The organism is Geobacillus sp. JS12 (assembly GCF_001592395.1).
GTDB lineage: Bacteria > Bacillota > Bacilli > Bacillales > Anoxybacillaceae > Geobacillus > Geobacillus zalihae.
Map to the genome: position 1 here is coordinate 1910669 of NZ_CP014749.1, position 115343 is coordinate 2026011.

106 protein-coding genes, 20 pseudogenes and 2 riboswitches (2 of these 128 running past the window's edge) are annotated in these 115343 nt (G+C 54.8%); of the genes and pseudogenes, 18 read left to right on the forward strand and 108 right to left on the reverse strand.

What is annotated here, in order from left to right; all coding sequences use genetic code 11:
- The 25 genes and pseudogenes from A0V43_RS09285 to A0V43_RS09395 form a co-directional block, all read right to left on the reverse strand.
- Positions 1-86, reverse strand: the 5' end (the start) of a protein-coding gene (locus tag A0V43_RS09285; protein ID WP_063192973.1) for an adenosylcobinamide amidohydrolase. 1387 nt of this gene lie to the left of the window's left edge; the window shows 86 of its 1473 coding nt (coding positions 1-86); it begins with the start codon at positions 84-86; its stop codon lies beyond the left edge, outside the window.
- On the reverse strand, positions 83-1117 hold the full coding sequence (locus A0V43_RS09290) for a FecCD family ABC transporter permease (RefSeq protein ID WP_128578078.1): 1035 nt from the start codon (positions 1115-1117) through the stop codon (positions 83-85). Before A0V43_RS09290 ends, A0V43_RS09285 begins: the two co-directional genes overlap by 4 nt.
- Entirely contained in the window at positions 1104-2060 is a 957-nt protein-coding gene (locus tag A0V43_RS09295) for an ABC transporter substrate-binding protein (RefSeq protein ID WP_063192975.1), read from the reverse strand. Before A0V43_RS09295 ends, A0V43_RS09290 begins: the two co-directional genes overlap by 14 nt.
- 140 nt (positions 2061-2200) lie before the next feature.
- A riboswitch (cobalamin riboswitch) is annotated at positions 2201-2399 on the reverse strand.
- Positions 2400-2468: 69 nt separating this feature from the next.
- Positions 2469-2935: pseudogene (locus A0V43_RS09300) on the reverse strand (NUDIX hydrolase).
- 122 nt (positions 2936-3057) lie between these two features.
- Positions 3058-3466, reverse strand: a pseudogene (locus A0V43_RS21015) (IS982 family transposase); the annotation flags it as partial.
- 381 nt (positions 3467-3847) lie between these two features.
- Positions 3848-4726 carry an IS982 family transposase gene (locus A0V43_RS09305; protein WP_015375299.1) on the reverse strand — a complete coding sequence of 293 codons (879 nt, stop codon included), beginning with the start codon at positions 4724-4726 and terminating at the stop codon, positions 3848-3850.
- Between the two features lie 160 nt (positions 4727-4886).
- Positions 4887-5501, reverse strand: a complete 615-nt coding sequence (locus A0V43_RS09310; protein ID WP_063193845.1) for a PH domain-containing protein — start codon at positions 5499-5501, stop codon at positions 4887-4889.
- 242 nt (positions 5502-5743) lie between these two features.
- Positions 5744-5890 (reverse strand): annotated as a pseudogene (locus A0V43_RS19035) (DUF7916 family protein); the annotation flags it as partial.
- A 224-nt stretch (positions 5891-6114) separates the two neighbouring features.
- Positions 6115-6690, reverse strand: a pseudogene (locus tag A0V43_RS09315) (PTS transporter subunit EIIC); the annotation flags it as partial.
- Positions 6690-7421 (reverse strand): GntR family transcriptional regulator, encoded by a 732-nt coding sequence (locus A0V43_RS09320; RefSeq protein WP_063193846.1) that lies wholly within the window; start codon positions 7419-7421, stop codon positions 6690-6692. The gene A0V43_RS09320 and the pseudogene A0V43_RS09315, both read right to left, overlap by 1 nt.
- Positions 7418-8179: a glucosamine-6-phosphate deaminase gene (gene nagB / locus A0V43_RS09325; protein ID WP_063192976.1), complete on the reverse strand. Its 762-nt coding sequence runs from the start codon at positions 8177-8179 to the stop codon at positions 7418-7420. Before nagB ends, A0V43_RS09320 begins: the two co-directional genes overlap by 4 nt.
- Positions 8170-9371, reverse strand: a pseudogene (gene nagA / locus A0V43_RS09330) (N-acetylglucosamine-6-phosphate deacetylase). Before nagA ends, nagB begins: the two are co-directional and overlap by 10 nt.
- Before the next feature lie 139 nt (positions 9372-9510).
- Complete coding sequence (locus tag A0V43_RS09335; protein ID WP_063192977.1) at positions 9511-11304, reverse strand: ATP-binding protein; 1794 nt, start codon at positions 11302-11304, stop codon at positions 9511-9513.
- Entirely contained in the window at positions 11304-12050 is a 747-nt protein-coding gene (locus tag A0V43_RS09340) for a response regulator transcription factor (RefSeq protein WP_063192978.1), read from the reverse strand. Before A0V43_RS09340 ends, A0V43_RS09335 begins: the two co-directional genes overlap by 1 nt.
- Positions 12051-12125: 75 nt before the next feature.
- Positions 12126-13312, reverse strand: a pseudogene (gene ccsB / locus A0V43_RS09345) (c-type cytochrome biogenesis protein CcsB).
- A 15-nt stretch (positions 13313-13327) separates the two neighbouring features.
- Positions 13328-14961, reverse strand: a pseudogene (locus A0V43_RS09350) (cytochrome c biogenesis protein ResB); the annotation flags it as partial.
- 13 nt (positions 14962-14974) lie between these two features.
- Complete coding sequence (gene resA, locus A0V43_RS09355) at positions 14975-15499, reverse strand: thiol-disulfide oxidoreductase ResA (RefSeq protein WP_011231764.1); 525 nt, start codon at positions 15497-15499, stop codon at positions 14975-14977.
- Positions 15500-15642: 143 nt separating this feature from the next.
- A complete protein-coding gene (locus A0V43_RS09360; RefSeq protein WP_011231765.1) occupies positions 15643-16374 on the reverse strand; it encodes a pseudouridine synthase in 732 nt (243 codons plus the stop codon).
- 132 nt (positions 16375-16506) lie between these two features.
- Positions 16507-17040: a spore maturation protein gene (locus A0V43_RS09365; protein ID WP_011231766.1), complete on the reverse strand. Its 534-nt coding sequence runs from the start codon at positions 17038-17040 to the stop codon at positions 16507-16509.
- Complete coding sequence (locus A0V43_RS09370) at positions 17040-17636, reverse strand: nucleoside recognition domain-containing protein (RefSeq protein WP_012820700.1); 597 nt, start codon at positions 17634-17636, stop codon at positions 17040-17042. The genes A0V43_RS09365 and A0V43_RS09370 overlap by 1 nt, the downstream gene beginning before the upstream one ends.
- The gene (locus tag A0V43_RS09375; protein WP_063193847.1) at positions 17629-18777 is read right to left on the reverse strand and encodes a D-alanyl-D-alanine carboxypeptidase family protein; all 1149 of its coding nucleotides are present in this window, start codon (positions 18775-18777) and stop codon (positions 17629-17631) included. The genes A0V43_RS09370 and A0V43_RS09375 overlap by 8 nt, the downstream gene beginning before the upstream one ends.
- Before the next feature lie 350 nt (positions 18778-19127).
- The gene (locus A0V43_RS09380) at positions 19128-20441 is read right to left on the reverse strand and encodes a superoxide dismutase (RefSeq protein ID WP_063193848.1); all 1314 of its coding nucleotides are present in this window, start codon (positions 20439-20441) and stop codon (positions 19128-19130) included.
- Positions 20442-20797: 356 nt separating this feature from the next.
- Entirely contained in the window at positions 20798-21199 is a 402-nt protein-coding gene (locus A0V43_RS09385) for a hypothetical protein (protein ID WP_020754622.1), read from the reverse strand.
- A gap of 18 nt (positions 21200-21217) precedes the next feature.
- Positions 21218-21871, reverse strand: coding sequence for an SMC-Scp complex subunit ScpB (gene scpB / locus A0V43_RS09390; RefSeq protein ID WP_033005253.1), 654 nt, complete (start codon positions 21869-21871; stop codon positions 21218-21220).
- A 179-nt stretch (positions 21872-22050) separates the two neighbouring features.
- A complete protein-coding gene (locus A0V43_RS09395) occupies positions 22051-22806 on the reverse strand; it encodes a segregation/condensation protein A (protein ID WP_033005256.1) in 756 nt (251 codons plus the stop codon).
- A gap of 194 nt (positions 22807-23000) precedes the next feature.
- Here A0V43_RS09395 and A0V43_RS09400 point away from each other — a divergent pair, with 194 nt between their 5' ends.
- Entirely contained in the window at positions 23001-23540 is a 540-nt protein-coding gene (locus tag A0V43_RS09400) for a DUF309 domain-containing protein (RefSeq protein WP_063192979.1), read from the forward strand.
- Between the two features lie 22 nt (positions 23541-23562).
- Here A0V43_RS09400 and A0V43_RS09405 read toward each other — a convergent pair whose 3' ends face one another.
- The 7 genes from A0V43_RS09405 to A0V43_RS09430 form a co-directional block, all read right to left on the reverse strand.
- A complete protein-coding gene (locus A0V43_RS09405; protein ID WP_013144843.1) occupies positions 23563-23919 on the reverse strand; it encodes a GNAT family N-acetyltransferase in 357 nt (118 codons plus the stop codon).
- A 111-nt stretch (positions 23920-24030) separates the two neighbouring features.
- Positions 24031-24495, reverse strand: a complete 465-nt coding sequence (ribH, locus tag A0V43_RS09410; protein WP_033005258.1) for a 6,7-dimethyl-8-ribityllumazine synthase — start codon at positions 24493-24495, stop codon at positions 24031-24033.
- A gap of 20 nt (positions 24496-24515) precedes the next feature.
- Positions 24516-25709: a bifunctional 3,4-dihydroxy-2-butanone-4-phosphate synthase/GTP cyclohydrolase II gene (locus tag A0V43_RS09415; protein ID WP_063192980.1), complete on the reverse strand. Its 1194-nt coding sequence runs from the start codon at positions 25707-25709 to the stop codon at positions 24516-24518.
- Positions 25710-25730: 21 nt separating this feature from the next.
- Entirely contained in the window at positions 25731-26375 is a 645-nt protein-coding gene (ribE, locus tag A0V43_RS09420; protein ID WP_020756695.1) for a riboflavin synthase, read from the reverse strand.
- A complete protein-coding gene (ribD, locus tag A0V43_RS09425) occupies positions 26330-27472 on the reverse strand; it encodes a bifunctional diaminohydroxyphosphoribosylaminopyrimidine deaminase/5-amino-6-(5-phosphoribosylamino)uracil reductase RibD (RefSeq protein WP_013144840.1) in 1143 nt (380 codons plus the stop codon). Before ribD ends, ribE begins: the two co-directional genes overlap by 46 nt.
- A 207-nt stretch (positions 27473-27679) precedes the next feature.
- Positions 27680-27811: riboswitch (FMN riboswitch) on the reverse strand.
- A 47-nt stretch (positions 27812-27858) separates the two neighbouring features.
- A complete protein-coding gene (locus A0V43_RS20795; RefSeq protein ID WP_014196248.1) occupies positions 27859-27987 on the reverse strand; it encodes a hypothetical protein in 129 nt (42 codons plus the stop codon).
- The gene (locus A0V43_RS09430) at positions 27974-28414 is read right to left on the reverse strand and encodes a peptidylprolyl isomerase (RefSeq protein ID WP_033006697.1); all 441 of its coding nucleotides are present in this window, start codon (positions 28412-28414) and stop codon (positions 27974-27976) included. Before A0V43_RS09430 ends, A0V43_RS20795 begins: the two co-directional genes overlap by 14 nt.
- Positions 28415-28598: 184 nt before the next feature.
- Between A0V43_RS09430 and A0V43_RS09435 the strand changes: the two genes are divergently transcribed.
- The gene (locus A0V43_RS09435; protein ID WP_025948557.1) at positions 28599-29477 is read left to right on the forward strand and encodes a DUF1002 domain-containing protein; all 879 of its coding nucleotides are present in this window, start codon (positions 28599-28601) and stop codon (positions 29475-29477) included.
- Between the two features lie 73 nt (positions 29478-29550).
- On the opposite strand, the gene lysA is transcribed toward A0V43_RS09435, so the two are convergent.
- The 21 genes from lysA to A0V43_RS09540 all read right to left on the reverse strand — a co-directional run bounded on the left by lysA (position 29551) and on the right by A0V43_RS09540 (position 47426).
- The gene (gene lysA, locus A0V43_RS09440; RefSeq protein WP_013144837.1) at positions 29551-30870 is read right to left on the reverse strand and encodes a diaminopimelate decarboxylase; all 1320 of its coding nucleotides are present in this window, start codon (positions 30868-30870) and stop codon (positions 29551-29553) included.
- A 313-nt stretch (positions 30871-31183) separates the two neighbouring features.
- Positions 31184-32662 carry a spore germination protein gene (locus A0V43_RS09445; protein ID WP_063192981.1) on the reverse strand — a complete coding sequence of 493 codons (1479 nt, stop codon included), beginning with the start codon at positions 32660-32662 and terminating at the stop codon, positions 31184-31186.
- The gene (locus A0V43_RS09450) at positions 32610-33221 is read right to left on the reverse strand and encodes a stage V sporulation protein SpoVABEA (RefSeq protein ID WP_063192982.1); all 612 of its coding nucleotides are present in this window, start codon (positions 33219-33221) and stop codon (positions 32610-32612) included. Before A0V43_RS09450 ends, A0V43_RS09445 begins: the two co-directional genes overlap by 53 nt.
- Positions 33222-33226: 5 nt before the next feature.
- Positions 33227-33577 (reverse strand): SpoVA/SpoVAEb family sporulation membrane protein, encoded by a 351-nt coding sequence (locus A0V43_RS09455; RefSeq protein WP_063192983.1) that lies wholly within the window; start codon positions 33575-33577, stop codon positions 33227-33229.
- 39 nt (positions 33578-33616) lie between these two features.
- On the reverse strand, positions 33617-34645 hold the full coding sequence (gene spoVAD, locus A0V43_RS09460) for a stage V sporulation protein AD (protein ID WP_063192984.1): 1029 nt from the start codon (positions 34643-34645) through the stop codon (positions 33617-33619).
- A gap of 18 nt (positions 34646-34663) precedes the next feature.
- Entirely contained in the window at positions 34664-35092 is a 429-nt protein-coding gene (locus tag A0V43_RS09465; protein ID WP_013144836.1) for a SpoVA/SpoVAEb family sporulation membrane protein, read from the reverse strand.
- 17 nt (positions 35093-35109) lie between these two features.
- On the reverse strand, positions 35110-35541 hold the full coding sequence (locus A0V43_RS09470) for a stage V sporulation protein AB (protein WP_063192985.1): 432 nt from the start codon (positions 35539-35541) through the stop codon (positions 35110-35112).
- Complete coding sequence (locus tag A0V43_RS09475) at positions 35528-36151, reverse strand: stage V sporulation protein AA (protein WP_063193849.1); 624 nt, start codon at positions 36149-36151, stop codon at positions 35528-35530. The genes A0V43_RS09470 and A0V43_RS09475 overlap by 14 nt, the downstream gene beginning before the upstream one ends.
- A 360-nt stretch (positions 36152-36511) precedes the next feature.
- Complete coding sequence (sigF, locus tag A0V43_RS09480) at positions 36512-37264, reverse strand: RNA polymerase sporulation sigma factor SigF (RefSeq protein ID WP_011231790.1); 753 nt, start codon at positions 37262-37264, stop codon at positions 36512-36514.
- A 13-nt stretch (positions 37265-37277) separates the two neighbouring features.
- Complete coding sequence (gene spoIIAB / locus A0V43_RS09485; RefSeq protein WP_011231791.1) at positions 37278-37718, reverse strand: anti-sigma F factor; 441 nt, start codon at positions 37716-37718, stop codon at positions 37278-37280.
- Positions 37719-38069: an anti-sigma F factor antagonist gene (spoIIAA, locus tag A0V43_RS09490; protein WP_011231792.1), complete on the reverse strand. Its 351-nt coding sequence runs from the start codon at positions 38067-38069 to the stop codon at positions 37719-37721.
- A gap of 125 nt (positions 38070-38194) precedes the next feature.
- Positions 38195-39370 (reverse strand): D-alanyl-D-alanine carboxypeptidase family protein, encoded by a 1176-nt coding sequence (locus A0V43_RS09495; protein ID WP_063192986.1) that lies wholly within the window; start codon positions 39368-39370, stop codon positions 38195-38197.
- Between the two features lie 165 nt (positions 39371-39535).
- Entirely contained in the window at positions 39536-40837 is a 1302-nt protein-coding gene (locus A0V43_RS09500) for a pyrimidine-nucleoside phosphorylase (protein WP_063192987.1), read from the reverse strand.
- Positions 40838-40842: 5 nt separating this feature from the next.
- A complete protein-coding gene (locus A0V43_RS09505; protein WP_063192988.1) occupies positions 40843-41679 on the reverse strand; it encodes a purine-nucleoside phosphorylase in 837 nt (278 codons plus the stop codon).
- Positions 41680-41708: 29 nt separating this feature from the next.
- Positions 41709-42896, reverse strand: coding sequence for a phosphopentomutase (gene deoB / locus A0V43_RS09510; protein WP_033005752.1), 1188 nt, complete (start codon positions 42894-42896; stop codon positions 41709-41711).
- Positions 42897-43029: 133 nt separating this feature from the next.
- Positions 43030-43926, reverse strand: a complete 897-nt coding sequence (gene xerD, locus A0V43_RS09515) for a site-specific tyrosine recombinase XerD (protein ID WP_012820676.1) — start codon at positions 43924-43926, stop codon at positions 43030-43032.
- Between the two features lie 6 nt (positions 43927-43932).
- Positions 43933-44145 carry a YqzK family protein gene (locus tag A0V43_RS09520; RefSeq protein ID WP_011231798.1) on the reverse strand — a complete coding sequence of 71 codons (213 nt, stop codon included), beginning with the start codon at positions 44143-44145 and terminating at the stop codon, positions 43933-43935.
- Between the two features lie 100 nt (positions 44146-44245).
- Positions 44246-44698, reverse strand: coding sequence for a ferric iron uptake transcriptional regulator (gene fur, locus A0V43_RS09525; protein WP_011231799.1), 453 nt, complete (start codon positions 44696-44698; stop codon positions 44246-44248).
- Positions 44699-44795: 97 nt separating this feature from the next.
- Positions 44796-45461, reverse strand: coding sequence for a stage II sporulation protein M (spoIIM, locus tag A0V43_RS09530; RefSeq protein WP_013144830.1), 666 nt, complete (start codon positions 45459-45461; stop codon positions 44796-44798).
- Positions 45462-45685: 224 nt separating this feature from the next.
- Complete coding sequence (locus A0V43_RS09535) at positions 45686-46876, reverse strand: TIGR00375 family protein (RefSeq protein WP_063192989.1); 1191 nt, start codon at positions 46874-46876, stop codon at positions 45686-45688.
- Positions 46869-47426, reverse strand: a complete 558-nt coding sequence (locus tag A0V43_RS09540) for an NUDIX domain-containing protein (protein ID WP_063192990.1) — start codon at positions 47424-47426, stop codon at positions 46869-46871. The genes A0V43_RS09535 and A0V43_RS09540 overlap by 8 nt, the downstream gene beginning before the upstream one ends.
- A gap of 120 nt (positions 47427-47546) precedes the next feature.
- Between A0V43_RS09540 and A0V43_RS09545 the strand changes: the two genes are divergently transcribed.
- Complete coding sequence (locus tag A0V43_RS09545; protein WP_063192991.1) at positions 47547-48467, forward strand: aldo/keto reductase; 921 nt, start codon at positions 47547-47549, stop codon at positions 48465-48467.
- A 180-nt stretch (positions 48468-48647) separates the two neighbouring features.
- Here A0V43_RS09545 and A0V43_RS09550 read toward each other — a convergent pair whose 3' ends face one another.
- The 4 genes from A0V43_RS09550 to A0V43_RS09565 all read right to left on the reverse strand — a co-directional run bounded on the left by A0V43_RS09550 (position 48648) and on the right by A0V43_RS09565 (position 50984).
- Positions 48648-49889, reverse strand: a complete 1242-nt coding sequence (locus A0V43_RS09550; protein WP_063192992.1) for a CynX/NimT family MFS transporter — start codon at positions 49887-49889, stop codon at positions 48648-48650.
- A 15-nt stretch (positions 49890-49904) separates the two neighbouring features.
- On the reverse strand, positions 49905-50129 hold the full coding sequence (locus A0V43_RS09555) for a DUF3886 domain-containing protein (protein ID WP_063192993.1): 225 nt from the start codon (positions 50127-50129) through the stop codon (positions 49905-49907).
- A 281-nt stretch (positions 50130-50410) separates the two neighbouring features.
- Positions 50411-50650 carry a YqkC family protein gene (locus A0V43_RS09560; RefSeq protein WP_033009050.1) on the reverse strand — a complete coding sequence of 80 codons (240 nt, stop codon included), beginning with the start codon at positions 50648-50650 and terminating at the stop codon, positions 50411-50413.
- The gene (locus tag A0V43_RS09565) at positions 50640-50984 is read right to left on the reverse strand and encodes an iron-sulfur cluster biosynthesis family protein (protein ID WP_015375327.1); all 345 of its coding nucleotides are present in this window, start codon (positions 50982-50984) and stop codon (positions 50640-50642) included. Before A0V43_RS09565 ends, A0V43_RS09560 begins: the two co-directional genes overlap by 11 nt.
- Before the next feature lie 84 nt (positions 50985-51068).
- On the opposite strand from A0V43_RS09565, the gene A0V43_RS09570 reads away from it, so the two are divergent.
- Positions 51069-51287, forward strand: a complete 219-nt coding sequence (locus tag A0V43_RS09570) for a CDGSH iron-sulfur domain-containing protein (protein WP_012820666.1) — start codon at positions 51069-51071, stop codon at positions 51285-51287.
- Between the two features lie 72 nt (positions 51288-51359).
- Positions 51360-51557: a YqzH family protein gene (locus A0V43_RS09575; RefSeq protein ID WP_015375328.1), complete on the forward strand. Its 198-nt coding sequence runs from the start codon at positions 51360-51362 to the stop codon at positions 51555-51557.
- Between the two features lie 147 nt (positions 51558-51704).
- Here the strand turns inward: A0V43_RS09575 and A0V43_RS09580 are convergent, their stop codons facing one another.
- A complete protein-coding gene (locus A0V43_RS09580; RefSeq protein ID WP_063192994.1) occupies positions 51705-52493 on the reverse strand; it encodes an SDR family NAD(P)-dependent oxidoreductase in 789 nt (262 codons plus the stop codon).
- The gene (locus tag A0V43_RS09585) at positions 52484-53455 is read right to left on the reverse strand and encodes an MBL fold metallo-hydrolase (protein WP_063193850.1); all 972 of its coding nucleotides are present in this window, start codon (positions 53453-53455) and stop codon (positions 52484-52486) included. Before A0V43_RS09585 ends, A0V43_RS09580 begins: the two co-directional genes overlap by 10 nt.
- A 509-nt stretch (positions 53456-53964) precedes the next feature.
- Here A0V43_RS09585 and proI point away from each other — a divergent pair.
- Both proI and namA read left to right on the forward strand, forming a co-directional pair.
- Positions 53965-54804, forward strand: coding sequence for a pyrroline-5-carboxylate reductase ProI (proI, locus tag A0V43_RS09590; protein ID WP_063193851.1), 840 nt, complete (start codon positions 53965-53967; stop codon positions 54802-54804).
- A 324-nt stretch (positions 54805-55128) separates the two neighbouring features.
- On the forward strand, positions 55129-56151 hold the full coding sequence (gene namA / locus A0V43_RS09595; protein ID WP_033025797.1) for an NADPH dehydrogenase NamA: 1023 nt from the start codon (positions 55129-55131) through the stop codon (positions 56149-56151).
- On the opposite strand, the pseudogene rnz reads toward namA, so the two are convergent.
- Positions 56148-57070: pseudogene (gene rnz, locus A0V43_RS09600) on the reverse strand (ribonuclease Z). The gene namA and the pseudogene rnz sit on opposite strands and share 4 nt — an antisense overlap.
- A gap of 238 nt (positions 57071-57308) precedes the next feature.
- Between rnz and zwf the strand changes: the two are divergent.
- The 3 genes from zwf to A0V43_RS09615 all read left to right on the forward strand — a co-directional run bounded on the left by zwf (position 57309) and on the right by A0V43_RS09615 (position 60012).
- Positions 57309-58793 (forward strand): glucose-6-phosphate dehydrogenase, encoded by a 1485-nt coding sequence (gene zwf, locus A0V43_RS09605; protein WP_442899722.1) that lies wholly within the window; start codon positions 57309-57311, stop codon positions 58791-58793.
- Positions 58794-58865: 72 nt separating this feature from the next.
- Positions 58866-59483, forward strand: coding sequence for a cyclase family protein (locus A0V43_RS09610; RefSeq protein WP_063192996.1), 618 nt, complete (start codon positions 58866-58868; stop codon positions 59481-59483).
- Positions 59484-59700: 217 nt separating this feature from the next.
- Positions 59701-60012 carry an AbrB/MazE/SpoVT family DNA-binding domain-containing protein gene (locus A0V43_RS09615; protein WP_063192997.1) on the forward strand — a complete coding sequence of 104 codons (312 nt, stop codon included), beginning with the start codon at positions 59701-59703 and terminating at the stop codon, positions 60010-60012.
- A gap of 85 nt (positions 60013-60097) precedes the next feature.
- Here A0V43_RS09615 and A0V43_RS09620 read toward each other — a convergent pair whose 3' ends face one another.
- Both A0V43_RS09620 and A0V43_RS09625 read right to left on the reverse strand, forming a co-directional pair.
- Positions 60098-61465: a glycoside hydrolase family 1 protein gene (locus A0V43_RS09620; RefSeq protein ID WP_063192998.1), complete on the reverse strand. Its 1368-nt coding sequence runs from the start codon at positions 61463-61465 to the stop codon at positions 60098-60100.
- A 198-nt stretch (positions 61466-61663) separates the two neighbouring features.
- Entirely contained in the window at positions 61664-62014 is a 351-nt protein-coding gene (locus A0V43_RS09625) for a hypothetical protein (protein ID WP_236930792.1), read from the reverse strand.
- A gap of 246 nt (positions 62015-62260) precedes the next feature.
- On the opposite strand from A0V43_RS09625, the gene A0V43_RS09630 reads away from it, so the two are divergent.
- From A0V43_RS09630 to A0V43_RS09645, 4 genes and pseudogenes are all read left to right on the forward strand, one after another.
- A complete protein-coding gene (locus A0V43_RS09630) occupies positions 62261-62947 on the forward strand; it encodes a response regulator transcription factor (protein WP_015375336.1) in 687 nt (228 codons plus the stop codon).
- Positions 62947-63951: a sensor histidine kinase gene (locus A0V43_RS09635; RefSeq protein WP_049624858.1), complete on the forward strand. Its 1005-nt coding sequence runs from the start codon at positions 62947-62949 to the stop codon at positions 63949-63951. Before A0V43_RS09630 ends, A0V43_RS09635 begins: the two co-directional genes overlap by 1 nt.
- 93 nt (positions 63952-64044) lie before the next feature.
- Complete coding sequence (locus A0V43_RS09640) at positions 64045-64800, forward strand: ABC transporter ATP-binding protein (RefSeq protein ID WP_015375338.1); 756 nt, start codon at positions 64045-64047, stop codon at positions 64798-64800.
- Positions 64797-66264: pseudogene (locus A0V43_RS09645) on the forward strand (FtsX-like permease family protein). The gene A0V43_RS09640 and the pseudogene A0V43_RS09645 overlap by 4 nt, the downstream one beginning before the upstream one ends.
- 164 nt (positions 66265-66428) lie before the next feature.
- Here A0V43_RS09645 and gndA read toward each other — a convergent pair.
- From gndA to mce, 6 genes and pseudogenes are all read right to left on the reverse strand, one after another.
- Positions 66429-67838, reverse strand: coding sequence for an NADP-dependent phosphogluconate dehydrogenase (gene gndA, locus A0V43_RS09650; RefSeq protein WP_011231826.1), 1410 nt, complete (start codon positions 67836-67838; stop codon positions 66429-66431).
- A 156-nt stretch (positions 67839-67994) separates the two neighbouring features.
- Positions 67995-68189 (reverse strand): hypothetical protein, encoded by a 195-nt coding sequence (locus tag A0V43_RS09655; protein WP_011231827.1) that lies wholly within the window; start codon positions 68187-68189, stop codon positions 67995-67997.
- Between the two features lie 81 nt (positions 68190-68270).
- On the reverse strand, positions 68271-68765 hold the full coding sequence (locus A0V43_RS09660) for a chemotaxis protein CheW (protein WP_011231828.1): 495 nt from the start codon (positions 68763-68765) through the stop codon (positions 68271-68273).
- 108 nt (positions 68766-68873) lie between these two features.
- Positions 68874-69996, reverse strand: a pseudogene (locus A0V43_RS09665) (tripeptidase T).
- Positions 69997-70275: 279 nt separating this feature from the next.
- Positions 70276-71824, reverse strand: a pseudogene (locus A0V43_RS09670) (acyl-CoA carboxylase subunit beta).
- Positions 71821-72246 (reverse strand): methylmalonyl-CoA epimerase, encoded by a 426-nt coding sequence (gene mce / locus A0V43_RS09675; protein WP_063192999.1) that lies wholly within the window; start codon positions 72244-72246, stop codon positions 71821-71823. The pseudogene A0V43_RS09670 and the gene mce overlap by 4 nt, the downstream one beginning before the upstream one ends.
- A gap of 213 nt (positions 72247-72459) precedes the next feature.
- Between mce and prli42 the strand changes: the two genes are divergently transcribed.
- Positions 72460-72552, forward strand: a complete 93-nt coding sequence (gene prli42, locus A0V43_RS19795) for a stressosome-associated protein Prli42 (RefSeq protein WP_012820630.1) — start codon at positions 72460-72462, stop codon at positions 72550-72552.
- A 44-nt stretch (positions 72553-72596) separates the two neighbouring features.
- On the opposite strand, the gene A0V43_RS09685 is transcribed toward prli42, so the two are convergent.
- The 11 genes and pseudogenes from A0V43_RS09685 to A0V43_RS09735 form a co-directional block, all read right to left on the reverse strand.
- Positions 72597-73103, reverse strand: coding sequence for a L,D-transpeptidase (locus tag A0V43_RS09685; protein ID WP_063193001.1), 507 nt, complete (start codon positions 73101-73103; stop codon positions 72597-72599).
- Positions 73104-73171: 68 nt separating this feature from the next.
- Positions 73172-74144 (reverse strand): annotated as a pseudogene (locus tag A0V43_RS09690) (aromatic acid exporter family protein).
- 169 nt (positions 74145-74313) lie between these two features.
- Positions 74314-74601, reverse strand: a complete 288-nt coding sequence (locus A0V43_RS09695) for a nucleotidyltransferase domain-containing protein (RefSeq protein ID WP_128578079.1) — start codon at positions 74599-74601, stop codon at positions 74314-74316.
- Positions 74582-75043 carry an HI0074 family nucleotidyltransferase substrate-binding subunit gene (locus A0V43_RS09700; RefSeq protein WP_128578015.1) on the reverse strand — a complete coding sequence of 154 codons (462 nt, stop codon included), beginning with the start codon at positions 75041-75043 and terminating at the stop codon, positions 74582-74584. Before A0V43_RS09700 ends, A0V43_RS09695 begins: the two co-directional genes overlap by 20 nt.
- Positions 75044-75082: 39 nt before the next feature.
- On the reverse strand, positions 75083-75421 hold the full coding sequence (locus A0V43_RS09705; RefSeq protein ID WP_063193003.1) for a type II toxin-antitoxin system RelE/ParE family toxin: 339 nt from the start codon (positions 75419-75421) through the stop codon (positions 75083-75085).
- Positions 75408-75776, reverse strand: coding sequence for an AbrB/MazE/SpoVT family DNA-binding domain-containing protein (locus A0V43_RS09710; RefSeq protein ID WP_063193004.1), 369 nt, complete (start codon positions 75774-75776; stop codon positions 75408-75410). Before A0V43_RS09710 ends, A0V43_RS09705 begins: the two co-directional genes overlap by 14 nt.
- A 247-nt stretch (positions 75777-76023) precedes the next feature.
- Positions 76024-77286, reverse strand: a complete 1263-nt coding sequence (gene ltrA, locus A0V43_RS09715; RefSeq protein ID WP_063193005.1) for a group II intron reverse transcriptase/maturase — start codon at positions 77284-77286, stop codon at positions 76024-76026.
- Between the two features lie 598 nt (positions 77287-77884).
- Positions 77885-78322 (reverse strand): BrxA/BrxB family bacilliredoxin, encoded by a 438-nt coding sequence (locus A0V43_RS09720; RefSeq protein ID WP_011231850.1) that lies wholly within the window; start codon positions 78320-78322, stop codon positions 77885-77887.
- A 32-nt stretch (positions 78323-78354) separates the two neighbouring features.
- Positions 78355-79503, reverse strand: a complete 1149-nt coding sequence (gene meaB / locus A0V43_RS09725) for a methylmalonyl Co-A mutase-associated GTPase MeaB (RefSeq protein WP_063193006.1) — start codon at positions 79501-79503, stop codon at positions 78355-78357.
- Positions 79500-81695: a methylmalonyl-CoA mutase gene (scpA, locus tag A0V43_RS09730; RefSeq protein WP_063193007.1), complete on the reverse strand. Its 2196-nt coding sequence runs from the start codon at positions 81693-81695 to the stop codon at positions 79500-79502. Before scpA ends, meaB begins: the two co-directional genes overlap by 4 nt.
- The gene (locus A0V43_RS09735) at positions 81679-83727 is read right to left on the reverse strand and encodes a methylmalonyl-CoA mutase family protein (RefSeq protein WP_063193008.1); all 2049 of its coding nucleotides are present in this window, start codon (positions 83725-83727) and stop codon (positions 81679-81681) included. The genes scpA and A0V43_RS09735 overlap by 17 nt, the downstream gene beginning before the upstream one ends.
- Positions 83728-83913: 186 nt before the next feature.
- On the opposite strand from A0V43_RS09735, the pseudogene A0V43_RS20925 reads away from it, so the two are divergent.
- Positions 83914-84048 (forward strand): annotated as a pseudogene (locus tag A0V43_RS20925) (type II toxin-antitoxin system HicB family antitoxin); the annotation flags it as partial.
- Between the two features lie 93 nt (positions 84049-84141).
- On the opposite strand, the gene A0V43_RS09740 reads toward A0V43_RS20925, so the two are convergent.
- The 12 genes and pseudogenes from A0V43_RS09740 to A0V43_RS09795 all read right to left on the reverse strand — a co-directional run bounded on the left by A0V43_RS09740 (position 84142) and on the right by A0V43_RS09795 (position 98335).
- Positions 84142-84726, reverse strand: coding sequence for a Uma2 family endonuclease (locus A0V43_RS09740; RefSeq protein ID WP_015375354.1), 585 nt, complete (start codon positions 84724-84726; stop codon positions 84142-84144).
- Between the two features lie 66 nt (positions 84727-84792).
- A pseudogene (locus A0V43_RS09745) lies at positions 84793-86198 on the reverse strand (sensor histidine kinase).
- Positions 86199-86200: 2 nt separating this feature from the next.
- Positions 86201-86873, reverse strand: a pseudogene (locus tag A0V43_RS09750) (response regulator transcription factor).
- Positions 86870-87847: a YncE family protein gene (locus tag A0V43_RS09755; RefSeq protein ID WP_063193009.1), complete on the reverse strand. Its 978-nt coding sequence runs from the start codon at positions 87845-87847 to the stop codon at positions 86870-86872. Before A0V43_RS09755 ends, A0V43_RS09750 begins: the two are co-directional and overlap by 4 nt.
- Before the next feature lie 119 nt (positions 87848-87966).
- Positions 87967-89304: a dihydrolipoamide acetyltransferase family protein gene (locus tag A0V43_RS09760; protein WP_063193010.1), complete on the reverse strand. Its 1338-nt coding sequence runs from the start codon at positions 89302-89304 to the stop codon at positions 87967-87969.
- A gap of 124 nt (positions 89305-89428) precedes the next feature.
- The gene (locus A0V43_RS09765) at positions 89429-90412 is read right to left on the reverse strand and encodes an alpha-ketoacid dehydrogenase subunit beta (RefSeq protein ID WP_021322378.1); all 984 of its coding nucleotides are present in this window, start codon (positions 90410-90412) and stop codon (positions 89429-89431) included.
- A gap of 15 nt (positions 90413-90427) precedes the next feature.
- Positions 90428-91422 (reverse strand): annotated as a pseudogene (locus A0V43_RS09770) (thiamine pyrophosphate-dependent dehydrogenase E1 component subunit alpha).
- A 67-nt stretch (positions 91423-91489) separates the two neighbouring features.
- Positions 91490-92911, reverse strand: a complete 1422-nt coding sequence (gene lpdA, locus A0V43_RS09775; RefSeq protein WP_063193011.1) for a dihydrolipoyl dehydrogenase — start codon at positions 92909-92911, stop codon at positions 91490-91492.
- A gap of 30 nt (positions 92912-92941) precedes the next feature.
- Positions 92942-94053, reverse strand: a pseudogene (buk, locus tag A0V43_RS09780) (butyrate kinase).
- Positions 94054-94108: 55 nt separating this feature from the next.
- A complete protein-coding gene (locus A0V43_RS09785; protein WP_063193012.1) occupies positions 94109-95212 on the reverse strand; it encodes a leucine dehydrogenase in 1104 nt (367 codons plus the stop codon).
- Between the two features lie 20 nt (positions 95213-95232).
- Positions 95233-96131: pseudogene (yqiS, locus tag A0V43_RS09790) on the reverse strand (phosphate butyryltransferase).
- A gap of 141 nt (positions 96132-96272) precedes the next feature.
- Positions 96273-98335: pseudogene (locus tag A0V43_RS09795) on the reverse strand (sigma 54-interacting transcriptional regulator).
- A 139-nt stretch (positions 98336-98474) separates the two neighbouring features.
- On the opposite strand from A0V43_RS09795, the gene A0V43_RS09800 reads away from it, so the two are divergent.
- Positions 98475-98723: a DUF2627 domain-containing protein gene (locus tag A0V43_RS09800; protein ID WP_063193013.1), complete on the forward strand. Its 249-nt coding sequence runs from the start codon at positions 98475-98477 to the stop codon at positions 98721-98723.
- 58 nt (positions 98724-98781) lie between these two features.
- On the opposite strand, the gene A0V43_RS09805 is transcribed toward A0V43_RS09800, so the two are convergent.
- A complete protein-coding gene (locus A0V43_RS09805; RefSeq protein WP_033009425.1) occupies positions 98782-99510 on the reverse strand; it encodes a glycerophosphodiester phosphodiesterase in 729 nt (242 codons plus the stop codon).
- Between the two features lie 110 nt (positions 99511-99620).
- On the opposite strand from A0V43_RS09805, the gene A0V43_RS19050 reads away from it, so the two are divergent.
- Positions 99621-99773, forward strand: coding sequence for a YycC family protein (locus tag A0V43_RS19050; RefSeq protein WP_011231868.1), 153 nt, complete (start codon positions 99621-99623; stop codon positions 99771-99773).
- A 151-nt stretch (positions 99774-99924) separates the two neighbouring features.
- Here the strand turns inward: A0V43_RS19050 and spo0A are convergent, their stop codons facing one another.
- The 16 genes and pseudogenes from spo0A to spoIIIAG all read right to left on the reverse strand — a co-directional run.
- Positions 99925-100743, reverse strand: a complete 819-nt coding sequence (gene spo0A / locus A0V43_RS09810) for a sporulation transcription factor Spo0A (RefSeq protein ID WP_206501601.1) — start codon at positions 100741-100743, stop codon at positions 99925-99927.
- A gap of 384 nt (positions 100744-101127) precedes the next feature.
- A pseudogene (spoIVB, locus tag A0V43_RS09815) lies at positions 101128-102422 on the reverse strand (SpoIVB peptidase).
- 273 nt (positions 102423-102695) lie between these two features.
- Positions 102696-104417 carry a DNA repair protein RecN gene (gene recN, locus A0V43_RS09820; protein WP_063193014.1) on the reverse strand — a complete coding sequence of 574 codons (1722 nt, stop codon included), beginning with the start codon at positions 104415-104417 and terminating at the stop codon, positions 102696-102698.
- 126 nt (positions 104418-104543) lie between these two features.
- Positions 104544-104993, reverse strand: a complete 450-nt coding sequence (gene ahrC, locus A0V43_RS09825; RefSeq protein ID WP_011231872.1) for a transcriptional regulator AhrC/ArgR — start codon at positions 104991-104993, stop codon at positions 104544-104546.
- 49 nt (positions 104994-105042) lie between these two features.
- Positions 105043-105891 carry a TlyA family RNA methyltransferase gene (locus A0V43_RS09830; protein WP_063193015.1) on the reverse strand — a complete coding sequence of 283 codons (849 nt, stop codon included), beginning with the start codon at positions 105889-105891 and terminating at the stop codon, positions 105043-105045.
- A 3-nt stretch (positions 105892-105894) separates the two neighbouring features.
- Positions 105895-107787, reverse strand: coding sequence for a 1-deoxy-D-xylulose-5-phosphate synthase (dxs, locus tag A0V43_RS09835; RefSeq protein WP_033004878.1), 1893 nt, complete (start codon positions 107785-107787; stop codon positions 105895-105897).
- Between the two features lie 247 nt (positions 107788-108034).
- Complete coding sequence (locus tag A0V43_RS09840; protein ID WP_012820586.1) at positions 108035-108928, reverse strand: polyprenyl synthetase family protein; 894 nt, start codon at positions 108926-108928, stop codon at positions 108035-108037.
- Between the two features lie 3 nt (positions 108929-108931).
- A complete protein-coding gene (locus A0V43_RS09845; protein WP_012820585.1) occupies positions 108932-109162 on the reverse strand; it encodes an exodeoxyribonuclease VII small subunit in 231 nt (76 codons plus the stop codon).
- On the reverse strand, positions 109159-110505 hold the full coding sequence (gene xseA, locus A0V43_RS09850; protein WP_015375372.1) for an exodeoxyribonuclease VII large subunit: 1347 nt from the start codon (positions 110503-110505) through the stop codon (positions 109159-109161). The genes A0V43_RS09845 and xseA overlap by 4 nt, the downstream gene beginning before the upstream one ends.
- 11 nt (positions 110506-110516) lie before the next feature.
- Positions 110517-111371 carry a bifunctional methylenetetrahydrofolate dehydrogenase/methenyltetrahydrofolate cyclohydrolase FolD gene (gene folD / locus A0V43_RS09855; RefSeq protein WP_063193016.1) on the reverse strand — a complete coding sequence of 285 codons (855 nt, stop codon included), beginning with the start codon at positions 111369-111371 and terminating at the stop codon, positions 110517-110519.
- A 59-nt stretch (positions 111372-111430) separates the two neighbouring features.
- Positions 111431-111823, reverse strand: coding sequence for a transcription antitermination factor NusB (gene nusB, locus A0V43_RS09860; protein WP_063193017.1), 393 nt, complete (start codon positions 111821-111823; stop codon positions 111431-111433).
- A gap of 192 nt (positions 111824-112015) precedes the next feature.
- A complete protein-coding gene (locus A0V43_RS09865) occupies positions 112016-112417 on the reverse strand; it encodes an Asp23/Gls24 family envelope stress response protein (RefSeq protein ID WP_063193018.1) in 402 nt (133 codons plus the stop codon).
- 10 nt (positions 112418-112427) lie between these two features.
- On the reverse strand, positions 112428-113783 hold the full coding sequence (gene accC, locus A0V43_RS09870) for an acetyl-CoA carboxylase biotin carboxylase subunit (RefSeq protein WP_015375375.1): 1356 nt from the start codon (positions 113781-113783) through the stop codon (positions 112428-112430).
- A gap of 15 nt (positions 113784-113798) precedes the next feature.
- Complete coding sequence (accB, locus tag A0V43_RS09875; protein WP_041468279.1) at positions 113799-114332, reverse strand: acetyl-CoA carboxylase biotin carboxyl carrier protein; 534 nt, start codon at positions 114330-114332, stop codon at positions 113799-113801.
- 144 nt (positions 114333-114476) lie between these two features.
- On the reverse strand, positions 114477-115028 hold the full coding sequence (locus tag A0V43_RS09880; protein ID WP_063193019.1) for a SpoIIIAH-like family protein: 552 nt from the start codon (positions 115026-115028) through the stop codon (positions 114477-114479).
- Between the two features lie 23 nt (positions 115029-115051).
- A protein-coding gene (spoIIIAG, locus tag A0V43_RS09885; RefSeq protein WP_063193020.1) for a stage III sporulation protein AG crosses the window boundary here: on the reverse strand, positions 115052-115343 show its final stretch. It continues 341 nt past the right edge of the window; 292 of the gene's 633 nt are visible here — the last part of the coding sequence; its start codon lies off the right edge, out of view; it ends in the stop codon at positions 115052-115054.

Here is a 115343-nt window from a genome sequence, read left to right on the forward strand (position 1 = left end):
CCTTTTTCCACGGAAAACGTCACACGATCAAGCACTTGCTTTGGTCCATACCGATGCGATACGGCCCGCACCTCGAGCATCATCATCCCATCTTTCGCTTCATTTTTCGGAAAAACAAGACGGCAAATAGCGGGGCGCCGATCAGCGCGGTGATGACGCCGATCGGCAGTTCGCGCGGTTCGATGATCGTCCGCGCCGCCACATCGGCAAGCACAAGAAACGCCCCGCCATACAAGAGCGACAGCGGCAGCAGCACCCGGTAGTTTGGCCCGCACACAAGCCGAACCATATGCGGAACAACGAGCCCAACAAAACCGATCGTCCCGGACACCGACACCGCCGCGCCGGTGAGCAGCGCCGCCGCCGTCAAAATGATGACTTTTCGGCGCGTAACATCAACGCCGACATGAAGCGCCGCCGCCTCGCCAAAAGCAAACGCGTTCAACTCGCGGCCGTTGGCGAGAAGCACCGCCGCGCCGATGAGAAAAAACGGCAACAAAAGCCCGCTGTATTTCCAGCCGCGCATCGCGACGCTTCCCATCAGCCATGAGATGATTTGCCGCAATTCTTCCCCGGTCAAAGCGATCATCAGTGAAATGAACGCGCTGAAAAACGCGCCGAAGATAATGCCGGCTAAAATGATCGTCTCAACCGACAGCTGCGGCTCAACCGCGCGAGTGAACGCCAAAACGGCGACAAGCGTCGCCATGCCGCATAAAATGCTCACGATCGGCAGCGTGAACGTGCCAAAGAGCGGCCATTGCCAGCCGAGAAAGATGACGAGCACCGCCCCGACCGAGGCGCCGGACGAGACGCCGAGCGTGTACGGATCGGCGAGCGCATTTTTTAACAGCCCTTGAAACGCGGACCCGGCCAGCGCCAATGACGCCCCGACCAAAAAAGCGAGCACGACGCGCGGCAAGCGGATCGCCATCACGATCGGCACCCAATCGGCCGGAATGTCAGACGGAAGCGGCATACCAAACCATTCGGACGCAAGAATGCGAACAATAGAAGAAAAGGGAATCGACAGCGATCCTGTCGATATCCCTACGAGCAACGATAACATGGCCGCCGTGACGGCCAATATATACATCCACGTTTTACTTGAACACATCCGGGTAAATGGCTTTGGCAAGTTCCTCGACCCCTTCGACAAGGCGCGGACCCGGGCGGCTTACTAAGTCGGTGTTGACGTCATACACCCGCTTGTTTTTCACCGCCGGCACGTCTTTCCAAGCGGCGCGCGCAAACACTTGCTTCGCTCCGCCGTATGTGGTGATGATGACGTCCGGCTTATAGGCCACTGCTTTTTCTTCCGTCACCATCGGCCAGCCTTCCAAGCTGCCGGCGACGTTTTTCGCTGAAATCACTTGAAGCATCTCATCCATAAACGTCCCTTTGCCGGCTGTATAAATTTGCGGCGGCGGCGACACTTCAATCCAGACGTTCGCTTGTTTGTCCGCCGGGATTTGTTTCGCTTTTTCTTGAATTTGCGCAAGCTTCTCTTTCATATCCTTAATCACTTGCTTCGCTTTGTCTGTCGTCCCGGTCGCTTTGCCGATCAATTCGATGGACGCATACACATCGTCGAACGACTTCGCGTCATTCACGACAAGCACGGTGATGCCGGCGTCTTTCAATTGCTTGAGGCCATCGCGCGAGTTATGGGCGCTTGACGCGTGGGCCAAGACAAGGTCGGGTTGGAGCGAAATGATTTTCTCGACGTTGAATTCCATGCCGCCGATTTTCGTTTTCGTTTTGACGTCTTCCGGATAATTGTCAAAATCGCTGACGCCGACGATCTTATCGCCCAACCCCAACGCATAGGCGATTTCCGTATTGCTTGGGATGAGCGAGACGATCTTTTTCGGTTCCGCTTTGATCGTGACATCCTCGCCAAGCCCGTCTTTCACCGTCACCGGAAACGCCGCTTGTTCCGTTTTCGGTTCTTCTTTTTTCGCAGGCTCGGTGCTGCCATTCGCCCCGCCGCAGCCGACGAGCACGGCGGCCAAAAGGAAGAACACCGCCACCACCGCCGGCCATGTCCAACGTTTCATCCGTCATTCCCCCTTCAGTGATGTATGTACAATAAAAAACGCCCATTCCGCCTAAATCTGGGAATGAGCGCGAAACAGACCGCCAATGGGCACAACAATGCCCTGTACGACTGTTTCCGCGTCTCACCCCCGAAGATTCGGAAACTGCGGCAAGCAAGGCAGGTCTACTGGCTCATGCTTCATCCTACTCTGAAGCCTTCCCGTACGGAAAACAGCGCAAGCCATCTGTCCGTACAGTGGCGATTTCATTTCGTCCGCATTGACAGTTGCGGGGACAGCTCCGGATTCCCACCGGATTCCCTATTAAGCCTTTTCGGCACCTTGCTGCGAATGGATTCAGTTATGGGATATGGACATTTTTATAATAATGCAGCGTTTAGCATTTGACAACTATGAATTTACAGCACTTCACCTTCCCACTCTTGTAGATAATCGAGACGGATTCATGACCCATGCTTCATACGGAACAGAGCATCCCCTTTTCATCGCATCGAGCACCCGCGATTTCAAATGCGGCCATGTCACATATTCATCAATATTCGACTCATCGATCAACACAAACTTCGCCTCTTGAATTTCCTCAGGCTGGGAAAAACGTTTCCTTTCACATATGTCGCTTTAAATGCAATGTTTATGATATTTTTAGTTTCATTGTAGTACACGCCGCTGACCCCAATGAGACGGATGTCAACGCCAGTCTCTTCATGCACCTCACGATGAACGGCCCGATCGAGCGGCTCGCCCGGTTCAACTTGTCCACCCGGCATTTCCCACGTATCGGAGCGGTCATAGCTTTTAACAAGCAAAACCTCTCCCGTGTCATTCGTAATATAGGCTGAAACGGTGATAATGGCTTGTTGGTGTTTATCCATCAAGCTCTCCTCCTACATCGCGGAATGATCCTAGCTCTCTCCTGCAGAAAAAAAGCAGCTGCCCCATCTATACTGCCATCTTGAAAAAAATAAGGAAAATCCGTGGTGCTAGTTGAACATTAACGCCTCACGTGATGACACAGCGCAAGAGGGACAAGATCTCCACAACAGCATAGGCATGATGTTGTCCGTGCCTCGCTAGTTGGTGACGGATCTATTAGAAAAACTCTATTTAACGGAAAAACGGAGCAACCGACAACAACAGTTATATCGAGAGCGTTCAGGGAACATCTCCCTAGTGAATAAGTTTCCAATGACATACTGATACCCTGCTCGTTCCGAAGTAAAACAAAACAACTTTCCAAGAATATGAATGGCGATTATGACCCATTTCCTTGCTTTAACAAATGACGATTTCAGCGCTACAATACATTTAGAGCCGCCAGACAGTTGCGCTGATACCAAGAACAAGATCGCCGTATATTGCTTTTGAATTTCCGCTTGATCCGTTGTAAAATGAAGACGCTCTTGTATGGGATATTTCTCCTTTCTAATGTTAGGTGAGCACTTTCATTTTAAAAGGAGATTTTCATACAAGGACTATTTTTATGCTCGTCTGATTTTATCTAGCACCACGGGTAACTAAACATCATGCAATACATATCTTTTTATATATATTCAGAATTTAACTTCTTCTTATAATTGATAACGCGGTAAAAATAGAGTGTAAATTAAAAATTTCCAAACCTATATTTTAATATTCCTTCTGTGTCTTAAAACACTTAATTCAAAAAAGTGTTTATCCACCAGACTCTCGGCATACTCGCATTATATACTGGCTTGAACATTAATACAAAACCGTGGAAATTCTTTATTACAGCTTATATACCTTAAACCCGTGGTGCTAGTTGAGCGCTAGCGCTCAACTAGCCCGAGAACAACAAGTGAGTAAGCCAGTAAAATACCATCCAGTGCCGTTTCAAATCCAGAAACCGAGTTCGCGCGAATCTTGGTGATCCGATACGAATCGACTAAAATCGAAAACACGGTTTCCACCACTTTACGTTTTCGCTTCATCCATTGTTTCCATGCATCCGATTGGCGAATTCGCTGATTGTTTCGGACGGGCGTCCAAAACGCGACTCGGTGCTCTTCGTACAGCTTCTTTCGCAGCGTTTGGCTGATATACCCTTTGTCACCGAAGTTATACGGATGTGGAATTTGCGTCATGACGGTTTCAGCGGCCACCCGGTCGTGACAAGACGCTTCGGTGATAACATATCCCATCGGCAGCCCTTGATCAGTCACTTGAAGGTGCAGCTTCAATCCGTAGTACCATTGCTTTTTGGAAGCGCAATATCCGATGTCTGCCATCTCTTGAAATTGTTTGACGCGATGCATTCTTGCCGTATGGCACAACGGGAGCGGCAAGCTGTCAACGACGGCATAGGCATGATGTTGACCGCGTTTTGCCAGCTCATGACGGATCCATTTGATGGCGAAACCAAGCGCCCGGCAACGGCGGTTGTATCGGGAGCGTTCAAGAAACGAGCCGTTTGTGAACAAATTTCCCGTGACAAAACGATGCCATGCCCGTTCGGATGTAAAACCGAGCAGCTTTCCTAAAAGATGAATGGCGATGATGACAGCGTCCTCTTGCTTTACCAAATGGCGATTTCGACGGTGAAGATGCACCTGAATGCATGAAAGTTGAGCAGAAACAAAAACGAAAATGGCGGCATATTGCTTTTGAATCTTGGCTCGATCTGTAGTAAAATGAAAGTGCTCTTGCATGGGGATTCTCCTTTCGAATGGCAGGTCGCACTTTCATTCTACAGGAGATCCGCCAGCAAGGGCTATTTTTATGCTTGCTCAAGTTTATCTAGCACCACGGGTTAAGGAAAGATACCTCGCCTCTGGCACGGCGTCTTTCCCCGATACAACCTTCATCTCGTCACTGTTGAATATATTTGTCAAACACAAAGCCGAAATCCTTCACCGTATAGTTCTTTTTCGCTTCCGTCAGCCAGCGAAAAGCGTATTCATTCACGGCTTGAAAATCCGCCGACACATTGGCGCCGTCACCGCGCATGTTGGCCAACACCTTGGCCGCCAGTTCCAAACTCCGCTCCGCATAGTTGAACTTCGTTTCGTTTTCATGGCAAATGTCCGCGATCGCCAGCAGCGATTTATACAAATCTTTCAGTTCCTCAATATGCTTTTTATGCACATCAATGGAGTAGGAATGTGATCCAATTTTAAATTTAATTTCCGCGTCCAAATCGACCGTCCCGGCCGTCTCAAGCGACACGTCGGAAATCGGATGCTTGTAGTAATCGTAGCGGCGCAGCGTCCGTTTTTTGCTCGCGGCGCTCGTGCCGTCCAAATGAATGAGCGCGCGGTTGGTGAAGCAATATTCATCGGATTTCGACTTGATGAGAAAATAGATTTTTTCTCCATCCTCGTGCATCACATAATCATCGGCATCCACTTTGTCGTAGTCTTTCGGCTGAATAACCGAGCCGATGTCGCTTAGCCCAAGCACATCGGCGGCGACTTTTCCAAACATGCTCATGTTCCTCCGGCTCCTTCCACGTTTTATCGGTGCCCACCTATTGGCGGATGAACGGCGTTTTGCCTTAACAAGGCGCCGTACCCTCATTCTGTAATACGTCGCGATCGAAAAAATGTTTCATCGTCGGCAAAAAACGAAAGACCCAACGCCTTTTATGACGGCGTCAGGCCTTACAAGCGACTACAGTTCCCCGCTTAGACGGGAGTCTTTGTTCGTGAGCCGCAAAAAGATCAGGTAAAATTCAACAACAGCAAATCCGCCCCAAACGCCGCGGCCAGTTCGGCGTTGGTGACCGCCGGATACAGCGGCGCAAATTCCCCGATGACTTCCGCGACGATCACCCTGCCTTCTGACGCTTGAATCGATTGTTTTAACTTCCCTCCGAAAGAAGTCTCCTACTTCTAAACGTGAAGGTGCGCCAGCACCAGTGAAAGTGGGAGATGAATTTCGGTTGGCGTTAGCCAACGAATATGATAGAATATGGCTAGAACGGACACCTTCGGAACGAAGGGAAGCGTAAAGGGTTCTTGTGTGTGGCTTACCGTTCAGCGAACACACACAAGTCGCTTGAAGCCCCCACCTCTAAGCGAAGCGTAGGTGGTGGGTAGTTCACCACATGGTGCAATCCGACTGGAATGAGCAGCCGGTTGAGGAACCCGAAAATGCCGACGCCAACCGCCCCGGCGCCAACGATCCAATGGCCGACCGCGTTGATGCCATCTTGAATCGGCGGCCATACATAGCCAAAAATCAAGGCAAGCACGAGCATGACAAGCGATGTCACGATCGGCACAAACCGCCGTCCGCCGAAGAAGCCTAGCCAGTCGGGCAACTTGATATCATGATAGCGATTGTATAAAAGCCCGGCGATCACTCCGGAGATGATGCCGCCCAACACAGACATATTGATGTCTTTATCAATCGCGGCGGCCCCTTTTGTCAAGACAAAGTAGCCGATCGCCCCAGCAAGCGCCGCCGCACCGTTGCCGTCTTTCGCAAAACCGATCGCCACGCCGATGGCGAAAATCAACGCTAAGTTGGAAAATACCGCATCGCCCGCGGCGGCGATAAACGGAATATTCAATAAATCAGGCTGGCCAAGCCGAAGCAGCAATCCCGCCGCCGGCAATACGGCAATCGGCAACATTAACGCTTTTCCTAGCCGTTGCAAAAACCCTAACATCATGATCCTCCCCTTTTCATCTCAATCATAAATTTGTACCGGTCGCCGCGGTACACCGATTTGACGACTTCAAGCGGCCGACCGTCGACAAGGTGCGTGCGCCGCTCAAGCAACAGCACCGGAGCCCCTTCTTTCATCTTCAGATGCTCCGCCTCCACCTGGCGGGCGACCGAGGCTTCCAATGTTTGAACTGCAGAGCCGATGACCAGACCTTTTTCTTTTTCGATAAATTCATAGACGGAACCGCTTACAACATCACGCGTCAGCCCGGGAACAAGATGGACAGGAATGTACAGCGTCTCCAACGCCATCGGCAAGCCGTCGGCCAACCGAAGGCGGCGGACTTCGTAAAGGTCATCGCCTTCCGTGACGCCAAGTCCTTCAGCGAGCTTCTCGGAAGCCGGAACCGTCTCAAAGCTGAGGACGATCGTGCCCGGCTCCAAGCCACGCGCCCGCATATCTTCGGAAAAGCTCGTCAGCCCTTTCAGCGGCTGCTCGATTTTTTGGGCGGCGACAAACGTCCCCTTCCCGCGCCGGCGGATGAGATAGCCATCGTTCACTAAATTGTTGACCGCCTGCCGAACGGTCATTCGGCTGATGTCATACATTTCCGCCAACTCGCGCTCAGACGGGATTATCTCGCCCGGCTGCCATTCTCCTTTTTCAATCTTTTCTTTTATATATTGCTCGAGCTGATAGTAAATCGGAATCGGCGACTGTTTATCGATCACGGCGCATCCACCCACTGCTTTTCCTTTGGGATGAGCGAGAGCGCCTCTCGGTCGGCGATGATCGTCACGTCCGGATGAAGGTGAAGCGCTGAAGCCGGCAAGTCCGGTGTGACAACGCCTTCGAGAAGCCGGGCCATGGCCTCCGCTTTTTCCTCCCCTGACGCCAACAGCACGATGCGGCGGCTGCGCAAAATGGTCGCAATCCCCATCGTAATGGCATAGCGCGGCACGTCATCAAGCGATGGGAAAAAGCGGGCGTTCGCTTCCCGTGTCAGCTCGGTCAGCTCGACGACGTGGGTGGCTGTCGAAAACGGCGTCCCAGGCTCGTTGAACCCGATATGGCCGTTGCGGCCGATGCCCAAGAGCTGCAAATCGATGCCGCCCACTTCATCGATGAGCCGTTCGTAGCGGCGGCATTCTTCGTCAAGATCAGCGGCCAAGCCGTTCGGCACATGCGTCTCGTGAAGCGGGATGTCAAGCTTTGAAAACAAATGCTCATTCATATAATGGCGATAACTGTTCGGATGATCCGGACCGAGCCCGACATACTCATCCAAATTGACCGTGCGCACGAGCCGATACGATGTCCCATGCTGCCGATGATCGGCGGCCAATTCGCGGTACACGCCGAGCATCGTCGAGCCGGTCGCCAAGCCGAGAACGGCGTTCGGCTTTTCCTTGACTTGTTTGATGATGATGTCCGCCGCTTGGCGGCTCATCTCTGCGTAGTCAGCAGCTTTCAAAAGCTTCAAAGCCATCGCTCTTCACCCCTTTCATCCTGCTTGCGATAGGCAAGGGCGCCGCGGCAAAACGTCATCATGACTTCATATCGTTCATTCAACACGACGACATCGGCGTCTTTGCCGGGCCGCAAGCTGCCTTTCCGATCAAGCACGCCAAGCTGTTTCGCCGGATTCCAGCTCGCCATGCGGATCACCTCTTCAAGCGTGCAGCCAGTATAATCGAGCACACGGCGGATGGCCTCGCCAAGCTTGAGCACGCTTCCCGCCAGCGTGCCATCGGCAAGCCGCGCCTCTTGGCCCCGAACAGTCACCTCTTGGCCGCCAAGTTCATATCGCCCATCACCTAGACATTTCGCCCGCATGGCGTCGGTGATTAAGATAAGCCCATCGCTTCCTTTATTCCGGTAAGCGAAGCGGACCATCGGCGGCGCGACGTGCAGCCCATCGGCGATCAGCTCGCACATGACTTCTTCAAACATAAGCACCGCACCGGCGACACCCGGTTCACGGTGATGGATGCCGCGCATCCCATTGAACAGGTGGGTCGCATGCGTCACCCCTGCATGGACCGCTGCTTTTACTTCGTCGTAAACGGCATCGGAATGGCCGATCGAAGCGATCACACCCGTCTGTTTCAAGTAGGAGGCAAGTTCCAGCCCCCGTTCCGCTCCGGGGCAAGCGTGACAAGGCGGATGTGGCCGCCTGCCGTCTTTTGCCAGTGTTGGAACAGTGAGATGTCCGGATCGGCGAGATGGCGCGGGTGCTGCGCCCCGGCGCGCTTCGGCGACAAAAACGGTCCTTCCAGATGAACACCGAGCACTTCGGCGGCTCCCGGCCTGTTCGCCTCCGCCATATAGCGAGCGACGTTGCGAAGCGCGGCTTCGATTTGTTCGCTTGGCGCTGTCATCGTCGTCGCCAAAAAGCTCGTCGTCCCTTCCGCCGGCAAGGCGTTGGCCATCTTGTCAAGCGCCTCCGGGGTCGCATCCATGACATCCGCCCCAGCCGCCCCATGAATATGGACATCGATGAATCCCGGCACGATGGAAAACCGTGAGGAAAGCTCGATCACTTCCGCCCCTGCATCAGTTGGGCACGACGACATCGGCCCGATCGCGGCCACTTTTTCCCCTTCGATCAGCACATACCCTTGTTCAATGTTTCCTGTTTCTGCATACACCGCGGCATTTTTCAATATCCACCGCTTCATCGCGATTCCCCACTTTCTGTATCTCATTATAACATTATATATTCTAGTTGTCTATACCACTAAAACAAATCCGTCAACCAGTTCGCTTAAGCATGAAAGAAGCAGGGAAGCCGTGGCTTCCCCGCTCTTCCAAACGGCGCTACGCTCCTTTCGGCCCGCGGGCCGGCAAATAAAACGAAAACGTCGTTCCTTCGTTCAGTTTGCTGTGGACGGTGATGAGCCCTTTATGCGCTTCGACGATGTTTTTGGCGATGGCAAGGCCCAATCCCGTTCCGGAACGGCCGCGCGTGCGCGCTTTATCCGCTTTGTAAAACCGCTCGAACACAAACGGCAAGTCTTCTTCCGGGATGCCGGAGCCCGAATCTTGGACATGGATCGTCACGCCGTCGCCGCTTCGTTCAGCGATCAAGCGGACCGCGCCGCCTGATTCTGTATGACGGATGGCGTTATCGATCAAGTTGGTCAGCACTTGCTCAATCCGATCGGGATCAAACGCGATGTCCATGTCGCCATCGCGGAATTCGGCCTCCAGCTCGATCCCTTTTTCTCTCGCCAGCCCGTGAAACTTGCGGATCACCCGCTCAATATACGGAGCGAGCTTCACCTGTTCATAGTGCAGCTCGATATGCCCAGCTTCCATGCGCGCCAAGTCAAGCAAATCGTTAACAAGGCGGCCCATGCGCAGCGACTCGTCATAAATGACTTTCGCCATCTCTTTTTTCTCGTCTTCGCTTGCCGCGATATCGTCGATGATCGCCTCGCTGTAGCCTTGAAGCATGGCAATCGGCGTGCGCAATTCGTGCGAAACGTTGGCGATAAAGTCTTTGCGCAGCTTGTCAAGCCGCCGCTCTTCGGTCATGTCGCGCAAAACAGCCACCGCGCCGCGCACCATCGTTTTGCCGTACAGCGGCGTCATTAAAATGACCCACGTCCGCCCCTGCAGCGTCACTTCGGTCGATTGCTCCTTCTCCTCGCGAACGACGCGGGCGAACAGCTCTTTCACTTGCGGCGGCAACGGCGCCATCGCTTCCGCGTCGTTTCCTTGCTCAAAATACCACGCCTGCAAAAACCGCTCAGCCGGCGGGTTCGTAATCAAAATTTCCCCGTCGCGGTTAAACGTCAAGACGCCATCGGCCATGCTGCTTAAAATGCTGGCGAGCTGTTCTTTTTCCTGGTTCAGCGCGTTGATGTTAAATTGGAGCCGCCGTCCCATTTGATTAAACGCCATCGCCAGCCCACCGATCTCATCGTTCGTTAAAATCGGCACTTTCATATCGAAATGGCCCCGCGCCATTTCGAACGCGGCTTGCCGCATTTTCCGAAGCGGGGCGGTGATGCGCGTCGACAAGAAAAAGGCAAAAAACGTCGTCATGATAATGGCGATAAAGGCGGCAAGAAAAATGAGCTCTTTCGTATGCTCCGTTGCATCGGCGATCGCCTCAAGCGACTGGTAAATGAAAACAGCGCCGCGGCTGCCGTCCGGCATTGATAGCGGCACGCCGACGATAATCATGTCGTAAGGCAGCTCTTCATTGTGCTGCCACTCCGGCGCATACAGACGTTTTTTCACCGTCGTCCGATCGGTGAAGACGCGGCGCAAATCGGCATCTTGGCGGATGAACGACAGCGGCACGTCATGCAAGTCAGCGCCATCGGGTGAATACCAATAGTGCGACTCGTCAGCGACGATGACCGCCTTCGTGCGATTGTCCACCAGCGTCCAGGCGATCGAACGGGCGAGCTGCTCGTCGCGGTAATCGTGCATCACCTCGGCCACTTTTGTCGCCAGGCGGGTCAAGTCGTTTTCCGCTTCCTGGACATAATAATCCTCGAAAAACTTGATGAGCAAAATGCTTAAAATGAAAAGCACGCATGCCACAAGCAGCAAAATCGTAAACCAAAGCTTGCCGACGACGCTGCGAAACAGCCACATCAGTCGTTCACTGCCTCAAACTTGTAGCCGACGCCCCAGACGGTGACGATCATTTTTCCCGCCTGCGGCGACGCTTTATTCAACTTTTCGCGCAACCGTTTAATGTGGGTGTCGACCGTGCGCAAGTCGCCGAAAAATTCGTAATGCCATACTTCCTTCAACAGCTGTTCGCGGTCGAACACTTTGTCGGGCGAGCGGGCCAAAAAGAGAAGCAGCTCATATTCTTTCGGCGTTAAGCTGACTTCCTTGCCGTCGACCGTCACCCGGTGGGCATCGTTGTCAATCGTCAAATGCGGAAACACAAGCACGTCTTTCGCCGTCGTCTCCACCGGCGCGTAGGGGGCGTTGGCCGCGCGGCGCAACAACGCTTTTACGCGCAGCACGACTTCGCGCGGACTGAACGGCTTGACGATGTAATCATCCGTGCCGACTTCAAATCCTTGCACGCGGTTCGACTCCTCGCCTTTGGCCGTCAGCATAATGATCGGCGTCGTTTTTTGCTCGCGAATTTCTTTGCAGACGTCAATGCCGTCTTTGCCCGGCAGCATCAGATCGAGCAAAATGACGTCATAATCATTCGTCAACGCCTTCTCCAACGCTTCATTGCCGTCGCCGGCCTCATCGATCACATAGTTTTCCCGCTCCAAATACATTTTCAAGAGCCGCCGGATGCGCTCTTCATCGTCAACCACTAAAATACGGATGGTTTTTTCTTGTTTTTCCAATGCTTTGCACCCTCCCATCATCAATGGAAACACTCCCTATTTTCTAGTTTACCGAAAAACCGGATGCTAGCCAACAGAGCATCCGGTTGTTTTCCATTATGTTCCGGCGTACGAGTGCAATCCCGCAATGACGAGGTTGACCGCCACTAAGTTAAACATAATAATGGCAAAGCCGATGACGGCGAGCCATGCCGACTTTTCCCCATGCCAGCCTTTTGACAGCCGGAGGTGCAAAAAAGCGGCGTAAAACAGCCACGTAATGAGCGCCCACACTTCCTTCGGGTCCCAGCCCAAAAGCGCGTCCAGGCGATTTGCGCCCAAATCATCGCGAAAATGAGCGCCCCGAGCGTAAACACCGGAAACCCGATCGCCACCGCCCGGTAGCCGATTTCATCGGTCAAATCCAAGTTGACGTTTTTCACAAGCGGCTTGAGCGCGGCGGCGATGCGCTTGCGCAGCACAAGACGAAAAGCGGCATACAGCACCGCACCGGCCATGAGCGACCAGATGACCGTATTGAGCTTTCTTGCATTGATGATCGCCGGCATCTCAACAAGCGGCTCCATGCGGCCGGCGCTTTCTTTCACCAGCTCTCCTTTATGCGGCCCGACAAGCGCCGGCATATGGTACTCGGCTTCGGCCGCCTGGCCGTTTTTATCAACCCACGTGAACTTCGCTTCATACCCAGAAAGACCGAACGCTGTCGAAACGATGACAAAGCCGAGCGTGGTAATTAAGCAAAACATGACCACTTCGAGCCAAAACGTCCGTTTCGACGGCTTCGATTGATCGACGACGCGAATCAAATAGATGAGCCCAGCGACAAAGCTGATGGCCAAAATCGCTTCACCAGCCGCCGCCGTCGTCACATGGATGTGCAGCCAATCGCTTTGCAAGGCGGGAATGAGCGGCGAAATTTCCCGCGGAAACATGCTTGCGTAAGCAATCACAAGCAACGCGACCGGCAGCGCAAACAAGCCGAGCACACTCAGCCGGTAAATGAAATAAATAATAATGAAAGCAGCAACCAGCATCATGCCGAAAAAGGTCGTAAACTCGAACAAGTTGCTCACGGGCGCGTGCCCGGCAGCGATCCAGCGCGTCACAAAATAGCCGACTTGGGCGAGAAAGCCGATGATCGTCACGGAGATGCCGAGCTGCGACCAACGGTCCTTCTCTTGCCGTTCTTTTCGCTTGTCGCGAATGGCGCCGCCAAAAAAGAACGTGCCGATTAAATATAGAACGAACGCGATATAGAGCAACGTGCTGCTAAGCTGTGCCATGTCCATGTACTTGTCCCCTTGTCCGGCTTTTTTGTCGTTTTCGAGCTGATCAGCCGGCATCATGACGCCGGTGCCGTCAAGCAAACGGCGCAGCTCGTTTTTCAAGCCGAACCAGTTTTTATTCGTGTGCGCGGCAATCCATAGCTCACCGTTTACCCGCTGCACCCAAATGCGGCGGTGGTTCCAATACATCCCTTGGATGAGCCCGATCATGAAAATCGCGCCGCCTACCCCTAAAATCCAAAGCGTAAAGTCGCGGCGGACGGTCAAACCGGAGACATTGCGGGTTTGAAGCCCTGCGAACGCCATTTTGTATTTGTTGTTGCCAAACGGTTCGATCGTTTGCCGGATGGCGACGAAACTCACTTCCCCTTTCGGCCGGTCCGGCGCGTACATTTTGAACACGAACGCCGGATTGTTCGGCACGCGCGACTTCGTTGACGGATTGCCGTCTTCATCAAACTCAAAATCAGGGAAATAGCTTAATAGCTCAACGCGATACCCATGTCCGAGATTGTACGACTCTTTCGGATCATACAAGTCGACCGTCACTGTACCGAACGTTTTCCCCGACTGCTTGTCCGCCAACTGAAATGACATCGCTTTCGGCTCATTCAAGCGGAAATCGACTTGGTAGAGCGAATAATGGTCGAACTCCAGCGGCTCGTTGACGCGAATCGGATACTCCTTCACTTTTTCAAGCTTCGGCTTGGCGCCAGGGATCACAGGACCGACGCGCTTATACAACACGACGTTTGTTTGATAATTTTTGGCGATCATCCCGTTGCCGACGCGGTCGATGGCAGCGTTGAACACTTCGTTGTCTTTGCCTTTCTCATATGTTTCAAAAATAAATTTTTCACTCTTTAAAAAGTAGCGGCCGTTCGTCCCAGGAATTTCTTTCGTCTCCCCTTCCGGAATCCACATCACCCGATCGATGTACATGCCGGGAACGGAACGAAGCATCGCCCCGATCAAGAAAATGATGAGGCCGATATGATTGACGTACGGCCCCAGCGGGAAAACCGCCCTTTTTCAGCGAGCAAATGCCCGTCTTCCTCACGGACATGGTAGCGCCGCGCAGCCAGCCGTTCTTTCAACACCACCATCGTCTTGTCGAGATCGCTCACATGCGAGACGCCAAACAACCGCTGCCGCTCTAAAAAGCGCGGATGGCGCTTCACCCCTTGCCGCTTCAAGGCGCGGTAAAGCGGAACGACCCGGTCCAAGCTGCAAATGACAAGCGAAACGCCGATTAAGGCGATGAGCAAAATGTACCACCATGAGCCGTACAAGTTGTTAAAGCCGAGCTCATAATACAGCTTCCCTGCCCAGCCGTACTGCTGCTTATAATACTCCGCCGGATCAACGTTCGGCGGAATATACATTTGCTGAGGGAAAATCGTGCCGATCGCCGAAGCGATGAGCGTGATGACGATGAGCGCCACCCCGACTTTGACCGACGAGAAAAACGCCCAAATTTGGTCGATCATCGTTTTTTTGTACGTTTGCGATCGGCGCGCGCTTCCTTCGTAGCGCATGTCCAAAATCAGTTTTTCTCCCAAATCGGCAAGCGGCTTGCCGCACGACTCACAAAACGCCGTGCCGTGCGGATTGACATGGCCGCATTCGCATTTGACGTGTTCCATGGCGCAAAACTCCTTACGGTTTGATGCTTTCTAGATGCCGTTCGATGTCTTCTTTCGTCATCGTTCCGGTAATGATTTGTTTTACTTCGCCGTTTTTGTCAATCAAAAACGTTGTCGGCAGCGGCCCGACGTTATAGGCGTTCAATACTTGATCTTGACGGTCGATCACAATCGGAAATGTCAGGCCGAACCGTTCCGCGAATTTTTCAACGCTCAACTTCGGTTCACCGACATTGACAGCCAAAATTTCAACCCCTTGTTTTTTGTAAATCGGGTACAGCTCGTTCATATACGGCATCTCCCGCTCGCACGGCTTGCACCACGTTCCCCAAAAGTTCAAAAAAACGCCTTTGCCGCGATAGTCTGAAAGACGATGTTCATGCCCTTTCAAATCGGTCAGCACAAAATCAGGCGCCGTCGAACCAACAGCGACAGCCGTTTTCTCCGTGAAAAAATTCGTGTAAATCGTATAGCCGATCGCCGCGAGCAACACGAGCAAAATCGCTGTCCTCATCACTAAGCGCTGTTGTTTTTTCATCGTTCAAACCCCTTTACGTTTCTCCTCCCCCACAGCCAACGCTAGAGGGGGAGGCAAGCGGTTCACAATCTCCCATTTTCCATTATAGCAAAGTCCCTCGCTCGTTTATGCGCAAGGATATGAACGTTATGTGACAATCTTCGTCATTTTCTTCCCCCGGATTGGGCAAGGACGCGCAGCAACTTCACCTCATGCGGCGTCAGCTCGCGGTATTCGCCGGGGCGCAGCCCTTTCAAATCGAGAAACGCGTACCGCTCCCGCTTCAGCTTCAGCACCTCGCAGCCGATCGCCTCAAACATGCGGCGCACTTGCCGGTTTCGTCCTTCGTGGATACGGATTTCCACAATGGCTGTCCCCTTCTTCCGGTCGGCGGAGAGCAGCTTCACTTTGGCTGGCGCCGTCATGCCATCTTCCAACTGCACTCCTTGTTCGAGCCGTTTCAGCTGCTCGTGCGTTGGAATGCCTTTCACTTTGGCAATGTACACTTTTTCAATTTCATACCGCGGGTGCATAAGCAGGTTGGCAAAGTCGCCGTCATTCGTCAACAAAAGCAGTCCAGACGTATCGTAGTCAAGCCGCCCGATCGGATAAATGCGTTTGTCCAGATCTTTGAAAAAATCGGTCACCACTTTGCGGCCTCTGTCATCTTTGACGCTGGAAATCACCCCGCGCGGCTTGTACAGCAAATAATATACCGGCTCTTCGCGCTCGATCGGGATGCCGTCGACTTCGACATCATCGCGCGGCCCGACCTTGACGCCAAGCTCCTTGACGACGCGGCCGTTCACTTTCACCCGCCCTTGCAAAATGAGTTCTTCCGCCTTGCGCCTTGACGCGATGCCGGCGCGGGCGATCACTTTTTGCAACCGTTCCATTCTCTCTCACCTCTTTCATCATCTTACCCTTTCCGTCTAACAGATACAAGTGCGGCACTTTTATTTTTCACCTTTCCCGTTCCCTTTGCAAACAAAAAACCCGCCGGACGAGGGGAACGAAAAAAGGCGCCGCTAGCGCCCGAATACAAACAAAACGATGAAAACAGAAACAATAAAGCTGAGAATGTCGGCCAAAATGCCGACTTTTAACGCATCGCCCATTTTTTTGACGCCGACGGCGCCAAAATAGACGGTGAGCACGTAAAGCGTCGTCTCCGTACTGCCTTGGATCGTAGAAGCAAGGCGCCCGATGAACGAATCCGGGCCGTAAGTAGCGATCAAATCGGTCGTCATGCCGAGCGCCGCCGTGCCGGAAAGCGTGCGGAGAGCCGCAAGCGGAACGACTTCGGCCGGCAGTCCAATGGCATCAGCCAGCGGTTTGATCACTTCCATCATGGCATCAAGCGCCCCTGAGGCTCGGAAAATGGCGACCGACACCAACATGCCGACCAAATACGGGATGAGCGAAAACGCGATCTCGATCCCTTCCTTGCCGCCTTCCACAAACGCTTCGTACGTCGGCACTTTCTTTGCTGTACCGTAAAGCAAAATAAAAGCGATGAGCGCAGGGATCAGCCAAACAGAAAGAAGTTGGACGATGGCCATTATGGCTTCCTGCCTTTCCGCATCCGTTTCCAATAATAGTACCGGTCAATCAATACCGCCCCAATCGTCGAAATCGTCGAGGCGACGATCGTCGTCCCAATGATCTCGCCAGGCGCCGCTGAACCGTACGTCATGCGGATCGAGATGACGGTCGCCGGAATGAGCGTAATGCCTGATGTGTTCATGGCCAAAAATGTCACCATCGACCGGCTCGCCTCGTCGCGGCCGCCGTTGAGCTTTTTTAGCTGCTCCATCGCCTTTATGCCCATCGGCGTCGCCGCATTGCCAAGGCCGAACATGTTGGCGACCATATTCGAGACGATATAGCCGAGCGCGGGATGGCCGGGCGGCACCTCTGGAAACAAGCGGCGTACGAGCGGCATAAACAGGCGCGCCGCTTTGTCAAGCAAGCCGGCGCGTTCCGCGATCGCCATCAGCCCGAGCCAAAACACTAAAATGCTGACCATGCCGATGCTGATCGTCACCGCTTCTTTGGCGCTTTCAAACACCGCTTTGTTCACTTCGTCCATCGTGCCGTTGGCCGCCGCAAAGACGATGCCAATGACCGCCATCATCACCCAAATGAGGTTAACCATCGCTTCTCACACCTAAAAAGCGAAATGCTTGCCATAAAAACCCTCGGCCGCTTCCTTCCTTTCCCGGTTCATACAGCAGCGGCACCGAATCAACCGCCTTTTGATGCAAATAAAGCACCGCCTTTCCGACCTCTGTCGGCACCCGTTCTGGGTATTTTTTCCATTCTTTGCGCGGCTTCAGCAAATACACTTTCACCTGCAGCCCGCTCTCCTCTTTATCGGTCACCGGATATCGCAAATCGCGGACCGCCTGCAGCCGCCCGCGGTAAAACGGATCAGAAATTTTGTCGACCACCCGCTCGCTGCTCACTTTGGCGATGTGATAATGAGAAAATCCATATTCGTACATAGCGATATGATCATTCCAATCGTCCGGTGCATCCAACGTCACGGCGATCAAATCGACGCCGCCTTTGGACGCCGTCGTCACGAGCGTGCGATGGGCCCGTTTCGTATAGCCGGTTTTGCCGCCGGTGCAATATTCGTAAAGACTTGTCAACAACTTGTTTTTATTTCGCCACACACGCGCGCCGTCTTCGCCGGGCGGAGCGGGGGCGCGGTACACTTTCGTCCCCGAGATGCGCCGAAACTCTTTGTTTTTCATCGCATATTGCATGAGCAGCGCCATATCGTACGCGGTTGAGTAGTGGTTTTCCGCGTCATCCAACCCGTGCGGATTGGCAAACTTGGTATCACGCATCCCGATTTCAGCCGCTTTTTGGTTCATTAAAAAAACAAATCCTTCGACGCTGCCGCCGACATGTTCAGCGATGGCCACCGCCGCGTCGTTGCCGGAACGAAGCATCAGCCCATATACCAAATCGCGCAGTTTGATTTTCTCCCCTTGGCGCAAGTAAATTGACGACCCTTCGGTCCGGACAGCGCGGGCGCTGACCGTCACCGTGTCGTCCATCTTCCCCGATTCAATCGCCAAAATGGCGGTCATAATTTTCGTAATGCTGGCGATGCGCCGTTTTGTATAGGCATCCTTGGCAAACAAAACCCGCCCGGAATGCTGCTCTATCAAAATCGCGCTTTTTGCGCTCACCCCATCCATAGCGCGCATCCGCTCTGGAACAAATGCCATAATCCCCGCAGCGAGTGCAAGAATGAGCGCAATGAGCCGCTTCTGCTTATTCATCTCATATCGGCGAGGATCCCCCTCCTTTAAGGAGCGGGGAGGAATCGCCTGTTCCTCCTTTCCGATTAGGCTGAACGGGCCGCAGCCGAAGAAACGTCGCGGCGGAAACAGGCTGAACCCCAAAGCCGCGTTTTGTACAAGTGTATGCGTCGATGGGACAAATATGATGAAAAAATGCCGTTGCAAGGGGAGACAGCCCTGAACGATCCGCTCCGGCGCTTGCGCTGGGCTCATTGATGACATTTCCCTGCAAAGAGAAAGCCGCTCCCCGAAAAGACGGACAGGTGTCCTGATGGATCGCAGCGCCTGCTCTCCCAAAAAAACGGGCAGGGGGTTCCCCCCCCGCCCGTTTAAAACGGCTGCCAACGAAGCTTCCGCGCCTCATGAAAGCGCTCTTCAACGTTGCGCCAGTTGACGACGTTCCACCAATGTTCGATGTACGCCGCCCGATCATTTTTGTATTGCAAATAGTAGGCATGCTCCCACACATCAAGCACAAGAAGCGGGATCACATCCCATTGCGCCATGAGCTGGTGTTTTTCCGCCTGCAAAATTTCCAACCGGTGCGCTCGCGGCGCCCAAACGAGCAGCGCCCAGCCGACCCCTTCGGCGCTTTTCGCCGCTTCGGTGAAATGACGGCGAAAGGCGGCAAAGCTGCCAAAATCGCGCTCGATTTGCGCCCGCAGCTCCCCGCGCGGCTCGCCGCCACCCTCTGGATGCATGTTGTACCAAAAGATAGTGTGCAAATAATGCCCGGAGCCGTGGAACGCCGCTTCCCGCTCCCAATGTTTCAACAGATCAAAATTGTTCGTCCGGCGCGCCTCGGCCATCATCCGCTCCGCCTGATTGAGACCGTCGACATAGCTTTGATGATGCTTCGTATGGTGGAGGCGCATGATTTCTTCGGAAATATGCGGCTCGAGTGCATCATAACGGTACGGCAGCGGCGGCAAGACATGACGGCCGGGCGCTGCTTGTTGACGCGGCTCACCGCCGTCGTCCGCATCCACCCAGCGTCGCTTTCCATCGGTCACGTTGTCCGCTTGACCCGGCTCGCCGTCAGCTATATCAGGCAGCGAGTCGGAGAGCTCCGCCATAAAAGCCGGCTCTTTTCCGTCCTCAACCCGCTCTGCCGTCCCGCTGGTGTCAAGCCATCCGTCTTCGTTCTCTTTGTTTTCACTCTCCAGTTCAGGCGACACCGATTCCCCTTCGACTTGTTCTTGCGTCGCCTCTTCTTCCCGCTCGGCAGCTGACGAATCAGCCAGGCGGACGGCCCGAGTGTATACGTCATCGACAAGACGCTGGAGCTCGTAAATCGCTTCTTCGGTCCATTCATCGCCGTGTCCATCGATGTACGCCAACAAAGACGAAAGCCCAACATCCTCAGCCATCCTGCGTGCAGACAGCGCCTGTTCAACTTGTCTTCCCCACGCAGCCGCTTCCATGACATACTGGCGAAGCGCACCGACATACACGTCATCGGCAAGGCGCTGAAGCTCGCGGACGGCCTCTTCCGTCCACTCGCCGTCATGCTCGGCAATAAACTCGAGCAGCGACGAAGCGCCATCCGTGCTTGCCCCACGCAAAGCGAGCGTCTCCTTGACTTGATTTCCCCATTCGTTCACCCTAGCCGCATATTGGGCGAACAACACCTGATCGTCCATTTGGTAAAAACCTCCTCCTGTTTTGTTCGCCATATCGTATGCTGTCATGGGGAAATCGTTCTTGTCCGCATTCACCCAAATTCCCGGCCGCTCATACATAGAGGAGCGAGGGCAGTCATCATAGGAAAAGACAGCAAGGAAGAACAGAATCGCCGCAATGCTTCCCTGCGGCGGGTCTGCAAATGAGCCATAGATAAACCGCTCAAAAAAATCGAGCTGACCCAAAACATATTCGCGTTTTGGGTCAGCCCCCCTTTTTTCTGAAAAAGGCAGGCTACTTTGGCAAACTGCCGGCTGCACCAAACGGTTTCCTTGTCCGGACGCACAGAAAACGCGGCGCCAACCGCATTTTCTCGTTACGCCGACCGTTCAGGCAAGCGGCACTCGCCGGTTTCCACCCATTCGCTGACAAGCGCCTGCAGCGTTTTGGCGTCTACCTCGGCAAAATAACGGCGCAATTCCTCTTCATCGTGAATATAGACGCGCTTTCGCTGCCGATACGCCGGATTTTTCCATAAACAGACAAGAGCAATGATGTCGCGCAAATGAATGTCGCGCCCATTAGCCGTAAACAGTGGATCGCTTTCATACGGCAGCCAATCAAGCAGCGCCGCCTCAAAATGGCGCAAATACAACACAGACAGCGTCCGCTCTTCGCCCCCGTCGCGGTACGTGACTTCCGAGCGGTTGAAATAGTCTTCAAACGTGTTCGATTGCGACTTTTGCAGCTCTTCACCGTACAGGCGGCAAACGTTCATGAGCGCTCTCCTTCCCGATCAGCCATTTTTCTTTAGTTTACCATATTCCGGCTGCCCATCGCTCAAATTTTCTGCTAATTTTTCGAAAAATAAATCCGCTTCCCGCTCGGATTCGCCATCGTCCGCCCATTCCGGCAGCGGCGGCAGCTCCTCGAGCGTTTTTAGCCCGAAATAATCGAGAAATTCCGGGGTTGTCCCGTACAAAATCGGCCGCCCGGTTCCTTCGGCTCGTCCAACCTCTTTAATGAGCGCCCGTGCCATCAGCGTCTGCAATGGCTTGTCGCTTTTTACGCCGCGAATTTCCTCAATCTCCGCGCGTGTAATCGGTTGGCGGTATGCGATAATGGCGAGCGTCTCAAGCGCCGCCTGCGACAGCGGCGATGCTCCCGGCGCTTCGACCAACTTCTTTAAATAGGGGGCGTGTTCTTTTTTTGTCGCCAACAAAAACACGCCGCCAAGTTCGACAAGCTGGATGCCGCGCTCTTCCCGTCGGCAGTCTTGTTGAAGCTCCTCGATCACCGCTTTCGCCTCTAGCTCGCTGACTTCCAACACAGCGGCAATTTGTGAAAGCGACAGCCCTTCGTCACCAGCAGCAAACAACAGCGCTTCGACAATCGCCTTCGCCGGCTTGAGCGCGCCGGCGCCCTTTTTTTCTCTTTCGTTTTGTTCCATCGCCCTTCTGCCACGCCAAACTCGTTGGCGCCCCTCCTCCTTTCCTCCTGTTTTCGTCGTTTCCCAAGTCTTCTCACCCCAATGTGAGTCAACTCTCCGCCTTATCATGGCATGGGCAAACAAACAACAAAAGAAAAGCGGCCCGCCGCAGCGAACCGCCGCGGCCAAACCGCACCGCCTCAACCGGCTGGTTTCACCGCAAGAAACAAATCGCTGAAATTCCGTTCTTGCTCAACGATGATTTCGTCTTGCTTCATCAACTCTAAAATGGCCAAAAACGTCACGACGATATACGAACGATCGTAGGACGGAAACAGCTCGTAAAAGTTTTTCCGCCCGTTCGCCTGCTTTAGTTCATGCAAAATTTCCGCCATGCGCTGTTCGACGGAAATATCTTGGCGGGAGATTTTCGCCCGCATCGGTTTTTGCAGTTTTTTGCGGCGCAACAGCTTCGACAAGGCGCCAAGCATATCGTATACGTTCACATCCAGCGGCGCCGCCTTTTTCTCATCCGCGTATGCGCTTAAGTCGCTCGGCGGCTTTGTAAACAAAAGCGCCCGCTCCTCTTCGCGCCGCTTCAGTTCGCGCGCCGCCTCTTTAAACTTTTTATATTCAAGCAGCCGCTGCGTCAGCTCCTCGCGCGGGTCCCCGTCATCGCCCCACTCGATGTCGCCGTCGACCGCTTCTTCATTGGAGGGCGGCAGCAGCATTTTGCTTTTGATCGCAAGCAAGGTGGCCGCCATCACTAAATATTCGCTGGCGATATCCAACTCAAGCTCCTGCATGGCGTGAATGTACGCCATATACTGCTCCGTAATTTGCGCGACCGGAATATCGTAAATATCAATTTCATAGCGGTTGATCAAATGCAAAAGCAGATCAAGCGGCCCTTCAAACGCTTCGATTTTGACGTTGTACGGCAATTGCACATCCATCCCACCATTTTTTCCAGAACCACCGCCCGGTAGGCTCGTCTCCAGCTGCAGTACATTTATTGTATCATAACGAAGCGGCGAAGCGAACGGAAAACAGTCTCTTTTTTGCGCTGCAAGTCGCCGAAGCCGTATAATCGAAGAAGAGCCGTCCGCCTTCACATGGCGCGGCCCACTTTTGAAAGGAACGATGGCCGATGTATCCAAACGCGTATATCGAGTATTTGGTCCATTTCCATAGCGACCGCGATTATTTTGAATGCCACGAAATTTTGGAGGAACATTGGAAACAAGACGGTCGAAACAAAGGTTGGCTTGTGCTCATTCAAATGGCGGTCGCTTTTTACCATTACCGGCGCGGCAACACTTCCGGCGCGCTCCGCCTCATTCGACGGGCGCGGGCGCTGCTTGACGAAGCGCAAGAGATGATCCGGCGGCTCGGCCTCGATGACGAGGCGCTCGCCCGCTTGCTCGACGAGACGGCTGGGCGGATCACTCGCGGCGAACCGTACGAAAGCGTCGAACTGCCGATTCGCGACCGTTCCCTTTATGAGCAATGCCAGGCCGCCTGCGCCCGCCGGCAGCTCGTTTGGGGGCAAGCCAGCGACCTAGCCAACCTTGATCTTGTGGATAAACACCGGCGCCGCGACCGCTCGGACGTCATCGCCGCACGCGAACAAAAAAAACGGGCCAAAGCGGAAGGAGTTGGCTTCCCTCCCCCTCCGCCGCCCGCCTGAGCGCGGCGCCGCGCTAGTTTCGTTATTCGTTGCACGCATGGCATTTATCGAAAAACGAGGCGGTCCACTCGTTGGCGCACAATCGGCGGCCCGGGTACACCTCTTTCAATGCCTTGACCATCTGTTTTCCGATCCCTTGGTGGCGGTGTGACGGATTGACGCTGATGTGCTGGATTTCCACAACATCAGGAGCGCGCAACAGGACGCCGATAATGCCGACGATGTCATCCCCTTCTTTCCATAAAAACAGCTGCCAATCGTTGTTTGTTTCATACTGTTTCATCGTCTGCTGCAGCCGTTTCAGGTCTTTTTCCGTCGGCATAAACGACAACAGTCCCATGGCGATTTTCTCATAGTTTTTTCGGTAACGGATTAACATAAAAATCCCTCATTATCGACAAACGCTTTTCCGAAATGGAAAAGTTTTTGTCATTTTCTCTATACGTATTATAAACATTCTCACCGATATTGTGAACCATTTCATGCCTTTTTACGCAAATGTCCGCAAGACGTTCGCCATTTCGATCGCCGACACCGCCGCTTCCCATCCTTTATTGCCCGCTTTCGTGCCGGCCCGCTCGATCGCCTGTTCAATGGTGTCCGTCGTCAACACGCCGAAAATGACCGGAACACCGCTTGCAAGCGCCGCGTGGGAGACGCCTTTGGCCGCCTCGCTGCAGACGTAGTCAAAATGGCTCGTTGCCCCACGGATGACGGCGCCAAGCGTAATGACAGCGTCAAACTGCTTCGATTCCGCCATTTTTTTCGCCACAAGCGGGATTTCAAACGCACCCGGCACCCAGGCGACCGTGATGTCGCTGTCGCTCACGCCATGGCGCGTCAAGCCGTCGATCGCCCCAGATAAAAGCTTGCCCGTGATGAATTCGTTAAAACGAGAGACGACGATGCCGATTTTCAATCCGGTGCCGACTAAGTTTCCTTCAATGATGCGCATGTTCGTTGCTCCTCCCATCATTAAAAATGAAGCATATGTCCTAATTTTTCATGTTTCGTGCGCAAATATTTTTCATTTTCCTTTTTCGCTGGCATCTGAATGGGCATCCGTTCAACGACTTCGAGTCCATGCCCTTTTAAGCCGGCGATTTTGCGCGGGTTGTTCGTGAGCAGGCGCATTTTCGTCACGCCAAGATCTTTCAAAATTTGCGCCCCGATGCCATAATCGCGCAAATCGGCGGGGAAGCCCAGTTTTTCGTTCGCTTCGACCGTATCATAACCTTGCTCCTGCAGCTTGTAAGCGCGCAACTTGTTCATAAGGCCGATGCCGCGCCCTTCTTGGCGCATGTAAAGCAACACCCCGCGCCCTTCCGCCTCGATTTGCCTGAGCGCCGCATGCAGCTGCGGACCGCAGTCGCACCGGTACGAGCCAAACACATCGCCCGTTAAGCATTCGGAATGGACGCGCACCAAGATCGGCTCATCCGGGATGATCTCTCCTTTGACAAGCGCCACATGCTCTTTTCCGTCGAGAACGTTTGTGTAGCCGATGGCGCGAAATTCGCCGAATTCGGTCGGCAGCCAAACGTCCACCTCCCGTTTCACGAGCTTTTCCCGCTGACTCCGATAGGCGATCAAATCTTTGATCGTGATCATTTTCAATCCGAACTGATCGGCGATTTGCCGCAAATCAGGAACGCGAGCCATCGTCCCGTCCTCTTTAATGATTTCGCAAATGACGCCGGCCGGCTTCGCGCCGCACAAACGGGCCAAATCGACCGCCGCTTCCGTATGGCCGGCGCGCCGCAAGACGCCCCCCTTTTTCGCAATCAACGGAAAAACGTGGCCAGGACGTTTAAAATCGCTCGCTTTCACATTCGGATCAAGCAGCGCCTGAATCGTCGCCGCCCGCTCGTAGGCGCTGATTCCCGTCGTTGTCGTTTTGTAGTCGACACTCACCGTAAACGCTGTGCCATGCGCGTCCGTGTTATGAGTGACCATCGGCTCAAGCTCGAGCCGCTCCGCCAATTCCTCCGTAATCGGCACGCAGACGAGCCCGCGGCCATGAGTGATCATAAAGTTAATGACATCCGGCGTAGCTTTTTCGGCCAGCACGACAAAATCGCCTTCATTTTCGCGGTCTTCGTCATCGCAAACGATGATCACTTCTCCGTTTTTCAGCGCCGAAAGCGCTGCTTCAATCGTGTCAAACATCAAGCTTGCCCCCCTTTTCCACTATTTATAGCCGTGCTGCTCCAAAAATTCGACCGTCAATTTGGAGGTCGGCGTCGCTTTCGCGTCGAGGAAAGCGGCGACGTACTTGCCGATCATGTCGCACTCGATATTGACGAGATCGCCCGGCCGCTTTTCGCCTAAAATCGTCGCCTCACGCGTATGCGGAATGAGTGAAACGATGAACGTGCGCTCGCTCAGACCGAAAATCGTCAAGCTCGTCCCATCGACAGCGACTGATCCTTTCTCAATCATATAGGCGCGCAGCGAGGCCGGCACTTCAATTTCATAGTAGACGGCGTTCGCTTTCGGCCACTGCCGGATGATGCGCCCGACGCCGTCCACATGCCCGGTGACGAAATGGCCGCCAAACCGTCCCCCAGCCGCCATTGCCCGCTCCAAATTCACCTTCGATCCCGGCTTTAATGTTTTTAGCGCCGTCGCTTTCACCGTCTCCGGCATGACATCGACCGTAAACTGCCGTTCGGTGAACGATGTGACGGTCAAGCAGACGCCGTTGACGGCGATGCTGTCGCCAAGCCGCACATCTTCGAGCACCCGCTTGGCGCCAATCGTCATCACGATGGCGTCGCCGGTTTGCTTCATTTGTTCGATCGTGCCGATCTCTTCAATAATGCCAGTGAACACAACGATTCCTCCTTCCGTTTCGGCGCGGCGACGATTTTGATGTCCGGGCCGATCGTCTCGATGCGGCGGATGTCAAGCTCCACCGCTTCAGCAAGCCGGGCGAAGCCAAGGCCGCCGACCGGCGTCGGCGCCCCGCGGCCGCCGATCAGCTTCGGAGCGATATAGGCGATGACCTCATTGACTGCTCCCGCGCGGAGGAAGCTGTCATGAACGCGCGAGCCGCCTTCGACAAACAGCGACATGACTCCCTGCTCCCCAAGCAGACGGAGCACATCGCGGACATCGATCTGGGCCGTCGGCATTGAAAATACGCGCACTCCAAGGCGCTCATACGCCGCCGCTTGTTCCCGACTGACGCCGCCGGTGATGATCCACGTTTCTGCTTCCTTGTCAGCGACGACATGGGCGTCAAGCGGTGTACGCAATTTTGTATCCAAAATGATGCGGAGCGGATTTTTCCGCTTTTCCCCAAAGCGGACGGTAAGCTTCGGGTTGTCGGTCAAAACGGTGTTGACGCCGACCAAAATGGCGTCATGCTGCGCACGAAGGCGATGGACATCCTCACGCGCCGCGCTTGATGTAATCCATTTGCTTTCCCCCGTCGCCGTCGCGATTTTGCCATCGAGGCTGCATGCGAACTTCAACGTGACAAACGGCGTTTTTGCGGCGATATAGTGGAAAAACATCCGATTCAATTCGTCCGCTTCGTCTTTTAATACGCCAACATCAACGTCAATGCCCGCTTGGCGCAGCTTGGCAATCCCTTTTCCCGCGACAAGCGGATTCGGGTCGGTCGTGGCAACGACGACGCGACGGACGCCCGCCTGGATGAGCAAATCGGCACATGGCGGCGTTTTTCCATAATGGCTGCACGGCTCAAGCGTCACGTACACCGTCGCACCGCGCGCCTTCTCGCCAGCCATGCGGATCGCATAGACTTCCGCGTGCGGCTCACCCGCTTTCAAATGGGCGCCAAGCCCAACAACCGTCCCACCGTTGACAACGACCGCGCCAACGGCAGGATTGGGAGACGTTTGCCCGACTCCAGCTTTGGCCACATCGAGAGCGAGCCGCATATAATGTTCATCGTTATGCACCGCACTCCCTCCTTCAATAAAAATGAAACCCCCGGGATGTCCCCGGGGGCTCATCGATGAGAGAATGACCAATGATGCGCAAACAAACACATGTTCGCAAAGCAGGCTATACCGGCCGGTCGGAAACAAAAGATACTACCATGCCTAGTCGGCCGACAGACGCTGCCCACGCGGTCTGAACCGGCCGAAAACAGCCGTGCGCATATTGGCATCCTTCTCCCATCCAGACTATACTGTCGGCTCCGGAATCGCACCGGATCCTGCCTTTCGGCTCGCGGGCTGAGGGCGGAAAGCCCCATCACCGCCGGTCGGGAATTTCACCCTGCCCCGAAGGATGCATCACGATATCGTTATGTTCATTATACCACACGAAACGCCCTGCATCATCATTCCGCAACCCAAATCCAATACGCCGCTCCCCACAACAGGCTGGCCGCAAGCAAAAAGAAAAACAAGCGCCAGTTGTTTCGAACAGTCCGATCATCCTCGCTCATGCGCTGTTTACGGTTCGTCAAATACTTTCACTTCCTTCATCACGTCGCCGTTTTTCATCGTCTTCACGACGTCCATGCCCGATGTCACTTGGCCAAAGACGGTGTGCACCCCATCCAAGTGCGGCTGCGGCTCGTGGACGATAAAGAACTGGCAACTGCCGGTATCGCGGCCGCGGTGCGCCATTGACATCGCGCCGGTGACATGTCGGTGTGGATTGTTGTCCGTCTCGCACGGGATCGTATAGCCGGCATCGCCCGTTCCATTGCCGCGTGGACATCCTCCTTGGCTGACAAATCCAGGGATGACGCGGTGGAACGTCAACCCGTTATAAAAGCCTTCGTTTGCGAGCTTCTCAAAATTGGCCACCGTCGCCGGCGCCTCGTTTGGGAACAGTTCAAACTCGATTTTCCCGCCGTTTTCCATGAGAATATATCCTTTTTTTGCCACAAGCATCCAGCTCCTTTTCGACATCGAAACTGCTTTTATCATACCATGATGGCCGAGTGAAACAAAAGAAAAAATGTCTTTTCAAATTCGCACGCCGCCTGACCGCGTCGCGTTTTTCCGATAGCCAAGCAGGCGAGCGTACGGTATAATGGTAATGCATTTTCGTAAACAGGAGGCGAGCTATGTGAAACGAATGATCGCTTCATCGCTGCTTTGGGCGGTGCTCTTGGCATCTCCGGGCATCGCAGCGGCCGATGCCGCGCCGGGCGATGTCATTGTGACGCTCGGGGAAAACTTAACGAATGAACAAAAGCAAAAAGTGCTCGACGAAATGAAGGCGCCGGACGGGGCGCAAACGATCACCGTCTCAAACGTTGAGGAGCATAAATATTTGGACGGACTCATTCCGAAAGCGCAAATCGGCACGCGCGCCATCTCGTCGTCGATGATCACGATAAAAGAGCCCGGCTCGGGGCTTCATGTCGAAACGCACAACATCACATGGGTGACGAAAGAGATGTATACAAACGCCTTGATCACCGCAGGGGTGAAAGATGCCGATATTTACATCACCGCTCCGTTCCCGGTTTCCGGCACCGCAGCGCTGACGGGGCTGATGAAGGCGTATGAAATTTCCTCGGACCAAGCCATCCCTGATGATGTCAAAAAAGTGGCGAACGAGGAAATGGTGCAGACGGCGAAGCTCGCCGATTCGATCGGCGCGGACAAAGCGGTCGCCCTGCTGGCGAAAATCAAACAAGAAATCGCCAACAACCCACCGCAGACGGACGCTGATTTGCGCGCCCTTATTGAAAAAATCGCCAACGACCTTGGCATTACGCTGAGCGAGAATGAAATCAACAACCTGATTTCCCTTTTCCATAAAATGCAAAATGCCCATATTAATTGGGATCAAGTGAATGATCAGCTGAGCAAGGCGAAAGAACAGCTATCGGCGTTTTTGCAGTCAGAAGAAGGGAAAACGTTCATTCAAAATCTGATCGACATCTTGAAAGAAATTTGGAACGCGATCAAATCAGCATTTTCCTCAAATCAACAATGAAAGAAGGCGCCCCAAAAAAGGCAGCGGGCGCCTTTTCTTTGTGAAGGCCCGTTCTCTTTCCAACCGGCGGCCTTCACTTTTTCACTTTCGTTTTCAAAGGCAAATCATATTGGATCAAATCTTCATATGTCTCCCGTTTCACAACGAGCTGGGCGTCGCCGTTTTCAACGAACACAACGGCTGGGCGCGGCAGACGGTTGTAATTGTTCGCCATGGAATAGCCGTAAGCGCCGGTGCAAAAAACGGCCAAATAATCGCCCGGCTTCGCTTCCGGCAGGGCGATGTCCCAAATGAGCATGTCGCCTGACTCACAACACTTCCCGGCGATCGATACGACTTCCGTCGGCTCGCCGAACACCCGGTTGGCGAGCGCGGCTTCGTATTTCGCTCCGTAAAGCGCCGGACGGATGTTGTCGCTCATGCCGCCGTCAACGGCAATATAGGTGCGGACGTTGGGCACCTCTTTGCGCGAACCGATCGTATAAATCGTCGTTCCGGCATCACCCACGAGCGACCGGCCCGGCTCGATCCAAATTTCCGGCAACGGCAAGCGGCAAGCTTCGGCCTGCCTTTTCACCTCTTCCACGATGCAGTCGACGTACGCTGTCACCGGAATCGGGTCGTCTTCCTCCGTATAGCGGATGCCAAAGCCGCCGCCAAGATTGACAACCGCTGGGACAAATCCGTGCGCCTTGTTCCACTCCGCCAGCTTGGCAAACACTTTTTGCGCCGCGAGCACAAACCCAGCTGTTTCAAAAATTTGCGAGCCGATATGGCAATGAACGCCGAGCAGCTGAAACGCGGCCGATGCCATGACACGGCGAAACGCCTCGTCCGCCTGACCGTTGTTTAAGTCAAAGCCGAACTTTGAATCTTCTTGCCCGGTTAAAATGTAATCGTGCGTATGCGCCTCGACCCCCGGCGTCACGCGGAGCAAAACCGGCACCGTCCGACCGGATGACTCCGCCAGCTCTTCGATCAGCTCGAGTTCGTAAAAGTTGTCGGCCACGATGCAGCCGATGCCGTGTTCAAGCGCCATCGCCAATTCGTCCCGGCTTTTGTTGTTGCCATGAAAATGGATGCGCTCAGGAGGAAAACCGGCCGCAAGCGCCGTATACAGCTCACCGCCTGAGACGACGTCAAGCGACAATCCCTCCTCAGCGGCCAGCTGCACGATGGCGACGGCGGAAAACGCCTTGCTCGCATACGCGACTTGCGCCCGCACGCCGTGGCGCTGGAACGCTTCTTTAAACGCGCGCGCCCGAGCGCGGATCAACGCAACGTCATAAATATAAAGCGGCGTGCCATACGTTTTGGCCAACTCGACCACATCGACACCGCCGATTTCCAAATGCCCTTGTTCATTCACGCGGCTTGTCCCGTGAAGAAACATCGCAAACCCCTCATTCCTCTATCGAAATCGCATGGCAAAAGCAAAAAAGACAGTTTGCAAAATCGGCAACTGCCTTTACAAAATGGAAAACCGCAAAGCGCCATCGGCTCTGCCTTGAAACGGAAGGCCGCACACCCCGCGCTGGGCCATGCCCATTCCGCCCGTGCAAACGTGCGAAGCACTGAGGCAAGCACCATCAGTGCAAGCAATTACATATAACTTATCATAATGATAAAAAAGTTGCAATAGCGCTAAAACGAAAAAAGCGGCCGCCAATAGGTGGAAACGGCCGCTTCCAAATGGATCGTTCGCGTCATGACGGCTGTTTTTGCCGGTCTTGCGGATGAACGATGCTCGGACGCACTTTCGCCCCGGCAACCGAGCGGCGGACGACAATTTGCATAAATGCCGCTGGATCGAACGGGATGAACGGCCATAAGTACGGCGTATTAAGCGAGCGGATGCTGGCGAGCCAAAGCAAATAAACGGTCGTGCCAATGACGAGCCCGGGCACTTTAAACAAGGCGACAAGAATGACCAATGCCAATCGAGAAATCTTATTCGCCACGCTCAACTCATAGCTTGGCGTCGCAAAGGAACCGATCGCCGCCACCGAAATGTACAAGATCACTTCCGGCACAAACAGCCCGACATCGATGGCGATTTGTCCGATCAAGACGGCGGCAATCAAACCCATCGCGGTTGATAGCGGCGTCGGGGTATGAATGGCTGCCATCCGCAAAAACTCAATCCCAAAATCAGCGAGCAAAATTTGCACAATGATCGGGATGTTCGTTTGTTTGTTCGGCCCAATAAACGCCCATGATTCGGGCAGCAACGACGGTTCAAGGACGAACAGCACCCACAGCGGCAGCAAAAACAACGACGTCAAAATGCCTAAAAACCGCACCCAGCGCACAAACGTCCCGACCCCTGGCGACTGCCGGTATTCCTCAGCATGCTGGACGTGGTGAAAAAATGTTGTCGGCGTGATGATGACGCTTGGCGATGTATCAACCATAATGAGCACGTGCCCTTCAAGCAGGTGCGTCGCTGCTACATCTGGCCTCTCGGTGTAACGGACGAGCGGGTACGGGTTGTATCCTTGCTTGACTAAAAACTCTTCGACTGTTTTGTCGCCCATCGTCAGTCCATCGACGTTGATTTGCTGCAACTCTTTCTTGACGAGTTCAACAAGCCCCGGGTCAGCGACGTCTTTAATATAGGCGATGCATACGTCCGTTTTTGACCGCTCGCCGACTTGCAAAATTTCAAAGCGCAGCCGCTCGTCGCGGATGCGGCGGCGGGTGAGCGCCGTGTTGACAATGATGTTCTCGACATAGCCGTCGCGGGCGCCGCGCACAACTTTTTCCGTATCCGGCTCTTGCGGCTGCCGACCCGGATAGCTGCGGACGTCGACAGCAAATCCGGTCGATTCGCCTTCAATCAAGACGATGATCAAGCCCGACAGCAGCTTATCAACCGCTTCGTCGAGGCTCGTCACCGGACTGACTTGCTGATGAACAAGTCGATTTTCGATGATCTGCCACGCTTGGGACGCCTGGCGTTCATCATCGTTGACGCGCACAATTTGTTTTAACAATTCGATAATGTATTGCGTGTCGCATAAACCGTTGCAGTAGTAAATATGTACTTCCCGGTTTAGCACATGAACCTTCCGCACGCCCAAATCAAAACTCGTGCCGACGCCGATCCGCTGTTGCAAAAACTTCGCGTTGTCAACGAGCCGCTTCGCGATCGGCGCTTTCGGTTTCTTTTCTTTTTCCGGCATGGCCACCACTCCTTTCGAGAATCAACTCGACCGCCTTGCGCGTAATCGGCGCTCCGTATTTCGCATGGTCTCGGTATCCCATTTTGCCGATGTCGCCGATGCCGACGATGAGCGGAATGTTCAGCCGGTCAAGGCAGTAGACGGTATCGCCATTGATCCGCCCGATCTCGAGGTCCCGGAAGCCTTCTTTATCGACCCCATATTCGGTCATCACGCCGTCACGGTCGATGCTCACATGCACTTTTGTCCATTCATGCTGGTGCGTATTGGAGGCAACCGCCAGCGCCCCAAGCACCTCAATTTGCTCATGCCCCGCCACATAGCGAAGCGCCTGCTCTCCGGCCCCCTCCCCGAGGGAGCCGCAATCGTCAAACATGACAAACACTGGATCGTGCGGCGTTTGCAAAATGAGTTCGACCAACTGTTCACCGCTCAGTTTCGTCGGATTGCCTTGCGAGCGGGAAATGCAACGGCCGCCGATCTCGGCGGCAACCCGCTCAATCGCCCGGCAGGCGAACTCGTCCCCATCGGTTACTAAAATCACCCGTCTTTTTTTCATGATCCCTACCCTTTCGGTTTGCAAATGAGCGCGGCGACGAACGACCCGGCCACCATGAAAGCAACCAAGGCGCCGGCCAAGCGGAACACCGCCGCACCGGTCTCCATCAGCCCTCTCGGCTGCGGCTCGCCCGCCACGCCTTTGGCCAAAAAGTAGCCAAACCCGCTCAGCGGCATCGTCGCCCCCGCGCCGGCCCAGGCGGCGAACCGGTCGTATGCGCCGCTGAAGCCGAGGAAAACGCCGAGAACAACAAGCGTGACAGCGACGCCAGCCGGCGTCCATTTGCCGCGGTCGATGATGAGCTGAACGATGGCGCACAGCAGTCCGCCGGCGAGAAAGGCACGGACGTATTCCATATCACATTCCCTCCTGATCGTTTCCAAATAAAAGGCGTCCTACGGCGGCAAATCCGGCTCCGGCTCGGCCGCTTCAATGACGACGCCGTGGGCGATGGCCGGAATCGATTGTTTTTGTTGCACCATCGTTTGACTCAAGAGCGCCCCGGTGGCGACGACAAACAGGCGTCGAAACGTTCCGCGGGCGAGCTCTTGAAGCAAATACCCGTACGTGACGACCGCCGAGCAGGCGCAGCCGCTGCCGCCGGCGAACACCTTTTGATCCGGCCGGTAAATCATCAGCCCGCAATCGTTGTAAACGTCGGTCACATCGTAGCCTGATTCAGCAAGCAACTCGCGGACGATGACGCTGCCGACGCGCGACAAGTCGCCGGTGACGATCAAATCGTAATCGCCCGACGAGACGCCTAAGTCACGGAAATGCTGCTCGATCGTATCGGCCGCCGCCGGAGCCATCGCCGCCCCCATATCGAGCGGATTTTTCAGCCCGGCATCGATCACTTTGCCGATCGTCGCCGCCCGGAGGCGCCAGCGCCCCGGGGTGCGACCGACGAGCGCAGCACCGGCGCCCGTGACCGTAAACGTCGCCGTTTTTGGCTTTTGCACCCCAAGCTCAGTCGGGTAGCGAAACTGCCGTTCGGCCGTCGCGTTATGGCTGCTTGTGGCGACAAGCGCCCGATCAGCCAATCCACCAGCGACAAACGCAGCGGCTGCCGCCAACGTTTGCATCGAGGTCGAACAGGCGCCGAACAAGCATAAAAACGGAATCGGCAGCTCGCGGGCGACATAATTCGATGTCGCATTTTGGTTTAATAAATCACCGGCCAAAAATAGATCGACTTCTTCGGCAGAGACGCCCGCCTTTTGCAAGCAGCAGTCCACCGCCTCCCGCATCAGCCTCCGCTCGGCCAGCTCCCACGTCGCTTCGCCGCAATATAAGTCGCGATGGCAAACATCAAAATAACTTCCGAGCGGCCCGTCGGCTTCAAGCGGCCCGACCGCGGCAGCGGCCGCTTGGATGTAAACACCATCGTCAAACACCCATGTCTGCTTTCCGACACGTTTCATGGCCAATCCCTCTTTTCGTCACGGCCAAACAAGGCCAAGCACATAGGCGGCAATCAGACCATAAATGACCGCTGCCCCACCGGCTTTCAACATCTGCCCGGCCACCCCGGCCGTCCATCCTTCGCTGCGATGCTCGATAGCGGCGCTGGCGATCGCATTGGCCAGCCCTGTAATGAGCATCGTCGCCCCCGCACCGGCAAATTGGCTGAAATCATCATATTTCCCGACGGCCGTCAGCACAATCGCCAATCCAGCCATCACCATAGACGCCCACAGATGGGCCTCGAGCGGCGAAGCGGCAAACGTGCCGCCATACCAATCAGCGAGCCATTGCGCCAACGCACAAAACATCCCACCGACAAAAAACGCTTTTACCGCATTGGCGGCGTATGGGGGAGAAGGCTGAAACGCCTTCACCTCGCGGACATAATCGGACTTTAATCCCACGTTTCCTTCCCCCTTTGTCAGCGAAAGTGATCGACAAAATAAAGCCAATGAAACAACGAACCGGCCACTTTGCCAAAGGCGATGGCCATAAGTAAAATGACGATTTTATCATCGACGCCGATCCGCTTCGCTAAAATCGGCCAAACGTTCAACACCTCTGTTAAAGCGGCAGCGAGCATTCCGATAAACACACCATGAAACAATCCGATCGGCGCTAGCCAATATTTGGATAAATGCCAAACCGAATGGCGCAAACTCATCCAACCGCCAACGATGGCGCCGGCTGCAGCCCCCCATTCATAGGCGTGAATGCGTTTTGGCGTTTTCGTCAGCTGCGTCAGGCGCGGGATGACGCCAAGCACGACCAAAAAAGCGACAAATCCGGTTCCGACCGCCAACCCTCCGGCGAAGCCGACGAACACTACCAGCAAAATCTCAAGCGTCGTCAAGAGGCCTCAAGCTTTCTTTGTTTTCATGCAAAATGACGTACTGATCGATCGATTGCTGGTAGTTGAACATTTCGACTTCAAGAGGGCTGGGCTCCTCGTTGATTCGTTTGCGGAACCAATGGTTGAAAAATAAAATCATCCCGATGCCGAGCCCAAGCGAATACGGAATTTGCAAAAGCAGCGGTTTATCGACCGCTTGGCCGGTCATCATTTCGTACAGATGGCGATGCACTTGTTGCATGCTGACGTCCTCGTGAAAGTTCATGATCGCCATCGCCGAACCGACGAACAAAAGAAGCCAAACGAGAACGAAGGAAGCGGTCGAAACCTTCCGTTTTTCATAGACGACTTCAATGATCGTCTGTGATGGACCGATCATCTGCACATCAAGCGAGGAATCCACGTCAAACACAGCCCTGATCATTTGCATCATATCGATGATGACGATATTTTTATCGCTGGGCTGGATGCGATAGAGCGGAATCGCCTTCAGCCGGTGAATCAGCCCGCCATCCGGCGCAGCGATTTGCGCCGCCTGCCCGAGCGTCACCACCGCCCCCGGCTTGACTTGCACGCGATGGCGCGGCTTGATAAATACGGTGTTGGCCATTTGCTTCACACCTTTGTCCCCATTTTGTTTTTCTTTAGTTTGGTTGGCAAAAACACCGATCATGCGGCCTGTCGGCGTTCACCATTGATTTCATAAAAATAGAAAAGAATGGGCAAAGAAAAAAACGCCCATTCTTTTTTAGACTTTTGTTGCTTGCTCCGGAAAAAGCGTTCCAAGATGCGCTTACACACCAAAAGACGGATGCGATTCATGGTTCACCGCCGATGAATTGACATCCGTCCATTTTGGGAACACCTTGTGCGGACAAAATGGTCGATCTGTCCATTTTGTTGCCCACTCCGTGCGGACAAAATGGTCGATCTGTCCATTTTGTTGCCCACTCCGTGCGGACAAAATGGACTATCCGTCCATTTTGTCCTTTATGTGCTGCAATATTTTCTTTTCCAGCCGGGATACTTGCACTTGAGAGATGCCGAGCCTCGATGCCACTTCGGACTGGGTTTGGTCTTTGTAATAGCGCAAATAGACGATCAGCCTCTCACGCTCGTCGAGTTCTTCGATCGCTTTTTTTAAGGCGATTTTGTCAAACCATGACGCCTCGTCGGCGTCAGCAATTTGATCAAGCAACGTAATCGGATCGCCGTCGTTTTCGTACACCGTTTCGTGAATCGATGTCGGCGAGCGGACCGCCTCTTGAGCCAGAACGACGTCTTCTGGCGAAATGCCTAAATGGTCGGCGATTTCCGTAACCGTCGGCGCCCGCCCGCGCGTTTTCGACAGCTCATCTTTCGCCTTGCGGATTTTGTTGCCCATCTCTTTCAGCGAACGGCTCACTTTGACGGTGCCGTCGTCGCGAAGAAACCGCTGAATCTCCCCAATGATCATCGGCACGGCGTACGTCGAAAACTTGACGTCATACGACAGGTCAAACTTGTCGACCGACTTTAACAAGCCGATGCAGCCGATTTGAAACAAGTCGTCCGCTTCATAGCCGCGGTTTAAAAAACGTTGAACGACCGACCAGACGAGGCGCATGTTTTTTTCAATAATTTCATCACGCGCTTCTTGATCGCCTTCTTGGCTGCGGCGGATCAGCTCTTTCATCTCCTGATCTTTGATTGGCGACTGATCTTGCTTGACATCGACATCCATAGGCATGTCTCCCTCAGTTACATAACGCTTTGCTTTTCGCAATATGCTTTTTCAAATACACAGTCGTCCCTTTGTTCACTTCCGACTCAACGATGACTTCGTCCATGAAGTTTTCCATAATGGTAAAGCCCATCCCTGACCGCTCGAGCTCGGGCTTTGTCGTAAACAACGGCTGGCGCGCTTCTTCGATGTCAGGAATGCCGACTCCTTCGTCTCTCACCGTCAAATGGACGACACCGTCTTCAATGATGACCGAAATGGAGACGATGCCGTTCGGATCGTTGTTGTAGCCGTGAATGATCGCGTTTGTCACCGCCTCAGAGACAACCGTTTTAATTTCCGTCAGTTCGTCCATCGTCGGGTCAAGCTGGGCGACGAACGCCGCCACGGTCACACGGGCGAACGATTCATTTTCGCTGCGGGCAGAAAATTGGAGGTGCATTTCGTTGCGCATTTACGCCACCCCCAATGCTTGCAAGGCGAATTGCTCATCCGCCTCAACGCGGATGATTTTAAACAGACCCGACATGTCAAACAGCCGTTTGACGGCCGGCGATACGGCGCATACAACCATCTGCCCGCCGACGTTTTTGATTTGTTTATAGCGTCCGAGAATGACGCCGAGGCCAGAGCTGTCCATGAACGTCAATTGTCCTAAATTGAGCACGATGTGGCGGATCGCTCGGTTTTCGAGCACATCCGTCACTTGTTCACGCAATTCTTCGGCTGTATGATGGTCAAGCTCCCCAGACAGGCGAACGATGAGCACGTCTTGCTTCACTTCCAAGTCGATCGCGAGACTCACAGCGTGTTCCCCCTTGTCCATTTCAGGATATGGAGACATTTCGCTGCTGTCCGCCCGAAATCCTGCCGCCCGACAAAACTAGTGGTCGTTCGCCAAAGAGAGCGAAAAGACCGCAAAACTTGACATTATCCCGCTTGCACGAAGCGGCCAAACACCCGCTTAAACAAGTCCCAAAAGCTCGCTTCTTCGACCGTTTGCTTCGCGACGATCGGGCTGCGCAAAATTTCTTTTCCATCCTGTTTTAAAATGAGGACGCCAAGCTCATCGCCTTTGCGAACGGGTGCTTTCACATTGTCTTTCACTTTGATCACTTTTTCGATCTGCTCGACCGACTGCCCTTTTTTCGTCAGCACCGACACCGGCTCCGACGTCACCGCTTCGACGGATGACCGTTTGCCTTTGCTTATGTTGACGCGGGCGACAGTTTCATTCCGTTTGTACACCGGGTGAGTTCGATATTGGGAAAACGCGTAATCGAGCATCTTCGTAATTTGCGCATTGCGCGATTTCGGCGTCGGCGCTCCAAACACAACAGCGATGACGCGCATGCCGTTCTTTTTCGCCGTGGCGGTCAAACAATATTTCGCTTCGGCTGTATATCCGGTTTTCAGGCCGTCAACGCCCGGATAAAATTTGACAAGCCGGTTCGTATTGACGAGCCAAAACTTTTTGTCCGTATTTTCGCGCAAATAGTCTTCGTATTTGCTCGTATATTTGGTAATATCTTCATATTTCAACAGTTCGCGCGCCATCATGGCCATATCATAAGCGCTGCTGTAGTGATCTTCCGCCGGCAGGCCGGTCGCATTGGCGAAATGGGTGTTTTTTAAGCCAAGCTGTTTCGCTTTTTCATTCATCATCTCGACAAATGCTTCTTCCGACCCGGCGATCTGCTCAGCCATAGCGACCGACGCGTCGTTGGCCGAACCGATGGCAATGCCGCGCAGCAACTCATCGACGGTCATTTCCTCGCCCGGCTCGAGGAAAATTTGCGATCCACCCATTGACGCAGCGTATTCGCTCGCCCGCACTTTTTCATCGTAGGACAGCTTTCCTTCATCGATGGCTTCCATGACTAGCAGCATCGTCATAATTTTCGTCATGCTCGCCGGCGGCAATGGTTCATGGGCATTTTTTTCATACAATACTTTGCCGGTGTCGCGTTCAATCAAAATGGCTGATTTCGCCTCATCGGCCAGCTTCACTTTCGCCTCCTTCATCTCTTTCGCCTCGGCATGAGCAGAAAGAGGAAGAAAAAGAAGAAACGGCAATAAAAGAAGACGAGTGACTTTCGTTTTCATCTCCCAAACCTCCATTCTTTATACATGCCATTTTTTCCAGACGAGATATTTTTATACAAAAAACAGCTCATTTTCCAAAAAACAAAAAAACGCCCGAAACACGCGTTTCAGGCGTCTTCTACTTGAACAACTGCTTTTTTCCTTGCGGATCGCCAGCGTCCCTCTCTATACGATGGTCTCATAAATGAGCGGCGGCCGAGCAACCGGCTGCGGCGACAGACGAATAGCCGCCTCGATCTGTTCTTTCACGTCAAGCACATCTGGCCGGTTGCTGTGAATCGTGGCGAGCGCTTCCCCTTTCTGCACGCGATCGCCGATTTTTTTATGGAGCACAATGCCGACCGCCAAATCGATCATGTCTTCTTTTTTCGCCCGGCCGGCGCCGAGCCACATGGCGGCCGTGCCGATGTCATCGGCAGCCATCTCGGCGACATAGCCGTCGGCAGCCGCCGTGACGGTCGACGTATAGGCCGCCTTTGGCAATTGATCCAGATCGTCGACGACCGATGCATCTCCACCTTGAGCGGCCAAAAACGTTTTGAACGCCGCGATGGCGGCCCCGCTGCGAATCGCCTCTTCAAGCAAACGGCGCGCCTCATCAAGCGATGGCGCCTTCTCCGCCAAATAGACCATATGGCTGCCGAGCGTCAAACAAAGTTCGGTTAAATCGTGCGGCCCGTTTCCTTTTAACGTTTCGATGGCCTCTTTCACTTCCAAGGCGTTGCCGACGGCATAGCCGAGCGGCTGGCTCATGTCAGAAATGACCGCCATCGTCCGGCGGCCGACGCGCTTGCCAATGTCGACCATCGCTCGAGCGAGCCGGCGCGCCTCGTCAAGTTCCTTCATAAACGCTCCGGCGCCCGTTTTCACATCCAAGACGATGGCATCAGCCCCAGCGGCGATTTTTTTGCTCATGATCGACGAGGCGATGAGCGGAATGCTGTTGACGGTCGCCGTCACATCGCGAAGCGCATATAGCTTTTTGTCAGCCGGTGTCAAATCGCCCGTTTGGCCGATAATGGCGATTCCGTTTTCATTCACGAGTCGAATGAACTCGTCTTTGCTGATCTCGACATGAAACCCGGGCACGGACTCGAGTTTGTCGATCGTGCCGCCCGTATGGCCGAGGCCGCGCCCAGACATTTTCGCCACCGGCACGCCGACAGAAGCGACAAGCGGCCCTAAAACAAGCGTCGTCGTATCGCCGACCCCGCCGGTCGAATGTTTATCGACTTTCACGCCGCGAATACTCGACAAATCGAGCATTTCGCCGGAGTGCACCATCGCCATCGTCAGCGCGGCCGTTTCTTCCTCGGTCATGCCGCGGAAATAAATCGCCATCGCGAGCGCGCTCATTTGGTAATCGGGAATGTCCCCGTTTGTATACCCTCGGACGATCCACTCAATTTCTTCCTTCGTCAGCGCCTTTCCGTCGCGCTTTTTCGCAATCAAATCGACCATTCGCATCGCGATCACCTTTTTCGTTTTGATTTCGCCATTTCGGCGACAATCGCTTTCACAAACCGCAAAAAGTCCGTCTTCACCCGCTCAGCCGTTTCAACCACTTCGTCGTGGTGAAGCGGAGCATCCGACATCCCTGCAGCCATATTCGAAATGCACGAAATGCCGAGCACCTCAATGCCGCCGTGGCGGGCGACGATCACTTCCGGGACGGTCGACATGCCGACCGCATCGCCGCCGAGCGTACGAATCATGCGGATTTCCGCCGGCGTTTCGTACGACGGCCCCGTATTGGCGACATATACTCCTTCATGCACGTGAACGCCAAGTCTCGCCGCCGTTTCCTTGGCGAGCTCGCGCAGCCGCCGGCTGTACGCTTCCGTCATGTCCGGAAAGCGCGGACCAAGCTCCGGATCGTTCGGACCAATGAGCGGATTTGTGCCCAGCAAGTTGATATGGTCGGAAATGATCATCAAATCGCCCGGCCGGAACTGTTCGTTCACGCCGCCGGCGGCGTTCGTCACGATCAATTGACGGATGCCGAGCGCCTTCATCACCCGGACGGGAAACGTCACTTCCTGAAGCGAATACCCTTCATAATAATGAAACCGCCCTTGCATGGCGACAACGGTCGCCCCCTCAAGCCGCCCATATACGAGCCGTCCAGCGTGTCCTTCAACGGTCGACACTGGAAATCCGGGAATATCTTCATACGGAATGCGAACCGCCTCTTCGATTTCATCAGCGAGCACGCCGAGCCCCGAGCCGAGAATGAGACCGATTTCAGGCGGAGTTGGCATCAATGGGCGCAAATGACCGGCGGTTTTTTCAATCGCTTGTCGATCCATTCTTTCCCCCCTCATCGTTCTTTATGAAGTTAGGCCAAATCAGCCAAAAAGCTTGTTCCGTACGGCGGCCGGTTGACTTGGAAGTTATCCGCAATCGTTGCGCCGACATCGGCAAACGTCTCGCGGACTGGGAGCGGCTTGCCGCCGCGAAATCGCGGGCTGTACACAAGAAGCGGCACATATTCGCGCGTATGGTCGGTTCCGTGGTGAATCGGGTCGTTGCCGTGGTCAGCGGTGATGATAAGCAAGTCGTCCGCTGTCAAGCGCGGCAACACATCGGCAAGCCGGGCGTCAAACTCTTCGAGCGCGTCGCCGTAACCTTTTGGGTCGCGGCGATGGCCGTATTTAGCGTCAAAATCGACGAGATTGACGAAACTCAACCCGGTAAAGTCCATGCCGAGCGTGTCGACGAGCTTATCCATTCCGTCCATATTGGATGTCGTTCGCAACGACTGGGTAACTCCTTCATTGTCGTAAATATCGGCGATCTTCCCGATGGCAATCACTTCATAACCGGCGTCTTTCAATTCATTCATCACCGTTTTGCCAAACGGCTTAAGCGCATAGTCGTGCCGGTTGGCGGTTCGCTCAAAATGGCCGGGTGTGCCGATGAACGGTCGGGCAATGACGCGCCCGACCATATACGGCTCGTCGCGCGTCAATTCACGAGCGATTTCGCAAATGCGGTACAATTCATCAAGCGGCACAACTTGTTCATGGGCGGCGATTTGCAAGACGGAGTCGGCTGATGTATAGACGATGATCGCCCCTGTTTTCATATGCTCTTCGCCAAGCTCTTCGATGATCGCTGTTCCGCTCGCCGGTTTGTTGCCGATCACGTTCCGGCCGGTGCGCCGCTCGAGCTCAGCGATCAATTCATCTGGGAACCCGTTCGGAAAGACGCGGAACGGCTTGTCGATGCGAAGGCCCATCAGCTCCCAATGGCCTGTCATCGTATCTTTTCCAGCCGATGCTTCCTTCATTTTTGTATAGTACGCGAGCGGTCGATCGACTTTCGGCACCCCTTTGATCTCACGAATATGGCTTAGGCCGAGCTTCGCCATGTTCGGCATATAGAGGCCGCCGCGATACTCAGCGATATGGCCGAGCGTATCCGCTCCTTTGTCGTTGTATTTCTCGGCATCCGGCGCTTCGCCGATGCCGACTGAATCCATCACAATCAAAAAGACGCGCCGGTATGTCGCTTTCACATTCATTCCCCCTGCCTACAATGAAAAATATGGAGTCTCTTTCTATCGTTCCCGTATTTTCGCGAAAACACGCCTATGGCCAATTGGTCAGAAGTCTGACAACTAAAACGACAGGCAAGCGCCTAGCATACGGCAACTGCTAGGCGCGCGGGTGGTACTGTTTGTACACGTCTTTTAGGCGCGTTTTCGTAACATGCGTATACATTTGCGTCGTCGAAATGTCGGCATGCCCAAGCAACTCTTGCACAGCGCGCAAATCGGCTCCGTTCTCAAGCAGATGCGTCGCAAACGAATGCCGAAGCGTATGCGGCGTCAATTCTTTTTCGATGCCGGCTTCTTTCGCGAGCCGCTTTAAAATTTTCCAAAACCCTTGCCGTGTCAACCGCTGGCCATAATGGTTCAAAAATAGCGCCTCCGTTGCCCGCCGTCGCGGATTGACAAGCTGCGGGCGCCCTCGCTCCAAATAGTGGGCAAGCGCTTCAATCGCCATGCGCCCGATCGGCACGATCCGCTCTTTCCGCCCTTTTCCATAGCAGCGGACAAACCCCATCGTCAAATGCACGTCAGCCAAATTCAGCTGCACGAGTTCGCTGACGCGCATGCCGGTCGCATACAACAGCTCGAGCATCGCCTTGTCGCGCAGCCCAAACGGTGTGCTCACTTGCGGCGCTGCAAGCAACGCCTCGACTTCCTCGACCGACAACACTTTCGGCAACGTCCGTTCAAACTGCGGCGTTTCGATATGGACGGTCGGGTCTTGCGCCGCGATTTTCTCTCTTAGCAAAAACTGATGAAACGAACGGATCGACGCCAAATGGCGGGCAATCGTCCGCGCCGATTGCCCTTGTTCGCTTAAAAACTTTAAAAAATGGAGAATATGGAGGCGCTCCACTTCGCCCCACGCCTGAAGCTGCTCGACTTGGCGCAAATAGCGGACGTATTTTTTCAAATCGCGTTCATACGAAACGATCGTATTGTGCGCCAAATTCCGCTCCACCGTCAAATAATGCAGAAAATCTTTCAATTCGTATTCCAACGCTCTCTACTCCCCATCGCGATAAAAAAATAACAGCCGGTCGAGCCAACTTGGCGGCGCACTCTCCGCCGCCGATACTTTGACCGCCGATCCCTTCGGCTCATCGTATCGGTGGTAATACTCGTACTCGCGGTTAAACCATACAAGACTATAATAAAATAAAATGGTGCATCCCGTAAATAAAAGAAACACTTTCACCATTTGCCAAACGGTTTTCATGGCATCCTCCCTATCCGCTGCTTGTCAGCTTGCTAGTATGAGGATATGCCATTTGTTTCGTTGTTTATACGCAAAAAACCTTTCCCGTTGGAAAAGGTTTTTATTTTTCTTCATGCTTTTGCTGGCAACGGTGACAAATGCCGTGGAACGTCAAACGATGGTCTTTAATTTTAAATTTCCACTTCTCCTCAACAATCGCTTCGACATCCTCAAGCAAATCTTCTTGAATTTCCGCCACCGATCCGCATTCCAAGCAGATGAGGTGGTGATGGAAATGGGCCGCTCCTTCCTTGCGGAGGTCATAGCGCGACACCCCGTCCCCGAAATTGATTTTATCGACAATTTTCAGCTCGGTTAACAGCTCGAGCGTCCGGTAAACGGTCGCCAACCCGATTTCTGGGGATTTTTCTTTCACGAGGAGGTAGACGTCTTCCGCGCTTAAATGGTCTTCTTCATGTTCAAGCAGGACTCTTACCGTCGCTTCCCGCTGCGGCGTTAACTTGTAACCCGCCGAATGCAGCTGCTTCTTGATTCGTTCCACACGATCTTCCATCTTTTCATTCCTCCCTCGCCATTCACCCATCATTATAACAAATGCACGAGGGAAGTATCAAAGTAAAATCACTATTATGAAGAAATGATAATGGTTATTATATAATATTCATTATGATTAAACTCATTGTCCATTGAACCGCCTGTTTCATCAATGCCGGCGAAAGATATGCCTCGACCGCTGAGGAAAGAAGCAATCCAAGGGCGACAGCCGCCATCGCCGCTGCGTAGCGCATCACCATCGGAAACATCGATCCATGCGGCCGCTTCATAAACTGGTTGCGCACCATGTGCAAGGAAAACGAAATCGAAATGACGCCCATGACGATCATGAGTGGAATGGCCACCAAATTTTGCGGCATGATGGACACAAACGACAAAAGAAACCCGCGCCAACCCATTTGGTTGACTAAAAAGCCAACCGTAAAGCCGACGACGACGCCTTTGAAAAACAGCAAAACAAGAATGATCGGCAAGCCAATGACAGAAATGCCAAGCACCCACATCAGCGCGGTATATTTGACGTTGTGCATATAGCTTTGCCGGAACATATCATGGGCGCTTGCGATATTGTCTTTTGACACTTGTCCAAAAAATTGCGTCAAGTAATAGTACAAGTCTTGCTTTTGACTGAAACCGAGGCTGTTGACGACAATGGCGCCGAAAATGACGCCCATGAGAAACAGGACGATGACAAACACATACAGCGAAGCATGTTCACGCCAATGGACAGCGATAGCCGATTTCAGCGGATGGGTTCTCATTGTGCTTCGTCCTCCTACTTTGTCTCTTAGTAGATTGTATGTCCATCCGCTTTCGGTATGACTGTTTTTCTAAAAGGCTGGTGATGGAATGAAAAAGCAGCTCAACACCGACGTGTGACCAACTTCACGGGCGGCACGCCGCCTCGGTCCATTGGCGCATGGCTGGGCTGGGCCAAGCAGCACGCACGGCATGATGATGAACGGCAGGAGCGCTGCCCGAGTGGTTACCCCTCCCGCACTTTCCCGTATCTCCCACCGCCCCCGGCCTCGATATAGAGCGCACCGCTGCGGGCAAGGACGATCAGCCGGGCCAATTTTTCTCCGACCGTCTCCGCGATCTCTTCCTCCGCCGCCTCATGAAGAACGCGCATTTCCGTGCCAAAACGGGCGAGCAGCTTTTCATACGCCCTTGGGCCGAGGCCGGGGATGAATTCAAGCGGCACTTGATAAATGTATGGCGGCCGTTTCGGCCTGCGTTCCGCCGTTTTCAGCTCCGCCAGCCGGTCAAACACGCCTTTCACGACACGATGATGGCCGCACGCCGCACAGCGGCCGGCTTCCGGTTCAACCGGTGCAAAGCAGCGTTCGCAAACGGTTTGATGGTATTTTCCAAGCTTCGGGTTTAATCCGTAGTTGGCGACAATCGCGCGCCCGTCTTCACCGCGCAGCGCTTTTTCAAATTCGGCAAACGTCGGGGCGGCGAGCCGCACTTCTTCATATTCACGGGCGATTTTCCGCAGCGAATGGGCATCGGAATTCGTCAAGTACGGGTAGCGATGCAATTCGGCGATCTGGTCGGCCATCGCCGTGTCGGCGCTTAACCCAAGTTCAATGGCATCAATCCAATCCGGGTCAAACACTTCTGTCAGGCTGTGCTTGACCCCTTTTCCGTACAAGCTTTTAAACGGGGTGAACGCGTGCGCGGGAATGAACCAGCCGCCCTGCTCTTTCGCGGCAGCTTGCAGTTCACGGCCGGACACGTAAATGCGCTGTGAACTGAGCGACACGTTCTTTACCCGTTTGCCAAGCCAGCCGGAAAACGTGCGCATCGTCTGCACAGTCGGCAAAAAAACGAGCACGTGGATCGGTCCATGGCAATGGTCGTCATATACTTCGATTTCACTGCCTAACAAAAGCGTCACCTTCCCGGCGCTGACGCCGCCTTCCTCATGTTCGCGCCAACCGTGCTTCTCCATTGCCCGCTCGAGCTCGTCCAGCACTTCGGGCACATGGCTGTCAATGACACCGACGAGGTCGATCCCTTTCACCTCAGCCGCCTCATGCAAGATGTTCTCAAACGTCAACGTCCGCGCTCCGGTAATTTTCACCGGGCGGCCCGAGGCGGTGCGGCCGATGTGAATATGTAAATCAGCGTAATAACGGCCGAGGCCGCCCGCGTGTGTTTGATCAGGCATTTTGCCCCCCCAACGCGCGGCGCAGCTGCAAATATTGCAAAGCGTACGCCGTTTTGGCGTCATAAATTTCACGTCGTTCCAGCATATGAAGCGCCTCCTCCAATGTCACTTCCAGCAATTCGACGAACTCGTCCTCATCCAAACCGGCGCCGTCCTCCACTTGTTCCAGCCCCTCGGCGACATACAAATGAATGAGCTCATCGGCAAACCCAGGGGATGTATAAAAAGAAATGAGATGGCGCATCGATTGGGCGCGGTAGCCAGTTTCTTCTTCGAGCTCGCGGTGTGCGGAAGCGAGCGGCTCCTCTCCTTGTTCTAGCTTGCCCGCCGGGATCTCGACCAATGCGCGCTCGAGCGCTTTTCGGTACTGGCGGACAAGAACGATTTTCCCATCCGGCAACAGCGGCAGCACCGCCACCGCGCCCGGGTGCTTGACCACCTCGCGCCGGCTTTTCTGCCCGTTTGGCAGCTCCACTTCCTCCACATACAACTCAATAATGCGGCCGCTGAACAGCTTCTCTCTGCGGATCGTTTTTTCATACAGCTCCATGTTCATTCTCCCCTATCAAATTGGATCGATTCTTTTCCATTGTACTACATGTTTGGCCATTTTTTCGCTTCCGTTGTACAATGAACATATCATCATCGATCGCGAAAGGAGGCGCAAAACATGAACAAACGCCGCATCGGCACATCGGACTTGTATGTGAGCGAAATCGGCCTTGGCTGCATGTCGCTCGGCACGGATGAAAACCATGCCATCTATCTCATCCATGAAGCATTGGAGCGCGGCATCAACTACTTGGATACAGCCGATTTATACGACCGCGGCTTAAACGAGGAATTTGTCGGCAAAGCGGTGAAAGGAAAACGCGGCCAAGTCATCATCGCGACAAAAGTCGGCAACCGTTGGCGGCCGGATGGCAGCGGCTGGGACTGGGATCCGTCAAAAGCCTATATCAAACAAGCGGTCAAAGAAAGCCTGCGCCGCCTGCAAACGGACTACATTGACTTATACCAGCTCCACGGCGGCACGATCGACGACCCGATCGATGAGACGATTGAAGCGTTCGAAGAGCTGAAGCAAGAAGGCGTCATCCGTTGGTACGGCATCTCCTCGATCCGCCCAAACGTCATTCGCGAATATGTGAAGCGCTCGAACATCGTCAGCGTCATGATGCAATACAGCTTGCTTGACCGCCGCCCGGAAGAATGGTTCCCGCTTCTTCGCGAACACAACATCAGCGTGATCGCCCGCGGCCCGGTCGCAAAAGGCTTGCTCACGAGCCGCCCGCTTGAGCAGGCGGGCAGCGCGGTGAAACAACACGGCTACCTCGATTATTCGTATGAAGAACTGCAGGCGCTCATCCCGAAGCTGAAGGAAAAAAGCGAAAAACACCGCTCATTGACCGCCACCGCTCTGCAATTTTGTCTTTACGATCCCGTTGTTGCCGCTGTCATCCCGGGCGCCAGCCGCCTTGAACAGCTTGAGGAAAACGTCGCCGCTGCGTCAGCCCCGCCGCTTGGTCGCGACGAATACGAATGGCTGAAACAAACGACAAAACGCTCGGTGTATGAAGCGCACCGATAAGCGCCGGAATCGCCATCGTGCTTCATTCCGACGCCTATTGCCGGCGAAGCCAGCAACAACCGCAGGCCGCAGCCTCTATTCCCTGCCTATGTGCGTCACTGAACTTGCCGGCGGCCATGGCGCTGACAAGAGGCAAAACGAAAAAACAAACCAAAAGAGCCCGACGGCTGCCAATGTCCGTTACGGGCTCTTTTTTCCAAATGGACCGGCCGCTCCCACAAAAGTCGATCCATCCTCTTCCACATACCGATTCCTCGCCGCCCCCAACCCGAACGCCATCATGGCCGCACAAACGACCAACAACATGCCAAGCGGAGCGGTAAACCGTCCGGCCGCATCATACAATACGCCAAACAACGGCGGACCGGAAGCGGCAAGCAAGTAGCCGACCGATTGCGCCATGGCGGACAATTGGGCGGCGGCGAGCGGATGGCGCGTCCGCAGCGTAAACAGCATCATCGCCAGCGAAAACGCCATGCCGGCGCCGATGCCGGCAACAAGCGCCCCCGCCCACAGCCACCACCCTTGCCCGCCGAAAAAGACAAGCGTCCCAGCTCCCATGCAAAGCACAGCTGAACCAATCAGCACCTTTTGATTGTCCATCCGCTCCGCGAGCATCGGAGAGACGAACATCATCGGCAGCTGGGCAAACTGAAAGAAAAAGAGCAGCCATCCGGCCGCCCCGGCGGCCAACCCCTTGCTTTGTCCAAGCTCCGGAAGCCAAGTGACGACGCAGTAAAAGAAAAACGATTGCAATCCCATAAACAACGTCACTTGCCAGGCGAGCCATGACCGCCAAAGCGTTGAGCGGCGGCTTCCGGACGGCGCGCCGTCCGGCTCCCGGCCGCGCGCTTGCGGCAGCCAAACGAAAAGCGCCAACACCGCAAACAAAGCCCAAAAGCGAAACGCCCCTTGCCAGCCAAGCCCCCAGTCATCCGCAAGCGGAACGGCGATCCCGGAAGCGAACGCCGCGCTCATGTTCATCGTCACTGTATAAATGCCCATCATGAAGCCTACTCGTTCAGGAAACGATTCTTTCACCAGCGCCGGCATCAAGACGTTGTCCACTGCAATGGCCGCACCGATCAGCACCGTGCCGGCAAACAGCCAAGAACTGTCGGAGAGCGGCCGGAGAAGCTCGCCAACGAGCAAAACGATCAACGAAAAAAAGAGCGTCCGCTTCATCCCGAACCGGCGGGCGAGAGCCGCTGCCGCCGGCGCCAGCAAGGCGAACGCCATAAGCGGAATTGTCGTCAACGCCCCGGCGGCCGCGTAGGAAAGGCCAAGCCCCCGCTGCAAATCAGGCACGAGCGGGCCGACCGTCGTAAGCGGCGCGCGCAAATTGACGGCCAACGCGACGACTGCTCCGGCCGTCCAGAATGGAAAAGAAGAGGGGCGCGCCGCTGCCGCATTCGATTTCATCGTCCATCCCCTCCGCTACTTAAATTTCCGCCAGTCTAGCTCGCTTTCCTCAAGCAGCTCGGCAAACGATTTCTGTTCCTCGCGGCGGCGCGCTTCCTCTGCCGCCCGACGCCGCTGTTCTTCCTCGGCAAGCACCCGCTTTTTCTCAAGCAGCTTCGCTTCCACCGCGGCGCCAAGCCGGTCGGCGATCGTCAAGGCCTCCGTCCCTTGCTCTTTTTTTCGCCCGATCTTCTTCATCATGTCCGCCCCCTTGCATAACAATCGTTCATTTGTCAAACGATACAACTACACGACAAAGAAAAGGAGAGATGATGGATGGCGAAAAACCGCGCCCAAAAAGGAAAACCGTCCGCTGATACGGTCAAGCCGGTGATCGCAAAAGAAGAGCTGGAAAAAGCAACCCACCCGACCAAGCGGCAAAACAGTCCGCAATAACATTGGAAAGCGCCATTCGGCGCAAAACACGGCTTCTAACGATGGAAAGGGGCGCCCCCGACCGAAACGGGTTAGGGGCGGCCCCTTTACAACACCTCGGTGATGTGCGGCATATGCTCGCCAAGCCAAGCAATGGCCGCCTCAAGCGTCGGAAACTCTTTCGTTTCAAACGTCATTTCGTTTTGCAGCAGCCAGACGTCTTTCGCCTCATGATACGGGCCGGCGACCGACCAATGAAGCAAGCTGTACGGATCGTTTTCATGGGTGAACGACACCCATGTTTTTTGCTTCGCCGTCTTTGCGAGCTGCTCTAACTTACCGTTCATCGCCGGATTTCACCTCAACAAGCGGCATATGACCATTCAACGTTTGCCCTGGGCTTTTGAGCTGAAAAACGGTCGTTCCCGGCTTGACGTCAATCGTCATCGCTTCATCAAAAAAGATGAGCCGCGACCGTTCCACGAGCACCGGCACGAAATTCGTTTCGACGGCCCAATCATCGTCATCGGCCTTGTCGACAAGCCATAGCGCCGGCACGCCGTCGACCAAACAGCCGCAGCCGTCCGTGTCAAACGCCAGCTTTAACTGCCGTTCGGATTGCGCTACAATAGAGGCAAGCGCCCGTTTGGCTGCATCCGTAAACGTGATCGATACACTCATGCCTGACTCCTTTTTCCTTATTGATTTTCCTTTTCATTTTACCTGCCAACACGCGAAACTGTCAAAGCAAAGGAGGAACAAGCGATGGCAAACGTGCAAATCAAAGTGAATGACAACGGTTCGCTGCGCGTCACCGGCGATGTGGAACTGCTCGATGGAGAAGGAAAGCCGTTTGTGACGAAACAAACGTTTTCGCTCTGTCGGTGCGGGCTGTCGAACAATAAACCGTTTTGTGACGGTTCACATAAAGGCCGATTCCAATCGGTCGTCCGTGCCCCGTCGCCGGAATCGAGCGAATCGTAACGAACGGCCGTTTCTTCCCAGCCAACAGGCAAGGACGTCTTTTCCTAAGTTTTATAACGGACGGTGAAATCGATGAATGAACGTTGGCTGCAAAAACAAGCGCGCAACTGTCTGCGGCATTACGGCTACGATGATGACATGATGCCGCTTGACGAAGACGACTGGCGCGAGCTTTGCGCCCGCATTGCCGCCGCCAAAGAGAGGCAGCCAAACGCGGACATCTATGAACTTGTCCATGACGCCGTCTACCGGTTCATCGCCGGTTCTTGACCCGACTTGTGTCAAATGCCCCTAATGAGAAAGAAAAGCGGCGCTGCGATTGTGAAAGGGTGTCCCACAAGCTCGGGACACCCTCTCGTATTCCATAGACGCAAAACGATCAAACAACATGACCGTTTTCGGACCCGCTTCTTTGACTTACTTTTGGAAAAACGCCCGTTTCGCCACCTTTTCCACCAAACCCGGCGCAAGGCGATACAGCCGGCTGCCGAGATCCATCCAGCGCGGCATGTTCACTTCGCGCGTTGGCGTCATCATCGCGGCAACAACGCGCTTCGCCACCGCCTCCGGCCTTAACATCCAACGCGAGACATTGCGCACATACTCTCCCGATTCATCAGCGGTCGAAAAAAAGTTTGTCTCCACCGGCCCCGGATTGACGGTCGTGACAAAAACGCCAAAGCGCCCCGCCTCGAGGCGGAGGCTGTCGGTAAAGCCAACGACCGCGTGTTTCGTCGCGGAATAGACGCTCGACTTCGGCGTCGCGATTTTGCCGGCTTGCGAGGCGATATTGAGAATGTGGCCGCTTCGGCGTTCTTTCATATGCGGATACACCGCCTTCGTGCAGGCGATGAGGCCGAAGACATTGACGGCAAACATCCTCTCCATTTCATCCAAGTCGATGTCCTCGACATAGCGAAAGACGCCAAACCCGGCGTTGTTGACCAACACATCGATCGCGCCAAGGTCCGCAATGAGCTGGGAAACGACCGCCTCGATCATGCCGCGGTCGCTGACATCAAGCGATGCATACGGGGCGCGAATGCCGGTTTGCGCTTCGATCCGCGCGCTGATTTCTTTCAGCCTTTCTTCACTGCGCGCCAAGAGCACCGGCACCGCCCCTTGGCGCGCCGCTTCATAGGCGATTTGCTCGCCGATTCCTCCCGACGCTCCGGTAATGACGACATGGCGCCCCTTCAGCCGCACACCGACACCCCCGCCGCTTCGTAAACGTATCGGCCGGCTTCCTGTTTTTTCGTCACATACCCGTTCGCCTCGAGATAATCAAGCTGGCCGATTGTCTCCGACATCGTCAGCATGAGCTGGCGTTCGTAAGCGGTGGGAAACAGCTTTTGACAAACGTCAAACACCGTATGCGGGCGTTCTTTCACCATTTCGAGCACCCGCTCGGCGCGCTGGCGCTGCTTACCCAGCCGCTCGCGAACGAGCGCCGGAATATCGGTCGCATCGTCGCCATGGCCGTTTAGCGAGCGAACGATATCGTATTGCAGCATTTTTTGCAGCGACTCGTTGTACTGCAACAACGGTTTCGGCCGTCCCGTCTCCCCTTCCGCCGGCGGCTCCATCATTGGATTCGGGGAAATATGAACAAGCAAATGATCGCCGCCGATCAGCAACCCATCCGCCTCGCGGTAGAGGGCGATATGACTTTGCGCATGCCCCGGCGTTTCGATGACCTGCCATCCGGGCATCTCCGGCACCGCGTCCCCTTCCGTCACCATGATGTCAAGCCCGCGCCGGCTTGCGTATCGAAGCGATCCGCCTTCTTTGGACAGCTGACTGAACAAACGGCGGTCGACGCCGCATTCCGTAAAAAATTCCTGAAAAAATTGGACGTACCGCTCCATAAACGAACGTTCACGGCGCAAAAACGGATCCGCTTTCGGATGGCCGATGATCGGCGCATGCGGAAAATAATCAAGCAAGCCGACATGATCCGGATGATGATGAGTAATGACGATTTGTTCAATATCCTCTGGCGCATAACCGACCTCGCCAAGCTGCTTCACAAACAGCTGCCATGCTTCCTCTGTTTTCACTCCGGCATCGACCAGTGTCAACCGATCGCCGGCGATCACGTACATATGCACATCGCCGACCGGAAACGGCGTCGGCACCGTGATCCGATACACTCGTTCCTCGTTCATTGCGTTCCCTTCTTTCCTCAAGTTCATGAACCATCCCGTTCGAACCGTTTCATCAGTCGAAATGAATAGTGATTCATTATATTTTATTTTACAGTTTACACCGATTTCATCCATTTGTCATGCCTTTTTCTTCCGCACGACGAAATTGCAAAAAAATTCGCTCTCCTCTCTTGACAACAGCGCCTGTCCCGCGGCATAATGACTAATAACATCACGGATACGGCAAACCGGCGATGAACAGGGCCAGTAAACCGCAAACGGCACCAGAGAGCGAAGCCCGCGGCTGGAAGGCTTTGCGGCCCTCTTTGCGGTTGAACCTACCCTAGGAGCTGTTAGGCCAACCTAAACGCCTCCCCGGCGTTATCGGGGCAGAGTCGGGCCTGTTTGGCGCTTGGGCCAAATCGGGCCAAAAAAGGTGGTACCGCGGAAACGAAGGTTTTCCGTCCTTTTGCAGGACGGGAAACCTTTTTCTTTTGGATGGATACACCAAGGCAAGGAGGAGTGGAATGATGAACAACGAACGAACGATCGCGCTCATCGGCGCCGGCTCGATGGCGGAAGCGCTCATCGCCGGCATGACGAAAGCGTTTTGCCATCCGTCGCACATTGTCGTTGCCAACCGACAAAACCGCGCTCGGCTCGAGGAGCTGGCGCGCCAATACGGTGTTTGCACGGCGGGTTGCGCGCAAGAAGCCGTCAAACAAGCGGATATCATCATTTTGGCGATGAAGCCGAAAGATGTCGTCGAAGCGATGAACGCCATCGCACCGACCCTCCGCGCCCATCAGCTCATTCTTTCACTGCTCGCCGGCATCACGACCGAGACGATCGAACGGCTCGCCGGACGCAACATCCCTGTCGTGCGCGCCATGCCAAACACATCCGCCGCCGTCGGCTTATCGGCGACCGCGATCGCCGGCGGCCGCTTCGCCGCGAAAGAACATCTTGAGGTCGCCAAACAGCTGTTTGAAACGGTCGGCATCGTCGCTGTTGTGCCGGAGAAGGACTTGCATGCGGTCACCGGCCTGTCCGGAAGCGGTCCGGCGTATGTGTATTACTTGGTCGAAGCGATGGAAAAAGCGGCGGCCGACATCGGCCTTGAGCGAGATGTCGCCAAACGGCTCATTTTGCAAACGATCATCGGCGCAGCCGAGATGCTAAAAGCGTCCGACAAACATCCATCCGTCTTGCGCCGCGAAGTGACAAGTCCAGGCGGCACGACCGAAGCCGGCATTGGCGTGCTTGAGCAATACCGGTTCCAAGAAGCGGTCATCGCCTGCATCCGGCGGGCGACGGCCCGCTCCGAAGAGCTCGGCAGCGCTCTTCTCGCTGCCATCGCCGAAGCGTAAAGAGCGGACCTCCGGAGCGCGCCGCCCCCGCACGGCGGATGGGCGGGGAAGTTTCGGCAAAACCGGGCGCAATGAACAAGGAAACAAACGAACCTTTTCATCCGGTTATGGAAGATTTTTTTGGTTTCGCATAACGGAAACTCGAATTTCGCACATGACACAACCGCATAAGCCCATCTTTACCCAAAACAGACCATGTTAACAGGGCCGCGGCTTTTCCACCGTCCGGCTCAGGCAAAACAGTCCGTTTCACTTTGTTTTTGACAGGCAGCGTGCTATCATCAGTCATGAACCACTCATTGGCTTAGAAAGGAGCTGCTTGTCATGAACACGGTATTGTTTTCGCCGTATACGATCCGCGGGCTGACGCTGAAAAACCGAATTGTCATGTCGCCGATGTGCATGTATTCGTGCGACACGAAAGACGGCGCCGTACGCACGTGGCACAAAATCCACTACCCGGCTCGCGCCGTCGGCCAAGTCGGCTTGATTATCGTCGAGGCGACCGGCGTGACGCCGCAAGGCCGCATTTCTGAACGCGATTTAGGCATTTGGAGCGATGACCATATCGCCGGGCTTCGCGAACTCGTTGGGCTTGTGAAAGAGCATGGAGCCGCCATCGGCATCCAGCTTGCCCACGCCGGAAGAAAATCGCAAGTGCCGGGAGAGATCATCGCTCCGTCAGCCATCCCGTTTGATGATTCGTCGCCGACGCCAAAAGAAATGACGAAAGCCGACATCGAAGAAACGGTGCAGGCGTTCCAAAACGGGGCGCGGAGGGCAAAAGAAGCCGGCTTTGACGTTATTGAAATCCATGCCGCCCACGGCTACCTGATTAACGAATTTTTATCGCCGCTCTCCAACCGGCGCCAAGACGAGTACGGCGGCTCTCCGGAAAACCGTTACCGTTTCTTGGGTGACGTGATTGACGCTGTCCGCGAGGTATGGGACGGGCCGCTGTTTGTGCGCATCTCAGCGTCCGACTATCACCCGGAAGGACTGACAGCAAAAGACTATGTTCCATACGCCAAACGGATGAAAGAGCAAGGCGTCGACCTTGTTGACGTCAGTTCCGGCGCTGTTGTTCCGGCGCGCATTGACGTCTATCCGGGCTATCAAGTGCCGTTTGCCGAACTGATCCGCCGCGAAGCGGACGTGCCGACCGGCGCCGTCGGGCTCATTACATCCGGCTGGCAGGCGGAAGAAATTGTGCATAACGGCCGCGCCGACCTCGTCTTTTTGGGGCGCGAGCTGCTGCGCAACCCATACTGGCCATACGCCGCAGCGCAGGAGCTCGGCGTCAAAATCGACGCACCCGTCCAATACGAGCGCGGCTGGCGGTTTTAACCGCGCGAAATCGAAAATGAGGCGAAATCAGCGGCGAGATCGGTGTTCGGAAACACCTTCCGCGCTTCGGCGACGAGCCGCAGCGCCGCCGCACCTTGATAGCGAGAGCTGATATGGGTCAAAATAAGCCGCTTCGCTCCGGCCCGCCTCGCCACCTCGGCTGCGTCTGTGGTCGTGGAATGGAAATAGTCACGGGCCAGCCGCTGTTCCGCCGCGGCAAACGTCGCCTCGTGGACGACGACATCGGCATCGCGGGCGAGTTCAATCGCCGCTTCGCAAAAACGGGTGTCGCCGAGCACCGCGACGATTCTCCCCTTTTGCGGCGGCCCGACAAATTCGCGCCCGTCGATGACCGTGCCGTCATCCAGCACGACCGTTTTTCCTTGCTTAATTTCTTGATAAATCGGGCCGGGGCGGACGCCGAGTGCTTGCAATCGCTCGACCAAGAGCGGGCCGGGCAAATCTTTTTCAACGACGCGGAAACCGTATGACGGCATGCCGTGATCGAGCCGTTTGGCGATGACGAAAAACCGTTCATCGTCAAAAATGACGCCCTCATCGATCTCCACAATGTTCAGTTCATACCGGAGCTTTGTCCCGCTGACGGCAAGGGCCGTTTCGACAAACGCGCGAATGCCTTTTGGACCGAAGACCGTAAGCGGCGTCTCGCCGCTTTGGAACGAGCGACTGCCAAGCAGCCCAGGTAGACCAAACAGATGATCGCCATGCAAGTGCGTAATAAAAATATGCTCGATGCGGCGCGGGCGAATGGCGGTATGCAAAATTTGATGCTGCGTCGCTTCGCCGCAGTCAAACAGCCATGTCGCCCCCGCTCGTCAAGCAGCTGCAGGGCGACGGACGATACGTTGCGCTCTTTGGCCGGCACGCCGGCACCCGTGCCTAAAAACAACAGTTCCAACGCGCTTCACTCCTTTTTCTCGCTCAACATTGCCTGTTGTTAGCGTACCAATGTCAAAACGGCTTTTCAACTTTCTTTTGCGCTCAAAAACGCCGGGTTGGCGCCCGGCTCTTTCATGAACATAAAACGCTTTGCCGCCGGAATGCAACAAAGTGTTTGCGTTCCGACCGGCAAACCTCTACAATGGTTTCATTGAAGAGACAAATTTGGCTAAAGCGAGGTACATACGGTGGACAACATGAACCCGAAATCGATCATCGTCATTTTCGGAGCGACGGGAGATTTGGCGAAACGGAAACTGTTTCCGTCCCTTTACCGCTTGTATGAAAAAGGGCATTTGCATGAGCAATTCGCTGTCGTCGGCGTCGCGCGCCGCCCGTTGTCGGCCGAAGAGTTCCGGAATTATGTGCGCGACTCGGTCGAAACGGCGTTTCACCAAAAGCTCGCCGACGGCCGATTCACCTCCCATTTCTATTACCATCCGTTCGACGTGACGGAAGCCGAGTCGTACCAGCGCTTAAAGTCGCTCCTCGAACAGCTCGACGGCACATACGAGACCGAAGGCAACCGCATCTTTTATTTGGCAATGGCGCCGGAATTTTTCGGCACCGTTACTTCCCGCTTGCAGTCGGAAGGATTGACGGAAACGCGCGGCTTTAAGCGGCTCGTCATCGAAAAGCCGTTCGGGCATGACTTGGCGAGCGCCGAGAAGCTGAATGACGAGATTCGCCGCGTCTTTTCCGAGCGGGAAATCTACCGGATCGACCATTATCTTGGCAAAGAAATGGTGCAAAACATCGAGGTCATCCGCTTTTCAAACGCCATTTTCGAGCCGCTTTGGAACAACCGGTTCATCGCCAACATTCAAATCACATCAAGCGAAACGCTCGGCGTCGAAGACCGCGGCCGCTACTACGACCATTCCGGGGCGCTGCGCGACATGGTGCAAAACCATATGCTGCAAATGGTCGCTCTGTTGGCGATGGAACCGCCGATCAAATTAACGACCGATGACATCCGCCATGAAAAAGTGAAAGTGTTGCGCGCCTTGCGCCCGATTGCGCACGATGAAGTCGACCGCTATTTCGTGCGCGGCCAATACGGACGCGGAGCCATCCACGGCAAACACGTGCCGGCGTACCGCGAAGAGCCGAACGTCGATCCGAACTCGAACACGGAAACGTTCGTCGCCGGAAAACTTTTGATCGACAACTTCCGCTGGGCCGGCGTGCCGTTTTACATCCGCACCGGCAAACGGATGGCGGAAAAATCGACAAAAATCGTCGTCCAATTTAAAGATGTACCGATGAACTTGTATTACCGGACGAATGAGACGATCGCCCCGAACTTGCTCGTCATCCACATCCAGCCGGACGAAGGGATCACCCTTCATTTAAACGGCAAAAAAACCGGGGAATCGACGACCATAACAGCTCCATTTCAACTCGACTATTGCAACAACTGCATCGACGGCATCAACACGCCCGAAGCGTACGAAAAGCTGTTGTACGACTGCATGCGCGGCGATGCGACGAACTTCACCCATTGGGACGAGGTGGCAGCGTCATGGCAATTTGTCGACCCAATTTCTGAGGTGTGGGCGAACACAAAAGCTTCCGACTTTCCGAACTACGCGGCTGGCTCCATGGGCCCGGCGGCTGCGGACGAGCTGCTCAAACAAGACGGCTTCCACTGGTGGCCGATCGAGCATCCGCGCCCATAACGGCGAATGGTTCGCGCCCGCCGCCTTTTTGGACAAGCGAACATGACCCTTAGGCAAAGGAGCGAATGAACGATGAAAGTGTATGACGTCACCGCCCCGATTTACGAGGGCATGCCCGTGTATAAAAACAAACCGGAAAAACAACCGAAGCGCACCACCGTCACCAACGGCTATGTGACCGAATCGCGCATTGACATGGACGTGCACACCGGCACGCACATTGACGCCCCTCTTCATATGGTCGAAGGCGGGGCGACGTTTGAAACGATTCCATTGAACGACCTCGTCGGCCCGTGCAAGCTGTTCGATTTAACCGATGTCAACGACCGGATCACGAAAGACGACATCGCGCATCTTGACATTCAAGAAGGCGACTTCGTTCTGTTTAAAACGAAAAACTCCTTTGATGATGCATTTAACTTTGAGTTTATTTTCGTCGCCGAAGACGCGGCTCGGTATCTAGCCGACAAACGGATCCGCGGCGTCGGCATCGACGCCCTTGGCATCGAACGGGCGCAAGAAGGCCATCCGACCCATAAAACGCTGTTTTCGGCCGGTGTCATCGTCATCGAAGGGCTGCGGCTGAAAGATGTCCCCGAAGGCCGCTATTTCATGGTCGCCGCTCCGCTCAAACTCGTCGGCACCGACGCCGCCCCGGCGCGCGTCTTGCTGTTTGACCGCGAGCCGTAAAAACAGCCGGTCCCTTGATGGGACCGTTTTTTTTCATTCTCATTCAAGAAGACCCCATGTCTATGTGTGAACGGGGCAAGAGGGCGTTCAACGTCCGTTCTCATATCGTTGCTGACCACACATGTTTCTTGCTGGACAAAAAATCATACGATTTTTAATGATTGATTCAACACAAACATAAGTATAAAAAGCGTTCTCGAAAGGAGTGAACGCATCGATGGAGAAGGGGAATGTTTCTGCTCAACCATCGCCTATCGTCATGAAAGCGACAAGCAAACTGTCTAGCCGAGGGCAAGTGGTGATTCCCGTTGAAATCCGAAAAACATTAGGCCTCACCGAAGGAGACGATCTGACGTTTATGGTCAGCCAAGATGGAGAAATAAAAGTGGAAGTCACGAAGAAATATCGCTTGTCACAATTAATCGGCATTCTCAAAACCAATCATCCGTTCCGCCCCGTTGAGGAAATCCGAGATGAAGCATATCGGACGATGGGAGCAGAGGAATTGAAAGACGGGGAGGAAAAATAAGTGGCTCGCAAATATTTGAAACGATTGAACATTCGCCACGATCGTCCAAAGAACTGGTGAAAAGGCGGGGCTTCCCCGCCTCTGTTTACAGCTCTTCCCCGTTCGTGCGAATGACGCGCTGGAACCAGTAGAAGCTTTTTTTCTTATAGCGCTTCAAATCGCGCAAGTTCTCGTCGTCGCGGTTGACGAAAATGACGCCGTAGCGCTTGCGCATCTCCCCTTGCGAGCTTAATAGATCCGTCGCCCCCCACATCAAATAGCCGATCACCTCGACCCCTTCTTCCATGGCCATCTTCATTTGTTCGATATGGCGGCGCAGATAGTCGATCCGCTCGTCATCGTCGACCGTTCCGTTCTCATTCAGCTCCTCCTCAAGCCCGATGCCGTTTTCGGTGATGAAAATCGGCATCTGGTAGCGGGCGTACACGTCTTTTAAGGCAATCCGCAACCCGATCGGATCGATCGCCCAGCCCCATTTCGTCTTTGGCAAGTGCGGGTTCGGTTCAAGCCCTTTGATGATCCGCTCATCCTGTTCCTGATGGCGGACGATTTGGCTTTGATAGTAGCTGAACGACAAAAAGTCGACCGTCTGCGAACGGAGCAACTCCTCATCCCCCGCTTCGAGCGGCAGGCAGATTCCTTTTTTCTCAAGCCGGTTGGTCACATAACGCGGATAGGCGCCGCGGGCGAACACATCAAAGAAGAAATCAAGGAACAGCTCTTTCGCCTGCACGTTCGCCAAAGCGTCTTCCGGCCGGCATGTCGCCGGATACGTTGTCAAATACGTCACCATCCCGCCGATCTTCGCCTCGGAAGCGATTTCGCGCAGCGCCTTCACGGCTTTCGCGTGGGCGATGAACACGTTATGACAGACGCGGTAGGCAAACGCTTCCGGGTCTTCGTCTTCCGGCCCAATCGCCCCCCATAAATGCGGCTGTTCGAGCACTAAATTTTGTTCGTTGAACGTCAGCCAATAGTTCACTTTCCCGCGGTAACGCGCAAATACGGTGCGCGCGTACCGCTCAAACAAGTCGACGACTTTCCTTGATGCGAAGCCGTTGTATTTTCTCGCCAAAGCCAGCGGCAAGTCGAAATGGTACAGCGTAATGACCGGCTCGATGCCGTTCGCCCTCAATTCATCAAACACAGCGTCATAAAACGCCAACCCCGCCTCATTCGGCTCCCCTTCCCCGTCCGGAAAAATGCGCGTCCAAGCGATGCTCGTCCGGTAGGCGGTAAAGCCGAGCTCCTTGAACAACGCGATGTCTTCTTTGTAGCGATGGTAAAAATCGACCGCCACTTTCCAGTCGGAATGCCCTTTTGGAATCGGGCGCGCATCCACGATCGACAGCCCTTTGCCGCCTTCGTTCCACGCCCCTTCCGTCTGAAACGACGTCACCGCTCCGCCCCATAAAAAGTTGTCGGGGATGATCGATTTACGCTGTTGTGACATGGAAAGACCCTCCTATCTGTGAACAGACGTGTTTCAGTGATTGAACGCCTTGGAAAATTCACCCTTGGGCATCATCCTCATTATGACATATTTGCTTCTTTATAAAACGAGACGGGCGGAGGTACGAAGCCCGTCTAGACGTTGTGAAAACTGTTTCATGCGCTTTGGAGAGCACCAACGCTCCCAGCAATGGCAATTTTATTGAGACAGTTTTTGCTTAATCAAATAATGGTTCGTAGCCACTTTTCGATACGTGAAGATCATTCCATCATCTCCAGCCGTTGCGAGCAACGCTTCAGATGACAAATCGGCGATTTTCGTTCCTGTTGCCCGGTTATAAATGGCACGGCTGGTGATGATATATTGACGGCTCGCCGCCCGCAGCGGCTCCGGAAATTCAGCGGCCACCAATGCGCCGGGCTGGGCTGGATTGATGCGCGCCTTTCCGTAAAAAATCTCCCCGCCATTCCAATCCCCCGTCAAACGATGATTGCTAATTCCTATACATTCCTTGCGCATAGCATAGCTCAAACAATCGAGCACCGACATTTGACCATTCCTTATCCATCCTCAATATCCATGATAGCCCACCGTTGATCATCACTTCAAGCTCTTTTTGCCATACGCCCCCTGTTCGGCCGCATGCACCAACTGCCGCCGATCACGAACAGCGGCCATCGCTTTGCTGTCTAATACATTTTCATGCTTTCCATTTTGAACCTCCTTTCCCCCGAACGGTCAAACAAATATAATGAAAACGGAACTCCCAATAGAAACAAGTGGGGTGAGGCAAAGTTGAACATTTTGCTCATTGAAGATGATGTGACGTTGTTTCAAGAAATCAAAGCCCGTTTGGAACAATGGTCGTACGACGTTTGCGGCATCCGCGATTTCGGTCGTGTGATGGAAGAGTTTTCTGCTTGCAAGCCGCACTTGGTGATCATCGACATCCAGCTGCCGAAATTTGACGGGTTCCACTGGTGCCGCCAGATTCGTGCTCATTCGAACGTCCCGATTTTGTTTTTATCATCGCGCGACCACCCGACTGATATGGTCATGTCGATGCAGCTTGGAGCTGATGATTACATCCAAAAGCCGTTTCATTTCGATGTGCTGATCGCCAAAATCCAAGCGCTGCTCCGCCGCGTGTACAACTACAATGCCGGACCCGTTCAGCTGCAAACATGGTGCGGGGCAACGGTCGACTACGAAAAAAGCACAGTCTCAAATGAACACGGAACAGTGGAGCTGACGAAAAACGAGCTGTTGATTTTGAAACATTTATTGGCCAAGAAAAACCAGATCGTTGCTCGGACGGAGCTGATCAAACGGCTATGGGAAGACGAACGGTTTGTCAGCGACAACACGCTGACCGTCAACGTCAACCGCCTGCGGAAAAAACTCGACGAACTCGGTTTGGGCCGCTTCATTGAAACGAAAATTGGGCAAGGCTATATGGCTACGGAAGAAGGGAGCCACTGATGATCAAAGACTATTTGTGGGAACGAAAAAGCTGGATGGCCCTCTTTCTCTTTCTGGAGCTGTTCATCCTGTTTGTCGCTTATCTGGATCCGACGATTCCGCTCTCCTCCATCCTTTACATCGTCTTTTTAACGACTATCATCTTTGTTGTCTTTGTCATCATCCGTTGGAAAAAAGAAACGGCATTTTATCAACGTTTGCAAGAGTGGGAGCGCGGCCTCGATCCCGTCTCTGCCCTGCGGGCGGCAAGCCCACTGGAGAAGATCGTCGAACGCGTCCTCGCCAGCCAAACGGACCAATGGAAACAGGAGCTGAAAGAACACCTCGCCACGTTGGAACAAGAGAAAGATGAACTGTTGTCATGGATTCACGAAATGAAAACGCCGCTGACGGCCATGCGGCTCATCATCGAACGGGTCGGGGACGAAAACACGAAAGCGCAACTCTTGTACGAGTGGCTGCGCATTCATCTGCTTCTTGATCAGCAACTTCATCAACGACGGCTTCCACACATGGAAAACGACTTATATATCGAACAAGTCGAGCTTGAGCCGCTTCTCATCAATGAGATTAAACCGCTGCAATCGTGGTGTATGCAAAAAGGCATCGGCTTTGACCTTCAATTGGACGTCCGCTCCGTCCTAAGCGATGCCAAATGGCTTTCTTTTATCATCCGGCAAATCATCACGAATGCGGTGAAATACAGCGAGTCATCTGACATTGTCGTGAAAAGCTTTATGAAAAACGGCCATGCCCGCTTGCAAATTCAAGATTTCGGCTTGGGCATTGATCCAAAGGACTTGCCGCGCATTTTCGAGAAAGGATTCACCTCCACCACCGAACACCAAAATGAAGCGGCAACGGGGATGGGGCTGTATTTGGCGAAAAAAGCCGCCAAACCGCTTCTTCTTGACTTTCATGTCGAATCCACGCCCGGACGCGGAACGACATTTACGATCCTATTTCCACAAGAAAATGACATCATCCGCACGCACCGCATGTGACGATTTTGTCACACGCGGTTTCGTTTTGTTCGGCCAAACGCAGGAAAAAACCAACCCCATTGCTTATGATAGAAACGAAGGAGGGAAAACGAGATGGTCATATTGGAAGCAACCAACATCTACAAAACGTACGGAACGAAAAAGAACCTACAAGAAGTGCTCAAAGGCATCGATCTGCGTGTGGAGAAGGGGGAATTTCTCGCGATCATGGGGCCTTCTGGATCAGGGAAAACGACGCTCCTCAACGTTCTTTCCTCAATCGACCGGGTGAGCGAGGGCGCTATTTTCATCGAAGGAAACAACGTCGTCGCCATGAAAGACCGAGAGCTGGCAGAATTTCGCAAACGCCATGTCGGATTCATCTTTCAAGAGTATCATTTGCTTGACACGCTGACGGTGAAGGAGAACGTCCTTTTGCCTTTATCGATTACGAAAACGCCCAAGCGAGAAGCGGAAAAGAAATTTGCAGAATTGGCAGCTGAACTTGGCATCACTGACATCCAAAACCACTATCCGAGCGAAATTTCTGGTGGGCAAAAACAGCGCGCTGCGGCGGCGCGGGCGTTCATCCATGAACCGAGCATCATTTTTGCCGATGAGCCGACGGGCGCACTCGATTCAAAATCGGCTTCCGATTTATTGCACAAGCTGCAACAACTTAATAAAAAACGGAAGACGACAATCATCATGGTCACCCACGATCCGGTCGCCGCCAGTTTCTCAGGCCGTGTCGTTTTTATCAAAGACGGACAATTGTATACGCAACTGTATAAAGGAACGGAAACGCGGCAGCAATTTTTCCAAGCCATTATGCAAACGCAAGGTGTGCTGGGCGGTGTTCGACCATGAGCATGAAGCAACTCCTGTTCCGCAACTTGAAACAAAACATCCAACATTATTATTTGTACGTGTTTGCCTTGATGTTTGCTTCCGCCTTGTATTTCGCGTTCGTGACATTGCAGTACGATCCATCGCTTGATGCCATCAAAGGGGGAGTGAAAGGCGCGGCGGCCGTCCGCACAGGCGCGGTGCTTCTTATCGTGATTGTCGCCGTCTTTCTTTTGTACGCCAACGCCCTGTTTATCAAGCGTCGGAGCCATGAGATCGCTCTTTTGCAGTTGATCGGCATGACGAAACGAAACATCTTTTTGATGCTGGCGGCCGAAAACGTCATTCTTTATTACGGCACACTGATCATCGGCATATTGGTGGGATTTGCCGCTTCCAAGCTGTTGATAATGATTTTGTTTAAAATCATCGATATTCCGCTAGCGGCATCTCTCTCCTTTTCTGGACGAGCATTGGTGCAAACGTTGATTGTGTTCAGCGTGATTGATGTCCTCATGATGGGGATGAACCGCTTGTTTCTCAAAAAACAGACGATTTTATCCTTGTTCCGCACTACATCCACAACCGAAGCAAAACACGTATCCGTATGGAACATGGTCGTGGGGATGGTGGGGATCATCCTCATCGGCAGCGGCTATGGTATATCGACGAAATTGTTTAGCAGCGACTGGAAGAGTGTTCAAGGATTATTCATGGCCATGGCGTTCATTTTAGGCGCTGTCATCATCGGCACCTATTTATTTTTCAAAGGAACGATCAGCTTTCTGTTCCACCTATGGCGAAAACAAAAAGGTGGCTATTTGTCGATCAACGACGTGCTATCGGGATCGTCGCTCATGTTTCGCATGAAATCGAACGCGTTGCTGCTGACGATCATCACGACCGTGTCGGCCATCGCGATCGGGTTGATCTCACTAAGCTATGTTTGATCGTTTGCAAAAAGAAACCGATCCACAAAAGAAAAAGGTGCATATCGGAATTCATCTGACTGACGAAACAAATATTGAACGGGCTGATCAGTTGTTTCAACGCATGGAGTTTTCCTCCATCGCCGATTCGCGCCTGATGATGAGCCGCCACCGAAAGCAAACGTTCGGATTGATCATGTTTGTCGTCACCTTTTTAGGACTCGCCTTTTTGGTCACATCCGGCTGCATTCTTTACTTCAAGCAAATGGGCGCCGGCGAAGAAGAGCGGCCGAATTACACCATTTTGCGCAAACTGGGATTCACCGAAAAAGACTTGCTCGGGGGCATTCGGCGGAAACAGCTGTTCTACTTTGGCATTCCGTTGCTGCTCGGATTATCTCACAGCTATTTCGCCGTCCGTTCCGGCTGGTTCTTTTTCGGCACCGAACTGTGGACGCCGATGTTGACGGTGATGGCGATTTACACGGTCTGCTATTCGCTGTTTGGCGTGTTGTCCGTTCGTTATTACAAAAAGCTAATTCGCGAGGCGCTTTAAAACGATGTAGCGAGTGAGGGAAGAACCAAAACCGTTCCAACGTTCGCCCACTCGATCAGTGGTCATCCCATTCTGAAGATGCAGTTCCAGTTGACGGAACGAATTTTAGCTTTATCGAACACGAAAAGCCCTTAGAGTGGTGAATGACTCTAAGGGCTTTTTTCTTATTTCAACCATTCCGTATGGAAAATGCCTTCCTTGTCAACGCGTTCGTACGTGTGGGCGCCGAAGTAGTCGCGCTGCGCTTGGATTAAGTTGGCTGGGAGCACCGCGGTGCGGTAGCTGTCGTAATAGGCGAGGGCGCTTGCGAATCCTGGCACCGGAATGCCGCGCATCGCCGCGGTGGCGACGATTTCGCGGAGCGCGTCTTGGTAGCGTTCGACAATGTCTTTGAAATACGGATCCAAGAGCAAATTCGAAAGCGCCGGATCGCGGTCGTACGCCTCTTTAATTTTTTGCAAAAATTGCGCGCGGATGATGCAGCCGCCGCGGAAGATCATGGCGATATCACCGTAGCGCAAGTTCCAGTTGTATTCCTCAGAAGCCGCCTTCATTTGCGCAAATCCTTGGGCGTACGAGCAAATTTTGCTCATGTAAAGCGCGCGGCGCACCGCTTCGATGAAGTGAGCGCGGTCGCCTTCAAACGGCTTCACCGCTGGGCCTGCCAGCACTTTGCTTGCTTTCACGCGCTCGTCTTTCATCGCCGAGAGGAAACGGGCGAACACCGATTCCGTGATGATCGGCAGCGGCACGCCCAAATCGAGGGCGTTTTGGCTCGTCCATTTGCCCGTCCCTTTTTGCCCGGCTTTGTCCAAAATGACGTCGACAAGCGGCTTGCCTGTTTCTTCATCGATTTTCGTGAAAATGTCGGCCGTGATCTCGATTAAGTAGCTGTTCAGCTCGCCTTTGTTCCAGTCGGCGAACACTTCGTGCAGCTCTGCAGCATCCATGCCGAGCACATGTTTGAGCAAGAAGTACGCTTCAGCGATCAGCTGCATGTCGCCGTATTCGATGCCGTTGTGCACCATTTTGACATAATGCCCGGCGCCGTCCGGACCGATGTACGTCGTGCACGGTTCGCCGTCGACTTTGGCGGCGATGGCTTCAAAAATCGGGCGCACGAGCTCATGCGCTTCTTTTTGGCCCCCTGGCATGATCGACGGGCCTTTCAGCGCCCCTTCCTCGCCGCCCGAGACGCCCGTGCCAATAAAGTGGATGCCAAGTTCGGCGAGTTCTTTGTTGCGGCGCTGCGTATCTTTAAAATACGTATTGCCGCCGTCAATTACAATATCGCCTTTTTCCAAATGCGGCTTCAGCTGTTCGATCGTCGCGTCCGTCGGCGCGCCCGCTTTCACCATCAGCAAAATTTTCCGCGGTTTTTCCAAGGCGTTGACGAATTCTTCGATGCTGTATGTACCGACAATGTTTTTTCCTTTCGCTTCTTGCAAAAACTCGTCCGTTTTTTCGCGCGAACGGTTGTACACCGCCACCGAATAGCCTTTGCTTTCGATGTTGAGCGCCAAGTTTTTCCCCATGACCGCCAGTCCGATGACGCCGATTTGCTGTTTCGCCATTGTCCAACGTCCCTTTCCGTTTTGGTTTGTTCATCAAACAACATACCATACGTTTGCGCTTGCCTGCAAGTTTTTCTAAACCGATTTAGGAACAAGGCGGCACGACGGACTTTGCTTGACCTGTCCATGCGAAAAGGGGCGTAACGCCCCTCATGCTTAGTAGCCTCCATAATGCGGGAAGCCGTATGGTCCAAACGGGTAATGACCATAAGGCACGCCATACGGGAAGTGATGATAGCCGTCATACCCTCCATGCCAATGAGGATGGTGATAACCGTATGGAGGATAGCCGTAGCCGCCAACGTACGGCGGATAAAATCCGCCCATATACGGACCGAACGGTCGAACCATGGAATGCGCCTCCTCTCATGTGTTGAAGTTCATTTCCATGGTTAGGATATGCGCGGAAGAAAAAACGGTATAGGCAAACACCTATACCGTCTCTTCCTCTTGGATGACCTGGGCCGCGGCCTGGGCGGCGGCCACTTGCTCGCGAATCGCGTCCGCTTCTTCCAAATGGGCAAACAAGACGCGCGGATCCAGCACCGTGAGCAGCCGCTCCGGCAGCGTCGCGATCCCGACGACATACGGCGTGCGCTCCGCGGATACGAGCTGCAGCGGTTTGATGGCTTCCGGTTCAATATCGACAATTTCCTTTGCTTCGTCAACGATAAACGCCACCGACAACCCGTCGACCGCGGCGACGACAAGACGCGTCTGCTCGGTTTCCTCGATCGCTTTCCCATATAGAAGCTTTCGCATATCGAGCACCGGCGCGAGCTCGCCGCGGATGCGCGCAACGCCCGCCATACAATCCGGCATATGCGGCACGGCCGTCGGCGCCGTCATTTTCTCAATCGAGACGACATACGCGATCGAGACGGCGTACTGTTCCCGCTCGACGCGAAACACCACGTATTTGTCCATTCCCCCGCCACCTCTTTCGTGATTCGCACTCTGCTTTTTTTATCGGCTCATTCCGGCCGAATGTTTACCGAAAGGTTCAAGAAAAAAGAGCATCCAGCCTCGGGATGCTCATTCGGCATTGGCGACTTCCTCGACAATGGCGACAACCATCTCTGTCAGCTTCACCAGCTCTTCAATCGGCATCCGCTCATTCGTCGTATGGATTTCTTCGTAGCCGACTGCGAGGTTGACCGTCGGAATGCCGAAGCCGGCGATGATGTTGGCATCGCTGCCGCCGCCGCTTTTCTCCAGCTTGCACGGCCGTCCGATTTTCGCCGCCGCCCGTTTGGCGACCTCGACGACATGGTCGCCGTCGCTGAACTTAAAGCCCGGGTACATCACTTCCACTTCGACATCGGCGCGCCCCCCATTTCCGCGGCAACCGTTTCAAACGCCTCTTTCATTTTCGCCACTTGCGCTTCCATTTTTTCCGGAACGAGGGAACGGGCTTCCGCTAAAATATCAACGCGGTCGCAGACGATGTTCGTTTGCGTGCCGCCTTCAAAGCGGCCGATGTTGGCCGTTGTTTCCTCGTCGATGCGGCCGAGCGGCATTTTCGCGATCGCTTTCGCCGCAATCGTAATGGCTGACACCCCTTTTTCCGGCGCCACACCGGCATGGGCAGTTTTGCCATGCACAACGACTTTCAGCTTCGCCTGCGTCGGGGCGGCGACGACGATGTTGCCGACTTTGCCGTCGCTGTCCAAGGCATAGCCGTATTTCGCTTGGATGAGCGACGGGTTAAGCGCCTTCGCCCCGACAAGCCCCGACTCTTCTCCGACGGTGATGATAAACTGGATCACGCCGTGCGGGATGTTTTGCTCTTTCAACACGCGAATCGCTTCCAACATCGCCGCCAAGCCCGCTTTATCATCCGCGCCTAAAATCGTCGTCCCGTCGGTGACGACATAGCCGTCTTGAATCGATGGCTTCACGCCTTTGCCCGGCACGACCGTATCCATATGCGACGTGAAATAAATCGGATCCACCCCGTCTTTCGTCGTCGCGAGCGTGCAAATCAAGTTGCCTGCCCCATGCCCCGTTTTCGCGGCCGCATCGTCTTCGATCACATCGAGGCCAAGCGCTTCAAACTTTTGTTTGAGCACCTTCGCAATGTCCCTTCATGCTTCGTTTCCGAATCGATTTGCACGAGTTCCAAAAATTCGTCGACAAGACGCTGTTCATTGACCATCGCTTTTTTCCTCCTGCTTATGTACTCCACCTTAAGTATACCGAAATGTTCCGCCAAGAGCCAAACCGGACGCCGGAACGATCCGCACGATCAAGACGCATACGGACGCGCTCGAAATGCACCAGCGCGGACGGCCGGATCAAATGTCAGGTCCGTATATAGGCGAAAAATCCGGTGAGTGATTGGAAAGCGCGTCATCGGAAAGAGCCTGACATACGTGAATCCCCGTGCGAAAATGAAGAGCCGAGCAACAAAAAAGGGCCCCTCGGCCCCGTTCGTTTACAGCGGAATATTTCCATGCTTTTTCTTCGGCCGCTCCTCGTGCTTGTTTCGAAGCATCTCGAGCGCCTGAATGAGCTTGATTCTCGTGTCGCGCGGGTCGATGACGTCATCGATCATGCCGTATTTGGCGGCGACGTACGGATTGGCGAATTTCTCGCGGTATTCGGCAATTTTTTGCGCCCGCGTTTCTTCCGGATTCGGACTTTTTTCAATTTCGCTCGCGAAAATGATGTTCGCCGCCCCTTGCGGCCCCATGACCGCCACTTCCGCGTTCGGCCACGCATAGACGACATCGGCGCCGATCGATTTGCTGTTTAAGGCGACATAGGCGCCGCCGTACGCTTTCCGCAAAATGACGGTGATTTTCGGCACGGTCGCTTCCGAGTAAGCGTACAAAATTTTCGCCCCATGGCGGATGATGCCGCCGTGCTCCTGCTTGACGCCTGGGAAAAAGCCGGTGACGTCCTCAAACGTAATGATCGGGATGTTGAACGAATCGCAAAAACGGATAAAACGCGCCGCCTTGTCCGACGAGTCGATGTCCAGCCCGCCGGCCATAAACTTCGGCTGGTTGCACACAAGCCCGACCACTTCGCCTTTGATGCGGGCAAAGCCGATCACGATGTTTTTGGCGAAATCTTTTTGCACTTCCATAAACGATCCGTCATCGACGACTTGGGCGATGACGTGGCGCACATCGTACGGGCGGACGGCGTCAATCGGCACGACATCGGCCAAATCGGGGCGGTAGTCGTCCCCGTCCGGAATCGGGCCAAACGGCGGCTTTTCGTTATTGTTTGACGGCAAATAGCCAAGCAGCCGCCGCACCTCGGCGAGCGCCTCCTCTTCATTCGCCGCCGCAAAATGAGCGTTGCCGCTGATCGTGTTGTGCACGCGGGCGCCGCCTAAATCTTCGGCGCTGATTTTCTCCCCGGTCACCGCTTCAATCACTTTCGGACCGGTGATGAACATTTGGCTCGTTTTTTCGACCATGAACACAAAATCCGTGATGGCCGGCGAATAGACGGCCCGCCGGCGCACGGCCCCATAATGACGGAAATTTGCGGGATGACGCCGGAATAAATGGCGTTGCGGTAAAAAATGTGCCCGTACCCGTCAAGCGACAAGACCCCTTCTTGAATGCGGGCGCCGCCCGAATCGTTCAAGCCGATGACCGGCGCCCCGGTTTTCGCCGCCAAATCCATGATGTTCGTGATTTTTTTCGCATGCATTTCCCCAAGCGCGCCGCCGAAGACGGTGAAATCTTGCGAGAACACAAATACGGTGCGTCCATTGATCTTCCCGTAGCCGGTGACGACCCCATCGCCCGGCCCTTCTTTTCGCCAAGTCCAAAATCGGTGCAGCGGTGCTCGATGAACGGATTGAGCTCGACAAACGTCCCTTCGTCCAACAGCAAGTCAATCCGCTCGCGCGCCGTCAGCTTCCCTTTCGCGTGCTGCTGTTCAATTTTCTCATCGCCGCCGCCAAGCTCAATTTCGCGACGGCGGTCATACAGTTCGTTGATTTTGTCGTACATGTCGCTCATTGGTGTCCCTCCGTTCGGTTCGTCCGTTCACAAAGTTCGTACAACACGCCGCCGGTCGATTTCGGGTGCATGAAGGCCACCCACGCCCCGCCGGCGCCGCGTTTTGGCGCATCATGAATCATGCGAATGCCATGCTCCTTCAGCTCACGGATGCGCTCGGTGATGTCCTCGACGCCAAGCGCCACGTGATGGATCCCTTCGCCGCGTTTCTCGATAAATTTCGCCACCGCGCTCTCTGGCGACAGCGGCTCGAGCAGCTCAAGCTTCGCCTCTCCGGCCTGCAGAAACGCCACTTTCACCTGTTCCGACTCAACTTCCTCGATGCCGAGAAACGGCAGGCCGAGCACATCCGTATAAAACGGAAGCGCTTTCTCGATCGAACGGACGGCAATGCCGATATGGTCGACTTTTTTCACTTCCATCGTCTGCATCCCCTTTGCCGCAAAATGATGAGGCCAACGTTTTATTATTCGCCGTTTCAACAAAAAATCCTGCTTTTTTTTGTTTTTCTTTGTCTGCGCAACGGTCAAGCCATGGAGCGGTTCGTTTCATCTCTCATCCTGCTTTTTCCTTGTCCGCTCCGCTGTTTGCCGTTACAATAAACGTAGAACAGCGGACGGAAGGAGGACGGACCGTTGTCGCGCAAAACGCAAAAATTCGTGGTTTACTTGATGCTCATTTGCATGCTGCTGACGACGCTCCTCGCCGGCATCAGCATGTGGTTTTAAACCTGCCCAAAAAAACGCAAGCTCCGAAACGGAGCTTGCGTTTTTCATTGGACAGCGCCGTACCGTTTGGCAATGGCGTAAAACGATTCGTTGCTGCGGAGAATGAGCACGTTGGCGCCGATGGGCACCCGTTCATACAGCTGCTCGACATTGCGGTTGTGCATGCGCACGCAGCCTTGGGAAACGTAGCCGCCAATCGACGCCGGGTTGTTCGTGCCATGAATGCCGTACGTGCGCCCGTCCGTCCCGCGCGCGTTAAAGCCGATCCACCTTGTGCCGAGCGGATTGTTCGGCGCCCCGCCCGGGATGTTCTTTTTCCGATAATACGGGTGTTTCGCCTTCACCGTCACCGTAAACATTCCTTCCGGCGTCAAATCGGCATTGACCCCGGTCGCCACCGGATAAACGGCTTCGATGCGGCCGTCGCGGACGAGCGCGAGCTTATTGATCGCTTTGTTCACAATCACGAGCGGCTTCGCCTCCGCCGCTGTCTGGAAAGGCGCCCCCAACACGGCGGTGAGCACGAGACAAATGGCCAACCATACCCGCATATCCGTCCATCCTTTGCTTGAATGTTTGGCTATAGTGTGCGCCAAAACAGATGGACATATGCCCTGCATCATGCCTTCAGCCGCTGCGGTTTTCGTTCGTTTCCGGGGTGGAATTCGCTTTTGATGATTAAATATCGCTCCAATTCGCGCACCAAATGAAACAATGCCGCCCGCTCTTCAAACTGCTCGCGCGTCTTTGGCAGCGGCATCGCTTTAAACTGTTCGCGCATCTCGGCAAGGCGCCGCAAAAAGCGGTCCGCCGTATTCCCCGGATGAATGGCGTCGCTTAATTCGTCGATAAAATCCGCAATCCTCATCCGCTGCTCGACCGTGTAGGTAAGTGACGTCACAAGCGGAAGCATATGCTCAATGATTTCCAACTGCCGCTCGCGCATGCGGAAGTAGCGGACATATTCATCCTCATTCCGCCATAATTGGTTGTCGGCGTGGCGCATGGCGAGTTTTTTCGCTTTTTCGAGCGTCTCCGCGGCGAGCGGCAGCTCTTTTCCATCCCAATCAAGCTCATTTGTGCGCAAGTAGCGGACGATTTCTTTTAAAATGATGCGGAACAAATCCTCAACGATGCGTTGGTACTCTTTGAGCTGCTTCTCGGCGCTCGGCATATACATGTTCATCAGCAGCGCTACACCAATGCCAACCGCCACCAGCAAGATCTCATTGGCGACCAATCCCACGTGATGTCCCCGGCCGCATACAAATGCAAAATAATGACCGAGCTTGTGGCAATGCCCTCGTTCACCTTCAGCCTGACGGTCACTGGAATGAACAGCAGCAGCAACAGCCCGATCGTCCACGGATGATAGCCGAAGACGGTAAAAAACAACGCCGCAAACCCAATGGCGACGACGCACGCCGCAAAACGAGCCCGGGCGGTCTCAAGCGACCGCTTTTTCGTCACTTGGACGCATAAAATGACGATAATGCCAGCGGAAGCGAAGTTATGAAGACCGATCAGCTGAGCGATGGCAATCGCCAGCGCCGCCCCACCGCCGTTTTCAATGTCCGATAGCCGATTTTCATCGCGAGTCTCCTTTGCCAATGGTTGCCGACTTCATTGTACCGATGGCGGCGCTTTCGGTGCAAGAAAAAACGGACAATCCTGGCCTCCGCTCCGAAGCCGATCTGTCCCAACAAGCGCAGAAGGACAAAAAAGGCGGCTGTCCACTCATGCAGGGCAAGCCGCCTACGCTCACGACGGAGATTTCTCATAAATCGTCTTCCCGTCGCGCTCGATTTCCCGCCGGATCGCTTCGTTCAGCGCGTCAAAAAAAAGCACGTCGCACGAATAAATGCCGACGATCTCGTCAATATCCTCTTTGATTTTCCACTTTTGTTTGCCGGTGTAGTCCACGCACAAGTCAATGTCGGAGTTGTAGCGGGCCGTTCCGCGCGCCCGCGAGCCGAACAACACGACTTTTTGAATGTCTTTTTCGCCGGCGAAATACGCCATCAGCCGTTCAAACACGGTCGGGCTCATTCCATAGGTCACGATCGATCACTTCTTTTTTGATGTGTTCGAGCAGTGCTTCAATTTCATGAACATATTGTGATACAATTCGGTCTTTCATCTGTTCATAGTCTTCTTCGTTATATACATGGGCTGTAGCGTTTCGCGAGTGCAATATATCGTTCCATACATCAATATTCTGAATCCACCCTTCCTTAAACGCCTGGCGGTAACATGCCCGCGGGTTGTTCAATTCCAGACCGGACGCTTTGAAAATTCGCGACAACAGCTTCCAGAGCTGGTCTTCCAAAATTTCATACTTTTTCACGATCGAATCACGATATACTTCCTTCAGCAGTTCATCTTCTGCCGACACTTGCTTCGACACGGCAATGACATTCTTCAAATGAAGCAACAATCGAGACGCGCGCTGGTACGATAATACAATCGATTCTCCGTTCATCCATGCCATCGTGTTCTCCTTTGCCCATTGTCCTAAATGGATCTGCATCTATGGCTTCGAAAACGGCGCTTGATTCGTCTTCATATAACGCTTCAACTCTTCGTAAAAATTTTCACGCGTCCCCACCAAAACCACGACCACAACATATCCGCTGTCATCCTGATCGATGAAATAAGCAATTTCGTAATTGACCCCTTGATGATAAATGTCATACCCATAAACTCCTGCCAAATCTCCTGTTTTCGCTTCCCCTGCTTCGGCGGGATCGGTAAGAATCTGCCGCAAGGCTTCGATCAAACGCTGCTTCAGAGCTGCATCCTTTTTTGTCAATTTTTTAATGGCTTTTTCTGCTTTCGGAAGCAATTGCAGTCGATTATGGTTCATCATCTTCGCCAAATAACTCCTCTAACGTATCCGCCGTATACGTTTTTGCCTTTGGTCTTTCGTCAGCAATCATGGCATCTAAAGCAGGAGCGATTTGCGATTTACGATATACAAATTCTTTGTATAGTTCTTCACCTGTATATCCTTCCCTGATCAAGTCTTTTAAAATCAGATCGGAAAAGTCAAAGTGGTCCTCATGAATCGGATGAATAATTAGCTTATTATCCGCTAGCTCAATCAGCACTTCATTTCCAATCCCTAATTGCTCATAAAAATCTTTTGGGATTGTAATTTGTTTTTTACTTGATACAGCAATGCGCTTCACACGTTTTTTCTTGTCATCTGGGAGTTTGTCCATCGGTGCCTTCTCCTTTGTCATCGAATCTGATGGTACCATATTATTCCCCTCCTTCCAAAAAAATAACCAAATTTCTTGGTTTCTTTACTAATGATCATAGCATGGGGCGAAAGCAAACACAATGATTGGCCCCTGCTTTTGTTCAATGTTCATGAACATCATCTCCACCAATCATATCGAGTAGGAGGGGGCGGCTAACCCCCGTCCCTCACACCACCTAGCATGCGGGTCCGCACTAGGCGGTTCGTCAACCTTGACGGAGTTCGAAATATCGTTGCGTCAAACTCTTGAGCCCCTGAGTGGTCCAGTAGGTCTTGCCCAGGGCCTGGTGGAGTTGCGGCGTTTTCGTTGTTCTCCAAGCTCCTTTTCGGGTATTGGCGATCTCCATCACCGCTGTTTCCTTCAACCCCAGCGCCCTTAACTCACGGATTCTGGTTCTGACCCGTTTCCATTGAAGCCATTGACAGAGTCGAAGCCTCCTCCGAATCCATCCTTCGATGGTCTGAAGGACAGACGGGGTTTCGACGAGCCGAAAATACCCGATCCACCCCATGACGTATTGATTGACGCGATGAATTCGTTCTGGCATCGATATGCTCCAGTTTGGGTTGGTCAGCTGTCGGATCCGCTGTTTCAGACGTTGAATCGACCTTGGGGCGAGCCGGATTCGCGCTTTTCGTTCCGGTGTGAAGCTAAACCCCAGAAAGGCCCGTTTCCACGGGCGGTCCACCGCACTTTTCTCCTCGTTTACTTTGAGTTTGAGCGTTTTCTCCAAGAACCATTGGATGCTTTGTTTCACCCGTTGTCCCGCCCTCAGACTTTTCACATAGATGTTGCAGTCATCTGCGTAACGGCAGAATTTCAATCCTCGCTTCTCCAATTCCTTGTCTAAATCGTCGAGAAGGATGTTCGCCAGCAGGGGGCTGAGGGGGCCGCCTTGCGGCGTCCCCTCCTCGGTCTGCACCTTCACCCCTTCGATCATAACGCCGGCTTGCAGGTAGGCACGGATCAGTTTCAGCACACGTTTATCCTTGACTTTTCGGGCTACCCGGCTCATCAGGATGTCATGATTGACACGGTCAAAGAACTTCTCTAGATCTATGTCAACCACGTACCGATACCCTTCCTGGATGTAGCCTTGCGCTTGCCGCACGGCATCGTGGGCGTTGCGGCCCGGACGGAATCCGAAGCTGGAAGGGGAGAAGTCTGGATCGAAAATGGGTGTGAGTTCTTGAAGAATGGCTTGTTGGATCAGCCGGTCCACCACGGTGGGAATGCCTAGCTGCCGTGTGCCGCCGCCCGGTTTCGGGATTTCGACCCTGCGGACAGGCGCCGGCCGGTAAGTTCCCGCCAAGAGTTGGGCGCGGATTGTGCTCCAGTGAGCGCGGATGTAATCACGGAGTTGATCGGTTGATACTCCGTCGATTCCCGGTGCTCCTTGGTTCGCTTCGACCCGTTTGAGCGCCGTGATGAGGTTGTCTCTCGCTAAGATGCGTTCCAACAAAGCCATCGTGATCTTCTCCTTCCGCGGGATGAGATTCAGGTCTTGCCGGGTTGCGCTCAGCCCTCGACCTGAGGCCCTCTGGGCTTCACCCTTGCTTCCTCAGATGAGTTCCGAAAGGAATTCTGCTTCGACACGCAACATCTCGAAAGAGTCTGATTCATCCCTGAGTTGACGTTCGGCCCTTCCTGTTTCAGGCGTCCCTTACTCCAGTACTATGGCCTCTGCTGACTCCTGTACGTTCAGCAGAGCCTTTCGACTCTGGTTGCCATCGTCAGAAGGCGTTCCGTACAGGCCTCCCCGGATAAGGATGGACACTTTCCACTCATGTACCTGCCCAATCTACCTCCACAGCCCTTGGCGGCTTAGGACTTCGTCTTGTTGTGCAGACTCGTCCGACTGTGACGGCCTCCCATTGGGTTCGTGTACCTCAGGTCGAGTGTTTGCTTCCAGCTTCCTTCAGATTCCACCTCGCGGTGGACACCCTTGCTTTCAGCTAACGGTAGGCGCTCGCCAGCCCCCGTTCGGGACTTTCACCCTATAGCGTCGCACCCATGCCGGGCGTACACAAACACCCGAAGCCAAAGAAGGCTTCGGGTGTTTGTACTCACACTTCCTCACAATATTCATCGAACAGCGCCTGCAGCTTTTGCACGACAGCGACCGGTTCGTGCCCTTCGATGTCGTGTCGGTGCAACATGGCGCACAATTTCCCGTCTTTTAACAAGGCGAACGACGGCGAGGATGGCGGCTCGCCGACAAAATACTCGCGCGCGCGGGCGGTTGCTTCTTTGTCTTGGCCGGCAAAGACAGTTACTAAATGGTCCGGGCGCTTGTCGTAATGAACCGCGTGGGCCGCTGCCGGACGGGCGATGCCGCCGGCGCAGCCGCACACCGAGTTGATGAGCACGAGCGTTGTGCCCGGACGGCGGAATGCCGCATCGACGTCTTCCGGCGTGCGCAGCTCTTCAAATCCGGCTTCGACCGCTTCGCGCCGCGCTTGTTCGACGATGTCGTTATAGAGCGGAAATTGAAATTGGAACATCTCAACACCTCCTTCGATTTGCCTTTATCATATCACAGTTCACCGCCCCGCTTCCGTTCATACGCCTCGATCAGCTCGCGGACGGCGGCGGTGACCGGCTTGGCGCCGGAAATGACGCTGTTCTCGAGCATCGGGAGCTTTTCTTTCACGATCGGGTCTGCGAAAAAGCGCGTTTCGATATATTCTTTGATCATGGCGTGCATCCAGTCTTTTTGCTGCTGGCGGCGGCGGTCGAAAAAGACGCCGGATCGCTTTGTCGTTTCGACAAACGTTTGAATGACGCGCCACATGTCGACGATCCCTTCTCCCAACAGCGCCGAGCATGTGTACGCTTTCGTCTCCCAGCCGGGCGTGGCCGGGCGGAGGTAATGGAGAAACTGGTTGTATTCTTTTTGCGCCGCTTTTGCTTTTTCTTTATTATCGCCGTCCGCCTTGTTGATGACGATGGCGTCCACCAGCTCCATGATGCCGCGCTTCATGCCTTGCAGCTCGTCGCCGGCGCCGGTTAAGGCGAGCAACAAGAAAAAGTCAACCATCCCGCGAACGACAAACTCGCTTTGCCCGACGCCGACCGTCTCGACGAGGATGATGTCATAGCCGGCCGCCTCGCACAGCATCATCGTCTCGCGCGTTTTTCGGTGTACGCCGCCAAGCGCCCCGCCCGATGGGGACGGACGGATGAAAGCGTGCGGATGGCGGGCGAGCGCCTCCATCCGCGTTTTGTCGCCGAGGATGCTGCCGCCGGTCAATGAGCTTGTCGGGTCGACGGCCAACACCGCGACGCGGTGCCCCTGCTCGCATAAAAACGTGCCAAACGCTTCAATGAACGTGCTTTTCCCCGCCCCCGGCACGCCGGTGATGCCGATGCGAATCGAGCGGCCGACGTGCGGAAGCAGTTCATTGAGCACTTGCTGGGCGAGATCCATATGCCTGGCCGCATTGCTTTCGACAAGCGTAATCGCCTGCGCCAAAATGGTGCGGTCGCCGGCGAGCACTCCTTGGACGTATTCTTTAACCGATCGTTCTTTTCGCCGCACTAGCCGCTTTGGCGCCGGCGGGCGCTCGGCTTGCACGTACGACGACAAGCCATTGCCGTCCGCCCATTCCGGGCGCCGCGGCTGCCCGTCCGAAGCTGCGCTCTGGCCGCTTTCCTGTTCCCGCCGTTTCTCTTCCCCGCTCATGGGTTCACTTCCTCATAGCCAAGCCGGGCGTAAATTTCCTCCAACACCTTTTCCGCTGACTCCGGAATCACGGTTCCCGGCCCGAAGATGGCCGCGGCGCCGTGCTCATACAAAAACGCGTAGTCTTGCGGCGGGATGACGCCGCCGACAAAAACGAGAATGTCGCCGCGGCCGAGTTTTTCAAGCTCCGCCACAAGCTGCGGCACGAGCGTTTTATGTCCACCGGCGAGCGAGCTGATGCCGACAGCGTGCACGTCGTTTTCGACCGCCTGGCGCGCCGTTTCTTCCGGCGTTTGAAAGAGCGGGCCGATGTCGACGTCAAACCCTAGATCGGCAAACGCTGTGGCGACGACTTTCGCCCCACGGTCATGCCCATCCTGCCCCATTTTCGCAATCAAGATGCGCGGACGCCGCCCTTCCAGTTCGGCGAACTGCTCCACCCGCCGCTTCACCCGTTCGAGCTGGGTTTCGTTTTTGTATTCCGAGCTGTACACGCCGCTGATCGAGCGGATGGCGGCGCGATGGCGACTCGCCACTTTTTCGATCGCATACGAAATTTCCCCGAGCGTCGCCCGGACGCGCGCCGCTTGGACGGCCAGCTCAAGCAAGTTCCCTTCGCCCGTTTCCGCCGCTTTTGTAATGGCGGCAAGCGCCGCTTCGACCTGCTCGTTGTCGCGCGTCGCCTTTAGCTCGTTCAGCCGCTCGATTTGCCGCTTTCGCACGGCGGTGTTGTCGACTTCTAAAATGTCGATCGGTTCTTCTTTGTCCGGGCGGTATTTGTTCACGCCGATGATCGTTTCCGCTCCTGAATCGATGCGCGCTTGGCGGCGGGCCGCCGCTTCTTCGATGCGCATTTTCGGGATGCCCGTTTCAATGGCTTTCGCCATCCCGCCCAAGCTTTCAATTTCTTCGATATGCACCCACGCCCGTTTCATCAACTCGTTCGTCAACGCCTCGACGTAATACGAACCGGCCCATGGATCGATCGTCCGGCAAATGCCCGTTTCTTCCTGCAAGTACAGCTGCGTATTGCGGGCGATGCGCGCCGAGAAATCGGTCGGCAAAGCAATCGCTTCATCCAAGGCGTTCGTATGGAGCGACTGCGTATGCCCCATCGCCGCCGCGTGCGCCTCGATGAGCGTGCGCACAACGTTGTTGAACGGATCTTGCTCGGTCAAGCTCCAGCCCGACGTTTGCGAATGCGTCCTGAGAGCGAGCGATTTCGGGTTTTTCGGGTTGAACGTTTTCATCATTTTCGCCCACATGAGGCGCGCCGCCCGCAGTTTCGCCACTTCCATAAAGTAGTTCATGCCGATCGCCCAGAAAAACGACAGCCTCGGCGCGAACGAGTCGATGTCAATGCCCGCTTTCAAGCCGGTGCGCACGTACTCAAGCCCGTCGGCGAGCGTGTACGCCAGCTCCAGATCGGCCGGCGCCCCGGCTTCTTGCATATGGTAGCCGGAGATGCTGATGCTGTTGAACTTCGGCATGTATTTGGCCGTATAGGCGAAAATGTCGGCGATGATGCGCATCGACATCTCCGGCGGGTAAATGTACGTGTTGCGCACCATATATTCTTTCAAAATATCGTTTTGGATCGTGCCGGACAGCTTGTCTTGCGTCACTCCCTGCTCTTCGGCGGTGACGATGTAAAACGCCATAATCGGGAGCACCGCCCCGTTCATCGTCATCGACACTGACATTTGGTCGAGCGGGATGCCGTCAAACAAAATTTTCATATCGAGCACCGAGTCGATGGCCACCCCCGCTTTGCCGACGTCGCCGACGACGCGCGGATGGTCGGAGTCATAGCCGCGGTGCGTCGCCAAGTCAAAAGCAACCGACAGCCCTTTTTGCCCCATCGCCAAGTTGCGCCGATAAAAGGCGTTGCTCTCCTCGGCGGTCGAAAAGCCGGCGTATTGGCGGATCGTCCACGGCCGCACGACGTACATCGTCGGGTACGGCCCGCGCAAGTACGGCGGCAAGCCGGGCATAGAATCAAGAAAATCAAGCCCATCGATGTCTTCCTTTGTATAAAGCGGCTTCACCGCAATGTGCTCATTCGTCTGAACCAACAGCTCATCGATCGACGCTTGCACGCGTCGCTCCACCGCGTCTCTCCACTGTTTCTCATCCACATCGGCCGCTATGGCGGAAAGCGTCATGTTGGCAAAATCAACGTACTTCGCCATCCAACGCCACCCCTCTTTCCGTTAGAAACGCCACGATCACATCGTACGCGTTCGAACCGAGATGAATCGATCCGTCCACGCCCGCGTCCGCGTACGTTCTCTCAAGCTCTTCCGGCGGCTTTCCGGCGACATACAGCTTCGCGTTCGGCTTGGCTTGCTTAAACGCCCGAGCCAACGCTGGAACAAACGCCGGGTAATCGTCATCGGCGCCGCACACGATATAATGCGTCCCGCTCGTGCTTTGCACCCATTCGACCGCTTCCGCGACCGAGGCAAAGCCATCGCTCCGCTCAGCCGCCACCCCGCCGGCCGCAAACAGCCCGGCGATGAAATCGGCGCGCGCCTGATGGCGGACAAGCGGCCCGATATTGATCAAGTGAACGGAAAGCCGGCTTCCCGTGCGTTCGGCATACTCCTCGGCTGCCTTCCGCAGCTGCTCAAACGGCTCGGCCAAGCGCCATGCGTGAATCGGCGCAATGCGGACTGACGCGTTTCCGTCAGCAAGCGCCGCTGCGATCTCCCGAGCGGTTGCTCGACGGCGGGCCGCACGAATCGCCGCTTCCATCCACTTTCCGCCGACAAGCGCGCTGCGAATCTCGGCCACCCGCTTTTCATCCAGCGGCGGCGCCACGTTCGCTGCGTCTTGCTTCGGTTTTTCGACCGGCGTTTCCTCCAAATTGGCGTACACGTTCGTGCCAACGATTTTTTCCTTCCGCGTCTTGACACGATCCAGCCGCCGCTTGGCGACCGCTTCCACTTCCGTCTGCACGAAGCCGTCTTCGAGCGCCTTCGCCATGCCGCCTTTTTCCTCCACACGCTGGAACAGCTTCCACGCTTCTTCGGCGAGCTTGGCGGTCAACGTTTCCACATAATACGAGCCGCCTGCCGGATCGATGACGTTCGCCACATGCACCTCTTCGAGCAAAATGAGCTGCGTGTTGCGGGCGATGCGCCGAGAAAACTCATCGGCGAGTCCGATCGCCTCGTCAAACGGCGACACGTGCACGCCATCGGCGCCGCCGACAACGGCCGCAAACGCTTCCGCCGCCGCTCGGAGCATGTTCACATACGGGTCGTACACCGTTTTCGTAAAGGGCGACGTGCGCACATGCAGCTCGATCCGCCTTGCTGATTCACCGCCGCCAAACGCTTCGATCACTTGCGCAAACAACCGCCGCGCCGCCCGCAGTTTCGCGATTTCCATAAAAAAGTCCGCCCCAACCGCAAACGACGCTTGCATCCGCGTCGCGATGTCATCCACCGTCAGCCCCCGATCCAGCCCGGCGCGGATGTACTCGACCGCCGCCGCCAGCGCAAACGCCAGCTCCTGCACGGCGTTCGCCCCGCCGTTATGGTACGGCTCGCCGCGAACCAAAATCGTGCGGACGGCAGGCATCTGTTCCTTCGTCCACTTCGTTGCTTCCGCCATTTCATCATACAGCCGCAAAAACGAACACGGGAGCGTCCCCTGTTCCGCCCATGCTCCGAGCGGATCCATGCCGATCGCGCCCCGTACGCTCGATAGCGGCACTCCCCGTTCCTCTAAATAAGCGGCCAACAGCGCCAAAAACGAAAGCGACCGCGCCCCGGCGTCCACACGGAGCGAATAGCGGTCCAGCGGCACGCCATCAAACATCGCCGCCACATCATCAACCGACTCGACGGCAAACGGTAGCCGACCAAGGGCAAGATGGATTTCCGTCTGCCCCCGCTCCAAGTCGTGCTTCACTGCCTCGTTCCAGTCGGACGGGCTCGCTGCCGAAATCTCCTGGCTCACCTTCCACGGCTCGCCCCGATACCCTTCCGGCCGCGCCCCGCGCACATAGCGGCCAAAGCCCGGGTACTGCTCAAGCGGGCCGAGCGCCTCCACATCGCGGCGCGTATAGAGCGGTTTGACCGCAATGTTTTCGTACGTCATCGATACAAGCCGCTCGAGCGGCTTGCCTTTCAGCGACTTTTCCGCTTCCCGCTCCCACTCCTCCACCGTCGGAGCCGGAAACGCCGCTTCCTTCATCTTCGCGACATCGCTCATTCCGATCCCCCTTTGCCTTCCAGACATAAGAAACCGCTTTCTTTTCAAGCCGCACCTTTCCCTCTCGAACCCGTCTGCTCAGAACGAAGCGCTGATGACGCTTCGTGTGGGAAAAAACGGTTTCTATGTTTATTGTAGTACATCGGCCGCGTTTGGGCAATGAACTAAAAGGCAAACAACTTGCTGATGCCACCATTTCGCCATGAAATGGAAAACAAAGCGGTCAAAAAAACATGAACGATCCCGAAATGGCTCGATGACTTGACGAAACAACACCATCTCAACGATTCACAAATCCTCCAAGAAGCCCTGAAAAAACATGAAAGGAAGAGGGCGTTGTTGCATGCTCTCTTGGACGATGCTCCCTCGTCCCCTCCAAATCGCCGCTTAGCGAAAATCTCAACTGCCATTTATTCATTGGAAAATGTTTCGCAAATCGATCACGAAATCCTTCAATACATGAACCAAAACGGCGTCATCCCGGTTGTACACTCCATGAAGTTCCAATCTTCCTGTTTTTCCGCGCAAATACACTTCCACCACTTGATTCGCCGGGTCAACGATCCAATATTCCTTCACCCCGGCCCGCTCGTACGCGATCCGTTTGTCCATCCGGTCGATTTTGGCCGTGGCGGGGGACAAGATCTCGACGACCAAATCCGGAGCCCCGACAATGCGGTTTTTTTGAATTTTGTTTTGGTCGCAGATGACGACAAGATCGGGGCATACCCAGTTTCGGACGTTTTCATCCATCCATCCCTTTCGATGATCTTCGAAAAGATACACATCGATCGGGGCGGCCAACACGCGGCAATCCTTCCCACGAAGATGCATCCCGAATTCAATGGAAAGTTGGAGCGAAACGGATTGATGTTCCGGTGTCGGCGACGGCGCCATGCTGATGATGTTCCCATCCAACACCTCGCACCGTTTTCCTTCCGGCCATGTCGCATACTCTTTGTACGTCATAGGGGCCTGTTCCTTTTCTGGTGAACCCATATCCTCCACCTGCCTTCTAATTTTATATTGATTATACACCATCCATTCCTGTGTCTTGAACGATGTTTATTCCTCTTCCCGAACGAGCGGCAGGCGGACGAATACGGTCATCCCGCGTCCAAGGTCGCTGTCGAACCGAATCGAGCCATCATGAAGAGAGACGATTTGTTTGACGATGGCAAGCCCCAAGCCGGTGCCGCCTTCTTTGCGGGTGCGGGCGCGGTCGACGCGGAAAAAGCGCTGGCCGAGAAACGAGAGCTGGTCTTTTGGAATGCCTTTGCCCGTATCTTGGACGACAAGCTCGCCTTCCGCTTCCGACAAGCGGGAAAGCCGCACCGTCACCACACCGCCTTCTGGGGTGTAGCGGATGGCGTTGTCAAGCAAGTTGCGCACGACTTGTTCGAGCCGGTCGGCGTCGCCGTTGACGATGATGTCATAGTCCAACTCGCACGCCAGCTCGATCCGCTTTTGCGCGGCGATCGGTTCGTACGTGGCGATGACATCTTCGATCACTTGGGCGAACGCCACCGGCTCGCGCTCGAGCGGCACGCTTTGCCCTTCAAGGCGCGCCAGGTCAAGAAGATCGCGCACCAGCCGCTCCATCCGCTCCGTTTCGCGGTGGATGAGGCGAAGGTACGCCTTTTCTTCTTCCTTCGTTTTCGCGAGGCCAGCAAGGAGCGCTTCGCTGTATCCTTTCATATAGCTGAGCGGCGTGCGCAGCTCATGCGAGACGTTCGCTAAAAACTCGCGCTTCCGCTCGTCTTCTTTGGCAATGGCGTCCGCCATTTGGTTGAACGCCTCCGCCAGGCGGCCGATTTCATCATCGCTCCGCACGGGAATATCCGCCTCGTAACGTCCTTCCGCCATGCGTTCTGCCGCTTGTTCCATCGCTTGGAGCGGTTCGGTCATCTGCCGCACCATCCGCCGCCCGGCCACCAACAGCGCGCCCGCGAACACGGCGGCGAACGGCCAAAACACCGCGGCTGCCCGCTTCGTTGCCGCCTGAACGTCGGCTAACGGCAAATACAAGTAAATCGCTCCTTCAAGCCGTCTGCCGTCCAAAAGCGGAACGACGACCGCCATCACGCGGCGGCCGAACCGCTTTTCGTATCCCGTTTTGACAACAGGCTTTCCATTTAACAGCGTTTCCCGGTCGCGGCCGCTGACCAACGCGTCATAGTGGACCGGAAACGGAAAGCAGGCGCTCAGTTCGCGCGGGTTGTCGATCAACAAGATCGTGGCCGTCGATTTTTCATCATACCATTTGATTTGACGGCGATATGCCTCCGTCACCGCCCGCCGCGATAATCGCGGGCGAGGCTCGTCCCTTCCGCGATCAATGTTCGCTCGACTTCTTTCATGTACACCGTCCGGTAAAAATAATCCAGAAGGCCAAAGGAAAACGCCAGCGTCACCACGACCGCGGCGCCGATCGACAGCCATATTTTCTGTCCTAACCGAAGCCGTTTCATGTTCATCCCTCAAACTTGTAGCCGATGCCCCAGACGGTTTGGATATGGCGAGCGGCGTCTTTCAGCTTCATGCGCAGCGTTTTCACATGCGTATCGACCGTGCGGGCGTTTCCTGTATAATCATATCCCACACTTTGACGAGCAAGTCGTCGCGGCTGAACACCTGACCGCGGTGCTTCGCCAAAAACAGCAACAGCTCAAACTCTTTCAACGTCAATTTCACCGGTTTGCCGCCAACGGTCACGGTTCGGCCTTTTTCGTCGATGGCAAGGTCGCCAAATTGCAGCCGTCCGTCGTGCTCGCGGACGCGCTGCACCCGGCGCAGCACCGCCTCAAGGCGGGCGATGAGCTCTCCCGGGCTGAACGGTTTGACGATGTAATCGTCGCCTCCCAGCTTCAATCCTTTCACTTTATCCCATTCTTCGCCAAGCGCGGTCAAAAACAAAATCGGCACGTCCGACTGCTCGCGGATGCGGGCGCAGACGGCGAATCCGTCCTGTTTTGGCATCATGACGTCCAACAGCACGGCATCAACCGGATGTTGCGAAAGCAGCACCAGCGCTTCTTCCCCGTCCCTGCTTCGAGGCAGCGAAAGCCGGCGTTTTCCAAATACATGCCAACGAGCAGGCGCATTTCTTCTTCATCATCGACGATTAAAACGGTTCGTTCGCTCATGTTCGTCCCTCCCGAATGAATAGCTGCAGCGGGCCATCCCCTGTTTTCCAACGGACAAGCGGACGCAACGTCGCCTCATCGACCACGATGATTTCATCGCTGTCATAGCTCGCGATATACAAACGACCGAACGCCGCTTCCATCGCAAATGGATTGGCGCCGACAGACGCCGAAGCGAGTTTCTTTCCATCTAGGGAAAATTGGTAAACTGTGTTGGAGCCATGGCTTAGCACAAACACGCCGCGGCCTGTTTCGACGAAATCGACCGGCATGACCGGAGCGGCGATCGTCCGGAGCAAGCGGCCGTCTTGCAGCGAGTAGACATGAATGTTCGTTTCCACACGGCTTCCGCTGCCGTGCCCGCCAACCCACAGCTCTCCTTCCTGCTCGCGCACCACTCCGCCTAAGGCGAACTTTGGCACGGCGAACGAACGGATGACGCAGCGGCGGTCCACATCGATGATCCACGCCCGTTCGTCTTGAAAATCGATCACATACAACCTCGTTCCAGCGCGATTGACCAACAACGTCATCGGGGAGCGTCCGACCGAAAGGCGGGCGATCTTGTTCCCATCCCGGTCGACGACAAGCACCGCGTGATGAGTGCTGTCGCCGAAAAACCACATGCGGCCATCCGGAGATGGAACAGCGCTCACAATGCCGCTTCCTATTTTCCATTCGCCAAGCAGCTTCCCGGTCGCGAGGTCGTACCGATAGATGCGGTCGAGGTCCCGCCCGTACAAAAGAAGCGTCCGGCCGTCTGGGCTCAACGCCCCGCCTTGAAACGGTTCGTTGATGTTCCAGCGGGCGATTTTGCGGCCGTTTTCTGCGTTCAAAAAGGTGACCGTTTCCGCTTTGACATCGAGGCTGATGACGACGGAAAGCGAATCGACCACCGGGGGAAACGACGGATTGGCGCAGCCGCTTAGCATAAAGAACAGACACAACAGCATCCACACGCTCGCTCGTTTCATCTTGTTTTTCTCCTTCGCACGTTTGTTTCCGCCCTCATTATACCTCACATTTGTGAAAGAAGTTTGAAATCGCGCCACGCAAAAACCCCCACCGCCAACCGATGGCGATGGGGGAATCGTTAATAAATCGGCGTGTTGTCTTTGTTCATGTTTTCCAAAATCGCTTTGACGCGGGCGAGGAAGCGTCCACAAATGAGGCCGTCCAAGACGCGGTGGTCAAGCGACAAGCATAAGTTGACCATGTCGCGGATGGCGATCATGCCGTCTTTCACGACCGGGCGTTTGACGATCGTTTCCACTTGCAAAATGGCCGCTTGCGGGTAGTTGATAATGCCCATCGACTGCACCGAGCCGAACGCGCCGGTGTTGTTGACGGTGAACGTGCCGCCCTGCATGTCTTCCGGTCGCAGTTTGCCGGCGCGCGTTTTCGCCGCCAGTTCGGCGATTTCGCGGGCGATGCCTTTGATCGTTTTCTCATCGGCGTGCTTGATGACCGGAACAAACAAGGCATCGTCTGTCGCAACGGCGATCGAGATGTTGATGTCTTTGCGTTGAATGATCTTATCACCCGCCCACGTCGAGTTCAGCTGTGGAAATTCTTTCAGCGCTTGGGCGACCGCCTTGACGAAGAAGGCGAAATACGTCAAATTGAAGCCTTCACGCCGCTTGAACTCGTCTTTGATCGCATCGCGGTAGGCGACAAGATCGGTGACGTCGACTTCGACCATCGTCCACGCGTGCGGCGCTTCGTGTTTGCTGCGGAGCATGTTCGCGGCGATCGCTTTGCGCACCGGGGTGACCGGAATCTCGATGTCGCCCGCTCCGGCTTCGACGTTCGGGGCCGCTGGTTTGATCGGCGCTGCCTGCGGCGCGGTTGGCGCGGCAGACGGTTGAGCCGCCGCGGCGGCCGGGGCCGATTGCTCCGCTCTCGGTTCCGCTTTTGGCGCCGCTTGTTCCGCCGCCGGTGCCGCTCCCGCTTTCGGAATTTGTCCAGACTCAATGAGCTTCAGCAAATCTTTGCGCGTCACCCGCCCGCCAAGGCCGGTGCCTTTCACTTGTTCAAGGTCAATGCCATGTTCTTGGGCAAGGCGGAGTACGGCCGGCGAATAGCGGCCGTTGTTTGCCCGGCCGGCCTGTTTCGGAGCGGCTGGTTCCGCGTTGTCTTCTGCTTTCGGCGCTTCATCCGCCGGCTTCGCTTCCGGAGCCGGTGCAGCGCCTTCGACTTCGATCGTGCAAATCGGCGCGCCGACTGGGAGCGTCTCCCCTTCTTTGGCGATCAGCTCGCGAATGACGCCGGCAAACGACGACGGAATTTCCGCGCTCACTTTATCGGTGATGACTTCAGCGATCGGATCGTATTTGTTCACTTTGTCGCCCGGGGAAACGAGCCATTTGCTGATCGTGCCTTCCGTGACGCTTTCCCCAAGCTGAGGCATCGTCAATTGTTCGATGGCCACATCGATACCCTCCTATCTTGGCTGCAATGTCTTCGCCGCGGCGCCCCGGCCGCCTGCGGTTCGCCTCAAGGCTTGGCGCGCTCCGCTGCGGACCGGGGTTCTCCGCTCCTCCACTGCTCCTACATTAAAACGCCGCGAGTTCACGCATCGCTTTTTCGACTTTTTCCGGGTTGACCATAAAGAACTTCTCCATCGTCGGCGCATACGGCATGGCCGGAACGTCCGGACCGGCAAGCCGCATAATCGGCGCGTCGAGATCAAACAAACAATGCTCCGCGATAATGGCGGCGACTTCGCTCATGACGCTGCCTTCTTTATTGTCTTCCGTAATGAGCAGCACTTTCCCCGTTTTGCTCGCCGCTTCGATGATCGCTTCTTTGTCAAGCGGGTAGACGGTGCGCAAATCGAGCAGATGGACGGAAATGCCGTCTTGTGCGACGCGTTCGGCCGCCTGCAAGGCAAAATGGACGCACAGCCCGTACGTGATGACCGTGATGTCCTCTCCTTCACGCTTGACATCAGCTTTGCCGATCGGCAATACGTAGTCGTCTTCCGGCACCTCTCCTTTAATGAGGCGGTAGGCGCGTTTATGCTCGAAAAAGAGCACCGGATCTTCATCGCGAATCGCCGCTTTCAATAATCCTTTTACATCATACGGCGTCGACGGCATGACGATTTTCAGCCCCGGCTGGTTGGCGAAAATCGCTTCCACCGATTGAGAATGGTACAGAGCACCGTGAACACCGCCGCCGTATGGGGCGCGGATGACGATCGGGCAGTTCCAGTCGTTGTTCGAGCGGTAGCGAATGCGCGCCGCCTCCGAAATGATTTGGTTGACCGCCGGCATGATGAAGTCGGCAAACTGAATTTCCGCGATCGGGCGCAGACCGTACATCGCCGCGCCGATGCCGACGCCGACGATCGCCGATTCGGCAAGCGGCGTATCAATCACGCGCTCTTCGCCAAACTGCTCGTACAATCCTTGCGTCGCTTTGAACACTCCGCCTTTTCGGCCGACGTCTTCTCCTAACACAAACACGCGCGGGTCGCGCTCCATCTCTTCGCGAATTGCCATCGTGACCGCATCAATATAGGAAATAACAGGCATCGTCAAATCCCTCCCTTACTCCTCGGCATACACGTAGCGAAGCGCGTGCTCCGGCTCGGCGTACGGCGCCTTCTCAGCGTAGTCAGTCGCTTCGTTCACTTCCTTCATGACGCGCGCTTGAATTTCTTCATCCCGTTCATCGGTCAAAACGCCCGTTTCTTTCAAATAGTTGGCAAATGTGATGATCGGGTCTTTGGCGCGCGCCTCGGCGAGCTCTTCTTCCGTCCGGTAGACGCGATGGTCGTCATCCGACGAGTGCGACGTCAGCCGATACGTCACCGCTTCAATCAACGTTGGCCCTTCGCCGCGGCGGGCGCGGTCGGCCGCTTCCTTGACGACGCGGTATACTTCAAGCGGATCGGTGCCGTCGACCGTATAGCCCGGCATGCCGTAACCGACAGCGCGGTCGGACACTTTTTCGCACGCGAGTTGTTTCGAAATCGGCACGGAAATGGCGTACTTGTTGTTTTCGCACATGAAGATGACCGGAAGCTTATGAACACCGGCGAAGTTTGCCCCTTCATGGAAGTCGCCTTGGTTCGACGACCCTTCGCCAAAGGTGACAAAAGCGACAAAATCTTTCTTTTCCATTTTCGCCGCTAACGCAAAGCCGACCGCATGCGGCACTTGCGTCGTCACGGGCGAGGAGCCGGTGACGATCCGGTTTTTCTTTTGCCCGAAATGGCCAGGCATTTGCCGGCCTCCGGAGTTCGGGTCTTCCGCCTTGGCGAACGCCGCCAGCATCAATTCTCTCGCCGTCATGCCAAATGTCAACACAACCCCATATCGCGGTAGTACGGCAGTACATAGTCCTTCGTCCGATCGAGGGCGAACGCCGCGCCGACTTGCGCCGCTTCCTGCCCTTGGCATGAGATGACGAACGGAATTTTTCCGGCGCGGTTTAACAGCCACATCCGCTCATCGAGCTTGCGGGCGAGAAGCATTGTTTCATACATTTCCAACACCGTGTCATCGCTTAATCCGAGCGCTTGATGACGGTTTTGCGCCATCACAACAACCTCCCTTAGATTCACATAGTCAACCAATGATCACGCGCCGAGCTCATGCCGCCACGAACTAAAAATGAATCGCTTTGCCATCGACCGCCAGCGCCGCTTCCGCCATGGCCTCTGACAGCGTCGGATGCGGGTGGATCGCATGGGCCACTTCCCACGGAGCCGCATCAAGCACGCGGGCGAGCCCGGCTTCGGAAATCAAATCGGTCACGTGCGGCCCGACCATATGGACGCCAAGCAGATCGTCCGTGTTCCGGTCGGCGATGAGTTTCACAAACCCTTCCGCCTCACCGAACACAAGCGCCTTGCCAATGGCTTTAAACGGAAATTTGCCGATCTTGACATCATAGCCTTTCGCTTTCGCCTCTTGTTCGGTTAAGCCGACCGCCGCCGCTTCCGGACGGGTGTAAATGCAGCGGGGCACCATCGAATAGTCAATCGGCGCTGGATTGCGCCCGGCCAAATGCTCAATGGCGACAATCCCTTCATGGGCAGCGACATGGGCCAGCTGCAGGCCGCCGATGACATCACCGATTGCGTAAATGTGCGATTCTTTCGTTTGGCCGAACTCGTTTGTTTGAATATATCCCTTCTCCACAACAATTTCGGTGTTTTCAAGACCAATTCCTTCAATGTTCGCCTGACGCCCGACGGAAACGAGCATCTTGTCGGCCGCAAACGTTTTCCGCTCGCCTTGATGCTCCGCTTGGATCGTGACGCCGTTTCCTTTCTCGAGCGTTTCCGCGAGCACCCGCGCTCCTGTGACGATGTTGACGCCGCGGCGGCGGAGCAGTTTTTCCATTTCGTTTGAGACATCTTCATCTTCTGTCGGCAAAATGCGATCGGCATACTCAAGCACGGTGACCTCCACACCGAAATCGTTGAGCATCGACGCCCATTCCATGCCGATGACGCCGCCCCCGACGATCAAGATAGACGACGGAAGCACCTCCATTTGTAGCGCCTCATCCGATGTCATCACGAATTCGCCGTCCGGCTCAAGCCCCGGTAGCGTGCGCGGCCGCGAACCAGTGGCAATGACGACGAATTTCGGGACAAGCATTTCGTTTTCGCTGCCGTCGTTCATCTCAACCGACACCGTCCCCGGCAGCGGGGAAAAGATCGACGGGCCGAGCAGGCGGCCGATGCCGGCGTACACATCGATCTTCCCTTTTTTCATCAAATGCTGCACACCTTTATGGAGCTGGTCGACAATCGTCGCTTTGCGCGCCTGCACTTTCGCGAAATCAAGGCGCACATCACCGGCGATGACGCCAAACGCCTCGCTATTTTTCGTTTGCGCGTACACTTCCGCACTGCGGAGCAGCGCTTTGGACGGAATGCAGCCGGCGTGCAGGCACGTGCCGCCGAGCTTCCCTTTTTCGACAACCGCCGTTTTCAAGCCGAGCTGCGAGGCGCGAATAGCGGCCACATAGCCGCCCGTGCCGCCGCCGAGAATGACGACATCGTATTCTTTTGCCATCTTGCCTTCTCCTTTCTGTCCATTGCCGCATCAACGCCGGGCTGGAATCGGCGAAACGGCCTCGCCTGGATACACTTTTTCCTCTTCTTCGCCGCGCAGGACGCGAAGCGCGCCTTCCGCGAGCGCCTGCAGTTCGTTTTCGCCCGGATGGACGATGACATCGGCGATCCATTGCACGCGGCGGGTGATCTGTTCGACAAACGATTTGCCATACGCCAGTCCGCCGGTCAAAATGATGGCGTCAACTTTGCCGGAAAGCACAGCGCTTGCCGCACCGATTTCTTTCGCCACTTGGTACGCCATCGCCTCATACACGAGCTTGGCCTTTTCATCGCCGGCTTCGATCATGTTCTCGACTTTCACCGCATCATTCGTGCCAAGATAACCGACAAGGCCGCCGCCGCCGACGAGCATGTTCATGATCTCTTCGCGGTAATATTCACCAGAGAAGCATAAAGCAACCAAATCGCCCGCTGGCACCGTCCCGGCGCGCTCCGGGCTGAACGGGCCTTCGCCATCAAGCCCGTTGTTCACGTCCACCACCCGCCCTTGCTTATGGGCGCCGACCGTGATGCCGCCGCCCATATGAGCGACGATCAAGTTCAGTTCGTCATACCGCTTGCCAAGCTGCTTGGCGACGCGGCGCGCGACCGCTTTTTGGTTTAGGGCGTGAAAAATGCTGCGCCGCTCAATGAGCGGAAATCCGCTGATCCGGGCGATTGGCTCAAGCTCATCGACGACGACCGGGTCGACGATAAACGCCGGGATGTTTAAGGCCGAGGCGATCTCATGCGCCAAAATGCCGCCGAGGTTGGATGCGTGCTGGCCGGAATATCCGCGCCGCAAATCTTCAAGCATCGCCTCATTGACGCGATACGTGCCGCCTTCGATTGGACGGAGAAGCCCCCGCGGCCGCAGACGGCGCTCAACTTCGATAAATTGATCCCTTCTTCATCCAGTGCTTGCAAAATCGTTTGCTTGCGAAACTCATACTGGTCCGCGATCGTTTTATATTGCTGAAGCACCTCCGCCTCATGGCGGATCGTTTTTTCGAGCAACGGCCGTTCGTTTTCAAAGACGCCGATTTTCGTTGACGTCGAACCTGGATTGATCGTTAAAATGCGGAACTTCTGCTCTTGCATCGTTGCTGTCCCTCCGTATGCCGCCGGCGGGGCGGAAGGCCGCCCCTCGCCGCTATTAGCGGGCGCGGCGGCGGCTTAAAATATGATGGCCGTTTTGCAAAAATTGGCTGCGCGCTTTGCGCATCGTTTCAATCCGTTCTTCCGCCATCCGGTCAGCGGCCACATACGTTGGAATGTTGTCGCGCTTGGCGATGGCAAACACTTTTTCGATGTTATCATAAATTTGCTCGATTTTTTTCATCGCCCGTTCGCGATTGTAGCCGTACAGCTCATCCGCGACGTTGATGACGCCGCCGGCGTTGATCACATAATCCGGGGCATAGACGATGCCCATTTCATGGATCATGTCGCCATGGCGCGGCTCTTTCAGCTGGTTGTTCGCCGAGCCGGCGATCACTTTCGCTTTCAGCTGCGGAATCGTTTGGTCGTTGATGATGCCGCCGAGCGCGCATGGGGCGAAAATATCGCACTCCACGCCGTAAATGTCGTTCGGGTCGACCGCTTTCGCTCCGAATTCCTCGACTGCGCGCGCCACCGCTTCCTTGTTGATGTCAGTCACGATGAGTTTCGCTCCTTCTTCGTGCAAATGGCGGCACAAATGATACGCGACATTGCCGACTCCTTGGACGGCGACGACTTTTCCTTCGAGCGAATCGCTGCCGAACGCCTCTTTTGCCGCCGCCTTCATGCCGCGGTATACGCCGTAGGCGGTCGCCGGCGATGGGTTGCCGGATGAGCCGAATTCGGGCGAAATGCCGGTGACATAGTCGGTTTCTTGATAGATGATATCCATATCGGCGACGGTCGTGCCGACGTCTTCCGCCGTGATGTAGCGGCCGTTCAGCCCTTGAATGAAGCGGCCGAACGCCCGGAACATCGCTTCGTTTTTATCTTTGCGCGGGTCGCCGATGATGACCGTTTTGCCCCCGCCCAAGTTGAGGCCGGCGGCCGCGTTTTTGTACGTCATGCCGCGGGCGAGGCGCAAGGCGTCTTCAAGCGCTTCTTCTTCCGAATTGTACATCCACATGCGCGTCCCGCCGAGCGCCGGGCCGAGCGTTGTGTCATGAATGGCAATGATCGCTTTCAAACCCGATTCTTTATCTTGGCAAAACAGCACTTGCTCATAATCGTAAGTTTCCATATATTTGAACAATTCCATCTCAGATGGCCTCCTTCTTTTCATTTCGCTGCCGAACAGATGGCGAGCGCCAACGAATACAGTTTGCTTTCCGCCGAGTCGGCGCGCGACGTCAAGACGATCGGCGCCTTCGCCCCAGCGATGACGGCGCCGACGCGTGCGTTCGCAAAATAGACGAGCGACTTATACAGCATGTTGCCGGATTCAATGTCCGGCACAAGCAAAATATCAGCCTGTCCAGCCACTTCGCTTTCAATTCGTTTATGCTTCGCCGCCGTCATGGACACTGCATTGTCCAAGGCAAGCGGCCCGTCAAGCAGGCAATGTTCGATTTGTCCCCGCTTTTGCATCATCGCGAGCGCCGCTGCATCGACGGTTGCCGGCATGGCCGGATTGACCGTATCCACCGCCGCCAGCGCCGCGACTTTCGGACGCTCGATGCCGATGGAACGCGCCACGCTGACGGCATTGTTCACAATTTGCACTTTTTGCTCGAGATCGGGGGCGATGTTCATGGCCGCGTCGGTCACGATGACCAGCCGTTCGAACGCCGGCACGTCAAACACCGCGACATGGGACAACACCTTTCCTGTGCGCAGCCCGTATTCTTTGTTCAAGACGGCTTTCAGCAAGGTTGCCGTCGGTACGTGCCCTTTCATTAAGGCATCTGCTTCATTCAAATGAACGGCGCGCACCGCCAGTTCGGCCGCTTGGGCGACCGAATTGGCGTGAACGATGTCGACATCGGCAAAACGCGCCCCCCTTTTTCTTTGAGCAACCGTCCGATTCGCTCCCGGTCTCCGTACAGCACAAACCGGCCGAGGCGATGCTCGAGCGCCATCGCCACCGCTTCGATCACTTCCTCATCCTCGGCGGCGGCCACGGCCACCGTCCGACCTTGACATTGACTTGCTTCCTCGATTAATGTGTTCAACTTCATCGTCTGCACCAACCTTTTCTGCCAATCCGTCGAGGCACTTCTTTATATGCAAAAACCATGCCAATCACCAATATGTGAAAGCGCTTTATGAAATAAAGGCTGTTGAAGTTCGTTTGTGCAATCTTTTTCACTATACGCAAATTATTGCACGCTGTTTTTGTCAATGTTGTATTTTTCAAGCTTGTAGTATAAATTGCGCACCGAAATGCCGAGCGCGCGGGCCGCTGCTGTTTTATTGCCGCGATGACGCCGGAGCGCCTCTTCGAGCAATTGGGCTTCATACCGGCCAAGCATCTCGTCAAGCGGCCGGAACTCCCCTTCCGTTTCGGGGCGAACCGACGGCGCGGCCGACGGCGCGGAAAGCGGCGGCAAATGCGAAATATCGATCATCACTTCATGAAACTTCATGAAAATCATCGCCCGCCCGAGCACGTTTTCGAGCTCGCGGACATTTCCTGGCCAATCATAGGCAAGAAGCTTCACCATCGCTTCATCCGTGACACCTTCGACGTTGCGCCCGTAATCTTGGTTCAGCTTTTGGATCAAATGCCGGCAAAGCGCTGGAATGTCTTCCTTGCGGGCGCGCAGCGGCGGGATGTAAATCGGCATCCGATTGAGCCGATAGTATAAGTCTTCGCGAAAGGCTCCTTCGGCAATCGCTTTTTCAAGGTTGACGTTCGTGGCGGCGATGACGCGGACGTTGATCGGAATCGGCTTCGTCCCGCCGACGCGAACGATCTCCCGCTCCTGCAAAACGCGGAGCAGCTTCGCCTGCGTGCTGGCCGACAGCTCGCCGATTTCATCGAGGAAAATGCTGCCGTTGTTCGCCTCTTCAAACAGCCCGCGCTTGCCGCCGCGCCGCGCACCAGAAAACGCTCCTTCCTCATAGCCAAACAGTTCGCTTTCTAATAATGTTTCCGGAATCGCGGCGCAATTGACACGGATGAACTTGTTATACTTCCGGTCGCTCGCGTTGTGAATGGCGTGGGCGAACAGCTCCTTGCCCGTCCCTGATTCCCCCCGCAGCAAAATCGTCGCCGGTGTTTTCGCCGCCAGCTTCGCCTGTTCAATGGCCACTTTCATTTCTTCCGATTCGCCGATAATATCCGCAAATGAATATTTCGCTTCAAGCGTGCGGATGATTTGCCGCGCCCGGTTGAGTTCAGCCGTCAGCCGCTGGATTTCCGATACATCATGAATGACACCGACGCTTCCTTTGAGCACTCCGTCAACGATAATCGGCGCGACATTGACGATGACATCGCGGTTTTTGGGGCCGACTTTCATGCGCGCGCCGCGCACCGGACGGCGCGTTTTGAGCACTTGCATATGCATGCTTTCCCCTTCCGCGATGTCGGCGGTCGCCGGTTTGCCGATGACATCCTCTTCCGTCAAACCGGTCAGCCTTGTATACGCCGGATTGATTAAAATGCCGTTGCCGTTTTCATCAACGACAGAGATCGCTTCTTCTGATGAATGGATGATCGCCTCAAGCATCATGCGGATTTCCTTTAGGTCGGTGATTTCTTCCGCCAATGCGACGAGTTCGGTAATATCTTTGAACACCGCCAACGCCCCAAACAATTTGCCGCTGTCGTCAATAATCGGGATGCGGGTGGCGATAATTTTTTTCCCGTTGGCCAGCTCCACCTCTTGATGAAATTCCGTCTGCCTCGTTTTCAGCACGCGCGGCAAGCCGCTTGACGGCAAGACGGATAAAATATGGCGGCCGATCACCTCGTCCTTGTCCACTCCGAGAAGCTGGGCGGCGCTTTCATTCATATCGGTAATGTAAGCATATTCATCAATGACAATCATGCCATCGTGGGACGAGTGAAAGATGAGAGCGCGCCGGGCCGCCTCGCTTTTCAACTTGGCGATGAGCGCTTCCTTTTCCTCGACGAGCTCCGCCATCATTCGCGCGACGGCGCTTGGAACGATATTCACCCCTTGGGCGCCTGCTGGCGGATTGACTCAAGAACGTCTGCCCTCCCGGTCGTTTCAATAATCAAATCAAGCGGCTCATCCATCCATGGGCGCCAGTCGCTGGCGGCGGCAATCCCCCATCGGCGCGCCAGCTGCAACCCCGGAGCGTGTTCATCTACATCCACGACTGCCACGACTTCAAACCCTGATGCCCCATGGAGCAGCTTCAACAACGATGTCCCACGCGAGTCAGCGCCAATAAGCATCACTTTTTTCATGTCCGTCCACCACACTTTATAGTATGCCAATTTTTGCAGACACTTTTATCATACTTGATTTGCTCTTTCCTTGACAAACGCCCAATAACCGCTATGATAGTCGATAAGGCCACTCTTTTCGGAAAGGAACGCGATCGCGATGGGGCGAATGATTGCGCTGTTGATTTTAGTCATCCCGGGGCTTTCGGCTGCGCTTGGCATCAAATGGATGCGCGATGCGTTGTTTGGCATCATACAACCTCCGTTTGCCGCCTTATGGCTGCAATTTCTCGCCGGGCTTGTGCTGTTTGCAGCCGGGTTGGCGTTTATCGGCGGGTTTTTGCTGCACCGCGACCGAAAACGGAACAAAGTGCAGGCGCGTTTTCAACGAAAACGAAAAACGCCTTGATTCGGAATTGGAAACCATCCATTTCAAGGCAAGCCAAAAAACGCCTTAACGGTTTTCGTTAAGGCGTTTTCTCTTTCCATTCCTTCGCTTGACGCGGATAGTCGGTGAAAATCGCATCCACTTTATAGGCGAACATCGTCTTCGCCGTTTTCGGCTTGTTCACCGTAAAGGGCCGAACTGCGACGCCGCGGCGCCGCGCATCCGCGGCGAAGTCCGCCGTCACCGTTCGGTGGTACGGATGCACCCCGCCTGCGTTCATCGCCTGCACATACGTCCACGGGTCATAGAGCGGCTCCATATAAAGAAGCGCCGTTTCGATCTCCGGCGCCAACTGGCGGCAAAGACGCATGCTGTTATGGTTGAACGACGAGAAAATCGTCCGGTTCTCGAGCCCATAGCGGCGCACAACGGCGATCACCTTTTGCTCAAGCCTTTCATAAGCCACGAGGCTGTTTTTCAGCTCAATGTTGACTAAAAGCCGTGTCGGCGCCAGCCAGGCGAGCACTTCCTCGAGATGGGGAATCGGGCAATGGCCGTAACGGCCGTCCCATTTCGCTGCTGCGTTGAACTTGCGGAGTTCGCGGTATAGGATGTCTTTGACCCAGCCGCTGCCGTCCGTCGTCCGGTCGACCGTTTCGTCATGAATGACGACCGGTTCGCCGTCTTTCGTCAGCTGCACATCGAGCTCAATGCCATCCGCCCCCGCCTTCAGCGCTTCTTCAAACGCTGCCATCGTATTTTCCGGATGGGTTCCCGCCGCTCCGCGGTGGGCAAAAATATATGTCATGCCGTTTCTTCCTTTCCCATATAATTCGCCATTTGGCCGACAAAGCTGGCCGAATGCGGCAGTGATCGGTTATACTAAAAGTAATGTATGAGGCACTGGAGGGGAAGATGATGCAGCCGCTGAAAATTTCCTTGGAGACGGCGCAAAAGCTGGCAAAAGCGCTCGGCGTGCCGATCGAGCAGATCATGCATATGCCGCCGCACATTTTGGTGAACAAGCTGCTGGAATTGGAGAAAAAAGAAAAAGAAAACGACCCGTCTTAACCGTCTGGCCCTTGGCGGTAAAGCCGCCTCTGTACACCACACCGGCGCAAGCCACGTTCCCCCTTTTTTCGTTCCAGCAAGCCGCCAAACGGCAAAAAAGACGCCCCCGATTGCGGAGCGTCTTGCTGCTTTGGCTATCATTCGTTTTCCGTTACGATGCCTTATGCTCAAGCCGGAGCTTATCGGCCACCATGGCGATGAATTCCGAGTTTGTCGGCTTTGCCTTCGAGACGCTCACCGTATAGCCAAACAGCGAGGAAATCGATTCGAGGTTGCCGCGGCTCCAAGCGACTTCGATCGCATGGCGAATGGCGCGCTCGACGCGGCTGGCGGTCGTGTTGTATTTTTTCGCGATGTCCGGATAGAGCACTTTCGTGATGGAGCCGAGCAGTTCGATGTCGTGGTACACCATCGCGATCGCTTCGCGCAAGTACAGATAGCCTTTAATATGCGCCGGGACGCCGATTTCATGGATGATGCTCGTAATGCTCGCATCTAAATTTTTCGGTTTGTTGTCGCGCGCCTGGTAGGCAGAGCCGGTTTTTCTGACCATCGGCGCCGTTTTGCCATGAATCTGCCGAATGTGATGGACCAAATTCTCCATGTCGAACGGTTTTAAAATGAAGTAGGAAGCGCCGAGTTCCACTGCCTTTTTCGTGACATCCTCCTGGCCGAACGCCGTCAGCATAATGACGCTCGGCTGATGCTCACAACCTGCGCGGACTTTCTCAAGCACAGCCAACCCATCCAAGTGCGGCATAATGATGTCCAGAAGCAAAATATCCGGCCGCTTTTCCTCGAGCATATGAAGGCAGTCTTGGCCGTTATACGCCGTGCCAATCACTTCCATGTCCGGCTGGCTCGAGATATATTCGTCAAGCAATGTCACCAATTCGCGGTTATCATCGGCAATGCACACCTTAATGCTCAAAACGATCATCCTCCCCCACTTTTTCTTGCTATGTAACATTCCGTTAACGTACATTCGACAACAGCAGCAAAAAATCCTTCTATTTTTCAAAAAATGAAAATTATAACAAAAAACGAGCTCATTAGACAATATTCGTTTTCACCAGCGATGCGTTTGTCGAAAAATCTTTACAAATTTCATTTTAACGGATGTTTCACCAAATATCTATGCCAAACCGGCAAAATTTTTGCCGCCTTTTTTGAAAAATTTTTAGTGGCAGCCTAACCAATATGGCGGGATCAATCAAGCCGCTCACAGCATTTCGAAACATTGGCCTTGGGATGATCAGGAAGAGATGAATGGTGACCAAATCATCACTCGTCATTTCACCAAATATATGCAAGAATCGAATGTTGGCTGCCGGGAAAAAGCGAGCCGACTTTGTCAGCTCGCTTTCTTTTGTTTGCCGTATAGATCGATGCCTGCCTCTTGCAGCATCCACTCAATGTGGACGCCATAGCCGGATGTCGGATCGTTCACGAAAACGTGCGTCACTGCGCCGACGAGTTTTCCATCCTGAATGATCGGACTGCCGCTCATCCCTTGGACGATGCCCCTGTTTTCTTTAACAAGCGCGGGTCCGTGACGCGAATCACGAGGCCTTTGGTCGCCGGAAATTTCTGCGGAATGGTGCTGACAATTTCCACGTCAAACTGCTCGACTTTGTCATTTTCCACCACTGTCAATATTTTTGCCGGCCCTTCTTTCACTTGGTTCGCCAAGGCAACCGGGATCGGTTTTGTGAACGGACCGTTCGGCAGTGGCTTTGTAAGCTTGCCAAAAATGCCAAACGGGCTGTTGGTGGTGATCGTGCCGATCACTTCTTCGCCGTCGGAAAAGCGGGCTAATTTTTCACCTGGATTGCCGCTCGTTCCTTTTTCGATCGATGTGACGGTCGAGCGCATAATTTGCCCGTTTTGCACGACAATCGGCTTTTTCGTATCCATGTCAGAGATGACATGGCCAAGTGCGCCATATGTTTTTGATTTGGGGTCGTAAAATGTCATCGTCCCGATGCCGGCGGCCGAATCGCGAATGTACAGACCGATGCGGTACACATCGTCATGCCTGTCTCTCAGCGGAACGAGCTTCACCGTCATGGAGTGCTGATCGCGCAGAATTTTTAGATGAAGCGGTTTTCCCGTTTTGCCGGCCTCCTCGATGAAAGGGGAGAGGTCGCTCATGTTTTCGATTTTTTGGCCGTTAATGCCGATAATGATGTCGCCGACTTGAATGCCGGCTGCCTCTCCCGGCGATTTTTTCCCGTTTTCGGTTTCGACAAGGTGGTAACCGACGACAAGAACGCCGACGGTATTGAGCTTGACGCCGATCGATTGTCCGCCGGGAATGACTTTGAGCGTCGGCAGCACGTTGACATCCACTTGCTTGATCGGCATTCCGGCAACCTGCAACACCATCGTTTCATGTCCGCGGCGTTTCGCCTTTACAGACAGAGAACCGTTTTTTCGCTCAATATTGAGCGTTTCGGGAGCGTTTCGGTCATTGACGGCCGCTTGTACGGGAAGGGAAGCGGCAGGAAATTCAACCGCATCGCCTTCAAACAGGACAAGCTGCTTCGGAATTTGCCAATATTCCTTCATCGGTTTGGAAAAAGCGATGGCCGTCAATATACCAAGGAGAAGCACTCCTGCGACTTTTCGCGCCGTTTCTTTATTCAATGTCGTCCACTCTCCTCGCTCCCGCCTACACCATGCCAAAACGGTTACAGTTTTAATTTTGCCTGAACCGGGGAAAATATAATCGCCCTGCCGATAAAAAAGCTGCCCGGAATTGGATGGACTTGCATCCGGACAGCCGCGCGGCTTTTTGCTTATCTTTATGAAACACCGTAGTTCTCTTAAGGAAAGCGGGCGCCAAGTGAGAACAGGCAGGCGGAATCGGCCCGCTTTGAGAGGGATGCGCCTCCCCTCGACGAACAGGGGAAACAGGAATCAATGTTTCATTTTCGCCGCCAGTTCCAACAGCTCTTTGGCATGCCGTTTCGTCAATTCCGTCATCTCGACGCCGGAAATCATCCGCCCGATTTCTTTCACTTTCTCCTCCTCATTGAGCTTCCTCACGACTGTTTTCGTCCGTTCCCCATCCGTCTCTTTGGCGATCAACAAGTGCGTGTCCGCCATCGCAGCGACTTGCGGCAGATGGGAAATGCAAAGCACTTGCGACTGGCTGGCGATGCGGTAAATTTTTTCCGCCATCGCCTGGGCGACGCGTCCGCTGACACCGGTGTCGACCTCATCAAAAACAATCGACGTCACTCCTTGATGTTTGGAAAAAATCGTTTTCAACGCCAGCATAATGCGCGACAGCTCGCCGCCGGAAGCGACTTTGACGAGCGGTTTTAACGGCTCGCCGACGTTCGTCGAAATGTAAAACTCGACGACATCGATGCCGTCTTCTTGGAATCTAACCGGCACGCCGTCGACCAAGGGGGCGTCAAGCGATCCTTCGCGCTTGGCAAATACGATGTCAAATTTCGTTTTGTCCATGTACAAGTCTTTCAGTTCTTGATGAATGCGCTCAATCAGGCGCTGGGCATATGTTTGCCGAACAGCGGTGACGTTTTTCGCCTCCGTAAGCAACTCGTCCGTCACCAGAGCGAGCTGCTGCTTCAGCTCATGCACATGCGTTTCGCGATTTTCGATTGTCTCGATTTCCTCGGCGATCGTCTCGGCATAGTGCAAAATATCGGCGATCGTCGCCCCGTATTTTCGTTTGAGCTGCCCGATTTCCGCGAGACGGCTTTCAATGGCATCGAGCCGCTCTGGGTCGTACTCCATCTCCTCAATTTGATCGCGCAGCTTGTACATGACTTCCTCGAGCAAATAGTAGCAGTTCGACGTCGTTTCATGCGCATCTTTGAGCGCTGCATCCATGCCTGCGACGTCATCGAGATGGCGCATCGCCTCCCCGATCGAATCAAGTCCGCGTCCCTCTCCGGAGAGGGCCTCATAACTTTTCTGCAGCGCGGTATAAATTTTTTGAAAATTGACGATGCGAACTTTTTCCTCCATCAGCCGCTCGTCCTCGCCCGGCTCGAGCGCCGCCTGTTCGATTTCGCGCAACTGAAACGTCAACAAATCAAGCCGGTGCGCCATTTGCTGTTCATTTTCGCTCAGCTTTTTCAATTTTTTTCCGAGCTCCTCATACCGCTCGTAGACGGCGCGGTAGCGAGCAAGCGCCTCTGCTGCCTCTAGGCCGCCGAACTCGTCTAAAAGCGGCAGATGGCGGGACGGATCCATCAGTTCTTGATGTTCATGCTGGCCGTGAATATCCACAAGCGTCGCCCCGATGTCGCGCAGCACCGCCGTCGTGACGAGCTTGCCGTTAATGCGGCAGACACTTTTGCCGTTGGCGAAAATATCGCGGCGCAACACGATCATGCCGTCGCTGGCGTCGATGCCAACGTCTGCGCATTTTTGCCAGCATGGATGGCGGTCATCATCAAGCAAAAACAGCCCTTCGATTTCCGCCTTTTCCGCCCCAAAGCGGACAAATTCAGCGGAGCCGCGTCCGCCGATCAACAAATGAATCGCGTCGATGATGATCGATTTGCCGGCTCCCGTTTCGCCGGTTAACACCGTCAGCCCTTTGTCGAACGACAACGAGAGCGACTCGATAATGGCGAAATTTTTAATCGACAGCTCGGCGAGCATTTCACCACTCCTTGCCTGTCCGATTCATTCCACTTTTGATTATAGCACGTATGTTCGGATTTGCAAACGAGGACCGCCCTATCGTTCCGTCCTTGAACGCAGAACGGGAGCTGGGCCGGTCCTCGCCTAGAGCATGGACAACAGCTGGTCGGACACTTTTTCCGCATCTTTCGGCGTCCGGCAAATGATCAGGCACGTATCGTCGCCGCAAATCGTACCGACGATTTCGTTCCAATCCAAATTGTCGAGCAAGACGCCGACGGCATGGGCGTTGCCCGGCAGCGTCCGCAACACAAGCAAGTTGCCCGTTCCGTCAAGCTTCACAAACACATCAACAAGCGCCCGCTTCAGCTTTTGCAGCGGATTGAAGCGCTGGTCGGACGGAAGGCTGTACTTGTAGCGTCCGTTGGCCATCGGCACTTTGACGAGCTGCATTTCTTTAATGTCGCGCGAGACAGTCGCTTGGGTGACGTTAAAGCCAGCTTCTCTCAGCCGGTCGACAAGCTCGTCTTGCGTTTCAATGTCATGGTTCATAATGATTTCGCGAATTTTAATATGCCTTTGCCCTTTGTTCACACTGCGCCACCTCTTTGCTTGCAAAATGCCACGCTGTTGTTTCCCACCTCTATTCGCCATGCCCCTCTGTCCTGTCGCCACGTAGATGGGCGTGCGCCTCACGTACGATATGTGCGATCGGCATCGACAGACGGTTTTCCCCTTTGCGATTTTCTCCCGAATAAACGGCGTGAAGCAAAAACTCAATGTTGCCATCGCCGCCGGTAATCGGTGAATACGTTAAATGAAGAACATCGAACCCTTCCGCACAGGCGAATTGAATGATGGATTCGAGCACTTCCTCGTGAATGTTCGGGTCGCGAACAATCCCCTTTTTGCCGACCTTTTCCCTGCCGGCTTCAAACTGCGGCTTGACGAGCGCAATCACATCGCCGCCCGGCACCATGACCGTCTTGACGACCGGCAAAATGAGCCGCAGCGAAATAAACGAGACATCGATGACAGCTACTTCCGGCAGCCCTTTCGTAAACTGATCCGGCGTCACGTAGCGGAAGTTCGTCCGCTCCATCACAACGACGCGCTCGTCTTGACGCAGCTTCCAAGCAAGCTGGTTGTAGCCGACATCGACGGCATACGTCAGCTTCGCCCCATGCTGCAAGGCGCAGTCGGTGAAACCGCCGGTCGACGCGCCGATGTCAAGAACAATTTTATTTTCCACGCGAATATGAAACTCGCGCAACGCTTTTTCCAGTTTCAACCCACCGCGGCTGACGTACGGAAGCGGGTTGCCTTTCACCTCAAGCGGAATGTCAACCGGCACTTTTTCCCCGGGCTTATCGAGTCGAACGTCGTTTGAATAGACAAGCCCGGCCATGATCGCCCGCTTCGCCTTTTCTCGCGTTTCCGCCAGCCCTCGTTCGACAAGCAGCACATCGAGCCGTTCTTTTTTTCCTTTCATGTCTCAAGCCCTTTTCTGTTTTCTTGGCACCATCGTTTTGATGCGGTCGATGATATGGGTCGACGTCAGCCCGATTTCATTGAGCAGCTCGCTGACGCTTCCATGTTCGATAAAGCGGTCCGGGATGCCCATCCGTTCGATGACCGCTCCGTGATAACCATGATCATGAGCAAACTCCAACACAGCACTGCCAAAGCCGCCTTGCAGCACCGCCTCTTCGACCGTTAAGATCGGCAGGCGGCTCTCAAGCAGTTCGTGAAGCATCGCCACGTCCATCGGCTTCAAAAAGCGAGCGTTGACGACTTTCACCGATATGCCGTCTTTCGCCAGCTCGTCGGCCGCCTTAAGCGCCATCGAAATCGTCGTGCCAAACGTCAAAATCGCCGCATCGCAGCCGTCGCGCAACACTTCCCACGTGCCGATTGGGATTTCTTTCAGCTCCTCATCAAGCGGTACGCCAAGCCCGTTGCCGCGCGGGAAACGCATGGCGATTGGTCCGTCGTCGTAGCGGATGGCGGTGTACACCATGTGCTGTCCTTCGTTTTCGTCTTTTGGCATCATCAACACCAAGTTCGGCACATGGCGCAAAAAGGCGATGTCAAACACCCCTTGGTGCGTTTCGCCGTCCGCCCCGACCAACCCAGCACGGTCAATGGCGAAAAAGACATTTAAGTTTTGCCGGCATACATCATGGACGACTTGGTCATAGGCGCGCTGCAAAAATGTCGAATAAATGGCCAAAAACGGTTTCATCCCTTGCGTCGCCAATCCAGCCGCAAGCGTTGTCGCATGCTGCTCGGCGATGCCAACATCAAACATCCGATCGGGGAACTCGCTTGCGAACCCTTCCAGCTTCGAGCCGACCGGCATCGCCGGCGTAATCGCGACGATGCGCGGGTCGGTGCGGGCGAGCCGGCGCACGGTTTCGCTGACAAGCGCGCTCCATGACGGACCGGCCTCTTTCGTTTTGACAAAAGCGCCGGTTTCGATTTTGTACGGCCCTGTGCCGTGCCATGTGCCGACTTTGTCGTTTTCCGCCGGACTGTACCCTTTTCCCTTCTTCGTGATGACATGGACAAGCACGGGGCCTTTCATCTTCTTCGCATAGCGCAAGTTCTCAAGCAAATCCTCAAAATCGTGGCCGTCGACCGGGCCTAAATACGTAAACCCGAGCTCTTCGAAAAACACGCCGGAGACAAGCAAATATTTCAAGCTGTCTTTCAGCCGCTCGGCCGTCGCCGCCAACTTGCCGCCGACCGCTGGGATGCGCTTGAGCAGCAGCTCCAGTTCATCTTTCACCCACTGGTATTTGCCTGCGGTGCGCAACCGACCGAGGATGTTGTGCAACGCGCCGACGTTCGGGGCGATCGACATTTCATTGTCGTTTAAGATGACAATCATATCCGTTTTCTCATGCCCGATATGGTTGAGCGCCTCAAGCGCCATGCCGCCGGTGAGCGCCCCGTCGCCGATGATCGGCACGATGTATTCATCCGTCCCTTTCAAATCACGGGCGATCGCCATTCCCATCGCCGCCGACAGCGACGTCGAGCTATGGCCCGTTTCCCACACGTCATGCTCGCTTTCGCTCCGTTTCGGGAATCCGGACAGCCCTTTGTATTGGCGGAGCGTGTCGAACGCGGCGGCGCGTCCGGTCAAAATTTTATGCACGTATGACTGGTGTCCGACATCCCAAATGAGCTTGTCTTTTGGGCTGTCGAATTCGCGGTGGAGGGCGATCGTCAGCTCGACGACCCCTAAGTTCGGGCCGATATGTCCGCCTGTTTTCGACAACTTCTCAATTAAAAACCGCCGAATCTCGGCGCTTAACCGTTTCAGCTCAGGAATGGACATGTTTTTGACAACGCGCGGATGGTCAATTTTTGTCAAGTCCAACAAAGATCACTCGCTTTCATTCTGTCGTTCTCCGAGCCGTTTCTCCTCGTACAGGTAGTATTATTATACATGATCCGGCGCGAAAAATCGACTTTTCCCGCCAACGCAGCCCGTCACCACTAGGACGCGTTTTGTGGTGTATCTATAGAACTTGCGGCGGCCGCCCGGCGGAAAACAACCAAAAAAACAAGGCCGCCTCCGCCCCGAAGGAAAGCGAACAACGGGAACAAGAGTCGGCCGCCCCGCATCAGTGGTCGCGGACCGCGACAAGCTCGCAAATGTAGGCCAGCACCGCGTCATCGATTTTGGCTTGCTGCAAATGGCGCTTCGCGGCGTCAATGTGAAACGCCAGTTTCTCTTTAGCACCGCCTAGCGAAAGAAGCACCGGATATGTCGCCTTCTTGTTGTCGCGGTCGCTGCCGACTCGCTTGCCGATTTTTTCTTCCATTCCTTCAATGTCCAAAATATCGTCGCGAATTTGAAAGGCGAGGCCTAAATGTGCGGCGAACTCGTTGAGTTCGCGCGTCTGCCGACCATCGGCGCCGCCAAGCAGGGCGCCGGCGTGCACGCTGTATTGCAGCATTTTCCCCGTCTTATGGCGGTGGATGTATTCCAGTTCCGCAAGCGCCAGCGTTTTTCCTTCCGCCTCCATATCAGCCGCCTGTCCAGCGACCATGCCTTCCGGGCCGGCCGCCTTCGCGAGCTGCTCGATGAGCTGCAGACGGACGGGAGGCGGCACGCGATCATCATCGATTTCGGCCATCAATTGAAAGGCATACGTCAACAAAGCGTCCCCGGCCAAAATGGCCATCGCCTCGCCGAACACTTTATGGTTCGTCGGTTTGCCGCGCCGCAAATCATCGTTGTCCATGCTTGGCAAATCATCATGAATGAGCGAGTACGTATGGATCATTTCAATGGCGCAAGCGACTGGCAGACCGATCGCCGGGTCTTTGCCAAGCGCTTGGATGGTCGCCAGCAACAAAAGCGGGCGGATTCGTTTGCCGCCGGCCTCAAGCGAGTAGGCCATCGCCTTTTTCAGCGTCTCCGGCCCACGAAGCCGCGCCATATAGGAGGAAAGCGCCGCCTCGACGGCCCGTTTTTGTTCGTTGAGAAACTGTTCAACCGAAAGCTGCGCCACCCGTCACTCCTCCTCCGGCGAAAAAGGGACAAGCTCGCCGTCTTCGCGCAGCATGTACTCCAACTGTTTCTCCACATGCTGCAATTTATCATGGCAAAGCTTGGACAGTTTCATGCCTTCTTGAAAAAAGGCGATCGCCTCCTCAAGCGGCACGTTCCCTTCCTCGAGCTTTTCGACGATTTCCTCCAGTTTTTTCATCGCTTCTTCAAACGTCATCTCTTTTTCTTCGCTCATACTTGTTTTTCCTCCACTCCCGTCACTTGACAATCGACTCGTCCGTCTTGAACTTGAATGGAAAGATGCTCGCCGATTCGAAGCTGGTTCGTTCGTTTCACGAGCTCGCCCTGCTCATTGTACACCAAGCTGTAGCCGCGCTCCATGATGCGAAGCGGACTGAGCGCCTCAAGCCGGGCGAGGTTGGAGCGAAAGCGGAACCGATGGCGCTCCACCGCGGTGCGCATCGCTTTTTCCAGTGCATTGGCGGTCGCCTTTTGCCGTTCTTTCATCCGCTCAAGCTCTGCAGCCGGATGGTGCCGCCATAGTCTCATGTCAAGCTCATGCAGCCGCTGACGATGTTTGTCGACGAGCCGTTCGCGTTGGCGGCTAAGCCTCTCAAGCAACGCATCAAGCTGCTGTTCTTTTTGTTCATAGAGCCGCTTGGGATAGCGGAATGCGTAGGATCCTTGCAGCCGGCGAAGCTGCTCTTTATCAGCGGCAAGCCGCTCTTTCATGGCGCGGATGAGCCGCCATTTCCGCTCGGCGAGCCGCTCAGCGAGCTCCCCAACATGTGGCGCCGCCATCTCAGCTGCTGCCGTCGGCGTCGGCGCCCGCAAATCGGCGACAAAGTCGGCGATCGTAAAATCTGTTTCATGGCCGACAGCGGAAATAATCGGTATTTTTGAGGCGAAGATGGCGCGGGCGACGATTTCTTCATTGAACGCCCACAATTCTTCGATCGAGCCGCCGCCGCGGCCGACAATCAGCACATCAACCTCGCCGAACGCATTCGCCCGCTCGATGGCGCGCACGATGGAGGGCGCCGCCCCGTCCCCTTGAACGAGCGCTGGAAACAAAATGACTTTAGCGAGGGGATAGCGGCGGCGAATCGTCGTCATAATATCGCGCACCGCCGCTCCAGTCGGCGATGTAACGACGCCGATGCAGCGAGGGAAAGCTGGAAGCGGCTTTTTATGGACCGGCGAAAACAACCCTTCCGCCTCGAGCCGCTGCTTCAGCTGTTCGTAGGCTAAATAGAGGCTTCCGACACCTTCCGGCTGCATTTCTTTGACATAAAGCTGATAGTTGCCGTTCGGTTCATAGACAGAAATTTCCCCGCGCGCGAGCACGTTCATCCCATCTTCAGGACGGAACGGCAAATGCTGGTTGTAGCCGGCGAACATGACGGCGGCAATGCGTCCTTGGCTGTCTTTCAACGTAAAATACATATGGCCGCGCGAATGCTGCTTAAAATTCGAAATCTCGCCCTTCACCCATAGATCGCGCAAATGCGGGTCGACATCGAACTTGCGTTTGATGTACTTCGTCAACGCCCCGACCGTCACATATTTCACTTCCACTGATCCTGCCCTCACTTTGCGGCCAACTGCCGTGCCGCTTCAATCGTGTTGTGCAAGAGCATTGTAATCGTCATCGGCCCGACTCCGCCCGGCACCGGCGTCATATAGCCAGCCACTTCTTTCACAGCGTCAAAATCGACATCGCCGCACAATTTGCCGTTCTCAAGCCGGTTGACGCCGACGTCGATGACGACCGCCCCGGGCTTGACGTGTTCCGGGCCGATGAGGCGCGCCTTGCCGACAGCGACGATCAAAATGTCCGCCTGCCGAGTGATGGCGGCCAAATCCGGTGTTTTCGAGTGAGTGTAGGTGACGGTGGCATGTTCGCGCAAAAACAGCTGGCCAACCGGTTTGCCGACGATGTTGCTTCGGCCGACGACGACGACGTGCTTGCCGGCGATGTCAATGCCGGCCGATTGCACCATCACTAAAATGCCATGCGGAGTGCACGGGAGAAACGCCCGTTGGCCGATCATCATTTTTCCGACATTGATCGGGTGAAACCCATCGACATCTTTTTCCGGTGCGATCGTTTCAATGACCGACCATTCGCAAATGTGATCCGGCAGCGGCAGCTGCACTAAAATGCCGTGCACCGCCGGATCGACGTTTAACTCGCGGATTTTCGCAAGCAGCGTCTCTTCGTCGATCGCCGCCGGAAACGTGTAAAGGAACGAGCGAATGCCGACCTCGGCGCACGCTTTTTGTTTTCCTTTTACATACGAATGCGACGCCGGATCGTCGCCGACTAGAATGACGGCCAGCCCCGGCTCAACGCCATCCGCTTTCAACTGTGCGGCTTCATCCGCCAATGCGGTGCGAATCATCCTCGCCATCTCCGTTCCGCTAATGATTTGTGCTGTCATCGTGTTTCGTTCCCCTCTCCTCGTTCATCGTTCAATATCAGCCCGCGATGCAGCCGGTTTTATTTTTGCAGCGCCGCCTTCACTTTCGAAAGCACGCCGTTGACAAAACTTCCGGATTTCCAATCGCCGAATTTTTTCGCCAACTCGACTGCCTCATCGAGGCTGACGCTTACCGGCACATCATCGGCGTATTTCATCTCGTACGTCGCCATGCGCAAAATGGCGCGGTCAACGTTGGCGACGCGTTCAAGCGTCCATTTTTCCAAATTGGCGCGCAACAGCTCGTCAATCTCCTCCTGGTGCTCGACGACGCCAAAGACGAGCTGGCGCAAAAACGGGTCGATGTCGCCGCCGCCCGTGACATTGTAAAGCGCCTCGTCTGGTGGAATGCGTCCGACATCGATTTGAAACAGCGCCTGCAACGCCTTTTCCCGTGCTTCATGCCGCTTCATGGCGGTCCCCCTTTCCAAAAAAACGAACATTCACAATGAAATCATATCATATTTTTCGGAAAAAGCCAGCCTTTTCCCACAAATCATTCGCGCTGCCGTTGGTTGCGCCATAACGGCCTCGTTCATTACAATAACAAACTTTGGCCAAAAAAACAAAAAGGCAGCCGCCGAAAAAGCAACTGCCTTGCGAGATCACTGTTCGATGACGCCTTGTTCCTGCTTGCCGCCCTCAAACTGGATGCCAACGATATGAACGTTCACTTCGCTCGCCTCGAGGCCGGTCATGTTCCAAAGCGCCTGGCGCACATTTTCCTGCACCTTTTTCGCCACGTTCGGAATCGATGCGCCAAACTGGACGAGGCAATAAAGATCGATGACGACGCCGTCGTCGCGCAAATCAACCTTGACGCCTTTGCCATGGTGTTTCTTTCCAAAACGCTCGGCGACGCCGGCGGCAAAATTGCCGCGCATTTGCGCGATGCCGTCGACTTCTGATGCCGCGATGCCAGCGATCACCTCAATCACTTCCGGTGCAATTTCCACCTTGCCGAGCGCCGGGTATACTTGCTCTGTTTCAAAGACATGCTCAGACATAAGGCACCTCCTATTCCGCCTTCATAATATCATATAACTCCAAAAACTTCGTATTAAACTCACCGCTTTGAAATTTCTCATGCTCCATTAATTTTATGTGGAACGGAATCGTTGTATGAATGCCTTCGATGATAAACTCCGAAAGCGCCCGTCTCATGCGGGCGATCGCTTCCGCACGCGTCGGCGCATGAACGATCAATTTGGCGATCATCGAATCATAATACGGCGGGATCGTATAGCCTGGATAGGCGGCGGAATCGACGCGCACGCCCGGGCCGCCCGGCGGCAGGTACATGGCGATTTTCCCCGGCGACGGCATAAAGTTTTTCGCTGGATTTTCGGCGTTGATCCGGCACTCGATCGCCCAGCCGTTAAACGTGACGTCCTCTTGGGTGATCGACAGCTTTTCACCGGCGGCGATGCGGATTTGCTCCTTGACCAAATCGATGCCGGTGATCAGTTCCGTGACCGGATGCTCGACTTGAATGCGCGTATTCATCTCCATGAAGTAAAATTGTTTGTTCCGGTGGTCATAAATAAATTCAACCGTACCGGCGCCGGTGTAGTTGACCGCTTTCGCCGCCTTGACCGCCGCCTCGCCCATCTTCCGGCGCATCTCGTCGTCAATGGCCGGCGACGGCGCTTCCTCGACCAGTTTTTGCAGCCGGCGCTGGATCGAGCAGTCGCGCTCACCGAGATGAATCGTATTGCCGTACGAATCAGCGAGCACTTGAATTTCGACATGGCGGAAATCTTCGATATATTTTTCAATATAGACGCCTGGGTTGCCAAACGCCGTCGCCGCTTCCTGCTGGGTGATGTTGATGCCTTTGACGAGCTCTTCTTCGTTGCGGGCGACGCGGATTCCTTTCCCGCCGCCGCCGGCCGTCGCTTTAATGATGACCGGATAGCCGATCTCTTCGGCAATCGCCCGCGCCTCATCAAGACTTTCGATCACCCCGCGCGACCCAGGCACGATCGGCACCCCCGCCTCGCGCATCGTCTCGCGAGCGATGTCTTTCATGCCCATTTTTGCAATCGCTTCCGGACTTGGGCCGATAAATGTCACGTTGCATTCACGGCACAGCTCCGCGAACGCTTCATTTTCCGCCAAAAACCCGTAACCGGGATGGATGGCGTCACAGCCAGTCAGCGTGGCGACGCTCATAATGTTTGTGAAATTTAAATAGCTGTCTTTCGAAGCGGTCGGCCCGATGCAGTACGCCTCATCAGCCAGCTGCACGTGCAAGGCGTCGCGGTCGGCTTGCGAAAAGACAGCGACCGTCTCAATCCCAAGCTCGCGGCAGGCGCGGATGATGCGGACAGCGATTTCCCCGCGGTTCGCCACCAACACTTTTTTGATCATCGTCCGTTCTCTCCCTTATTCAGGCTTGACTAAAAACAACGGCTGGCCATATTCGACGAGCTGGCCGTTTTGCACCAACACCTCGACAATTTCGCCATCGACTTCCGCTTCAATTTCATTAAACAGCTTCATCGCCTCGATGATGCAAACGACCGTATCTTTTTTCACTTTGTCGCCCGGCTTCACATACGGCGGCTTGTCCGGCGCCGGCGCTGCGTAGAACGTGCCGACCATCGGCGAAGTAATTTGATGCAAGTTGCCTTCCACAGCCGGCTTTGCTTCTTTGACCACCGGCGTTTCCGCTTTCGGTGCCGGCGCTTCCGAGGCCGCTGCTTGAACGGGAGGAGCTGCCGGAGCCGGTTCGACCGCGGCCGGAGCGGCAGGCGCCGGCGGCGCGACCGCCGTCTGTGCGGCCGCAGCCGACGCAACGGCAACAGCAGCCGTTCCTTTTTTCATATGTACTTTTGTTTCGCCTTGTTCGTATACGAATTCGTCAATCGAGGACTGGTCGACCAAGCGGATCAATTCACGGATTTCTTGAATTTTCATCGATCTCACACCTTTCTCCAAGTATCGTGCAGCCCGTTCCTTTCTGGCGGTGCCTAAACGTGTCCATAACGATTATACACACAACAGTAGGACAAACAAAAGACTTTTCCGCAAAAAAAGAAGCTGCCCTAAAGAGCAGCGCGTTCATCCAGCCGGCTGAAACTCAACCGTCACGTATTCAGCATCGGGTATTTCTTTTTTCACCATATGAATGACTTCATTCGCCGATTTCGCTGAGCTTTGTTTCGCTTTGATCGTCACGCGCACTTGGTTGTCATCGGCGCGCACGAGCACGTCTTCATAACCGCCTTTTGATTTGATGAGCGTCTCCAACGTGGCTTCTTTTTCGGACAATGCTTGCAATTTTTCAATTTTGTCGAGCGCTTCATTTTTTTCTTCCGCTGTCGCGTTCGCTGAAGCGACAATGGCGTTCAGCTCATCGCGCAGCCGGCTCCGTTCATCCTCAATTTTCATGCGCAGCGCTGTAAACAAGTCGTCGCCCGTTTCGCCAGACGCGGACGGCTTTTTCGCCTCTTCGACAGCGACGCTCGGCTGATCGGTTGTTTTTTCCGTTTTCTTATTGGCGGTAAATGCCGGACTGTCGTTCATATTTTTTGGCGCTGTCACGTAATAGACCGACAGCACAACGACCAAGCTCAACATCGTCAACAGCCATACGGTTTGTTTTTTCAACATGCCGATCTCCTCCCCTTACCCGGTCATTTTTTCGGCAAGACAGCGACGCGGTAGCTCGGAACGTTTAACACGCGCGTCACCGCCTCGACGATCCATTTTTTGATTTGCAAATTATCCGCCCCTTTGGCGACAACGAGAACGCCGCGGATGTCCGGCTTTTTCGTGGCGACGACAAGCGGCGTTTCTTCTTCGCCGTTATGAATAATGATGACTTCTTCATTGGTCGACTCGTTTTCGATCGTCCGCTTCCCGCCTTCCTTGTCGCTCTCTTCCGTTGTCTGTTGCTGAGTCGAACGCTTTTTCTCATACAGTTTC

Coding starts and splice junctions, on each gene's coding strand:
- A0V43_RS09290 (WP_128578078.1), bottom strand. CDS start 1,117: ATGTGTTCAAGTAAAACGTGGATGTATATATTGGCCGTCACGGCGGCC.
- A0V43_RS09295 (WP_063192975.1), bottom strand. CDS start 2,060: ATGAAACGTTGGACATGGCCGGCGGTGGTGGCGGTGTTCTTCCTTTTG.
- A0V43_RS09305 (WP_015375299.1), bottom strand. CDS start 4,726: ATGCAAGAGCACTTTCATTTTACTACAGATCGAGCCAAGATTCAAAAG.
- A0V43_RS09310 (WP_063193845.1), bottom strand. CDS start 5,501: ATGTTTGGAAAAGTCGCCGCCGATGTGCTTGGGCTAAGCGACATCGGC.
- nagB (WP_063192976.1), bottom strand. CDS start 8,179: ATGGCTTTGAAGCTTTTGAAAGCTGCTGACTACGCAGAGATGAGCCGC.
- A0V43_RS09335 (WP_063192977.1), bottom strand. CDS start 11,304: ATGTGGCTGTTTCGCAGCGTCGTCGGCAAGCTTTGGTTTACGATTTTG.
- A0V43_RS09340 (WP_063192978.1), bottom strand. CDS start 12,050: ATGATGGGAGGGTGCAAAGCATTGGAAAAACAAGAAAAAACCATCCGT.
- resA (WP_011231764.1), bottom strand. CDS start 15,499: ATGAAAAAACAACAGCGCTTAGTGATGAGGACAGCGATTTTGCTCGTG.
- A0V43_RS09360 (WP_011231765.1), bottom strand. CDS start 16,374: ATGGAACGGTTGCAAAAAGTGATCGCCCGCGCCGGCATCGCGTCAAGG.
- A0V43_RS09365 (WP_011231766.1), bottom strand. CDS start 17,040: ATGGCCATCGTCCAACTTCTTTCTGTTTGGCTGATCCCTGCGCTCATC.
- A0V43_RS09370 (WP_012820700.1), bottom strand. CDS start 17,636: ATGGTTAACCTCATTTGGGTGATGATGGCGGTCATTGGCATCGTCTTT.
- A0V43_RS09375 (WP_063193847.1), bottom strand. CDS start 18,777: ATGAATAAGCAGAAGCGGCTCATTGCGCTCATTCTTGCACTCGCTGCG.
- A0V43_RS09380 (WP_063193848.1), bottom strand. CDS start 20,441: ATGGACGATCAGGTGTTGTTCGCCCAATATGCGGCTAGGGTGAACGAA.
- A0V43_RS09385 (WP_020754622.1), bottom strand. CDS start 21,199: ATGAACGTTTGCCGCCTGTACGGTGAAGAGCTGCAAAAGTCGCAATCG.
- scpB (WP_033005253.1), bottom strand. CDS start 21,871: ATGGAACAAAACGAAAGAGAAAAAAAGGGCGCCGGCGCGCTCAAGCCG.
- A0V43_RS09395 (WP_033005256.1), bottom strand. CDS start 22,806: ATGGATGTGCAATTGCCGTACAACGTCAAAATCGAAGCGTTTGAAGGG.
- A0V43_RS09400 (WP_063192979.1), top strand. CDS start 23,001: ATGTATCCAAACGCGTATATCGAGTATTTGGTCCATTTCCATAGCGAC.
- A0V43_RS09405 (WP_013144843.1), bottom strand. CDS start 23,919: ATGTTAATCCGTTACCGAAAAAACTATGAGAAAATCGCCATGGGACTG.
- ribH (WP_033005258.1), bottom strand. CDS start 24,495: ATGCGCATCATTGAAGGAAACTTAGTCGGCACCGGATTGAAAATCGGC.
- A0V43_RS09415 (WP_063192980.1), bottom strand. CDS start 25,709: ATGTTTGACACGATTGAAGCAGCGCTTTCGGCGCTGAAAAACGGAGAA.
- lysA (WP_013144837.1), bottom strand. CDS start 30,870: ATGTTTCTTCACGGGACAAGCCGCGTGAATGAACAAGGGCATTTGGAA.
- A0V43_RS09445 (WP_063192981.1), bottom strand. CDS start 32,662: ATGCCGGAAAAAGAAAAGAAACCGAAAGCGCCGATCGCGAAGCGGCTC.
- A0V43_RS09450 (WP_063192982.1), bottom strand. CDS start 33,221: ATGAAAAAAAGACGGGTGATTTTAGTAACCGATGGGGACGAGTTCGCC.
- A0V43_RS09455 (WP_063192983.1), bottom strand. CDS start 33,577: ATGGAATACGTCCGTGCCTTTCTCGCCGGCGGACTGCTGTGCGCCATC.
- spoVAD (WP_063192984.1), bottom strand. CDS start 34,645: ATGAAACGTGTCGGAAAGCAGACATGGGTGTTTGACGATGGTGTTTAC.
- A0V43_RS09475 (WP_063193849.1), bottom strand. CDS start 36,151: ATGGCCAACACCGTATTTATCAAGCCGCGCCATCGCGTGCAAGTCAAG.
- sigF (WP_011231790.1), bottom strand. CDS start 37,264: ATGGATGTCGATGTCAAGCAAGATCAGTCGCCAATCAAAGATCAGGAG.
- spoIIAB (WP_011231791.1), bottom strand. CDS start 37,718: ATGCGCAACGAAATGCACCTCCAATTTTCTGCCCGCAGCGAAAATGAA.
- A0V43_RS09495 (WP_063192986.1), bottom strand. CDS start 39,370: ATGAAAACGAAAGTCACTCGTCTTCTTTTATTGCCGTTTCTTCTTTTT.
- A0V43_RS09500 (WP_063192987.1), bottom strand. CDS start 40,837: ATGCGAATGGTCGATTTGATTGCGAAAAAGCGCGACGGAAAGGCGCTG.
- A0V43_RS09505 (WP_063192988.1), bottom strand. CDS start 41,679: ATGGATCGACAAGCGATTGAAAAAACCGCCGGTCATTTGCGCCCATTG.
- deoB (WP_033005752.1), bottom strand. CDS start 42,896: ATGAATGTGAAAGCGACATACCGGCGCGTCTTTTTGATTGTGATGGAT.
- A0V43_RS09520 (WP_011231798.1), bottom strand. CDS start 44,145: ATGAAAACCGTTTGGCAAATGGTGAAAGTGTTTCTTTTATTTACGGGA.
- fur (WP_011231799.1), bottom strand. CDS start 44,698: ATGGAAGATCGTGTGGAACGAATCAAGAAGCAGCTGCATTCGGCGGGT.
- spoIIM (WP_013144830.1), bottom strand. CDS start 45,461: ATGAGAACCCATCCGCTGAAATCGGCTATCGCTGTCCATTGGCGTGAA.
- A0V43_RS09535 (WP_063192989.1), bottom strand. CDS start 46,876: ATGCCTGATCAAACACACGCGGGCGGCCTCGGCCGTTATTACGCTGAT.
- A0V43_RS09540 (WP_063192990.1), bottom strand. CDS start 47,426: ATGGAGCTGTATGAAAAAACGATCCGCAGAGAGAAGCTGTTCAGCGGC.
- A0V43_RS09545 (WP_063192991.1), top strand. CDS start 47,547: ATGAACAAACGCCGCATCGGCACATCGGACTTGTATGTGAGCGAAATC.
- A0V43_RS09550 (WP_063192992.1), bottom strand. CDS start 49,889: ATGAAATCGAATGCGGCAGCGGCGCGCCCCTCTTCTTTTCCATTCTGG.
- A0V43_RS09555 (WP_063192993.1), bottom strand. CDS start 50,129: ATGATGAAGAAGATCGGGCGAAAAAAAGAGCAAGGGACGGAGGCCTTG.
- A0V43_RS09560 (WP_033009050.1), bottom strand. CDS start 50,650: ATGAACGGTAAGTTAGAGCAGCTCGCAAAGACGGCGAAGCAAAAAACA.
- A0V43_RS09565 (WP_015375327.1), bottom strand. CDS start 50,984: ATGAGTGTATCGATCACGTTTACGGATGCAGCCAAACGGGCGCTTGCC.
- A0V43_RS09570 (WP_012820666.1), top strand. CDS start 51,069: ATGGCAAACGTGCAAATCAAAGTGAATGACAACGGTTCGCTGCGCGTC.
- A0V43_RS09575 (WP_015375328.1), top strand. CDS start 51,360: ATGAATGAACGTTGGCTGCAAAAACAAGCGCGCAACTGTCTGCGGCAT.
- A0V43_RS09585 (WP_063193850.1), bottom strand. CDS start 53,455: ATGAACGAGGAACGAGTGTATCGGATCACGGTGCCGACGCCGTTTCCG.
- proI (WP_063193851.1), top strand. CDS start 53,965: ATGAACAACGAACGAACGATCGCGCTCATCGGCGCCGGCTCGATGGCG.
- namA (WP_033025797.1), top strand. CDS start 55,129: ATGAACACGGTATTGTTTTCGCCGTATACGATCCGCGGGCTGACGCTG.
- zwf (WP_442899722.1), top strand. CDS start 57,309: ATGAACCCGAAATCGATCATCGTCATTTTCGGAGCGACGGGAGATTTG.
- A0V43_RS09610 (WP_063192996.1), top strand. CDS start 58,866: ATGAAAGTGTATGACGTCACCGCCCCGATTTACGAGGGCATGCCCGTG.
- A0V43_RS09615 (WP_063192997.1), top strand. CDS start 59,701: ATGGAGAAGGGGAATGTTTCTGCTCAACCATCGCCTATCGTCATGAAA.
- A0V43_RS09620 (WP_063192998.1), bottom strand. CDS start 61,465: ATGTCACAACAGCGTAAATCGATCATCCCCGACAACTTTTTATGGGGC.
- A0V43_RS09625 (WP_236930792.1), bottom strand. CDS start 62,014: ATGTCGGTGCTCGATTGTTTGAGCTATGCTATGCGCAAGGAATGTATA.
- A0V43_RS09635 (WP_049624858.1), top strand. CDS start 62,947: ATGATCAAAGACTATTTGTGGGAACGAAAAAGCTGGATGGCCCTCTTT.
- A0V43_RS09640 (WP_015375338.1), top strand. CDS start 64,045: ATGGTCATATTGGAAGCAACCAACATCTACAAAACGTACGGAACGAAA.
- gndA (WP_011231826.1), bottom strand. CDS start 67,838: ATGGCGAAACAGCAAATCGGCGTCATCGGACTGGCGGTCATGGGGAAA.
- A0V43_RS09655 (WP_011231827.1), bottom strand. CDS start 68,189: ATGGTTCGACCGTTCGGTCCGTATATGGGCGGATTTTATCCGCCGTAC.
- A0V43_RS09660 (WP_011231828.1), bottom strand. CDS start 68,765: ATGGACAAATACGTGGTGTTTCGCGTCGAGCGGGAACAGTACGCCGTC.
- mce (WP_063192999.1), bottom strand. CDS start 72,246: ATGGAAGTGAAAAAAGTCGACCATATCGGCATTGCCGTCCGTTCGATC.
- A0V43_RS09685 (WP_063193001.1), bottom strand. CDS start 73,103: ATGCGGGTATGGTTGGCCATTTGTCTCGTGCTCACCGCCGTGTTGGGG.
- A0V43_RS09695 (WP_128578079.1), bottom strand. CDS start 74,601: ATGAGCCCGACCGTGTTTGAACGGCTGATGGCGTATTTCGCCGGCGAA.
- A0V43_RS09700 (WP_128578015.1), bottom strand. CDS start 75,043: ATGGCATGGATGAACGGAGAATCGATTGTATTATCGTACCAGCGCGCG.
- A0V43_RS09705 (WP_063193003.1), bottom strand. CDS start 75,421: ATGATGAACCATAATCGACTGCAATTGCTTCCGAAAGCAGAAAAAGCC.
- A0V43_RS09710 (WP_063193004.1), bottom strand. CDS start 75,776: ATGGACAAACTCCCAGATGACAAGAAAAAACGTGTGAAGCGCATTGCT.
- ltrA (WP_063193005.1), bottom strand. CDS start 77,286: ATGGCTTTGTTGGAACGCATCTTAGCGAGAGACAACCTCATCACGGCG.
- A0V43_RS09720 (WP_011231850.1), bottom strand. CDS start 78,322: ATGTTCCAATTTCAATTTCCGCTCTATAACGACATCGTCGAACAAGCG.
- meaB (WP_063193006.1), bottom strand. CDS start 79,503: ATGAGCGGGGAAGAGAAACGGCGGGAACAGGAAAGCGGCCAGAGCGCA.
- scpA (WP_063193007.1), bottom strand. CDS start 81,695: ATGGCGAAGTACGTTGATTTTGCCAACATGACGCTTTCCGCCATAGCG.
- A0V43_RS09735 (WP_063193008.1), bottom strand. CDS start 83,727: ATGAGCGATGTCGCGAAGATGAAGGAAGCGGCGTTTCCGGCTCCGACG.
- A0V43_RS09740 (WP_015375354.1), bottom strand. CDS start 84,726: ATGGGTTCACCAGAAAAGGAACAGGCCCCTATGACGTACAAAGAGTAT.
- A0V43_RS09755 (WP_063193009.1), bottom strand. CDS start 87,847: ATGAAACGAGCGAGCGTGTGGATGCTGTTGTGTCTGTTCTTTATGCTA.
- A0V43_RS09765 (WP_021322378.1), bottom strand. CDS start 90,412: ATGCCTGTTATTTCCTATATTGATGCGGTCACGATGGCAATTCGCGAA.
- lpdA (WP_063193011.1), bottom strand. CDS start 92,911: ATGGCAAAAGAATACGATGTCGTCATTCTCGGCGGCGGCACGGGCGGC.
- A0V43_RS09785 (WP_063193012.1), bottom strand. CDS start 95,212: ATGGAATTGTTCAAATATATGGAAACTTACGATTATGAGCAAGTGCTG.
- A0V43_RS09800 (WP_063193013.1), top strand. CDS start 98,475: ATGGGGCGAATGATTGCGCTGTTGATTTTAGTCATCCCGGGGCTTTCG.
- A0V43_RS09805 (WP_033009425.1), bottom strand. CDS start 99,510: ATGACATATATTTTTGCCCACCGCGGAGCGGCGGGAACCCATCCGGAA.
- A0V43_RS19050 (WP_011231868.1), top strand. CDS start 99,621: ATGCAGCCGCTGAAAATTTCCTTGGAGACGGCGCAAAAGCTGGCAAAA.
- spo0A (WP_206501601.1), bottom strand. CDS start 100,743: ATGTTACATAGCAAGAAAAAGTGGGGGAGGATGATCGTTTTGAGCATT.
- recN (WP_063193014.1), bottom strand. CDS start 104,417: ATGCTCGCCGAGCTGTCGATTAAAAATTTCGCCATTATCGAGTCGCTC.
- A0V43_RS09830 (WP_063193015.1), bottom strand. CDS start 105,891: ATGAAAGGAAAAAAAGAACGGCTCGATGTGCTGCTTGTCGAACGAGGG.
- A0V43_RS09845 (WP_012820585.1), bottom strand. CDS start 109,162: ATGAGCGAAGAAAAAGAGATGACGTTTGAAGAAGCGATGAAAAAACTG.
- folD (WP_063193016.1), bottom strand. CDS start 111,371: ATGACAGCACAAATCATTAGCGGAACGGAGATGGCGAGGATGATTCGC.
- nusB (WP_063193017.1), bottom strand. CDS start 111,823: ATGAAGCGGCATGAAGCACGGGAAAAGGCGTTGCAGGCGCTGTTTCAA.
- A0V43_RS09865 (WP_063193018.1), bottom strand. CDS start 112,417: ATGTCTGAGCATGTCTTTGAAACAGAGCAAGTATACCCGGCGCTCGGC.
- accC (WP_015375375.1), bottom strand. CDS start 113,783: ATGATCAAAAAAGTGTTGGTGGCGAACCGCGGGGAAATCGCTGTCCGC.
- accB (WP_041468279.1), bottom strand. CDS start 114,332: ATGAAAATTCAAGAAATCCGTGAATTGATCCGCTTGGTCGACCAGTCC.
- A0V43_RS09880 (WP_063193019.1), bottom strand. CDS start 115,028: ATGTTGAAAAAACAAACCGTATGGCTGTTGACGATGTTGAGCTTGGTC.